Origin of the sequence: Haloferax larsenii (assembly GCF_024730625.1) — an archaeon.
GTDB lineage: Archaea > Halobacteriota > Halobacteria > Halobacteriales > Haloferacaceae > Haloferax > Haloferax larsenii.
Genome location: NZ_CP078064.1, coordinates 57,672 through 171,300 on the forward strand (window position 1 = coordinate 57,672; position 113,629 = coordinate 171,300).

Below are 113,629 nucleotides of genomic sequence, written 5' to 3' on the forward strand. Positions count from 1 at the left end.
GCCGAGTTGGGCGGCCGATTGGAGTGTCTCGTCACCGAGGTCCAACCAGAGTTTGACCATCTTCGGCTTGTTCGACTCGGAGAACTCGGGTGCTTTCTGGACGGTGGCGACGCGGATTGTCACGTCGAATGGGGATTCGGTCATGGAGAGTGAATACGAACGTCCATTGCGTAAGTTCCACCGGTCACTGCGAGACACGCTGTTCGACTGGATGTGACTGAAACGCCAGTGGCGCGCGAACGAACCACTCGACGGCGACGTGTTACGACTCTGGGGGATCAACACTATAGCTAGAAAATATAGATATGAGGTATAGCTATAAATTATAAGTGTGCTTTTGATATTACTTTCCATATCATCTAGGAGGGCACTGTCTAGGTACGGCCAGTTTGAGAAGCAAGAAGATCGCTTCCATCATTCGTGGGTGGGCAGTCACGGAAGCGTCCACGGGAAGTTCACACAATTTGTGCAATACTATGATTTTCAGAACCGCATCAATCGCTCGATGGACGAACACCGGTTGAGGAGGTCACTAACTAACAATGCCCTATTTAATGACTATAAACAATCTAGTGTAGCGGACATTTCTTCGACCTGTTCTTCATCGTCATCAAATAGCAATATTTGGCGCGTAGCCATCTCTCCTTTGTTCAGGTCAGCTAGTTCAAAATAAACCCCAAGCGCAGAATCTGGAACATCCGGACCAAAACTCGGATTATTAGCAGAGGGTGTCTCAGTAACCCCTACAAAAACATCTTCGTTATCACTCGGGAGGGTTTTGTTCTCATTCGCCATTGGTTGTTCAGACTCAGATGTACTGTTCGCACTCCAGCGGGCGACGGTCTCGTTATCTGGTGCCTGGACTTCGATCCTAGTAATAACCTCTGTATTGATCCACAACGTTATCTGGAAACAACTATTGGCTGTCCACCGGCTACAGCTGCCTCCTTTATTGACATTGTTGCTCGTGGTGCCAAGATCATACATATAAATGTGATCCTCTTCTTCGTTATGATCATACGATAGTGAGCAATCTGGCCCATTACTAAACGGAGCCATACATCCTGAAGAGACTACAGTAAGGCCAGTCGCGAGAATAGCCCGTCGAGATGGCAAATATTGATTAGCCACGTTGAATACTTTAATTGAGCAACATGAAAAAGTATGGGATATAATACTTCCTTCATCCTAAATAGAGATTCCACACCGACTCCGTTATGAACAGACTGGGAAGGCCATTGTCAATTCCACGACTTTAGTCGTATTATGGCACCGCCTAGTTACGCCAGTTTGAGGAACAAGCAAGTCGTTGAGTTAATTGGGTAGATTGCTTGCAGACCTTCTCAGCGAGTGCATTTCGGCGGGACTGAGAAGACACGTGGGAATGTGGGCAGCGGGAGACATCCCAAACTCACGAAGCGCGTTTGCGGGCTCGAAAGCAGGCGGCTTTCGAACTTTCCACACGAACAACGCGTTCGTGTAGGCCACTAACACGACGTTCTGGAAGCCACCGACAGATTGCGTCCCACTAGTCCACCCTACCGCAAGACTAAGACAGCGCCCACTCTCGGTGGCGAGTCAAACAAGGACACCTCACGAGCACGACGGCCAACACGGGACTCACGGTCGCTCGGCACTGCCCCAGCGTCTGCCCACGGCCCGTATGATCCAAGGTGGGTCCGCCGCCAGACACTTCACCACCTCCTCGAGGGACAGCCATTCCAGGAGACATTAGTAGCGAACCAACCAATACATGACATCCAATAATCAAATTCGACATACAATTACAGCAGTACTACCGTCATAGAGGGAGACAGACAGGACGTATAATATATTCAACTGACAGGTGTGGTCAGAGTGCAGCATCAGTGACGTGCCACAGACTGTTAGAGAACACACCAACCGACTGAAGATATGACGACAGTCGCACCATTCTAGCGCACCCACAGAAGGCTAGCAACACTCACCACCCAAACCGCAGAGAGCCACACCCACCGAACCAAACCCGCCACATAGCAGTTCCACTGGCACCCACATCCGAGGCAACTGGAACCGAGGTCACCTCGACAGCCCCAGTAGCACACCCACTCCCCCTCACCCCCACCGTGAACGACAGGAGCCCCCTTAAGACAGATCACAATCCGACCCACCACAGACCGACCAATGTACTGCACTCACGCACCCGACTGCTTCAGAGTGCGCACGACCCCCACGTCACACACCCATCCCCGTCTTACTGTCGCGTCAACTCGTACGTCTGCCCCCGGAATTCGAACCGCCGCGTCTCAGTAGCAGCGTCCACGACCTGATCAGCAACGTGCGGATCCGTCTTGAGAACAACTGAATTGATAGTCTCTAAGATGAAGGCGAGTGTGTTTCTGAGCCCTCGGTGCCACGGACGCCTCACTTGCTCGGGGATGAGTGACTCGACAGTCACGTCGACCGCCGACAGAGTGTCAGCTATACCCCAAGCAACTGTATCCCAAGGCCTGTCGTCCGACGAGTATCTGCCATGTGTTGAGGAGCGACTCGACAGTCACAGTACCGACGTTGATCAGAGGTTCGACCAGCGGACTAGCGTATCAAGGGTAGTTCAATAAATACATCATTTAGAAAATATTATTTAAAATCCGCCGACGTCGCAGCCAAGTCGGGTCGCAGTCGACGAAACTGCTGTCAAAACCAACGGGGATACGGTCTTGATTATACAGTACAATAAACATCAATACAGAGGTGATTCTCGACATCACAGTGTTCAAACCTCACAGAACAGATCCGACGGCTGCGTGTCTCCATAGACTCACCGAGAAACATGATTGTTCAGAGACTGAGTTTTTGGCAGATTTCTTCGGTTATTGGACATCTATCACCCGATTAGAGTCGGACGTTCGGATCGATTACACAAACCGAAACCTGATTGAAAGGTTGTTTCAGATGTCCAAATGAGGATCGACCGTTTCCACAACCCATGAGCAGAAGTCATCTGAGTGCCCGCGAGATTCTTGCAACTATTATTCACAACTGTGACTTTCAGTGACCGCATCAAGCACCCGACAGACGAACACCAGTTGAGGGGCATTAACGAGACAGTTCCTCCAGTAGAATAATAATTATTCACTGACATTCCAACAGTAACACCAATGAATGGATTCGGTAAGTACGTAGACGGATACGTCGACGTTCGAGACCAGTTGTCACGGTAAGCGTTGGACCGTGCTGAGGACCACTTTGCAGCCGAACGCGCCGAAAAATTCGAAAACCATCGAGAACAAGTCCGGGAGACGTTTCTGTCGAGCATCGGCGGACTACCCGAGCGAATGGACAATCCATCGGTCGAGACAGTCGAGCGAATCGACCGAGACGGGTATTCGGTCGAGTCGGTCGTCTTCGAGAGTCGACCGAACTACCACGTGACCGCAAACTGTTACGTGCCCGATGGCGGAGGGCCACACCCGGCAGTTCTCTTTTGCTGTGGGCACCTCGACACGCCGAAAACAGGTTTCACGACGCGAGGTGCGAACTCGACTATTTCGACCAACGAGCCGACACAGATAGTACCAGAATCGGCGCCTATCACGCACTGTACACTGCGGCCATCGCAGAGAACGTGGGAGGAGCGAACTTCGGGACCTCGGCCCCAGTTTCGTTGAGATGGCAACCGAGTCGGACGTTCCGTTTCGCCCACAACTCACCGTGTTCGACGTGGTCGGTGTGTGCGACGTTCCACACGTCGCCGCTGCCCTCGACGAACGGGGTGTGCCTGTCGAGACAGAGTGACGAACGGCGGGGGTATTCTCAAAAACACGCACTGAAGCCATACAGTTCACCTACATAGTTCACCTATACTGTATAGCTATAACAAGTAGCCATATTATATGGCCTGAATCTAGCTATACTCTACGGCAGTATCCCGCTGTGCTGCTGTACCTGCGGAGCACCGTGATTATTCGTTCCGACAGGTCCACCAACGAAAAATCGAGGGCACAAGACTGGATAGTCTCCTGTAGGATGGCGCGCATTTGAGCCGGCCACAGCAATAGCCAACAGCCATGATTCATACCCAGAGTCCATAGCCGCAGCTAACAACTGTAGTTCACACCAGTAATGTATAGCTATACCCCACACACATATTTTACAACTATATTTTCCACCTATATCCAACAACTACACTCTACACCTACACCTCACACCCCTAGTCTGCAGATTAGCGTCCCAACTATGGTAGACACTAGACCAGATAACTGAGCCACGAACGATACCGCTCTACAGCAGTATTGCCCAAAAGTTGTAGGTACAGACCGTATCTGACCACAATCGCCACACAGCACACCCACGATAGTTGAACACACGCTGTAGCTAGAAACCATAGTTACAAACTATAGCTATACTCCATAGTTATAAATAATAGCCAGATATCATCGCTACGTTGTCTGACCTAGATTTATATTCACGGTCTCCAACTAATGCGCAAATGCTCACGTATGCGCCGGTTTCGGAGGCAGGAGGCGTCGGGAAGACGACGACCGCTGCGACGCTCGCGGCGAGTCACGCGCGCGCCGGACACGACGTTCTCGTAATCGACATGGACACACAAAACGGGAGCCTAACCTACTTCTTCGGCCCCGACTACGACCGCGGAGACCCGAACGTGGACAACCTCGTTCGGCACCTCGTCGGCCGACCGAAGGGGGGCTTCCACGACCTCGCTATCGAGGTCGAAAGCGGTATCGACCTCATTCCTTCCCACAACATGCTCGAAGACCTCCACGAATTCCTCCTCAACGAGAAACAGCAGGCCGAGAACTTCGGAGAGTCCTACAGCATGTATCACCAACTCCATCGCGTCCTCCGGGAGGCGAACGTCCGCGACGAGTACGACGTCGTCATCGTCGACTCCGCCGGGAAGGCGGGGCCGATTCTCTACAACGCGCTCGTCGCAGTGCGGAACGTGGTTATCCCGTTCGAAGCGACCGCGAAAGGACAGGAGTCCATCGAGGGACTCGACGACCTCGTCGACGGACTGGAACAGAGCATCAACGTCGACGTGGGCGTGCTGTCTGTCCTGCCAATCGGATACAAAGATACGCGCGACCAGCGGGAGATTCTCAGTGAACTCCGCGAAAGCGGCTTCCCGGTTCCGGTCGTCGTCGGCGAACGCGGGTCGCTGATGGAAGGGTGCTGGAAACAACAGTGCAGTCCTTACACGTACGTCGAGGAACATCGCGACCGGAAGCGCGACTACGAACTCGAAACGCTCGACCAGTTCGACGAACTGGCCCGACACCTCGAACGCGAGGCCGGTCTCGAAGCCCCCGAGGTGACTGCCTAATGGGACTCAAATCAGGGTCTCGGGACGCCGGTCTCGACGACACGGACGAAAAGGAACCACCCGCAGAGACCGAACAAGAACCTGCGGGGGCGGTGGACGAGGATACCGAACCTGAAAGCACGTCCGCAAGCCCTACTGAGACACAGACCGCTGAGGCGCAGACTGCCGAGACGGACGCTGTGGAGTCAGAGTCGGGGGGCGAGACGGAGTCAAAATCAGAGTCCGAGTCAAAGTCAGAGTCGCAATCGACGTCCCAGCGACCGACGATGGACTCGATTCCGTACAAGCTTCGACGCAACAAGGTAAACGAGGGACGCGAGCAGGTTCCGTATTTCCTCCGAGAGGAGGTTATCGATGGGGAAGCGGAACTCCAGGATACGCTCGAAGAACTCCTCGGAGAGAACGTCTACAAATCCGATTACCGTGAAGCCGCGATGGTCGTCGCCCAGCGGAATCCAGAGCTAATCGCTGGCGTGCTCCGAGAGTGGGGCTACGACCTCGATACCGCCTAAGAGGCCGACAGCTGCACGTTATTTCAGGCCCCTCACGACAGACAGCGCAGTCGCTATCGGCGACATGTGTCCTAAAAATAAGATATGAATGAGTTCTGTGAGTATCTCGCGCCATCGATGGACGACGCACGAAAAGTTCTCCTACGTGACTTTCTCTTGGGGGCATCTGGAGTGTGGATACTCTATCAGTTCGCCTTCTTCGGCGTGCCATTCGACATCTCTTTGACCCACCTGCTGACCGCCGGGGTCGTCGCCAGCGGTTGCGGTTGGTTCCAATACCTATCTGAACATCAAGCCTTCCCGCCTCGGTTCTACGATGTCCGAGACTACCTACGGAGCCACCCGCTGCAGACGGTTTTGTTCACCGCGATTGGGATTGTAACCCTCTGTCTCCCGCTCATGTTGAATTCGGCACTCGTGGGACTCTACTACGCCGGATTCACCGGCATGTATCTCGGATTCCTCGGGTATCGCTTCGTGTTCGGAGTGGTACGTCCGGTCCCCGAAGAGGCTCTCAACAGAATGTAAGAGCAACTCCTCACGTATCGACACTAATTATGTGAACAAACCAAAAGATGGAGTAGATGGTCCCCTCCAGACGCCGATTTCTCGAACTAACCGGGCTCGCCGTGACCGGGACACTGGCGAGTAGCGTCGTCGCAGGCGGCCCGAAGTCTGCTTCCACACCCACACCCGCATACGATTGGCCGATGGATCGGTACGACCCCGAAGGAACCGGGTTTAATCCCACAGCAAGTGGGCCAAAAGACGGCGTGAAGGTCGCGTGGTCGCACGACTCGACAGACTGGTTTCGCGGAACAGAGTCTCCGATTCTGCTGGGCGATACACTCTACGCCGTTGGAGAAGGGCTGCTCGCACTCGATGCCGAGACGGGGGCCAAAAAATTCGGCCACCCCGGTCCCTATCAGTCGCCGCCGGCCCGTTCTCACTCGTCAGTCTACAACACCGACACGCTGGCGGTCGGGTCCTCGGCTGGAGTGTTCGGCCTGAATGCTGACGGCGGGGTCGGACTTCCACTCACAGGAGCCCAGTTCGGGGTCGAACGGTGGAACCAACGATACGAGACAGGAGGCCTCTTCTTTGGTCCAGCAGAGCCGGTGGCACCGGTCGTCGCCGACGGGGAAATCTACACGCCAGTTCCGGGAGAGAGCGACATCACTGCACTCGACCCAAACGACGGAGAGACTCGATGGCGAACGACGATAACCGAAGACGACACATTCGGTGCCGACTTCAACAGGCCCGCGGTGAAAGACGGACTCGTCTACGTCACGTACTGGCCCAATGGAGTGGCCGCGCTCCACACAGAGTCTGGAGAGAAACACTGGCAACGCAACGTCGACGAGCAGTTACTCTTACCGCCAATTGCGACCGAAGCAGGTCTCGTCGTCCCCTCCCGTGAAGTGGTTTGGCTACTGGACCCCAACGATGGGACGACACTCTGGAAACGCACGCTAGACGCGAACGCGACCGAAAGCACACCGGCGGTGGCCGACGGGAAGGTCTTCGTTACCGACGAACTGGAGTCGCTGCACGCCCTCGACCTCGAAACGGGAGAGACGCTGTGGACCGCGCCATTCGGTGGCGCGACGGCACCGGTCGTCGCCGACGGCGTCGTCTATGCTGTCAAAGAAGGCTATTCCCTCGTCGCGTTCGACTCCGAAACGGGTGCCAAGCGGTTCGAGTTCCAACCTCCGCAGGTCCCGCTCTCTGCGCCGGTCGTCGGCGACGGCGTTCTCTATGCAGTGAACCGCGAGCGCGTCATCGCACTGGAGGAAGCAAAATGACGAGTAAGAGAGAACACGGCGCGGCCGACACCGAACCAACGGCCTCGGAGTCCAGACGATGGCTGTCGACCCCAGTCATACTCGACGCGGTGAAAAGGCACGTCAGTCGCGACCCGGGGCTCGTCGTCCCGTTCATGGTTGTGGGCCTCTTCGTCGCCTTCGCCGACTGGGTTCGCATGCGTGACCCGATTCCACTGTCGGCGTCGGATGGACTCAGTCAAACGTTCAGCATCCAATATTCCGTGTTTCCGATGGGGACCGCCAGAACAGCCAGACGCGCCGCCGTGTTCGTCGACCTCCGACTCCCGTATTTGGTCGGTGGCCTAACACTCGAACTCCTCGCGGTGCTAGCCGCTGGAGTCGCTGGCTGGTTGACGATTACTCGCGCACTCGGCGTCGAGCGGTGCCGCAGTTCGCTCGCCAGATACCTCGGCGGGATGTCGACAGTGACGATTCTTCCCTGGATGCTCGGCTCTCCGAGTATCGACGTTGGGAGCCTCGTACTCGGGGCACTGTTGTTTCTCACCTTCACGCTCGTGCTGGTTCGGGTCTTCCTCGTTCCCGGATTTCTGGCCGCAGACGAGGGGTTCAAGGTGGCACTCTGGAAGAGCGCCCGAGCGTCGAGTGGGATTCGCGTGACGCTGTTCTGGCTGCTGAGTCTCTTCGGCCTTGCATCGTGGGGACTCGCACAGATACCGGTCGCGGGCGGGCTTCTGAGTACGGCCGTGGTCGGACCGGTTCACGCCATCTCGCTTGCCGTGGTGGTGCGCCAAACACGGATGGAGAACGCCGCTGAGAGAGACGGCTGACTACTGAAGCAACCAATCCAAACTGGAGGCACAGACCGAAGACCCACTCGCGCCGTCCGGTTCGAGCGTCAACCGGTGTTTTTGTTCTCGCTCGGTGCAGGTTTTGATTTCGGTCATCGTGTGCGTCTCGTTGTCGCCGAGGTCCTCGACGATGTACACCGTGACGTTACCGGGTTCCCACGCCTCGATAGTCGTCGTCACTTCGTCGCCGGGTTCGACCGTGACACGCTGCGTTGGAATCCCGTCGTCCGCCAGTGTCACGTTCCGATATCCATCGGGCCAAACCAACTGCGAGAGCGTCGCAAGACGACGTTCACCGTCTCGTGTGGTGACTTCGAAGTTCATCAGGAGTGCGGCTTGCGTACTCTCTGCGGTGTACGCAGTCACCCGATAGGTCGTGTTGTCTTCGTTCGAAAGTGTGAACGTCGGCGGTGAGTCGATAGCTTCGCTCGCAGCGACAGAGACGCCGCTGAGGAGAACCAGACCGACGAGGAGGAACGACACTCGGCGAGAGACCATAGAAGGTGTGAGGAAGGCCACGGAAAAATAAGCCCGGCATCTATCGAGAGCGGGTGCGGCCGAGAGACTACACCGAAGTTCGGCCAAGTCACTGCTGAACCCGCTGGGCACGTTTCTGTCCTGAATGTTTAACATATCACCACCGCCACTCGGACTCTATGGCACGTCAACTCCCACTCCCTGCGGTGTCTCCGACGCAACTGTACCTCTCGAAACCGAAGCTCGTCGAGGTACTGGAGTGGTTCGACTGCGACGACCCACAGTACGACCCACTTCCCGTGTTCGAACACGAAGGGCAGTGGTATCTCTCAGACGGCCACACGCGGGGCTTCGCAGCAGCACTCGCTGGCGAAGACACGCTCTGTGTCGAACGAGACGAAACGCTCCGCGAGGAGTTCGATTTCGAGGCGTATCTAACCTGTATCGACTGGTGTGAGGAGGCTGGAGTCCAGTCAATTCACGACCTCCACGGCCGAGTCGTCGAACAAGACACGTACGAGAGAAAGTGGATTAGTCGATGCCAGCGCCTCGGCTAGAGAACCGATTGCTGCTGGCAGGATGTGAAGATTCACCGAAATTATTATCTTGTCGTAAACTCCGTTGCCTAGCGTGGTTTACGAGACTGGTAATCAGACGGTCGACGAGTCGGTCGCCAAGGTTCTCGACGGGGACCAAATCGACCGGACAGAGGCGTTAGCGCTCATCGCACAACCAGTCGAAGACCTCGCACCAGCCGCCGACGCGGTGCGAGCACACTTCGGAGATGACACGGTCGACGCCTGCAGTATCGTGAACGCGAAGGCGGGCAACTGCGCGGAGGACTGCGGGTTCTGTGCGCAATCGGTCCACTTCGATACCGGCATCGAGACCTACGGCTTTCTCGACCCAGAGGAGATTCTCGACGCGGCGAAGCGCGCGGAACGAGACGGCGCACAGCGATTCGGTATCGTGGTCGCCGAGAAAGGAGTGAGTAAGGAAAAACGCCCGGACGAGTGGGCCGACGTGTTGCGAGCAATCAGGCTCGTCCGCGACGAGACCGACATCGAAATCGACGCGAGCCTCGGCATCCTGACCGAAGAAGAAGCCGAGATTCTCGCCGACGAAGGCATCAATCACTACAATCACAACATCGAAACGTCACCGCGATACTTCCCGGAAATCGTCTCGACGCACCGATTCGAAGACCGGGTGAAGACGCTCGAACGTGCAAAGGCGGCGGGCATGGACCTCTGTGCCGGCGTCATCCTCGGCATGGGCGAAGCCCCGACCGACCGGGTGGACGCGGTGCTCGCCCTCCGCGACATCGGCATCTCCTCGCTCCCGGTGAACATTCTGAATCCGGTCGCCAAAACGGAACTCGGCGACGAACTCGGCGACGCCGCGGACATCACGACCGAGGAGATTATCAAGACGATTGCGGTCTACCGGCTCTTGCTCCCGGACGTTCGCGTTCGGTTGACCGGCGGCCGTGAGGTCAACCTCGACAAAGACGAACAGCACCTGCCATTCGAAGCAGGGGCAGACGGCATTCTCACTGGTGACTACCTCACGACCGAGGGGCAGTCACCCGGAGACGATATCGAGATTGTCGAGCGAGCGGGACTCAAGCCCAATATGGAGGCCAACGAGTTCGACCCCGAAGCGGTCAAAGCCCGCTCGAAGGACGTGGCCGACGGCGTAACAGAATCAGCGACCGCTGGGGGCGACGCCGAGCTCGACGACTGAACAGCAGACGAACACGCATCAACCGACGACCAACTGACGAACTAACGGACGACCTACCGACGACACGACGATGAACGACGTTACATTCGCAGTACTCGGAACGGGTGGTATCGGCCGACGGACGCTCGAAGTTTCGACGCACAAAGACGAACTGACACCGGTCGCGGCGTGTGACCGCCACGGCGTCGCAGTCGACCACGACGGACTGGACGTAGACGAACTCCTCTCGGCGACGGAAGGAAACATCGCCTCCGACGGCGGCGCGACAGCGGTCAAAGAGACCGGCGAGATGAAAGGCGTCGCCGCCTCGACGCAGGCGGTTCCGACCGACACGCCAATCGACGATATCATCGAAGAAAGCGACGACATCGACGCGATACTGATTGCGCTGCCGAACTTCGAACACGACTTTATTCCGCGGGTCGCCGACCGCTTCGTCGATGCGGGCTACTCGGGCGTCCTCGTGGACGTTCTCAAGCGCTCTCGCGTCATCGGGATGCTCGACGAGCGCACCGAAGCGTTCGAGGAATCGGGAATCACGTTCGTCTGCGGAGCGGGTGCGACGCCCGGGTTCCTCACGGGTGCAGCAGCGCTCGCCGCACAGTCGTTCGTCGAAGTCGACGAGGTCGAAATCTGGTGGGGCGTCGGCCTCAAATCGGGCTACGAGGACAACCGCGGCACGGTCCGCGAAGACATCGCGCACCTCCCCGAGTACGACATCGACGACGCCCGCGAGATGAGCGACGAGGAGATTGCTGACGTCATCGACGAACACGACGGCGTCATCGAGTTCACCGATATGGAACACGCCGACGACGTGCTGTTGGAACGCGCTGGCATCTGCGACGCCGAGGATGTCACCGTCGGCGGCATCCTCGACGTGACCTCGGACGAGAAGCCCACGACGACGACCGTTCGCGTGACTGGGACGACCTTCGACGGCGAACGCGGGACCAACACCTTCCAACTGGACGACAACACTAGCATGGAAGCCAACGTCAACGGCCCAGCACTGGGCTACTTGAAATCGGCCGTCCGACGAAACCGCGCGGGAGAGTATGGCGTCTTCGGCCCGGCAGAGTTGCTGCCGCGGTTCTGACAGGTCCACGATGACCGAACAAGCGGACCTGCACGCTGACGCCGAGGTGGGAGGTTCCAACCACGGATTCGACCCCGCCGCGCGTCTCGCCGAGCGACGGGACCGAAATCTCGACCGCGACCTCCAACCGGCGGACCGCGTCGCGGCGCGAACGCGGATGGCACCAGACCCACGCGGTACCCGGCCCGACTACGGCGACGAGCGACTCGTCTTCGCGGCGAACAACTACCTCGGACTGGCGCAGGACGACCGAGTCGTTCGCGCTGCACAACAGGCAGCCAGGTCGGTCGGCACCGGCGCTGGGGCGAGTCGGCTCGTCACCGGAGATACAGGGTTACACCGCGCGTTAGAGAGAGACATCGCCGTGGCGAAAGGGACCGAACGCGCCCTACTCTTTTCGTCGGGATACGCGGCGAACGTCGGAACCATCACCGCACTCGACCCCGACGTGATATTCTCCGACGAACTGAATCACGCGAGTATCATCGACGGCTGTCGGCTCTCCGGGGCCGAGACAGTCGTCTACGACCACTGTGACCCGAATTCGCTCGCCGAGGAGATGGCCGCTCGCAGCATTAGCGGCGAGGCCGACGAACAGTGTGACGCCAATGTGCAGCGCGACGCCGACGAGTCGTGGCTCGTCGTTACCGACTCGGTGTTCAGCATGGACGGCGACGTGGCTCCGCTGGCCGAGATTTGCGACGTTGCCGAACGGTTCGGAGCGTGGGTCATGGTCGACGAGGCCCACGCGACGGGTCTCTACGACGGCGGCGGAATCGTCCAACGCGACGGACTGGCAGACCGCATAGAGGTACAGATGGGAACGCTCTCGAAAGCACTCGCCAGTCAGGGCGGCTACATCGCCGGAAGCGAGCCCCTCGTCGAACACGTGGTGAACGCCGCGCGGTCGTTCGTCTTCTCGACCGGTCTGGCACCGCCCGCGGTCGGTGCTGCCCGCGAAGCCCTTCGAATCGCCCGCGAGGGCGACCGTCGCGAGCAGTTGTGGGACAACGTCGAGTACCTCCGCGACGGTCTCACGTCGCTTGGGTACGACGTGCTGGGCGAGACGCAGATTCTCCCGGTGCTGGTCGGCAGTCGCGACGACGCAGTCGCCCTCGCAGACCGCATTCGAGACTGCGGCATCGTCGCCCCCGCGATTCGCCCACCCACCGTTCCCGAAGGGACGAGTCGCATCCGCGTCGCACCGATGGCGACCCATACGACAGCCGAACTCGACCGCTGTCTCGACGCCTTCGAAATCGCAGGACAGGAGCGTGGGTTGCTATGACCCGAGCCGAGACGTTGGACAACGCGTTCGCCGTCGTCGGGACAGACACGAACGTCGGCAAGACGTTCGTCACAGCGGGGCTCGTCGGTTGGTTGCGTGAGTTAGGGTCCGACGCACGAGGTGTGAAACCGGTTCAATCGGGCTATCCACCGGACGACGACGCGTCGTTCATCGCCGACGTGTGTGGGACTGCCGATGCGGCGACGTGCCCGCGACGACTCAAACCCGCGCTGGCCCCCGCCGTCGCCGCCGACGTTGCGGGCGAAACGGTCGAATACGAGACGATTCGAGACGACGCCCGCGCGCTGCTCGCCGACTCGAATCCGGGCGTGCTGGAAGGTGTCGGTGGGTTACGGGTCCCACTGGCTGACGGCCGCGAGGTGATTGATTTGGTCGCCGACTTGGGCATTCCCGCAGTGCTCGTCGCTCGGTCGGGACTGGGAACGCTGAATCACACCGCGCTGTCCGTCTCGGCGCTCCGGAATCGAGGTATCGACGTCTCGGCAATCGTGTTGAACCACTACGAAGGCGAGACACTCGCCGAGCGAACCAACCCCGACGTGCTCGCTGAGATGACCGACTGTCCGGTGTACACGCTGCCGCCGCTCGACGTTTCGGAGCCGTCAGATGTGGTCGCAGGCGTCCGGAAACACCTTCCGCTGGACGTGTTTCCCGAACGTATCGTTTCGGGGGGCGCGTCCCTCGCTGACGACTAGGTGAAGCCGACGTGGATATTCTGAAGTCGTACACCTACGTCGAGAGGTTCTCTGACGGCACCCATCCTTCCGCACCGGACGACGTTTCACACCACTCCCAGTCCGCGAGCGATTCGTGAGAGACGACAGTCTCACCAGCCTCGACGCTCAGTTCGACCGCAGAGTAGTGGTTTATCGCAGGCCAGCAGTGCTGCTCGCCTACAGCAGGCCAGCGATTATACCAACTACAGCAGGCCAGCGACGACCAAAAGCGCGACTGAAACAGCACTTGCACTGCCGAACCATGGGCGCGCTGCAGCCGCCACGTTCGCACCAGACTGTTCGTCAGTGGGGGCAGATAGTCGTCTCAACCCAACGCCGAGGAGCACCGACAGGAGAAGCCAGAGACCGAGCATTGCGAGGACGAGGGTTCCTCTGCTCGTCGATTGGAGTGATTCGAACGTGTAGAGCGTTCCGGCCAGATGCCCGCCAGTGGCCATCAGCAACACCACCGACGCAATCGTGAGATAGGAGAACCGCCGGGCGATGAGTGAGATTGCCTGTGTCGAGAGCAGGCCTTTCCGAGCGGCTGGAAGGACGGCACCAGCAATCACGAGTGTGCCGCCGGTCCAAACCGCAGCAAAGAGAGTGTGGATGGAAAGCACGATGTCGAGCATCGACATCATGGCCGTCCCTCCGGGGGGAGATGCATTTGGAACGCGCTGTTCTGATAGGACAATCGAGTGTGTCTGTCGCGGATAATCATCGTCACCACCGAGTTCGACGACGGGAGATAAACACCGCTGGAAGGGTCCCAAGATGTGGGACAACTGGGAGAGGGACAGGATACTCGAAACGTGCAGACAGTCTTACTAGTCTAACGTTCTGGGACAACTCCATACACCTAAACCGACGCGGGTACCAAGACGAGAGTACCAGACGTCGTTTCCGAGCACCGATACACGACACCTTTCCCGAATGACTGAAAAATATCTCACTCCACGTCGGCTCTCTTTGATACCAACACGTGCGAATAGGACCGAAACGGCAGCCAAGATGGGCCAAGGGACAACCGAGAACGAAGACGAACCACCCGTATCTACGGTACTGCAGTCACTGGAGGACGACAAGTGTCGGGTGATACTCGAAGCGCTCCGCGAGCCGAAATCTGCGAGTGAACTCCAGAATAGCTGTGAGTTGCCGCGCTCGACGGTGTATCGGAAACTCGAACGGCTCAGCGACGCGGCCCTCGTCAAAGAGTACACGGAGATTCGGCGCGACGGGCCGAACGCGACGCTGTACGAACGGGATTTCACCGACATCTCCATCAGCATCGACGACGAGGACGAGTTCGAAGTCACAATCAACAGACCGACAGGCGATGCAGAAGACCGTATGGCTGCATTCTGGTCCGCGATGAAGGACGAATCATGACCGAGAGTATCATCTACCTCGTCGGCGGCGTCAAAATCGCAGCACTCCTCCTCGGGAGCGTCGTCACTTGGTTAGCGTATCGGGCGTACCAGCGAACCCAAATCGAAGGGTTGCAGTACTTCGCACTGGGCCTCCTCGTCATCACGATTGGAACGTTCCTCGTCGGTATTCTCCACCATATCTTCCACGTCCCGAGTATACAGGGAATGCTCTACGAGAGCATCATCGCCTGTGTCGGGTTCGTGGTCATGATTTACGGTCTCTACGGGCAATAGCCCGCGTTAGGGGGTGAAAGTCCGTGGTCACGGTTTCATCGAATCGAGAGCAGGCAGTACTTCCTGAGCTACGTACGACGGCGTTCGTCTCGTAGTTGTCCCACGTTTTGGGACGCCTCCTTCGTTCCTTATCGACAGTACGCGGAGGATGTAGTGATGAAGGATACAAGGATACCACACAGTCGGTCGTGCTTCATCTCACACCGACCACGGAATCGGCGGGAGGCAGGAGCGCGATGAGACGAACGGTCGCTTCCAGATTCAGTGAGGTACTCGTCGAGCGGAGTGTACCCGTGATTGTCCTCGTGCTTCTCCTGACCGCCGCGGTCGGTGCAGGAGCAGTGCTTGGAACGACACCAGAGCAAGATATCGACCAAACGGGAATCGATTCCGAAGAGCAGGCTGCACTCGACCGTATCCAAGCGACGTACGAAACCGACGATACAATGGTGAGTCAAATCGTCGTCAAGGATACCGACACAGACGTTCTCAGCCGCGAGTCCTTACTGCGGAGTCTTCGAGTACAACGAGAGCTACGCGAGGACGAGTCGATTAATGCGACACTCCAAACGAAAGCAGGCATCGTCGGAATCGAGAACGTCGTCGCCACCGCCGCGTACGCTGCGGACCGACAGGCCGCGAACGCGGAAAGCAACACAGGACTACAACAGTCTGAGACGCGGCCAGTTGCACCGTCGCTCGACGAACAAATCGAGGCGCTCGAATCGCGCTCACCAGCAGAAGTGGCGACACTCGTCGAGCGCGTGCTCGATTCAGGGACGACCACACCCGGTCGCGACCCAACGAGATTCCTCCCGTCGTCCTATCAGTCGGGGACGACCGACGTCGACGCGAGGGTAACGTTCGTCTTTCAATCACCCGAAACTCCTGGCGCAGGCGAGACTCCACAGGAAGCCTACGACGCACAAGTGGCGATAGCGACAGTTGTCGACGAGCGGTTCGAAAGCGCGTTCGTGTTCGGTCGCGGGATTGTCGATTCAGCCTCGTCACAGGCTGTCGGAGACAGTTTCGTCATCATCACACCCATCGGGCTCGTGCTCGTGCTTCTGGCGCTCAGTATCGCGTACCGTGACCTCGTCGACGTCGTCGTGAGTGTGTTCGGTATCGCCATACTGCTGGTCTGGGTCAGTGGTATCCAGGGCTGGCTGGGAATTCCGTCGAGTTCGATACTCATCGCAGTCCCGTTCTTACTCGTCGGGTTGAGTATCGACTACTCCCTTCACGTGGTGATGCGCTACCGCGAAGCGCGTGCCGGGAATAACAAGGACGAACAACCCACCGCAGCGCCACGAGACCCAAAATCGGCCATGCGAGTCGGGATGGCGAGCGTCGTCGTCGCACTCGCCACCGCCGCGTTCACGACCGGAATCGGGTTCTTCGCGAACTACGGGAGTCCGCTCGGGTCGATTCGGGACTTCGCAGTGCTGAGTGGAACCGGTATCGTCGCGATGTTCGTCGTCTTCGCGGCACTCGTCCCGGCGCTGAAACTCGAAGTCGAGAAGCGACTCGTCCGTCTCGGACGCCCTCGCGAGAAGACCGCTGTCGGAACCGAACCGGGACCGCTCGAAGGAGTGCTTTCGCGCATTGCAGTCGTGTCCAGACGGGCACCTCTCGGAATTCTCGTCGTCGTGCTGCTTGTGGCCTCGGCAGGAGCGTACGGCGCGACCGGACTGGATACAGAGTTCAACCAAGCTGATTTCTTGCCGCAGGACGCTCCCGAGTGGGCGAAATCGCTTCCAGAACCGTTCGAGCCGAGCGAAACCGACGTCCGAAGCGACCTCGAATATCTAAGCGAAACGTTTCATCCAGAGGGGCAGAATTCGGAGGGACAGATACTGATACGCGGGGCGGTGACGTCACCTGACTTCCTCACAGCAGTCGATGAGTCGAGCGGTAGGGTAAACAAAGGTGGGACAGTCGCCCTCGACGCCCGTGGGAAAGCGATGGGCCAGAGTCCAGTTTCCGTCCTGCGGTCTGTCGCCGCCGAAAACCAGACCCTCGCGACAGCAATCGACGACCGAGACGACGATGGAGACGGCCTTCCAGATTCGAACGTCTCAGCGGTGTACGACGTTCTGTTCGACGTCGCCCCGGAGCGAGCAGCGACAGTCCTACACCGGACGGAAAGCGGCTCCTACGCCTCCGCTCGGATGGTCGTCGGTGTGAAGTCCGACGCGACAGCCCAGTCAGTCGCGGGCGACGTTCGAACCATCGCGACGGGAATCCAGTCTGGTGCGCCAGTGACCGCAGTCGCAACCGGTGGCCCGGTCATCACAGCCGTGGCGCAGAACGCATTGTTCGAAACGTTGGTGACGGGGTTCGCAGTTACGATAGGCGTCATTTTCGTCTTCCTCGTGGGTCTGTACTGGTGGCGGTATCGTGCGCCGGGGCTCGCGTTCGTCTTCCTCGTTCCCGTCGTCCTCGCGCTTGCGTGGCTGCTCGGTGCAATGTCGGTGCTCGACATCCCGTTCAACAGCGAGACGGTCGTCATCACCAGTCTGGCTATCGGGCTCGGAATCGACTACACCATCCACCTCGGTGAACGGTTCGTCGACGAGCGCAGTCGGGCGTCCTCACTCGACGACGCGCTATCTGCGTCCCTCACGGGGACTGGTGGAGCACTGTTCGGGAGCGCACTCACGACGGCCGCAGGGTTTGGCGTGCTCGCCCTCGCGCTGTCGCCTCCACTCAGACGGTTCGGAATCGTGACTGGGTTGAGCATCGTCTTCGCGTTCGGGGCGTGCCTGACAGTGTTACCGAGTCTGATCGTGCTTCGTGAACGCCTCGTCGGCGAGGTCATCAGCTAGGCAGGTCTACGACGAGGCCACACTGCCTGCTACTGGCAGTCGAACGCTCGGTCAGCCATCGACCAAAACGACCACACACACCCCAGCGACCGCAGTTGCACCACCAGTTGCGACAAACGGCACGGCGAAGCCGACTGTCGAGAGGACGCCGGTAACGACGGGGCCGACCGCGAATCCAATGCTGAAGGCGGTTGTTACGAACCCCATCTGAAGACCGGTTCGACCGGCGTCGGCCAAGTCCGCGGCGAGTGCGTAAACTGGGGCGATGACACCGGCGAGCGCGACACCGAGCAGCGCGCGCAGCGCCACGAATCCCCAGAGCGTCTGGGCGAAGCCCATCAGTGCGACGAGTGGTGCGCTGAGAAACAGTCCGGCCGCGATGAACGCCATCCGGCCGAAGCGGTCAGTCGCACGACCGACTGGAATCTGAACGACGAGGCGAGTAATCGTGGTACTCGCGAAGACGAGTCCGAAACCCGCTTTCGACCCGCCGATTCGTTCCAAAATCGGCATCTCCATCGAAATGACCGCAGAGACGCCAATCATGACGGTGATGACGGCGACGACGAGTCCGCAGAACGACCGCGCCTGCGACCACGAGGAGAAGACGCGTCCAGAGTCAGCGTCCGCCGTGTGTTCGTCCGTCTCGTCGCCTGCGGTCGAAACGTCGGGGACGCCGACTCGAATTACCACGACCATCGCCACGATGAGCACTGCACCGAGGGTGAAGGTGGCCTGAAGGCCGTATGCGTCGGCGACTGCACCGCCGACGATTGGTGCGACCCCCCAGCCGAGAGTTCGAAGCGACGAGAAGAACCCCATCGAACTACCGCGGGACTCACCGACAGTGAGCCGTTCGAGAAGCGCCATCAGCGCCGGTGTCGAAATCGCGAGTGCGACGCCGTGGAGTGCGCGTACCGACAGCAACACGCCGAGTGACCCGGTGATACCGTACGCGTAAATGACACCGGCAGTGACGAGCAATCCGGCCTCGACGAACGGTTTTCTGGCACCGATTCGGTCCGAGAAGTGCCCCATCGGAAGTTGAACCGCAGAGCGAACGACGCCGAAGACGGCGAAGAACACGCCGACCTGCACCTCTTGAGTGACGCGAATCCCGGCGACCGTCGCAGGAACCATCGGCGACTCCACACCGGCCACGAGCGGAGCCAAAAGCGGGATAATGAGCCCAGCACCGAACGACGCCCCTGCCTGCGAGATCGACAGAATGGCGAGGCTCCGAGAGATACCCCACCGCTCGACCACAGCGGTAACGAACCTCGACCGCCACGACGCGCCGGACTCCAGAGACATCAGTCGGTGGACAAAGACGTGCGTTCGGCGAGTGTGTTCATCGAGACGCGTCAGTCGTCGCTTCGAGGTCGCTCCCGATGCGTTCGATATCGTCGAGGAGCGACTCGACGTCAGCCCACGTCGCTCGGGGGTTGAGCAAGGTGAACTTCAGACTCGCGACACCATCGACCTCGGTACGAGCGACGACGGCACGGCCCTCGTTCAGGAGGGCGTCCCGAATGCGCTCGTTGAGTGTGCCGACGTACTGGTCTGTGTCGGTATCGGATGGAACGTGTTCGGGCACGTATCGGAAGACGACCGCGTTCAGTGTCGGCGTGTGAAGACACGCGAACCGGTCGCTATCTTGCAGATACGCCGCGGTCTCCGAGGCCAGTTCGAGGGTCGAGTCGACGAGTTCCGCGAGTCGCTTTCGACCCAGTGTTCGGAACGTCACGTAGGGTTTGAGGGCGTCGAACCGGCGAGTCGTCTGGACCGACTTCGAGACGAGGTTCGGGACGCCAGCCTCGTCGTCCGATTCGGGGTTGAGGTACGCCGCGTGTCGCTGAATATACTGGTAGTTCGTTCCGTCCTGCAGGAGGAACGCACCGCAGCTAATCGGTTGATAGAACAACTTGTGGAAGTCGACGGCGATAGAGTCAGCACACTCGATGGCGGCCAGTTTCTCGTGGTGCGTGTCGCTAAATGCGAGTGCGCCACCGTAGGCGGCGTCGACGTGGAACCACAGGTCGTGTTCGTGCGCGCGAGCAGCCAGTTTCGGAAGTGGGTCGATGCTGCCGAAATCAGTCGTTCCGGCAGTCCCGACAAGCGCGAAGGGAACGAGGTCTTCGTCGTCCAACCTGTCGAGCGTCTCGTCGAGCGCGTCGACTGACATGCGGTGTTCGTCGTCGGTCTCGATAGACACGACCGCGTTCTCGCCGAGTCCCAACTGCGCCGCCGACTGTTTGGCCGTGAAGTGGGCGTCTGCCGAGCAGAGAATCCGTAGTCGGTCGGCCTCCGGGGGCAGTCCGTCTTCGGTCACCCAGTGGTCGAACCGCTCGTCCGCCACCTTGTTGCGGGCCAAGAGCAGCCCCATGAAGTTCGACTGCGTGCCGCCGCTCGTGAAGACGCCGTCGGCTTCGTCGTCGTATCCGAACGTCTCAGCCAGCGTCTCCACCATCCGCTGTTCGAGGATGGTCGCCGCACCGCTTTGGTCCCACGAGTCGAGCGACTGATTCGCAGCCGTCAGCAACACCTCGGCCGCGAGTCCCGGAATCACCGGCGGGCAGTGAAGGTGCGCACCGCATGCGGGGTGCGCAACGCGAATCGTCTCCGCGAGAATCTCCTCGGAGACGTGGTCCAGTGTCTCGTCGAGTCCCACGCCCTCCTCGGGAAGGCAGTCGAACGAAGCCAGTTGCGCTTCGACGGCTTCCGGGCTCGCACCCGTGTACGGCGAGTCGGCCTCGCCGAACGCCTCGGCGACGATATCGACAGACTGCTCGATTGCGTCACGGTAAGACTCGGCTCCGACCTCGCTCCCGAGGAAGAGCGAATCGACAGACTCTGCGTCGGAAGCGGAGCGAGACTCGGGCGGAGCATCGAGCGACTCGTGGCTCATGCTGCCCCCTGGAGTGGCTTTCGAGCCTCGACCGCAGCGCGGACCGCCTCGTGGAATCGGTCGGCAATCTCGTCGATGTCGGTCTTGTTGACGATAAGCGGCGGGAGGAACCGAGCCGTACAGCTGTGCCGGCCGCCGAGTTCGATGATAAGACCGCGGTCGAAGCACTCCTCTCGAACCCGCTTTGCGAGTTCTGGATTTTCTGGGTAGTATCCCAAGGAATCTGGCTCGCCAGTCGGGTCGACGAACTCGACGCCGAGCATGAGTCCGCGTCCGCGGACGTCGCCGACGACCTCGTAGTCGCGGTCGAGGTCTTCGAGGTGGTCACGCAGTCGTGCACCCATGTTCGCCGCATGGGTGTGCAAGTTGTTTTCGACGACGTGTTCGATTGTGGCCCGACCGGCAGCCATCGCGACCTGATTCCCGCGGAAGGTTCCGGCGTGCGCACCGGGCTCCCAGACGTCGAGGTCCTCGCGGTAGAGGACGACAGAAAGCGGGAGGCCACCGCCGACAGCCTTCGACAGGGTGACGACATCGGGGACGATATCTGCGTGCTCGAAGGCGAATAGCTCGCCCGTGCGCCCGAGTCCCGTCTGAATCTCGTCCACGATGAGCGGGATGTCACGCTCGCGAGTGATGCGGCGAATCTCTCGCGCCCACTCGTCGGGGGCGGGAACCGCGCCACCCTCGCCTTGGACGAGTTCGAGAATCATCCCCGCGGGGTCGACGATACCCGACGACGGGTTGTCCAGCAAGCGTTCGACGTACTCACTGGAGACGCGGTGTGACTCGTCGCCGCCGATACCGAACGGACATCGGTATGCGTACGGATACGGCAGGTGGTGAACGTCGCTCATGAGTCCCGGAACGGACTCTTTGGGACCGGTGTCACCCATGAGGCTGAGCGCCCCGTTTGTCATGCCGTGATACCCGCCCTGGAACGCGAGCATGCTCCGGTTTCCGGTTGCAGTCTTCGTCAGTTTCATCGCCGCTTCGACGGCGTCGGTACCGGCGGGACTACAGAATTGAATCTTCGCGTTGTCGGCGAACTCGGAGGGAAGGCTGTCGAAGAGTTCGTCGACGAACGCCTCCTTGACCGGCGACGTGATGTCGAGTGTGTGGAGCGGGCGTGTCTCCGAGAGCACTCGCTCGATTGCGTCTGTGACCACGGGGTGGTTGTGGCCGAGCGCAAGTGTACCCGCCCCTGCGAGACAGTCGAGGTACTGGTTCCCGTCCATATCAGTGACCGTGATACCACGGGCCTCGTCGATGGCGAGCGGGAGGTGACGTGGGTACGTCCGCGCGTTCGACTCCCGGACTGCTTGTTGGCCCAGGAGGCTGTCGTCCGATGCGTCCACGTACTTCATCGGTTCTCACCCACGGTGTCGCCGTGGTTCGTCCGAACTGTGATGCCTGCCAATTGTTGCTGCATATGTTTTAGGCTAGCCTAAACCAATGTAATGCGTTTCGGTTTTAGGTTGGCCTAAAGATATTTGTGCAGTCCCCTACAACTGTTGGAGTTGTCGTCGTGAAGCGGTGCTCGAAGCCACGGTGGGAGGTCGTAGATTGAGTGGGGTGGATGAGGTTGAGTGGAATGAGAGGAGATGGATAAGAGGAGATAGGAGATGGGAGAAGATAGGATAGGATAGGATAGAATAGGATAGAATAGGATAGAATAGGATAGGATAGGATAGAATAGGATAGGATAGAATAGGATAAGAGGAGAGAAGATGGGCTGCGACGAGTGGTGGAAAACGGGAGACAATTCACCAGTCACTGGCCTTCGTATGGGGAACCACAGCAGAACAGTTGATAAGATAGTACACAAGCAGATGCAGAAAGATAGGAGGAAGACAACGAGAGATAAAACTGAATGTCGAAATTAGTCAGTTAGAACTCACATTCAAAAACATTGGTGATTCCAGACACACATCTTAAATCAGAGTACATATAGAGAGGATACTTCATCAGCAGGCATTCAAATTCAGTGTTTGGGACCAGAGCAGAGAAATTTGATAGTATACATTTCTTGAGGTTTCCTGTCTACAGTTGAATTCTAGTTTCGGGAGAGACAATTCGTGAGGGGAAAACACATAGTGTCACCTAGATAGTAAACACTCCCCAATAGTGTTCTAGTTATACAACTACACCAAATGACCCCATTACAGACATACGTGTGTAAATGGTAATTACCAACTACAAACAACACAACCTTCGTTTGTTCACGAAGTATCTTCGTCCGTCCACGGCGTCCGTCGTGGCCGGACTATCACGTCAACAGACTAAAACTTGATTATCCAAGCTGGTGAATGGGTGAGTGTGATGTACAACCACATCCTCATCCCTATCGACGGGAGCGATGGGTCCATGCGCGGTGTCGAGTACGGCCTCGATATCGCACAGAAGTACGGCGCGACTGTGCACGCACTCTACGTCGTCGACCGGCGAACGTACGGCGATACGCCGGCACTTTCGAGTGACGAGTTGTTCTTCGAGCAGGTCGAAGACCACGGTGAAGAGATGCTCGGGGCAGTCGAAGAGAAAGCCAACGAACTGGGACTCGAAACAGTCACTGTCTGTAAGCGGGGGCTCCCGCACGAAACCATCCTCGACTACGTGGAAGAACAGGGAATCGACCTCATCGTGATGGGAAAACACGGCCACTCGGATTTCGAGCTTCCACACATCGGAAGCTGTACAGACCGCGTGGTTCGGTCGGCGAAAGTTCCGGTCCACCCAATCTGAGCGGTGCGACCGAGAACCGTTCAGTTCACTTTCTCTGACGCCTGCTTGACCCAAGCGGTCACGCGCGAAACCGGCACGTCGATAGCGTCTGCAATCTCCGGTGGGTCGGCCGCAGCCAATGCGGCCACAGACGGGACTCCCGCGTCGGCGAGCCGTTCCGCATACGTCGGTCCAACACCGTCGATGGCTTCGAGTCCGCCTGCGTGAGCGCCGTTCGACTCATCTCCCTGCGACCCGCGCGGTTCGTCCGGGGAGTCAGGTGTATCCTCGTGTGGCTCGCCTGCCGAGTCGGTTGCATCCTCGTGTGACTCCTCGGCCGTCGTAGGTTCGTCTTCAGCCTTCGGCTCTGGTTCCTGCGAGTGGGTTGGCACCGAACGCTCGGCGAACCAGTCACTCACGGCTGGCCACAGGTCTCTGTGGGACCGCGACGAGACAGAGAGGCCGATGTGTCCAGTCGCTCCTTCGATGACGTCCGTGTCCTCGCTCGGAACGAGGTCGTTGAAGGGTTTGCTCGCCTCCGGTGGGATGAGGTGGTCGTACTCTCCCACGATTTGAACGATGGGCATGTCGAGTCGTGAGAGGTCGATGTGCTTTCCATCCAGTTCGAGTTCGTTGTTGGCGAGTTTGTTGCCCTGATAGACGTCCTCCAAAAACTGCGTATACGTCGCGCCCGCGACGTCGATACCGTCTGCGAGCCAACGCTCCATCCGGGAGAAGTTCTCCACGAAGGACTCGTTTTCCACGTTTTCGAAGAACCGGACGTACTTGGTGACGAAGTTTTCGACGGGGTCCATCAGCGCGAATCCGACGTCGAGGAACTCCGAGGGAACGTTGCCGAACGCGCCAGTGACGGCCGACGGTGAGTAGTACTCTTCGTCACCCCACTGTTCGAGAACGCCACCCGTGTCGTCGAAGACGAGTCCCGCAGCCATCAGCCCGAGGTTCTGAACCTTCTCGGGGAACAGCGAGGCGTACATCACGCTCATCGTGCCGCCCATACAGTATCCGAGGAGGTTGATGGAGTCCTGTCCGGAGCGGTCGCGAACGACGTCGACGCAGTTGTCGATATACCGCGAGACGTAGTCGTCGAGCGTGAGGTGTCTGTCGAGCGGCGACGGCTCACCCCAGTCGATGAGATAGACGTCGAACCCCTGTTCGAGAAGCGTCCGAACGACGCTTCGGTCGGGCTGGAGGTCGAGGATGTACGGCCGGTTGATGAGCGCGTACACGATGAGAATCGGCACGTCGTGTTGTGTCTCGGTCTGTGACTCGTAGTGGAGGAGTTCGAGTTTGTTCTCCTCGTAGACGACCTCGCTCGGGGTTTGCCCGACTTCGACCTGAGACATCGTTTCGGTACTTTCGGAGGCAGACGCCGCCCTATCGATGAGTTTGGCGGCCTCCTCCCACTGGCGTCGCTGCAGGTCCAACGTGAATGTCACCGGTGTCATTCCTCCACGTCCATCGCATCGAGGATTCGGTCGAGTTTTTTCTCGACGGCGTGCTGACGACGTTCGAGTTCGACGAGACGTTTCGCGACTTCGTCGATATCGTCCTCCGTGGCGAACCCGAGCGTGCGTAACGTCGATTGTGCGGCCTCGTCGACCTCTTGTTGCATTTCGAGGACATCCTCGACAGTCTGTCCAGTCGCGGCAGCGAACGCCGAGGTACCCATCACTTCTTTGAACGCCTCGTTCGCCGAGTTCAGCCAGATATCACGGAACTCGTTGAGAGAGACGTCCTCGCCCTCGAACGCATCACTCGCACGCTCGAACTGTTGTTCAGCAGCCTCCATCCACACTTCGTACGCTCTGGAGTAGCCATCGAGCCCCTCGTTCAGTTGCTCTGAAGACATTTCAGGCGTCTCGTCGAGTACGTCGAACCAAGACTCGACGAACTGCGCTTGGGCTTCGAGGTTGCGTTCGAGTGCCGCAATCATCGTCTCGTTCATCTCTTCTGCATACATCGTCCACTCGTCGCCGGATTGTCTTGACATTGTTATGATGTACTTTCGGCCGGGGTAAAATAGTTCCTCAGCGAATTACTCTGAGGCGTCTGGCGTGACCTGTGCCGAGGCCTCTTCTGCGTCGTGCAGGCCTTCGAGGTAGACGTCAGTCGCCTCGTCGAGGTACTCGACAGAGTGGTCCATGAACTCGTCCATGGCCTCTGCGTTCTCCTCGAAGCTCTCTTCCATGACCTCCCAAGTCTCGGCGGTCATTTCGTCGATGTTGTCGAACTGGTCGTCCATCATCCCCTTCATGTCCGCGTACATGTGGGCGTCTCCCGGCATCGCCGAGTCCATCATGTCGAGATACGACTTGAAGGCGGTCCGGGCGAAGTCGGTTCCCTTCCGGTTGACCGACTGTTGTGCCTTCATGCCGTCGACCATCATCCGGGTTAGCTGTTTTTGGAACTCGATGCCCTGATGCATGCTTCGCTGCGTCTGTTCGATTGAACGGCGCTGCATCTGGAAGAACTGTGCGAACGGATTTGCTTGCTCACTCATTTGAATCACCACGTGGTTGTTTGATTGGGACGACGAACGCTTGGACCAGGTCTCCTTCCTCGATGTCGAGAGCGTCGCGCTCTGCGTCGGGGATACTGATTCGGCCCCCACTCTGCACGCGCGTCTTGAACACTGCCGTCTGCAGACTCATCGACCCGAGGTCGGGGAAGTCACCCATCGGGGAACCGTCCGACATGCCCGAACCCGCCGTCAGTAATTCTTCGAACAGTTGGAGTTGCTGCTGGGTGAACTCTTCGCTGGCTTTCTGCATCTGTGATGCGAAAAGCGCCGGCGGCCAACTCGCATCGTTTGCGTCGTTCGTCATCTCCTATCAGCCTGTTGTGGCCAAGACAACAAATAGATTCCCATAGATACCATTTGATGGCAACAGATGGTATTAGATGGGTCCAAATGTCTCGACGTGTCATTAAATTCACTCGTTGAGAGGTGTGAACACACCGAAGTGAATAAGTTGGGTGGGTGCTGACCGCAGAAACGACCGTAGAGCATGCCCCGCGAGAACACCGCCCCAGACAGAACAACGCCTTCCCCGTCGACAGGAATGCAACAGCTGACGAAATCGTGGCTCCGCGCCTCGGACCACCTAGCAAACAGCGTCCTGGAAGCAAACCGCGCGACGCTCGCCGCCCTCGGTTTCAGTAACGGTGGCCAAAGCGAGAAGAGACAGACGAAACCGAACGTCGAGTCCGTCGCGTACGACGAACAGGACTGGACAGACACGAGAACCGTCGAAACGCCCGAAGACATTCAGCCGGGCGACGTCGTCACGTTCTCCAAGACTATCAGCGAAGAGGACGTCCACTCGTTTGCGAGAGCGAGCGGCGATACGAACCGGCTCCACTTGGACGACTCGTTCGCATCGGAAACGCGATTCAAAGGCCGTATCGCCCACGGAACCCTCGTCTCGGGACTCATTAGCGCAGCCCTCGCCCGCCTCCCGGGAGTCGTCGTCTATCTGTCCCAGGACACCCGGTTCCTGAGTCCCGTCGAGATTGGGGAGCGACTCACTGCCGAAGCCGAAGTCGTCGAAGTGCTGGACACGGACCGCTTCCGCCTGTCGACGACGGTGACGAACGAAGACGAAGAGGCCGTCATCGATGGCGAAGCAGTCGTGCTCGTCGACCCGGCCCCAGACGGAGGCGAGTAACCAGACCTGCGACCGGAGGTATCCACTCTGCAGGCCCGTGGTCGAGACAGTCACGACTCGTACGCAAAGAGACTCACTCTACGCCGAGTACGTGGATACTCCGGAAAATGTGAGCGTGCAAAGAGTTTTTGCGAAGTTCAACGTAGTGACAATCCCAGCACCTCGACTGGTAGAACTCGATATGACCACGAACACAGACGAAGCAAAGCACGTGAAGTTATTCCTCCGCGCCGACGCGGAGGTCGGCGTGGAGCGTACGAAAGAGGCAGCAGTCGAGAAGCTTGCAGAACTCGACGCCGCAGGTCGAATCGACGACTACGACGTCCACGTGTGGGGCCGTGAACTACGTGCCGACGGACCTCTCACGGATACAGGACACGGAGCCGAATTGCTCGGCTACGTCGAGGCGTTCAGAGAGTGGGCGAGAGAACACGACGTCTCGTTCGAATCGACATTCAAGGAGCGCACCATCGAGTCCTCGTTCGCCGACGAACAATACGAAGTCGTCTCGCTGCCCACTATCTGTATCGCCATCTACGAGGGCGAACAGGTAGCCAGCGTGTACCCCTGCCACACCGGAGAGCAGGACTGTTCGGCCGTCGAGTACCTCGAAACCTTCGAGAGCAAACGGCGACTCTCTACTCCGCCGGCTTAGAGTCGAGTGAATTTCGATACGTTCTGCGTCAATCCTTCGCCATATTCGTGACAGCCGTGCACATCCAACACATTTGGTTGAGGAACATAGTCAAACGACTAAGTATCATCAATCTAACCGGAGAAATTACTATATGCAATGACGGCGAGTTAACAATTGAAGTGGCGTAAGACTACCACGCAGGCGATACGTCCGACGCGCCCCGAGATATCGAGTATAGAACAGGGGCGAGACAGACTCGTGTGCGAATAGTGACTACTACACAAAAATGAACGATTTGACAACGCAAACGTGCCTGGTGACGGGTGCATCGAGGGGAATCGGTCGGGGAATCGCGACGGAGTTCGGAAAGGCGGGGGCAAACGTCGTCGTAAACTATCGCAGTTCCGAGGCCGAAGCGTACGACGTCGTCGACGAAATCGAGGAAGCCGGTGGGACCGCCATCGCGCTGCAGGCGAACGTCTGTGAGTTCGACGAAGTAGCGGCGATGCGCGACCGGATTCACGAGGTTCTCAGTCCAGTGGACGTACTCGTGAACAACGCGGGCATCACCGTCGACCGGACGTTCGACAACATGACACGCGAGGAGTGGGACCGCGTCATGGACGTCAACCTCGGCGGCGTGTTCAACGCGACGAAAGTCTTCTACGACGATTTAAAGCAAGCCGACCACGGCCGTCTCATCAATATTTCGAGCGTCGTCGGCCAACAGGGCAACTACGGGCAGGCCAACTACGCGACGACCAAGAGTGGATTGTTCGGGTTCACTCGTACCATCGCGCTCGAACTTGCCCGGCACGACACGACGGCTAACTGTGTCGCACCCGGGTTCACGAAGACGGACATGCTCGCCGACGTTGGTGAGGAAATCCAAGACAAGATTCGCCAACGGATTCCGTTGCGGCGGTTCGCCGAGGTGGACGATATCGCCGGTATCGTCCGATTCCTCGCCAGCGAAAAGTCGGACTACATGACCGGGCAGGTGCTTGGTGTCAACGGCGGAATGGAATGGTGACGATGTACACTGAAGACCCCCGACTCCCGTCGTCGACACCGTCGTTAGACGCGGACGAACAGCTAGACTGGCTCGTCGAGCCGGTCCCCGACACACTCACGTCGTCGCAGACGAAGCTCGTCTACCTCTACCTGTCAATCCGGCGTGGCGGTACCGTCGAAGAGCTCCGAGACGCACTGGGGATGAAAACAATCACGCTCTATCCGGTCTTGGACCATCTCGTCGGCCTCGGACTCGTCGACCGAGACGACGACCGGTACGTGCTGCAGGCAGCCTGAAACGCCGAGCGTCGACCGACTTCTTTGAGCGACTGCGACGGAGCGACGGCGACGGAGCGACTGCGCTGCCAGCTCATCCGAAAAACGGAGAAAGAACCGATTACAGATTGTGCGGCGGACGCTGGGCAGGCACGTCCATGTTGATGAGCCCGATAATGTTCAGCGTGCCAATGCCGTCTCGGCTCATCTTGTTTCCGCCTCTGTATTGCGCGCCTTCGATGTATTCGTCGTCGGGACGCGGGTCGAAGACACCCTGGTCTTTGACCGTCACTCGAACCTCGATATTGTTGTCACCGGGGCAGTTCGGGTCGTAGACGTGGATTCGAGTGGTGTCCCCAGTCTCGATGTAATCGTACGCAAGAACCTGGTGGTTGTTCCAGATGTTTCCGTCGCCGGCGCGGACGTACACGAGTCCGAGAACAGTCGGGTCGCCGTCGTCCAGCGCCCGTTTCAGACTGCGTAGCTCCTCGACCGACCGCGCTCGGGTGAACGTGGTCGGGAGATAGAACTGGACGAACTTGCGCAGATGTCGGTAGGTGTGTTCGTGGTCGAACGTGTCCATCTGGCGCTTCCAGAGATACTCGAACAGAGGACCAGACTGTGGGGTTTCGTCGTCGGCGGTGTCCGGAACCTGGCGGTCGTAGAGGAAGAAGTCCAGCGCTGCGAGCGCCATCCCACCACACAGCCCGTATCTGGCGTCGATGTTCTCGATTTTGTCGTCGAGGTTGCCCGGGAGGTTGGGAAGGTCAGGAAGCTCGTGGAACGAGTTGACGAACTCGAACCCGTGACAACTCGGGTGGAACTCCGCTACCGACCTTCGGTTCCCGAGAATCAACTGCGGAGTCACGAGGTAGCCGACTGTTTCTTCGGTGTGCGTTGCGGAGCCGGCTTCCTCTTCTTGCAATCGGACCTCGGCTCCGTCAGAGCGAATGGCCTGGTTTCGCGTGACGACTGCGTCACCGCCGTTGTGAGTTTGACAGTGCGTGAGGAACACCGGGTTACACTGGAAATCACTGGCGAACGAGACGGTTCCGAATGTATGGTCTGTCTTTGTAGTCCCGACCTCGATGGGAACTTCGCCTTCGATTTCGTGGGCGCCTCGTTCGATTGCGACGTACCCGACCGACTCTTCGATGTGTGCCCCGTTGAGGGAGTCCCATTCTTCGATTTTGTACTCGAAGGAGTCCGAACCGACGTTGCGAATCCGCGTGTGACACGGGTCGCTTCCGTTGTAACTCATCACCTGTGCGAAGACGACCGGGTCCGAGTAGGATTCGTCCAAGTCGCAGGAGTGCCAGTGGTCGGCGGCGGGTTGGTGTGTCCGCACGACCCCTGCTTCGCCGATTTGCTCTCCTTTCTCGTCGAGGATTTCACCTGCTGACGTGGCGACGATTCCGACGTCTTCGGTGGTATGAGCCGTCTCGTCGTCGCCCGAGGTCTCTTCTTCGAGGAACAGTTCCATGCCGTGAGACCCGACATCTCGCAACCGAACACCGACCGTGTTTCCGCCGTTGAAGCTCTGTAACGACGCGAGCGCGACGGGTTCGGTCGATGGAATACCGGACAGCCCGACGGACGACCACTCCTCCGTCGCTTCGATAGTGCCCGTGGTGATATCGGCGGTCGTTCGCGGGGCGACCAGATAGCCGATGGTTTCGGTCGTGTGCTCACCGTCTCGCCCCTGTTCTTCCTGCAATCGGACGTCGGCCCCGTCCGCCGTTACCTGACGGTGCCGCGTGACCACTTCGTTGTGACCGTTGTACGTCTGACAGCGACTGATTACGACCGGGTCGCCACCGACGTCGCCATCGAAGTTCAGTCCAGTCCACGAGTCAGTTCCGTCTGTCGTCCCGACCTCGACGTAGCCACTGCCCGAAAGGTCGTGGCCACCGCTTTCGAGGACGATGTAGCCGATTTCCTCTTCGTAGTGCTCGCCATCGAGGTAGTCCCACTCCTCGATTTGGAACTCGAACGAGTCTGAGGCGACGTTCTGCACCCTGATGTGGCAGGGGTTGGTCCCCTCGTAACTCATCACCTGTGCGAAGACGACCGGGTCCGAATACCGTCCGTCGAGAGCGACAGAGTGCCACTGGTCGCTTCCGGGTTGGTCCGTGCGTATCACTCCCGTTTCGCCGACACGTTCGCCCGAGGAATCGAACAGCGGCCCAGTCCTGGTTTTGAAGAACCCGAGAACCTCCTCGGCGTGGTTCATCTCGTTGTCTTGGGAGGCCTCTTCCTCGACGAACACCTGCATCCCACTCGCACTGACGTTCCGCATTCGAACGTCGGCGGGGTTGGCACCGTTGTAGGTGTCGATAGAGGCGACGACGACAGACTCCGACGGCTGAGCCCCCGAGAAGTTCACGTCAGTCCACTCGTGAGCCGACGCGACTCGTTCGGACGTGTACTGAGAGAGCGTCTGCGGGAGGACCAGATACCCGACTGTTTCGTCGGTGTGCTGGCCACCGCGGGCCTCTTCTTCTTGGAGTCTCACCTGTGCACCGTCACTCGCCACACGGCGATTTCTGGTGACGACCTCGTGCTCACCATTTCGGGTCTGACAGTGCGTGATTAACACGGGGTCGCTTCCAACCTTGGCGGTGAAATCGACCGACCGCCACGCGTGGCCGGTCGTAGTCGTGCCGACTTCGACGGGAATCCCACTGGATAGCAGATGGACCCCCGCTTCGAGCACGACGTATCCGATTTCCTCTTCGTTGTGTGCGCCGTCGAGATGCTCCCACTCCTCGATTTGGAACTCGAAGGAGTCCGGGCCGACGTTCCGAATCCTCGTGTGACACGGGTTCCGCCCGTGATAGCTCATTACCTGTGCGAAGACGACCGGGTTCGAATAACTCTCGTCGAGGCTGACCGAGTGCCACTGGTCGTCATCGGCTTGCCTCGTCGCAACGACTTCCGACTCACCGATGGTGTGGCCGAATTGGTCGGTGATTTTCCCCGGTTCGGTGCTAAAGAAGCCAACTACCTCTCGGTTGTGGCGCGTCTCGCTGTCGCTCGACTGCTCTTCTTCCACGAAAAACTCCATGCCGTCGGAGTCGACGTTCCGTGTTCGAACTGCAGCAGTGTTATCTCCGTTGTACGTCTCGATTGACGCCAAAACTACTCTCTCGTCAGATTCACCGTTTGGAATCGATACTTCTGTCCACTCGTGTGACGACATCGCTCGACCTGACAACTGAGTTGTCATATTCTAATTATATTTATTTATCATATTAAATCTAGGCCGAGTTTCTGAATTGAGTGAACGAATGAACAAGGGGAGTCGAGACCAGCACCCAGACGGCTATTAACAGCGAGTTATACCAATTGTGAGATTCACAAAGTCCGTATATTGGCAGTTTACATCGGTAAGAGGTACTACCAAAATACGCAAGACAGCAGTCTGAGATAGCGCGTCATAGACCGCTTCATCTGCCACAAACCGATTGTGGGAAAAACACAGTTTCAATTTATTTAATCACGGACTCGGGGTCGCGCTTCCTCGCCGGACGAGACAATCGAAGTAGTGTGAGAAGGACCGTCGGTCTTTGTGACCCTCGCCCGATAGACACGACGAGCAAACGCAGCCAATCTTGTATATTAATAACATCTCTACATCCACTAATGCATTGTTCACAAATTTATGACCGAATAATATAATCTAGTGGTTAGGCCATCTATCTGAGCAATCGCTCATTTTTAGTGACAGAGTAGAATATTTCTCCGAGAGGAACCACACAGAGTACCTCACAGACCAGGCTGTTCCAGACTAATCGTGTCTTTTCAAATCAATACTGGTTCCTGGCTCTCAGCGACTGATACCGCCACTGGGGTGCTCACGAACGGCATCGACCTCCTCCTGCGTGACGACCGCCAAGTCACCGTCGAGTGTCCGCTTGAGTGCGGCCGTTGCTGCACCTTGTTCGAGTGCTGGAGCGAGGTCATCTCCCCGGATTCGAGCTGCGAGATATCCACCGACGAAGGCGTCGCCCGTCCCAATCGGGTCGAACGTCTCGGTCTCGAACGCTCCCTGCTCGTACACCGTCCCATCCGATACCGCTACCACACCTTCGTCGCCACGCGTGACCAGAACCGTCTCGAAACCGTACCGGTCTGCCAGTGCTGTCGCAATCGCCGACGCATCACCATCGAGGTCGAGGACGGTTCGCGCATCGCGAGCCGCGACGACGAGAACGTCGATGTGAGAGAACAGCGGTTCGAGCGCCTTCCGAGCCTCCTCGGGACCCCAGAGCTTCGTTCGATAGTTCAGGTCGAACACGGTCGTCGTTCCGGCTGACTGCGCAGTTTCGAGCAAAACCCGCGTCGTTTCACGGAGTTGGTCCGATAGCGCCGGTGTGATTCCACTCGTGTAGTAGTAGCTCGCATTCTCGATTGGTTCGGTCGGGAGTTCCTCGGGGGTGGCCGTCGTCACCGCGGCATCGCTTCGGTCGTAAATGACGGCCGTGTCTCTCGGGGCGCTGCCGTGTTCGAGATAGTAGGTGCCTTGACGATAGTGGTCCGTCCAGACGACTTCCGCGGAGACACCATGTCGGCGGAGGTCTGTAACGACTCGACGACCGAGCGCCGAGTCCGGAAGTTTCGAGAGCCACGTCGCCTCAGCACCGAGTCTGCTTGCGGCGATTGCGACGTTCGACTCCGCGCCCGCCGTGCTGAACCGAAGCGTCTCTGTCGTCTCCAACCGACTCCCGCGTGGCGGCGAGAGTCGAAGCATCGTCTCACCGAAAGTCACGAGGTCAGCCGTCACAGCGTCCACTCTCCTGGGGGGTGGTCTCCATATGCGTTTCTCGTGGAGTCGCGGCATAGTTCCTCTGTTTTCGACGATGTTTGCTCTGGTGTGTCGTCTTTCGCTGGGTAACCACGAACCGACCACGACTGGGACTGAGCACCTATTCCCGCCTGTATCCCGAACATTAAGAGGCGCGTCTTCGTGATACCAGTGATGTCCGCAGATATCGTCCAGCGAGTCGTAGAGACGGGTGTCGTCGCAATCGTCCGCGGTACGAACCCCGAGAGGGCAATCGAGACCGTCGATGCGCTTCAGCGCGGTGGCGTCTCGGTCGTCGAGGTGACGGCGAACACCGACGGTGTCCTCGATATGATTCGAGAGATATCCTCGACGTTCACAGCGGACGAGGTGGTCGTCGGTGCGGGGACAGTGCTCGACAGCGAAACCGCACGGGCGACGACGCTCGCAGGTGCTGAATTCATCGTTACGCCGTCGTTCGATACGGAGACGATACAGACCGCGAACCGCTACGGGGTTCCCTCGGTGGTCGGCGTCGCGACACCGACCGAAGCCGTCGACGCGTACACCGCAGGGGCCGACATGGTCAAAATATTCCCGGCAGCGTCACTGGGTCCGGGGTTCGTTTCGTCGTTACAGGGACCGCTCGGCCACATTCCAACTGTTCCCACTGGCGGCGTCTCACTCGACAATGTCGGCGCGTTCATCGACGCCGGTGCGACCGCCGTCGGCGTCGGGAGTTCGCTCGTCGACGGCGAGGCAATCGAGCGCGGCGACTACGAGGTGCTGACGGCGAACGCACGGGCATTCGTCGATGCCGTCGCCACTGCCCGCACCGACTGAGCCGAAACAGACGATTCTGACCGCGTCTTCACGTCAGCCGTCCACTCACGCTTCGGCGACGACCTCGATTTCCACGTCGATATCGACCGGGAGTTTCACGACTTCGACTGCGCTCCGTGCAGGATACGGTGCCGACATGTGTTCCCCGTAGACCTCGTTTACCTCGTCGTAGTACCGCATGTCTTTCAGGAACACCGTCGCCTTCACCACGTCCGCGAGCGACGCACCGCCCGCTTCGAGGATGGCTTCGATATTTTTCAGCGTTCGCTCGGTCTGTTCGCCCGGTGTGCCCGGCACGACATCGCCGGTTTCGGGGTCGACAGGCCCCTGCCCGGAGACGTAGATTCGGTCTCCCGAGACGATTCCTTGCGAAAACGGTCCGATACTGTCCGGTGCGTCGTCGGTGGATAGCTCTCTCATTGGTGTCACTCGTGGTCGTTTCGTGTCGGTACGTCGTCCGTTTGGTAGACTTCGTTGATAAACGACGTCGGGAGGCTCGTCGTGAGTCCGCCGTCGAGGACGATGTTCTCGCCGGTGATGAAGCTCGAAAACTCGGAGGCGAGGAACAACGCCGTGTCCGCAACTTCGCTGGGTCTACCGAATCGGCCGAGCGGATACTGGTCGAGCCAGCGTTCTCTGGCGCTGGACTCTCCGGTTCGGCCCTCCGTGTTCTCCATCTCGTCGCGACGGGTGGCAGTCTCGATGGTCCCCGCGGAGATGACGTTCGAACGAACGCCGTGTTGGCCGTAGTGGGCAGCGAGGTTGCGCGACATCGAGAGCAGTCCGCTCTTCGCCTCAGAGTAACCCGAGAGTCCGATTCCGAACAGCCCGTTGACCGAGCCCATGTGGACCATCGACCCGCCACCGGCGGCGACCATCGCCGGGAGAACCTCTTTGCTCATCATGAACTGGCTCTTGAGATTCAAATCGAGCATCCACTCGAACGTCTCTTCGTCGCAGCGGTGGATGGTGTTAGACGGCTCGTCGGAACCGCCAGCGTTGTTCACCAGGACTCGAATTTCGCCGAACTCGTCGAGTGCGGTATCGACGAGGTTTCGGATTTGGTCTCGTTCCGTGACGTCGCACTCGACGGGAACGACTCGGCCGGGGTGTGCGGCGGTCAGTTCTTCGGCCACCGGCTCGACGTCCTCGTAAGACTGCGAACAGATAGCGACCTCTCCGCCAGCCTCAGCGAACCGGGCCGCGATTTCGCGGCCGATACCGCGAGATGCCCCGGTCACGATTGCTGGACGGTCTCGTAGTGATAACTCAACCATAGCAGGCAAATCGACGCGGTCGCACCTCTTCAACCTTGTCATGGTCTCTCACCGTGTCCGGTGCTTCGCTCGTCATATTCTGTACTCCTCGATTGCGTCGAGGTCGACAGAGATGCCGAGTCCCGGACCGCTCGGAGCGGGCAGACAGCCGTCGGTGACCTCGAACGGGTCGTCGATAACGTCGCCCTCCCAAGCGTAGTACGTCGAGTCCGGCGGGAGCGAGAATCCGGGGATACCGCTGACGGCGTGGAGAATCGCCGCCGTTCGAATGCCGAGGTCGAACGCGCAGTGGTGCGTGAACGGAACACCGGCGTCTTCGAGAACCGCCGCCTGTTGGCGAAGCCCGCTGATTCCACCCGCGGGCGTCAGGTCGATGACGCCGACGTCCATCGCCCCGGCTTCGACGAGCGAGGAGATGTTGTGGGAGATGTAGGTGTCCTCGTTCGGTGCGATGGGTTGCCGGAGACGCTGTCGTAACGCTGCCAGCGACTTGTGAGCGTCCACCCGAATCGGCTGTTCGAGGTACTGGAGGTAGATTCCCTCATCTTCCAGCATGGCACCGACGCGAACCGCTTGGTCGAGCGTCCACCCCTGATTGGGGTCAAGGCGGAATTCGAGTTGTCCGTCCGTCTCGTCGTGCATCGCCTTGATTCGGGAAACGTCCTGCCGCCAATCCTTCCCGGCTTTCGTCTTGAGCACGTCGAAACCGGCGTCCAGCGCCTCGCGCGCTTTGACCCGAGACTCTTCGGGTGAGAGAATACCGAGACAGAAGGCGATGGGAACCTCCTGTGGCGTCAGGTCGTTTTCGCCCATGTTCTCCCGATGCCGAAGCGTGCTTTGTGTCGGTGCGGTCCACCCGCCGAGGAGTTCGTAGACGGGACGGTCGAGTGCTTTCCCGACGATGTCCCAACAAGCCGTCTCGACGGCGGCGAAGAACATATCGACGTTCGTGTACTCGACGAACACCTGGCGACGAAGGCGTTCGATTTCGAACGGCGACTGCCCGGTAATCATCGGTCCGACGCCATCTTCGAGAATCGATTCGGTCGCAGACGGCGACAGGAACACGCGCATTTCGCCCCATCCGGCGATTCCCTCGTCGGTATCGACACGGACGAGCACGCGCTCCATCGAGTCGAGTTCGCCGTGGTTGGTCGTGTAGGGGCCGATACCCAGCGGTTCGTCGAGACTGGTCAGCGGAACGTCTACAGTAACCGCTGTCACGTCGGTTATCTCCATACCCATGGTTGTACGGGGTGGCGGTAAGAAAGTATCGTTCGTTACAATCTCGCAGAGTGCGTCGCCGCCCGAATCCAGTCGAGTGACTGCTCCGGCAACAGCCCGTAGTTGTAGAAGGATACCCGCGGAACACCAGCGGTTCGCAGTGCGTCCACGATGTCGACGAGCGTCTCCTCGTCGTGTATCGCCGGATGACCCGGCAAGAGTCCAACGTGAAGCGGGACATCCGGTGACAGCGCGTCGACGGCCTGGTAGGCGTCCATCACTTCAGCCGCCGACGACTCGTACGCCGGGAGGCAGTAGTAATCGACGTGCTCGGACAGCTGTTCGAGGTCCGCGCCGAGCATCCACTCTCGTCCGGGTTCGGGCGCACCGACGTAGTAGCCGAGCGGTGTCTGCCCGCTGGCCGCCGCGAAGTCAGCATAGAGGTCCGCCAGCGTCTTTGCTCGAACGCCGACGTACTCGGCGACTGCGCCGTGTTCGCGGAGCCACAACTCCGGCGAGAGGTCGTGTGGAGTCGAACCGGCGATGACGGAATCGAGGGCGTCGGCGACGGTGGTTCGAACGTCATCGACATCGATTCCGGTGTCTGCGGCGTTCTCCCGACAGTGGTCACAGAAGCACAGTCCGAAGAGAAACTCGCCGAGTGTCCCGAGTTGTGCGTGAATCTTCTGGTGGTGCCAGCCGAACCCGGTGCCGTAGAAGTAGTCGAACGTCTCCAGTTCGATGCGGTCGAAGTGCTCGCGGGCAGCGAGGTCGCGGACGAGTGCGACGAGGTACTCCTGGACGTCAGGATTCGACGGACAGAGGCCGAACACCAAGTCGTCGCCGTGGGCCGAGGTCAGCGTCACATCGGGATGCTGCATCCCGAGCTGCGAGTTGTGACAGCCGACCGTCCACGAATTCAGCCGGACACCGTCGAGTTCGGCGGCGATGTCGGCGACCCAGTCACCTGTCATTCCCTCGTACGGCACCGGTTCGAGACGCCCGTAGCCCTCACCGGGGTCGAAGTACGAACTCGCGCGGGCGAAGAACGTCCGGCGTTCGGGGTTGTGCGGTGCGAACGCCTGTACAGTGTGGTAGTTGGTTGCGAGGGTTATCTCACCGACGCCGAGTTCGTCGAGTCGGTTCGTAACCCGTGTCGGCCCTTCGTCTAACAGGTCCCACGGGTACGCCCAGAGAGCGAATTCCATACGATGCCGTCTCGTGGGCCGATAATAAATATGGAGGACGGGGTGAGAGCGAGCCTGCGTGAGCAGGCCGCCCAGCGGGGGGTGCAATCAGTGAAGGGAGTGAGGCGTGGTTCGATTCGTGCGTCAAGTGCCGAGGATGGTCAGTCCGAGGTGGTGAACGCGGCCGAGGTGGTGAACGCGGCCGAGGTGGTGAACGCGGCCGAGGTGGTAAACGCGGCAGAGGTGTGAGGAGTGGGTTACTCCTTGACTGCGCCGGCGGTCATCCCGGCGACGATGTACTGTTCGAGGAAGGCGAACAGGATGAGAAGCGGGATAATGCCGATAACCGAGACCGTCAGCATCATCCGCCAATCCGTCTGGAGCGCCCCGACCATCGAGAAGACACCACGCGGAATGTTGTACTTCCCGCTGTCAGTCAGGAACGTCAGCACGAACAGCAGTCGGTTCCACGCGTACAGGAACGTGTAGGTGATACTGGCGACGAGTGCGGGCTTCGTCAGCGGAAGGACGATTTTCGTGAGCACCTGTAACTGGTTGGCTCCGTCGATGCGAGCCGACTCCTCCAGTGCGACAGGAACCGTCTTGAAGTAGCCGTAGAGCATCCAGATGTTGAACGGCAACGTGAACGCCGCGGCGGGGATGATGACGGCGAGGTAGGTGTTGAACAACCCGAACTGCGTGATGACGTCGAACAGTCCGACGATGAGTACGACCGGTGCGAACATCTGGACGACGAGCACGGCGAGCAGGAACGTCCGCTTGCCGACGAAGTCGTTCCGCGCACACGAGTACGCGGCCGGAATCGCGAGCAGGAGCGTCAACACGACGGTTCCGAGCGAGATGACGAAGCTGTTTGCGACCCACAACACGACGTCGGTCTGCGTCCAGACGTCGAGGTACGCACTGACAGACGGGTCTGACGGCACCAGCGTCGCCGGAGCCGAGAAAATCTCTGACTCCGGTTTGAACGTGCTGGAGAACATCGCGTAAAACGGGAACATCATAATCCCGAGGAGCGCGATGAGGACGCCGTAGACTCTGACCCGACGGAGACCGGACCTATCGTGACCTGCCATCGTCATAGCTCGTCACCTCCGCGGGTGTACACCCGCAGATAGACGATTGCGAACAACAGGAGGAACAGGAACCCGATGACGCTGTACGCAGCGCCACGGCCGAGGTTCCCGTTCTGCAGGCCGACCTGGTAGATGTGGATGACGAGCGTCGCGGTCGTGCTAATCGGCCCGCCACCGGTCATCGTCCAGATGACGTCGAAGCTGACGAACGTCCAGATAGTCGAAAGCAGCGTGGCCATCAGGATGACGCTCTTGAGTTGCGGCAGCGTGATGTATCTGAACTGGTGCCATCGCTCGGCCCCGTCGATTGCGGCCGCCTCGTAGAGGTCCTGTGGAATCGACTGGAGCCCCGCGAGGAAGATAATCGCCATGAACGGCGTTCCAATCCAGATGTCGGCGACGACGACGCCCAACCACGCGATGTCGGGGTTGCCGAGAATGCCGATACCCTGTTCTATCACGCCGAGTTTGAGCAACACTGCGTTGAGGTAGCCGAACTGCGGGTGCTCTATCCACCGGAAGACGACAGCAGAGATGGCATACGGGATACCCCACGGGATGAGAAATGCCGTCCGGAAGAACTTCCGGCCCTTGATATCGCCTTTCAGGTGAACTGCGATGAGCAGTCCGAGGAGGGTCTTGCCGGCGACGCCGACCAGCACCCAGCGACCCGTCTGCCAGATGAGCCGGTAGAAGATGTCGCTGTTGACGATTTCGACGTAGTGTTGCAGGCCAACGAGCGTCTCGATAGTCGAGTCGGCCGGTGAGCGGTACAACGATAGGCGGAACGTCTCCAGTATCGGGTAGCCGACGACGGCGAGCAAGAACACCGCAGCGGGCGCTATCAGGAGATAGGCGCGTCGGTTCCGCCTGAGGTGTGCAACGGACTGCGAGAGGCGAGAGTCCCCGTCCGTCCCGGTGTATTCTTCAGCGAGACTCATGTCTTTCACTCATCAGTTCATCGCGTCTTCGAGGTCGCTTTGAGCGTCATTCAATGCTTTCTGCGGGCTCTTTTGGTCGGCGAGCGCCTCCTGAATCGCTTGGACCATCCGGTCGTTGAACTCACTGAAGTTACTGAGCTTCGGCCGGGCGCGAGCGTACTGCCCCGCCTCGACGAACGGAGCCCAGTTTTTCGAGTCGGAGAAGTACGACCGCTCGCCGACCGATTTGACGACCGGCAAGAACCCCTTCTGCTTCGAGTACTGGAACCGACGCTCCTCGTCGAAGTAGAACCGAATCAGGTCCCGGGCGATGTCCTTGTGCTCGCTTTGGCTCAGGATACCGAGCGTGTCGATGGTAAAGAGGCTGTACCGTCCCTCGGGACCCTGCGGAACTTGTGCGATACCGTATTCGAAATCGACGTCGCCGTTTTCCTGTGACTCCGTGATGTTGAGCCCGGTGTACACGTGTCCGATAACCATTCCAAGGTCGCCGTTTTCGAACAGTTGCCGGATGTCCTGCCGGGTCGAAGAGAGCGGCGAGGCCTGCGTGACGCCGTGTTCGAGGTGCAGATTGGCGTAAAACGAGAGCGCATCGACAGCGCCGTCAGAGTTGACGACCGGCATTCCCTCGTCGTCCACCAGGTCCGCACCGTGCGACCAGTGGTAGTGGTAGTACTGCGACCCGGTCTCGATGGCGTCCGCACCGGCGAGTCCGAGCGCCGGGACGCTCACCTCGTCGCTGTCGGTAATCGTCTGCGCGGCAGACAGCATGTCGTCCCACGTGTCTAGAGACGGGTTCTCCGGGTCGAGTCCGGCGGCCTCGAACACGTCCTTGTTGTAGTAGAGACACTTGTTCGAGGCCGCCCACGGAACACCGTAGTGAGAGCCGTTGTACATCGTTCCCTCCGCCACTCCGTCGGCGAACTTCTCGCCGAACTCGCCGTCCATGAGGTCGTCGAGAGGTTCGAGCGCATCCTTGCCGACGAGTTGCGGAATCCACCGCGCAGGCCAGCGACTTACGTCGGGTGCCTGTCCCCCGTCGACGCGGTTGTTCACCGTCTGTCGTGCGTTGTCCCACGTGACGCTCGTGAACTCGACGTCGACGCCGTACTCCTCTTCGAAGGCAGTGTTGTTCTCTTCGAAGAACTGCTTGATGTTGTCGCCAACACCCATCGTGAGGAACTGGACGCTCTGTTTACTGCTGCCGCCGTCGTTCCCACCAGAGTCGTCGCCGCCACCGCCGCCATTGCCACCATTGCCATCACTACCGGCGTCATCGCCGTTTCCACCGCCGGTACACCCGGCGATAGCAATCATCCCGCCAGCACCGAACGCCTGAAGGAGTTGGCGACGGTCGAGAGTCTCTTCACTAGGTTGGCCCTTGCTATCTTCTGGCATCATTGCTACCACTCATCTCTGTATATATAATTGTTTATGTTCATATTCTATTTTTTGCCGATTTCTTCCGTACAGTTTACGCATTATTCTCGTGGACAGCCCGCAACAGGGACGCGAGCTCGTCTCCGATTATCGACCGAATTCGTTCGCCTTTCTCGGCGCTTGCCTCTTCGGGCAAGCCAATCGCACCGGAGTTGGAGTACACGTCGAAAGACCGGTACACGCCGACCGAACCACCATCGAGAAGGTCCTGACCAGCCCATTGGTAGTGTTCGTCCATCGGTTCGCCGTCGCGCTCCGAGATATCGCCGACGAGGTCCGGGCGGACGGCAAGCATGAGTGACGTTTCGAACTCACCCCCGTGGGCCATACCGCCCGTCTCAGTGTCTCGAAGTGCCTCGATACGGTCGGATGCGAGTTCGAAGTACGTCGTCCCGAGTACCTCGGCGTCGGTGTCGACACCGACCGTACTGACGACCGACCCGATGAGTGGACCGTTGCCTCCGTGGCCGTTCACAAAGAGGACGGCGTCGAATCCGTTTTCCAGTCCCGTGTGCGCGATATTCTCTAATATGGCGCGCAAATTCTCGAAGTCGAGCGAGAGCGTCCCGCCGAACGGGAGATGGTGCGGCGAAAAACCGCTCCAAACCGTGGGTGAGACCACGAGCGGAACATCATCGGTTCGTTCGACCGCCGCATCAACCATCGCTTCGACGAGAAGCGAGTCGGTGACGACCGGCAGGTGATTTCCGTGTTGCTCGATACTCCCGACCGGAATGACCATGATAGAGCCCGATTGTGACCCGATGTCTCGGACTTCGCGCGCTGTCATTCCCGCCCATTCGCTCTCCCGTCGACCGATAGTATTGTACATCATATTAGGCTGAATCCGTCATTTGCAGTTCAGTAACCGGCATACGTTCTCCGTCGGCATCGAAGAGGTGGATATCCTCAATGTCGAACCCGAGTTCGATTTCGCCGCCGACCTCCGGACGGAAGTCGCTCTCGACTCTCGCAATCACTTCCGAGGTACTGCGAGTCGTCTTCAGATAGAGGTAGTTGTCCGAGCCAACAGGCTCGACCACGTCCACGATTGTGTCGATGTATCCACCCTCTCGCTCGGCAGTGAGGTCCTCCGGTCGGACCCCAAAGGTGTACTCACCGGGCGGGACATCGATACCGAGTGTGAACTCACCGGCCGGTGACTCGAAGTGTGCACCCCTGTTGGACCTGGTTACCGTCACGTCGAAGAAGTTCATCGAGGGCGAGCCGATAAAGCCCGCGACGAACTCGTTGTTCGGTTCGTCGTAGCACTCCTCCGGCGGGGCGACCTGCTGGAGTTTTCCGTCGTTGAGGATGACGATTCTGTCTGCCATCGTCATCGCCTCCGTCTGGTCGTGCGTGACGTATATCGTCGTGACCCCGAGGCTCTCTTGGATGCGTTGAATCTCGGTGCGCATCTGCGTTCGCAGCTTAGCGTCCAAGTTGGAAAGCGGCTCGTCCATCAAGAAGACATCGGGGTCGCGGACGATGGCGCGTCCCAGAGCAACCCGCTGCTGTTGGCCGCCGGAGAGTTGCTTTGGGTAATCGTCCAGAAGCTCAGAGATTTCCAGCATCTCGGCGGCGTCATCCACGCGTCGTTGGATTTCGTCGGCGTCGTCACCTGCGAGCCGAAGCCCGAACGACATGTTTTCGCGCACGCTCATGTGCGGGTACAGTGCATACGACTGAAACACCATGGCGATGTTCCGGTCTTGAGGACGGACGTCGTTGACGACGGTCTCGCCGATAGATATCTCACCGTGCGAAACGGTTTCCAGCCCCGCGACCATTCGGAGCGTCGTCGACTTCCCGCACCCCGAGGGTCCGACGACTACGACGAACTCACCGTCCTCGACAGTGAGGTCCAACCCCTCGACCGCGAGGATGTCGTCCTCGTATACCTTGCTAACGTTCGACAGTCTAACCTTGCTCATGCAGAGTGAGAGATACTGCACTATCCTGCATAATAAATGTTGGCAGTGGTTGCAAAAACCAGCCTCTCAATCGTGTTGAAAGCCCACATCGAAGGCATTCACACCGTTTCCGGCGGTTCTGAGAATAGTATCCGACATAGAATTCAGCCTCGTTCAGTTGCCTCCTCGCCTAGTTCTCCAACAATACTCGAAGTGTTTCCAACGATACTCGATGGAGCTCCGATTACACTCAAAAAGGTCGTCTCTGACGGGTCTTTGGAGAGAGGGGACTTTGACGGCACGCTAACGGTTGTAGCGGCACCAAGCATGCCCCAAAAAGACCCGTTGCTTAAGCCGGAGTGTCGGTTCGAACCACAACGCTCGCTGTTTCAACATGGTCAAAAATTATAGATTCGGGGCAGTTGTGTCGTCGGTCACCAGAACGGCTTCGTAGCAGCCTCTAACACGGCATTGCCCCTAATACAGTCTTCATCCAAATTTCAAGCGGTAACAAACACCATGGAATGCATGAACGTATCTCCTGTAAATTATAGTTTTTCGAATAGCTCCCACCAGGAATAAATTACCAACAAGCATATTTCCAATATCGTTGGAAGGGCGTTTTACACCAGCAAAAACCTTTTCAGCCGGTGCGAAAATACGAAGCCATGCCAACTGGGAACGATAAGACAATCGGGGCGGTTGAAACGGCGTTCGAGATTCTCTCGGCGCTCGGGGAGGTAGAGCCGACTGGTCTCTCCGACCTCGCCTCGGCGGTCGACATCCCGACGAGTACGACGTACATCCATCTAAACACGCTCGTCGAACAGGGGTTCGTCGTCAAAGAGTCGGGGCAGTACCGTCGTTCGTTCCGGTTTCTCGAAGTCGGCGGAAGCGTCCGGCAGCAACTGAGTATCGCTCGGCTACTCCGAAATAAGGTCGAAGAACTCAGTAATACGACCGGCGAGATAGTGGGTGCCGGTATCGAAGAAAACGGAAAACGGGTCATCCTCTACCGGAGTACTGGTGAGAAGGCGGCGGCCGACGAGATACCCATCGGAAACCACACCGAGATGCACTGGACCTCGCTCGGAAAAGCGATTTTGGCATACCTCCCGGAGGACCGACGAAAGCACATCGTCGAGCAACACGGTCTCCCCGAAGGGACGAGCGAGACGCTCACGACGTTCACAGACCTCGAACGTGAGCTCGGTCGAGTTCGACAACAGGGATACGCAATCGACGACGAAGAACACCTGCGAGGGATTCGTGGGGTCGCCGTTCCGATTCTCGACGGAGACGAGAACGTCATAGCCTCGATTGGAATCACCGGTCCCAGAGACCGTTTTGCACCCGGGTATATGGCTGAACTACTCAACATACTACAGTACAGCAAAAACGAGATTGAAGTCCGTAATCAGTACTACGAGTACTCGTCGATAGACGGCTAGGGCCCGAGTTACCTCGTAGATGGAACCAATGGGCTCGTCTAGTATTACAAAAGTACGTTTGTAATGGATAGCACATCCTTGCTTCACGATAAACCCGGTGACATGGGGTGGACAAATGACCACATTAATGTTTGTTATTAGCAATTCTCAGTGGCATCATCAACCCCTATTCTGGATTGTTTTGACCGACACTGATTGAGCACAGAGACAATTATATTATTATCAGTATTCAGGGTATTCATCATTTACCAGGGCGAACACCCTCAACAATCACCACTCTTTCGTCACTGTAACCATTATATGCAGCTCACAAAGACATCATACATAGACCAGAGAACTGACAAACATCATGTTCTATTTGATTTTATTCGATGCCCACGAACGACATCTAGTCTTGAAAGAGTACCAACTCCCCCAAGATAGTATTGTATAATAGAATCACTACCATGGTGCCAGTAATCTCCGTCAGATTCAGCTGATGCGGGTCTACTGAGTACTCTCTATCCAAGTGTTTTGAATTGCACTACAGAGTGGGATGTCGCGTGTTCAGAACTCTCGAACAACAGGAGGAGACAACGGGCAGACACATACAGGCAGACGAGCAGACATCCAGACCGATAGTTCGAGCGGGTCGAACGAAACGTCCCCACCCGCCAGCGAAATACCAGGTTCAGTCCTGCGTTTGACTGTACTTATCCACCCACTCTTGCAGCGTGATTCCCATCGCTGACTGAGTGATGGCGTTCGACGACGCCGAGTTCGCGCTCTTGACGAGTTCGGCTTCGAGCGTCCGGGTCGGCACCTCCCCGAGGAAGTGCGGAATCGCTCGCTGGACGTCCAGTGGGCAGCCAACCTCGTGAGCCAGCGCGTACCCGGAGAGAGAGTGCGGAATCTCCTCGTTTGCGTAGTGCTCCCTGTCGGGGTCGTCGAGGCGCTCGGCGTCGACGTGGTCGACGTACTCGTAACACTTCCCGACGTCGTGAAGGAGACACGCCGCGACAATTGTGTCGATATCCGGGTCTGCGCCGTGGAAGTCCCGCTGGATTTCGGCCGATTCGAGCGCGATTTTCGTGACGCCACGGACGTGTTCGACGTTCGTGACCTCGTGGATGTTCCACGCGTACGGAATATCGTGAATACTTCGCCACCCACCACGTTCCAGTCCGAGTACCCAGGCCTCGACAACCTGCTCTCGAAGGTCGTCGTCGTCGATTCGGTCGAGTGACGGGAAGGCGTCTCGTACCTGCGTCTCGAAGTCAGGTCCGTGAGTCTCAGTAGCCATCGTGGGTCGCAATCGTGTTTTTCACGAGTCGTTCGCGACCGATAAACCGCGGGCGGTCCGCGATAGCGAGGAAGTTGTCCACGTCTGCGCGCGCTTCTGCAGCCTTGCCGCCTTTCGCCTCGTAGTCACGCGACCCTTCGCTGCCCAGTGCATCGTAGAGTTTGTCGAGGTCGTCGAAATAGAGCTCAGCGACGCCGTCGAATTCGGCGTGTTCGGGGTCCGTCGGGACGACCTGGCAGTAGCGAACGACACCCTCGATTTCCTTCGCGATGGGCGTGTGCGTGTTTTGCCAGTGGTCGAGGAACTCCTCGTGAGTCATCCCATCTTTTCGGACGAGGAACGCCGAGTGCTTGTAGAGTCCGTCGGTGTCGCCGTCGACTTCGTCCTTGACGACGCGTTCCTCGCCGATGAGTCGAGGGCGACGCTGTACGTCGAGGAAGTTATCGACGTCCTGTCGTGCTTTCGCCGCGACCTCTTTCGTCGGGTCGTAGTCACGAGAGCCTTCGCTTCCGAGTGCTTCGTGCAGTTCGTCGAGCGTCTCGAAATAGAGTTCGGCCAGCCCATCGAACTCCGCGTGCTCGGGGTCGGTCGGGAGGACTTGCTGGTACCGCACGACGCCTTCGATGTCCTTCGCGATGGGCGTGTGGGTGGTTTGCCAGTGGTCGACGAACTCGTCGTGAGACAGCGCTGACTGACGCACGAGAAGTGCGATATGCTTGTACATGGACTACGACTCGTCGTAGGGGCTAATAAAATGTGAGGAATCAGTAAGGATTCGGGGGAAAAGAGGTCGGTCGCGTGACTGGGAAGAACTCAAAACTCGACTGTCTCGAGGATGCCGTCTTGAATCCGGACGGCTTGCGGCAGGTAGTAGTCCTCGACGCCGTGAAGCGGCATCGGCGTGTCGAAGCCGGTGATACGCTTGATAGGCGCTTCCTGGTGTAACAGGGCTTCCTCCTGAATCGTCGAGGATATCTCCGCCCCCAATCCAGCCGTCTTCGGTGCCTCGTGAACGACAGCGGCGCGGCCGGTCTTCTTGAACGACTCGACAATCGTCTCGATATCTAACGGTGACAACGTACGCAAGTCGACGACTTCGACGTCGACGCCGTACTCGTCTGCGAGGTTGTCCGCAGCGATGAGCGTCGGGCGCGTCATCGCACCCCACGTGTAGACGGAGATATCGCTTCCCTCTCGGCGGACCGACGCCTCCGAGAGAGGCACCTCGTAGCTTCCCGTCGGTACCTCTTGTTTGAACGCCCGATAGATGAGCTTCGGTTCGAGGAAAATCACTGGGTCGGGGTCTCGAAGCGCTGCGATGAGGAGTCCCTTGGCGTCGTACGGCGTGCTCGGACAGACGACCTTCAGCCCCGGCTCGTGAACGAAGAACGCTTCCTTCGATTCTGAGTGGTGTTCCGGTGCGTGAATCCCACCGCCATAGGGCGCTCGAACGACCATCGGAACCGTGTACTGGCCGTGGCTCCGACTCCGAAGCCGGGCGGCGTGGCTCACGAGTTGGTCGAATGCGGGGTAGATGAACCCCATAAACTGCATCTCGGCCACCGGGCGCATTCCAGAGAGTGCGAGACCGATTGCGGAGCCGACGATACCGGCCTCCGCAAGCGGGGTGTCGATAACGCGTTCTTCGCCGAACTCTTCGTACAGACCGGCGGTGGCACGGAAGACGCCGCCGTTCTTCCCGACGTCTTCACCCAAGACGACGACGTCGTCGTGTTGCGACATTTCGGTGTAGAGTCCGTCGCAGACGGCTTCGACGAGGTTCAGCTTCTCGATGGGAGCGCCGGTGTCGGTGCCGGGTTCCGCCGTCGAACTCATTCCAACACCTCTTCGAAGGACTCGTCACCGTACTTTTCGCGGAGTGCCGCGAGTTCGTCGCGCTGCTCGCGAAGTCGGTCGGGCATCTCCTCGTAGACGTGCTCGAACATCAGTTCGGGGTCTTCGCTTACGCTTTCGGCCTCCGTAATCGCGTTCTTGATGGTCGTTTCGATGCGCTCGTCCAGTTCGGCGTCGATTTCCTCGTCGAGGATGCCCTCCTTGTACAGGTACTTCTGTAACCGGTCGAGCGGGTCCTTGTCCTTCCACTCCTCTGCTTCGTCGTCGTCGCGGTACACAGACGGGTCGTCTGCCGTCGTATGCGCTCCATACCGGTACTGAACCGCCTCGATGAGCGTCGGGCGACGCTCACCGGCCGCGGGGTTCTTCGCCTTGGAGAGCGCCGCTTTCGTGACCTGATAGACTGCAAGCGGGTCGAGGCCGTCGACGCGGACGCTTTCGATACCGTACGCTTGTGCCTTCTGTGCGATAGTCTCGCTCGCCGTTTGGCGCTCTCGGGGGACAGAGATTGCCCACTGGTTGTTGTTGCAGACGAAGACCGCCGGAACGTCGAAGACGCCAGCGAAGTTCAGTCCCTCGTGGAAGTCGCCTTCGGAGGTCGCCCCATCGCCGAAGTGACAGAGGACAGCGTGGTCGACCTTTCCTTGCAGCTTGTTCCCCCACGCCATTCCCATCGCCTGCGGAATCTGCGTCGCGATTGGAATGTACTCGGGCATGACGTTGACGCCGTCCGGGACGGCATACCCCTCTCGAATCCCACGGAGTGGCTTCAGAAGCGCTGCCAGACTGACGCCGTGAACGTACTTCGCTGCGTGCTCGCGATACGTCGGGAACAGCCAGTCTCGTTGCTCCAGCGCGTAGCTAGTCGCGACCTGTGCGCCCTCCTGTCCTGTCATGGGCGCGTACGTTGCGATTCGACCCTGCCGCTGGAGGCTGATTGCGCGTTGGTCGAAGCGACGAGCGAGTTTGATGTCCTCGTACATCGAAAGCAGTTCCTCGTCCGAGAGGTCAGGAACGGTCGCGTTCGGGCACACGCTGCCGTCTGCCTCTAAGACTTGGACTGGCCGAGTATCCGTCGTCACTCTACTGGTGGGTTCTTGCTGATTGAGTTCCTTTTGTGCACTCATTGTTGTGGGCGATATACCGGTGGATGGTTTGTCACCTATACCACGGTTGGTTTGGGGGGTCACAGGGCCGCTGGGTACGGGGCCTGCGAGTTATGTCGAGATGGTGTGTCCGATGCGAGGGCGTACTCCCCCTCGCATCGGAGCGGCTGTTGTCCGTTTAAATGTAATGAGAAAAATCGCGCTAAAAAGGGCACCGAGATGGTGAATAGGCTTGGTTGCCGCGCGAATCCCTGCGTCACTAACGGACACCATATCTACATCAATTGTAGGGTAGTAACTTAATATTTCTGTGACAACTAATCACAATGATTGATAATGACATAGGAAGAGAGGGTTTCGGAAGCAGTTCTACGAGAGGAAGACCCGCCACCACCAAGAGCGACCTTCTCAGTGGAGAGTGGTCTGCGTGACGGATTTCATCACTTCCAAGGCTTCCTTCAGTTCTTCCACGTTCGTTGCATACGAGAGTCGGGCGTACCCTGCCCCACGGTCTCCGAACACCTCGCCGGGAACCACGATGACGCCGTTGTCGAGGACGTCTTCCGCCCACCCATCGGGGACTTTGGGCATCGCGTAGAAGGCACCTTCCGGTCGGGGCGTCTCCAGTCCGATGTCCTCCAATCCGTCCAAGAGGACATCCCGGCGAGTTTCGAACGCCGAAACCATCTCCTGAACCGGCTCCTGCGGCCCCTTGAGAGCAGCCTCGGCGGCGTACTGGGCCGGGGCACTCGCACACGCCTGCACGTACTGGTGGACACGCAACATCCGCTCGATACGGTCGTTGCTCGCCGTGACCCATCCCAGTCGCCAGCCGGTCATCGAATACGACTTCGAGCAGGCGTTCACCGCGACGACGCTATCGGTCTTCGAGAACTCCATCGGGGAGTAGTGCTCCCCGTCGAAGAGGATGTGCTCGTAGACTTCGTCGACCACACACACCACGTCGTGTTCGTCGGCAATACGCGCGAACTCCTGCATGTCCGACTTCGACTGGACCGCACCGGTCGGGTTCGCCGGGCTATTGACGATGAAGAGGTCGGTGTCCTCAGTGATTGCGTCCTCGACTGTCGCCGGGTCGAGAGTCAAATCCGGTCGCAACCCAACCGGCTTGGGCGTCCCGCCAGCGAGTAGCGCGAGTTGTTCGTACGCGACGAAGCCAGGGTCCGGGAGGATGACCTCACCTCCGTGTTGGACGTGTGCTTCGATTGCGATGTGGAGCGCCTCGCTGGCACCAGATGTCGCAATGACGTTATTCGGGTCGACAGAGAGCCCGTTGTCCCGGTCGTATTTTTCACTAATGGCTTCGCGGAGACCGGGGATTCCCTTGTTCCCCGTGTAGGAGTCGACGAGTCCTTCCTCGACCGCCGACAGTGCCGCAGTTCGGATGTGCTCCGGCGTGGGAAAGTCAGGCTGTCCGATACCGAGGTTGATATCGTCCTCGCTCGCACCCTCGAATACTTCCCTAATTCCGCTGATATCCATCTGCTCGACGCGTGGTGCGTACGAACTCATCGATATCGTTCCTCAGTTTGCTCGTCGTAATCGGCCTGTACACCGTCGTCAACGCGAGTTTCTCCGAGAGAGAGCCCTCGCTGGACCGCACACTGATAGCTTGGGTGGACACCACATGACATGGTAGCGTCCGAAATCGTTCACCCATAGAACAAAAATGTTCTGTTGTGACAGGGCTTCAACACGTGCGGGACATGGCCTCTTCGTTCGGACTTCTCGGACAACAAATGGCTCACGAACGGCTGTTTATTCAGGCTATTACATCCAATCCCCCCACACTAATTTCTAAAAATAAGCTGTTTGTATACTATTTCCCACAATTATAACCCCATCTACACAGATAAACAACAAGGAAGAAAAATCCGAGTAACTTGGACTATCGTCGCGCCAAACTGAATATCCGGGGACAGCGGCGGGGTGTGACTCTGTTTGACCGCCATTTCAGCGCCAGCAGCGAGAGGCTATTTCGGGGACAGTGAACACTCCCGAAGCACTCGGGAAAGAGGAGTTTCGGCGAGAAACAACACCGAGGCAGGGATATTCGAACCGGAAATTACAGCTGTACATGTGTAACGTCCTAGCACCAACTGTCGTCGGCGAGAGAGAATCGAGCGACGAGTCTGTCCGAATAGCTTGGACAGAGACGTAAAATCACCCCGTGAATCGCGGTGTGCCCTGCGAGACCAGGACAAAAGCTAAATCGTAGATACCTCGATGATTAAATATGAGTGAACGACCCCGATCGAATCGCCCGGTGACGACGACAGAGTCGTCGATTCGAATCTTACAACGACTCAAAGACAATCCGGGGCGCACGCTCGACGAACTTACTGAAGAGCTCGATATCGCTCGGAGCACGATTCACCGGCACCTTTTGACCCTCGAAGACAACGACTTCCTCTTTAGAGAAGACGGTCGGTTCTATCTCAGCCTCAGACTCTTAGACTTCGGAATCAGCGCCCGCGACCGCATCTCGTTTTTCGACGTCGCTCGGAGACAGGTCGACCGCTTAGCTGAAGAGACCGGAGAGAAGGTCTGGCTCGTCGCGAAGGAGGGAGATTACAGCGTCCACCTCTACAAAGCATCGGGTGCGAGCCCGTTAGAGACGTCCGCTCGCGTCGGCCAGCGCCGGAATCTTCACCAGCTCGCTGCCGGGAAAGCGATTCTTGCCTACCTTCCCGAAGCGGAAAGCCGGGAGATTATCGAACGGCAGGGACTGAAAGAAGTCACCGAACAGACCATAACCGACAGCGAAGCGCTCTTCGAGGAGTTGGCGAAGATTCGAGAGCGAGGGTACGCGTTCAACCTCGGCGAGTCCATCGAAGGGCTGAACGCGGTCGGAGCCCCAATTCGCGACGAAGAAGGCGTACCAGTCGGAGGGATTAGTATCTCCGGCCCTGCGAACCGGGTCAAAGGGAGTCTCCTCCGCGACGAACTTCCAGACAAGCTTCTGGCGACAATCGACGAGATACACATCAACATCAGGTACGGCAACTCGACCTGAACACGCGACCATCCGAACGTCTCTCGGTGGGAGACTACCGGATATCGAGTTCGTGTGAGACGGGAAGATAAACCCGAATTGGCGGCCAAATACATCGGGACCACCGAACGCTGACCGCCGACTGACGAAGTTTCTCAAAGCTCATCGAGACAGTTAATCTTGAAATAGATTCACAATTTCTATCGAAATACTTCGATGACGACAATACGGATTTCACAGAGAGTTGAAAAATAATCCAACCCGTATTTTATTTAGACGAAGAAATTGGACACACAATCATACACGAAATACAGAGAAATAGACAACCAATTTGGAGGCTCAAATACTGATTTGTGAAGTGAGGTAGGGAACACCTACACGTTCGTCTTTTCGGAATCGAAACGAATCGATGCAGTAAACCGCATCGGCTCTTGTTGGAGAAACTACCGACAGGGTACGATTGGCGAACACATTATTGCATCAATATTGCAATATATGGCGTCCAAAATCGCAGTCCACCCAGCCGATTTATTCCCGTGTATCTGCTAGAATTCGGTAGTCCGTCGAGCGGAGAAATCCCGTCTACTCGGTTACAAGAAACGGAGGAGGATGTCAGCCCCGGAGTGCTTCGATGGGGCGTTCGTTCGCCGCTCGCCACGCAGGGTACACACCCGCGAGCAAACTCGTGAAGACGCCGAACGCGACAGCACCGACCAGGTACATGAACGCAGACGGCGTGAAGGCGAACGGATTGCCGAGGAAGACCGAGTTCGCCACCGCAGCCACCACGGCAGCAATTACGACACCGACTGCCGAACCGAGGATACCCAACAATGCGGATTCGATGAGGAGTATTCTGACGATATCTCCCTTTCCGTAGCCGACTGCCCGCAGGACACCAATCTCTTCACGTCGCTTGATGACCGCCATGAGCATCGTGTTCGTAATGGAGACGCCAGCGACGAGGAGCGAGATGGAACCAAGGCCGACGAGGAACGTGTTGATACCGTTGACGACCTGTTTGAGCAGCCGAACGAGTGAGGTGAGTTCAAATACCAAGACCTTATCCTTTCGGTCGTTGAACCGGTCACGGAGTGCATCGGCGACCGCCTCCGCTCTGTCGGTCGACCGCGTCATAATCCGAACCTGGCTGTAGTGTCGGTTTTCAGCCTCCTCGATAGGGAGGTAGATGCTGCTCGAACCGAACGACTGCGTCTCTTGGAGTACAGCGACGACTCGGTACGTGCGCTCGGTCGCGGCCGCTTCACTCTCAGCGTCCTGTTCGGGGGCGAGTGTGATTCGGTCGCCCGGGGCGATCCCCCGGTCGATTGCATAATCGTGAGAGACGACGATACTGCGTCGCCAATTATCGGGGAGCTCACCCCTCCCAATCTCGTACATCGCTCGCGGGTCGTCGAGATACGTCACCGACACGTGCTCACGACTATCGTTTTGTTTCACTATCTCCATGTCCTTGCTCTTCGTCGCAACGACACCGGCCGGACCGACCGTCTCGTCGATAGCTTTCAGGTCTTCGCGGTCGAAATGCGACTGTTCCATATCGAGTCCCGGGGAGACGAAGACGTTCGTCGCCCCTTGGTCCTGGATATTCTGGAGTTGGCTCTGTTTGAACGCTGCGCCACCCGCACCGATGGCTCCAATCGCGACGACACCGATGAGGATAGAGGCAGCAGCGAGTATCGACCGGGCTTTGGCACGTGAGATGTTCCGTCGAGCGATGACGAGTCGTGGAAACAGTCCGACGATTCGATAGAGCCAGCTCATCGTCGAGACCTCCAGTCACTGTCGTAGTTTTGTTCCATCAGTCGAGTGCCTCCACGGGTTGTTTTTTCGCCGCCTTCCAGGCGGGGTAGACACCAGCGAGCAGTGAGGTTCCGATACCGAAGACAGCCCCAATAGCCACGTATCGTAACCCGGCAGCCGTGAACGCAAGCGGGTCACCGAGGAGGACCTGGTTGAGTACCATCCCGATACCGAGCGCGAGGGGGACGCCAACCATAGACCCGATTATTCCGAGGATGGACGACTCGGCGACGAGCAGGCTAACCACTGCCCGTTTCGGGTACCCGACGGCTCGCATCACGCCAATCTCGCGCTCACGCTCGATTGCCGACATCAACATCGTGTTGGCGATGGTGACTGCGGCGACGAGGAGGGATATCGAACCAACTCCGATGAGGAACTGGTTGATAGTCTCGAACGTCTTTTCGAATCCCTCGCGTTGCTCCTGTACCTTCTGCACGTAGACGTTCCTCTCTCGGGTGTTGAACTCCGATTCGATGCTCTCGGTAGCCGCATCGACCGACGTCGTCGTCGGGTCGACGCGGACGATTGCACTGTCGTACTCGGGGTCGTCGAACTCGTCGAGCGGGACGAAGACGGTGCGGTCGGCACGTAGCTGATCGGCGAATCCCTGCGGTTCGAGAACGGCCGCGACGGAGAACTTTCGCGTGAAGCTGCCGTTTACCGATACCGTTATTCGGTCACCCGGCTGGATGTCGTTGTTCTCTGCGATGCGAGAGCCGACGATGGCACTCCGCTTCCAGTTATCTGGAATCGTTCCCGACTGTGCGTCGTAAAACGACCCGGGGTTGTCGAGTCCTTTGACCTGTGCCGTGATGATAACCTCGCCAGTTGGTGTCTGGACGAGTGTATCCCACCGTTCTACGATGGGAAGCACAGTCGTTCCGTCGGTCACTTGTCGCATCCGGTTGATGTTCTGTCTCGAAAAGTCGCCGTTAATACTCCCACTGCCGTCGTGGTGGTACACCGGATAGACCGTTGCAGTGCCGCCGAAGCCTTCGAACGCTTCCATTTGGTCCTGTTTGAACGCCTCTCCCCCCATCCCAATCGTCCCGATTGCCACCACGCCGATGACGACCGCGGCGATAGCGAGGAGAGAGCGAGCGGTTGCTCGTGATAGATTCCGCCGCGCAAGCACGACGGTCGGAAAGTAGGCTGCTACTCGGCGGAGCCAACTCACGTGGGGTCCCCCCAAGCCGAAGCGCGTCGGTTCATCGTCACTGTTCGACTACTCCGTTCGACTCTGCTTCGTCTGCATCCGTTATCTCACCGTCGACGAGGTTCACCACGCGGTCGGCTTCCTCGGCGACGTACGCGTCGTGTGTGACCGTCACGACAGCCACGTTCTCCTCGGCGCGCAGTTCGTCGAACAGTTCGAGGATGTCGTCGCCAGTCTCTCTGTCTAAGTTCCCTGTCGGCTCGTCCGCCAACAGAATCGCGGGGTCGTTTATCAACGAGCGCGCGATTGCGACTCGTTGTTTCTGGCCCCCGGAGAGTTCGTCTGGATAGTGGTCGAGTCGGTCGCCGAGACCGACGCGGCGGAGCAACTGTTTTGCGCGTTCGCGCGTCTTTTTCGGCGTTCTGTCGAGCATTCGCGGCATCTCGACGTTTTCCAGCGCCGTCAGCGTCGGAATCAAGTAGAAGCTCTGGAAGACGAACCCAATCGTGTGTTTTCGCTTCGTCGTTCGGTCGCCGTCAGAGAACGTCGAGACGTCCGTCCCTCGGAGTCGGACGGTTCCTCTGGTCGGAACGTCGAGCAGTCCCAACAGGTTCAGCAGCGTCGACTTCCCGCTGCCCGACGGTCCGACGATAGCGACGAAGTCGGACGGTTGGATGCTAAAGTCGATTCCTTTCAGTGCCTGAACAGTCTGGGCTCCCGTCTGATACTCCTTTACGACGCTCTCGCCGCGAATAATCACGTCGTTACCAGCGTCTCTCGGAGACTGCCGGTCTTCCTCGCGGTCCGCCCCCGGTTGGTCCGTTTCAGCGGGGGCAGAGATGTCCGGAGCCATCTCTCATCACCTCCGCCAGAGGTAGACGACTGCACCAACGAGGAGTACCGAGGCGGCACCACCGACCGGAAGCAGCGGCAGTCCACCGCCCTGTTGCGGTGCAGGTCGCCGCACGGCCCGACGTGAGACGTCGACTTCGGTAGTAAACGACTTCTGGACGCCACCGACAGTGTAGGACACCTCGACGGGGACAGACGACACGTTCCCTTCGACGTCGGATTTGAGCGTGAACGACGAGAAGTCGCTGTCTTCGATACTCCCGACGAAGTAGTTACTTCGGTCTACGCGCTCAGTGTCGGGGATTTCGACGACGACGCCCTTGACGGAACTCGACCCGACGTTGCCAGCGGTCGCGGACACCTCCAGCGTACCGCCGGTCTGAGTCGCTCGAACGTCGGTCAAGACGATTTTTCCGGGGTTCGTCGGGGACGTGAACCGCGGGTGGTACGTTCGCGAAATTTCGTGGTGAACCCCTCTGTCCACGTAGTGGAGAGTGAGATTCACCGGGTGCTGGCCGGCCTCAGAGACACGAGCGGGGAAATCGAACGTGACCGCTTTCCCTGCTGCCAGTTTGGCCTTCACACGCTCGTTGACGGTGAAGTTGACATCAGCGGAGGACGAGACGACTTTCAGTTGGCGAATGTCTCTGTCGATACCGTTCGCAACCGTGACGTTGACCGACCGCGTCGCACCGGGGACCGCCTCTTCGACGGATAACTCGACCTGCGGACGGGTCGGTTCACGGACATCGACCGTCAGCGGATACCGAACTCGGACGTGTGAGCCATCCTTGAGCCGTCCAGCGAAAACGACTCGAAGGTCTTTCACACCCGATTTGTCGAACGAGACCGGCAATGGGACCGAGATATTCTCACCGACAGGAATGGTCCCGACGTCCTCGACTCGGGTGATGTCATCCGAGCTCCCTGGTCGTCGAACGTAAATATCCGTTACATCGACGACACTGGGGCTGTTTTGCCCGTTTCGTATCGAGACGGAGAGCTCAGTTTGCTGACCCGGTGCTGGCTCGTCCGGTGTGACCTGTACGTCCGTGATTCCGATGTGCGCCCCGTTGGCTGCTGCCGGGGACGCAAGCAACGGAGCTGCGGCGGTGGAGAGCACGATGACTGCAGCGAGGAACCAAGGTGCGACCGGAGACCCATCTCCGTCCAGCAATTTCGGACTCATCGATGGACGACCTCCGAATATTGTCGCTTTTCTGCCATCATAAAGTCAACAGCGTATCTGATTCCATATAAGTTCCTTGGTTTAGATTTTCAATAGACTCGACATCTTTGTCACACACTACCAGAAAGTGCATATAGAGGACAGTACCGTTTCGACCGAGCACTAGAGTCAGCGGAAATCACATACGAGACTGTCTTGAACTCGGATGCGAGAAAGTCTCTTCATATCATCCTGAACGAACAAATCGTATTTGCAGTTCAGGTGACATCCTCCTCGCCGCAAACGGCGAGACTTCCCCTGCATGGGGAATACCAGTTAGTCGTCGCTGGTAGAGGGTTCCGACTCTTGGAACGCCGTGAGCGTCATCTGCGAGGGTGTCTCGCTCGTCTCATGGTGAGTCGTGGCGATGTCACAACCGCTCCCATCCCGAGGCGAGTCATCGCGTTCCGCCTTGTCAAGCGGGACGCTCTCTCCCCACGGGTCAACCCGTCGTGCGATATTCGCGGAAGCGTTGATGTCGGCCTGAAACGTCGAAACGTGGCAGTCGTCGTGCGGACACCGGAACTCGGCTTGTGAATCCCGCCGACCGATGCGGTGGCACGAGTGGCACGTCTGCGAGGTGTACGCCGGATTCACGTACTCAACCGGGATGCCCGCTTCCGTCGTCTTGTCCTTGATGCGCCCTTGCAGTCGGGCGAACGCCCACGAGTGAAGCCGACGGTTCATGTACTTCCCGTAGTCGAGTCGTTCGCGGATGTACGTCAGATTCTCCATCACCAATACCGGATTTTCGTACTGCTTTGCGTACTCGACGACTTCCCGAGACGCCTTCTCCACGATGTCGGTGAGCGCGTTCTGGTAGTGCGAGAAGCGGTCTTGGATGCGCCACTCGGATGCGTCACGCTCTTGGAGTCGTTTCAGGGTCGTGTGCATCTCTTTGCGGAGATGCTTCGCTCTGCTTCCGCTACACACGAACGGGTCAGTCGGAGAACCGTCCTTGAGGGCACAGCCCGTGATGAGGGCGGTTTCTCCGATGTCTAAGCCGATGTGCGTGGCGTCACCGTCCGTCGCTGGTTCTTCGACCGGGTACTCGACGGTGACGTGCAGTACCCAGTTCTTCCGATGCTGTTGAAGCCGTATCTCGCCCGCCTTCGCGTCCTCCGATACGAGGTCGTGCCAGAGGTCTACCTGTTTGGGGTTGATGCGGAGCGGTATCCAGAAGTTCGTTCCTCGACCGGGACGGGGAACCCACCACGTGAACTCGTAGTCGCGGTCGTCGGAGTGGTCGAACTTGGCGGCTTGGTTGGTGAGCCGTATCGGGTGTTCGTCGTCCAACTCCTTCGCGTTGTACGTCTTGCGGAGTTTCGGGACGTAGTTGCAGAGGGCGGCTTTGGCCTGATACGGCAGGTCGTAGGGCGTTACGATGTCGCTCACTGCTGACATGGTACTCGCCCCGGCGTCGAACGCCTCTTGCAGACCGTCACGGTACGTGTCGAGCAGGTCGTTGAGTTTCGACTGCTTGTGCGCGGTGGGTGGCGCGAACGTCGCCTGCAACGTCTTCGTGACGGTCGTGGACATCGCTACTGTTCCTCCACGTACTCCATCAGCACGTCGATGCTCACCTGTCCGGTGGTGGCGAGGAAGTATCCCGATTGCCAGAACGCGCTGTCGAGCGCCTGCCGAGTCTCGGGGTACTCGTCTCGAATCTTGCGAGACGAGACGCCTTTGAGCGAGTTGATGAACTTGGTGAGGTCGGTCGTTGGTTTCGCCGTGAAGAGAATGTGAACGTGGTCGCTTCCGCCGTTGACGTTCTGGACGTTCACGCCGAAGTCCTCTGAGATGTCGCTGGCAATCTCACCGATACGTTCTGCGATTTCGTCGGTGAGTAGGTCTGCGCGGTACTTCGTAACGGTCACGAAGTGATATTGGAGCGCGTAGACCGTGTGCGACCCGGTTTCGAGGTTATACTTCATTTGGTCGTACTGATTCCTACACACCCAATTCCAATAAAGGTTCGTAGTCGTGGGGTATTCGGCCTGAGACCGATGGTGGTTCGTGTAGGAGTTGTCGGCTTCACGCCCGCCGTAAACGGCGGGATTCTCGCCTTGAAAAAAAGACAGTGAGTGACCAACAAGCAGTAGACGACGAATCCGACGCGCCACTAATCGATATCTTCGAGATGGCCGTCGTGTTCACCATACCCGTTCTCGTCGGAGCGGGTATCGCACTCACAGACCCCACACTCGACGTGGCATCGGGTGCTATAGGTGCGTCTGGCGTCGGTTGGTTGCTCGTTCGGGTTCGAAGACAGTTCGATGCCGTCCGAACGAGTGACGGAATCGTCCGTCGACGACGTCCAGCACGGTCCGAGGCGTTAGAGCGCCTCGCGAAGTGGGAGTACGACCCGAAGTACGACCGTCTTCTGGCACTCGTATTGGCTGTCGTCGGTATCGGGGTGTTCGCTGTGATTCCATTTGGCGAGTGGTCCGACGAGAATATGCTGGGTCTCGTAATCGTCAGCCACCTCGGATTGGTGGGTGCACTAGTGGTGTATGGCGCAGCCCAGCGGTAAATCGTACGGTACCTCTCAGCGGTAAATCGTACGATACCTCCCAGCGGTAAATCGACGCTCAGTCAGCGGCGATTAGCAGAACTCCTCGTGAGTAGCTAGGATGCAAAAAATCGAGAGGCGTCGAGTCTAGTTACTCGAAGAGTTCGACGGCCTGCTCGTAGCGGGATGCAGGTTCGTCCCAGTCGACGACTTCGAAGAACGCCGAGACGAAGTCACCGCGGGCCGGGCCGTAGTCGTGGTAGTAGGAGTGTTCCCAGACGTCCAGCGCCAGAATCGGGTGGCTGCCCCAGAGTGCGCCCTGGTCGTGCTTGTCGACGACGACGTTTCGAAGCTGGTTCGAGAACGAGTCGTACACCAGCAGTGCCCAGCCGCCGGCGGCACCGGCTGCGGCTTCGAATTCACCCTTCCAGGCTTCGTAGGAGCCGAAGTCCTCCGCGATGCGGTCTGCGAGCGCACCCGCAGGCTCGTCGCCACCCTCCGGCGACATGTTCTGCCAGAAGAGGTCGTGGAGAATGTGTCCGGAGCCGTTGTGGGTGACGTTACGGAGCGCGCCGGCGGACGAGCCGAACTCGCCAGCCTCGCGGTTCGCTTCGAGTGTCTCCTCAGCGGCATTCCAGCCGTTGACGTAGCCCTGATGGTGGGTGTCGTGATGCCACGTCAGCACCTGCTCGGAAATGTGTGGTTCAAGCGCGTCGTACTCGTACGGAAGCGGGTCGAGTTCGTAGTTCGTCATTGTAAATCCCAACTTGGACGTGGGTTCGTAACCACATGTAGTTTCCCTGAATCCGTTTTACGTAGAGAACTTGATATTTTTCGCTGGACGTGCATTATGCAGTTAAAATTGGTGGTACAACCCAGTCATAATACTTTTCGGGAATCGAAGAGACCGGCACGTATGACAAGAACGGACCAACGTACGACCGAGAACGAAGAAGAGATGGCGACTGTTCGGGTGGCACGATGACGGCATCGACGTTCGAAGCGTACGCAGCCGAAAATCCAGACGCACGATTCACAGAATGGTTACGAGCGCGAGCAGAACCCGAGTGGACGAACGCAGTCGAACACCGGTTCGTCGAGGAACTCGGTGCTGGAACGCTCGACGAGGATGCCTTCAGCAGATACCTCGTTCAAGACTACGCGTTCGTCGAGACACTGACCGGACTCGTGGGCCACACCGTCGGCCACGCGCCAACGATGCACGCCAAAGGTCAGTTGGCCGATTTCTTGGGGACGCTGACCGCCGACGAGAACGATTACTTCCAACGTTCGTTCGAGGCGCTGTCGATTCCGACAGAGGAGTACGAGAATCCCCAGCGCGAGCCTGTGACCATGGCGTTCGAAGACCTTCTGACGCGTGCCGCCACCGAAGGAGGGTACGCAGAAGCCCTCTCAGTACTCCTCCCGGCAGAGTGGGTGTATCTGTCGTGGGGACAGCGCGTGGCTGACGCCGACCCCGGTCGGTTCTACTATCGGGAATGGATAGACCTCCACGCAGTTCCCGAGTTCGAGGCCTTCGTCGAGTGGTTGCGACGCGAACTCGACCGATACGGACCGGAGTTGAGCGCCCGCCGACAATCACTCGTCGAGCGCCACTTCCGCCGCGTCGTCGACCTCGAAGTGCGTTTCTTCGACCTCGCGTGCGAGTAGGGCTAGTCGTGGGCTGAATCCAAGAGTCGCGTACTGAATCTAGCCGGTTCGCCCAGCATGTGGGGTTCGACGAATAATCACCACGTTTCAACGAATAATTACCAAGTGATACCACCAAGTAGAAACATTATTGCGTGAGTGGAGGAGAGTCCGAGAGCATGAGCGAAGAAACACAGTACACCGTTTGGGCCGCAACTCGCGGCCGCCTCGGCGAATATCTCTCTGGGATGGGTCCGTCGTGGGTTGCCGGAGCAATCGCCGCCGGTCCCGCGACGATGGCGAGTCTCATCACCGCGGGTGCAACGTTCGGCTACGACCTTCTTTGGGTCGTCATCCTCTCGGCAGTTCTCGGTGCGGGAGCACAGTACCTCTCGATGCGACTCGGTCTCCTCACCGAGTCCGGAATCGTCTCCATCGTCGAAGAGACACTGGGTGACCGATGGGCGTGGATTCTCGTCGCCGACGTCGTCCTCGCCGCCGGTCTCGCCCAGCTAATCATCATGAAAACAGTCGCGAGCGTTTCAGAGACAGTCACAGGAATCGACGCCCGAATCTGGGGTGTCACGTGGGCAGTTATCCTCGCCGCCGGACTCGCTGGACGCGGGTACCGGGTCGTCGAACTCGGTGCAAAGGTACTCGTGAGTGGTGTCGTCGTCGCGTTCCTCGCGTCGACGTTCGTCGTTCCCATCGACCCCAATGCCGCCGCGAGTGGGCTCGTCCCGACGATTCCAGGCGGGGTCGACGGTGCGCTTGTCGCCGCTGGTATTCTCGGTGGTGCCGTTCACGTTACGCTCGTGACGATGCAGTTCTACACCATGCGGGCGCGTGAGTGGACTCGGAAAAACTACGGTCTCGCCACGTTCGACATCGGCGCGTCGATGCTCGTCGCATTCGGAGTCTACAGTCTCGCAATCTTCCTCGTTGCCGCCGGCGTGCTGCACAACCCCGATGTCCAAGCGAGTGGGTTGACCGCTATCGACGCAGCTCAGGCTCTCGGTCCGCTCGTCGGAACAAACGCGAAGTGGCTGTTCCTCGTTGGTCTCTGGGGTGCGGCCGTCTCGACACTCGGTGGAAACACCGTCGTCCCGCCCTACCTCGTCGCCGACAAACTCGACTGGGAGACCGATGTCTCTGATTCGCGGTACCGTGGTCTGCTCGCGGTCGTTGCACTGCTTAGTGCGGGTGGCGCATTCATCGGTGGTGCGTTCTTCCCGCTTCTCATTCTCGTGCTAGCGTTCGGACTCGTCGGCACCCCATTTGCACTCGTTCTCGTCCTATACTTGCTGAACAAGTCGGAGGTGGTGCCGATGAAGAATTCCCGGATTGCTAACGGTGCTGGACTCGTGCTCATCGCTATCACGTCGGTTCTTGCGGGGTCGTTCGTTCGGGAGCAGGCTGCAAGCGGAGTTGGAGACCCAATCACGTTGTTCGTTGTCGTCTTCGCCGGTGGACTCGGAGTGGCCAGTCTCGTTCTCGGAGTCAAGTTCGTCCGGGAAGAACTCGTTTAGTCGGTAGTCTTCCTATCCTATCCTATCCTATCCTATCCCACGGTGGTTAGGTAGCTATCGAAAGCAACAGAACGCTAGCTAACACGCCCCATTATATTCTGATTTTGTTATGTTATAATTTTTATTTTGTTGTGTGTAGTTTATTTCTCAGCATCATCTGTTGTCTAGCTAACTAGATTGTCGGTGTTTGGCACACACACCACCCTCGCGTTTGTAACAGCTACGAGAGACCCTAGAGATTTTCGGCACACACACCACCCTCGCGTTTGTAATTTCGCGGTGACTTCTGCCACTTTCCCACCGTTTCGCTCGACCCCCACCCTCCTATTTGCGTTACATTCGCGAGGGTGGTGTGTCTGAACCACCCCTATGATGCGTCTGAACTACGCCAATCTTCACGAATTTACATTCGCGAGGGTAGTCCCTCACGTCACACTTACATTCGCGAGGGTGGTCCTTCCCCCCACAACCTCACTCGTTACACTCGCGAGGGTACCCTCCTCTGTTACAAACGCGAGGGTGGTGTCTGACGCTTACTTGCGCGGAACCACTAAAAATGTAGACCTAATTGAATCAGGCAATACAACGTTTCGTGATGCTGTATTAGGAGAATTTACAAACGCGAAGCCACCCCCTCAAGTTTATTATGGTGGGTCTGAATATCGAAGCTACATGACTACGGACGAGGCTGAGGGTGGTGACCGAGACCCCCTCTTCCGATACGATCAACCTATCTTCGCGAATGAAGATATTCTCAAGATATCACACCTTCCGGGACCCGATAAAATTGTTGGCCGTGACGAGCATATGGCAAAGGTCGCTCAGGCACTCAATCCGGCAATTTTCGGTCGTGAACCGACACATCTCTTTATCTTCGGGAAAACTGGCTCGGGAAAGACGCTCACCGCTCGGCTCGTAAGCGAGCGGTTACAGAACGAGGCTGCTCGCGAATCGGTCGAGGTCAACACTGCAGTCATCGACTGTGGTGAGCAGAACACCGAGGCATCTGTAATCAAAACGCTCGCCTCACAGATCAACGACCCCAACAAGAGTGGGATGACGATTCCCGAGCGTGGTCTCTCTACTGGTGATTACTACAACCGTCTGTGGCAAGTCCTCGACACGTGCTCGGACGTTACAATCGTCATTCTCGACGAAATCGACATGCTACGTGACGACGAGGTACTTCGAAAACTCTCGCGCGCGGGCGAGAATCAAAAAATCGTGGACTCCCGCCTCGGAATCGTCGGTATCTCCAACAAGATCGACTACCCTGAGGAACTCACAGAACGCGTCAAGTCGAGTTTCTCCCACGACGAACTTGTCTTTCCGTCGTACGACGCGAATCAACTCCGGGAAATCCTCGAAAACCGGCGCGATGCGTTCAAGCCCGGTGTGTTGACGGAAGATGTGATTCCACTCGCGAGCGCACTCGCCGCACAGGAACACGGCGATGCCCGCAAGGCCATCGATATCCTCCGTAATGCGGGCCGAATCGCACGAAAGGAAGGGTCTGAACAAGTCACCGACGAACACGTCCGTGCTGCGAAAGAAAAGAGTGAGGCCGACCGGTTCAGCGAACTCATCGAGGGAACTGCCACGCAGTCGAAGGCGGTACTGTACTCACTCGTCCTTCGGACGGGCGGACGAAAAACGGCCGAAATCACTACGAACAAGATTTATCGCCAGTACCTCGAAGTCGCTGACGAACTCGACTTAGACCAACTCTCGGAGCGACGTGTCCAAGAACTGCTTCAGGAACTCGACTTCCTGAACGTGATTCAATCGGAAGTCCGGGGTCGCGGGCGAGGACAGGGCGTCCACGGGACCCACCGATTACTCGAAGACCCCGATATCGTAAAGCGGGTGTTACTTCGAGACAGTCGAATTTCGACGCTAGAATAGCGGTCTCGTCCGGCCGAAAACGAACTACTCGTCGAGGTCGAGTTCGAACTGTTCGCTTTCGGTGACCACGTTGAGTGTGACGCTCGTGTTCGACTCTCGAATATCCACGTCTTGGAGCAGCGCCTTGATTTGCGTGTTCATGTCGTCGGTATCGCGGAATTTCCCGACGGCAGTCACGTCGTGGTCGCCGGTCGTCTCGTAGACGGAGATAATCTGGCGTTGGGATTCGAGCAACTCACTCACTTCGGTGAGCGAACGACCTTCCACTTTCAGTTGGATAATCCCCGTTACGTCGTAGCCGAGCGCGTCGTAGTTGACACGCGGTGTGTACCCTTCGATGACACCCTCTTCTTCGAGGTCTCGAAGGTGATTCGAGACGGTCGTCACCGAGACATCGAGTTCCTCTGCGAGATTCCGAAGACTCGTCCGACCGTCGTCGAGAAGCGCATTCACAAGCTTGGGGTCGAGGTTCTCGTACGTCATTATCGTACATTCCGGAAGGTACTCATTTGAAATTTGTGAATGTAAAATTACGTTCGTCGCTTTCGGAAGTCCAAGCTATTGGACCGGTTCACGCCGACGACTTCGTGCCATTTTGTAGTCAGATTGATGTATGTTGAGTTGGAAAATTAATCTATGCCGATTGATATACCTGCTTTGGACCTGCTCCCGGACGTTCCGCTTTCTCCTGATGCGGTCGGTCAGTTCGAGTCCGAGGAGGGCATCTGCAGAGCGGTCCCAGTTGCAATCAAATCTACTAATTCGACGGGGTTCGAGCCGCCACACGTCGATGATATCATCTTAGCTACCCAGAGAGAAGTTCTCTACGTCACACGCTCTCCTGGGAATGGATGGGAAATCGAGCATTCGGAAGAATACGAAGTCGAGGACCAACTTACAGACACTATCGAGTCGGTCACCGAGGTCGCGGAACACCAACTCTCGTAGCAAGTGACGCTCGTCGGTGTGACCTCCGCTAGTTTGAAACCCTACAACTAAGAAGAGAAGATATGTTGCGGCAGTTCGCAGAGGACTTTTTCACCGTCGTGGCCACGATTGTGGTCATCTCACTCGTGGTGGGTCAACTCCTCGGCCAACCCGTCCTTCTGGGGTACGTCACCTCTGGGAGCATGTCGCCGACGCTGCACACGGGAGATGCCTTCGTCGCTGTCCCTGAGCCATTCGTTGGTGAAATCGAACCGGGTGATGTCATCGTCTTCAACGCCGTCGAACTGCAAGGGGGTGGGCTGACGACACACCGTGTCGTCGAAGAGACCGAGCGGGGCTATATCACGAAAGGAGACAATAATCCGTTTCGGGACCAAAGCAGCGACGAACCGGTGGTCACAGAAGACAGAATCGTCGCGACGGCCCTCCAGATAAACGGCAACGTGATTCGAATCCCGGGGCTGGGGACTGCCATCGCGACGGTTCGAAACACCGTGTCTGGTGCGCAAACGGCGTTGACGACTGCACTCGGTGTCGATTCACCGTTTGGCTCACAGGGGCTCAGTGGCCTGTTTATCTCCGTCGGACTCGTCTTGTTTCTCTTCATATTCGTCGACGATTTACGCGACGGACAACAGAGACGCCGAGACCGAAAGCGGTCGCGAACTGACAGCGACGCCATCGACGGCCGGTGGGTCGCTCTCGGGTTGGCATTCCTGGTGCTCGTCCCGGCGAACGCCGCAATGTTGGCACCGAGCGGGACACATCAGGTCGCTGTCGATGGAGACGACCTGTCAGATGACATCCAGCCCGGTGACCAGGTCGAAAACGGGTTCACCGCGAAGAACGGCGGACTCGTGACGATGCTCATCTTCCTCGAAACGACCCACCCGGACGCGGAGATGAGCCAACACAGGCTCGTCGTTCCCCGTGGTAAATCGGCGACAGCGACGCTCTTCGTGACAGCACCGCCGCCGCAAAAGCAAACCGTCGTCACGATTACCGAGCGGCGATACTTCCTGATACTTCCTCCAGGCATCATCGAACAGTTGCACTCGATTCATCCGGTCGTGGCTATCGCCGCATTCAACGTACTCATACTCTTGAGTGTCTCTGCGATGGTCGGTGCAGTCTTCGGGTTCGGCTCGAAGCGTCTTCGAGATACGAGCCGCGACCTTCCGCTCACACGTCGGCTAAAGCGCCTGTTCAAATGAGTAAATCGGGGACCCAACGCACCTACCCATCGATGTTTCCGTGATAGTAGAGATTCCGCACTTCTTCCGGCTTCAACTCTCGACTGTAGATACGGGCGTCGTCTAACAGTCCCGTAAATCCATAGTCGAGATTCCCTCCGTGGTCGAGTCCGTTCCCGATACGGAGTGGTTGCTCCGATGGTTGTGCATCGGGAACACTCGGAACGTCGTAGCAAGCTTCGTTGACGTACACGTGGTCTCGTTCGTCACTGTGTGTCCACGTCAGAAGCTGCCAATGGCCCTCCCGAACTGAAATGCCAGTGAGTTCGTATCGCTCTGTGGTCTCGATTACAATTTCGTGGTCCCTATCGCTGAACGGTCGCTCGGCGATGAAGAACTGATAGCTTTCATCGCCGACCGAATTCCACTTGCTAAACAACCTCGCTAGGTCGTGGCTTGGGTTCTCCCAGTACCGAACCCAGATAGAGAGCGTAAAGTCAGACGTCAGGTCTAACTCGTCGTCGTCTCGGACCGTCACGACGTCGCGATTACCGTTGAAGCGCAACGTCCTGTTTTTGGGTACGGCGTTTCTCGGCCACGTCTGCGGCCACGTAGAGCGACTTCGTCGCGCAGTGTGGGAGCCCCATTCGTCGTCGAGAGTGCTGGTGTTCTTGGGCTCGCTGAACGTCCATCTGGCGACTTGGGGGTCGTCGCACACGACGGTGAAGTCCCGTGTGAGTTCGACTTCTTGATCATTGCCGCCTGCAGAGATGGTGAGTTCGACAGACGTCGTCTCTTCTCGGGAACACGACAGCGTGGCTTCGATGTCGCCCTCTTCACCGGGGGCGAGTTGTCTCGGCGTCTCGACATCGCGTATCGGCGCGCCGAGTGGCACGTCGACGTGGAACCACGTGAGTGGCACGTCGAATCGATTCGTCAGCGTGGTGAGTGTCACGCTGTCGCCGTCACTGCCTTCCACATGCGTGTCACCAACTCCGAGAAGGGCGTTCGAATCAGCCTCTGTTCGAAGGGTGCTTGCTCGGTCGGCGTTAATCGTCGTGAACCCGGCGGTATCGACAGCGAGCATCCCCGCGCCGGAGGCGAGAAACGCGAGTGCGCCCCGCCGAGTCCACTTCTTCGTCATCCGTGAATTTCTGGGAGTGTATTCGTCATTCTTTGCGCCTCGGTGAGCGATTCGTCATTCCATGAGTTCTGGTGGTTTGTCGGTCTCTCCCAACCGCATACGCCGATTCTGGTAGACGTGATACGCCGCAGAGCCCATGAAGAGAAGCGAAATAATCGCGGCCCACACCAGTTGTGGAATCCACGCGGGAAACACGCCAACCCAGACGGCCGCGACGAGGCTAATCGCCACTGCCGAGAGCCCGAGGTAGTATTCGGCCCACGGAATCGAGTTACCCGGCACGACGTCCAGATAGACATCCAAATCTGTCGCCTGTTCGGTCAGCGTGATAGTTCCGTTATCGTGAGTGATGACACCCGCACGTTCCAACGCCGGGAGGTGGGTCTGTTGCATCGAGGTGTACACGCGATGTCGCTCGGTGGACGTGACTTCCCGGACGGCCTTTCCGTTTTCCCACGCTGCGACTTGTTCTGCGAGGTTCGAGAGTTCAGTTGGCCCGTCTGCTTGTTTGATCGCGTGGAGGGCATACCGACGGCGGTGGCTACTCAAGAGACCGTGGACCTCGTCACGCGGGACGGGTCTCTCACCGGAGTCTCTCTGCTCCAACTGCGCCATATGTGTCCCTTCAGTAGTGAAAGTAATACGTGTTCTCGTTACATTCTGCATTTTGATATTGTCAATGGCAACCATATGTCATACAAACAGTGTCTCCCAACGTGGCGAAGGAAGACACCAACCAACTCTCCAACTGACCGTCAGCAGAGTAGCGAGACGAACGCCGACAGACAACCCAAGCGAGTATCCATATCCGCCGTGAGGGCGTGAGGACCGATTAGGCTTCGTTGATCGTGATGGTCAGCGTTTCACTCTCCGTCCCGGTGTCGCCAGTTTCGAGTTTGGCACTCAGTTCGGACGTCGCATCGGCCGCGACGTCTTCGCTGTAGGGGTTGCTGCCGCCAATCTCGGTGAGGAACGTGCCACCAGATTCGAGTTCGACGGAGAAGGCCTGCCCGCTGCCATCGTCGTTGTTGACCAGCGTGAAGAAGCCAGTGGGGTAGGTGTACGTGCTGTTAGGCATCAGACGCTCGTCGGTACTCCCATCTTCGTATCCGAAGACGACAGTCACGTCGTTGGCGATGAGGCTCACGTAGTTCTCGTCGATGTCTGCGCTTCCGTTCGCATCGAGCGTGTCACTCGCCGTGGGGAACAGCGTCGTGGGGTCTGTGACGAGCGTTCCGTCGCTGCTGCGCAGTGCGACTTCGTCGGAAGACGCGTCGACCAGCACGTCCGTGAAGTTGTCTGCAATCTCCGACCCGTCTTCGTTCCCGTCGTCGTCGACGCCGACCACGTTGACTTCGACTTCGCGTGTCGCCTCGACTGTGCTAAATGCGCCAGAGCCGAATGCCGCACCAGTTCCGATACCAATCGTCCCGATGAGTCCGAGGACACTTCTGCGGTTCATCTTCATACCTGCACCCTTCGAAAAGTGATGACTTACTAATGACTGGCGTTAGCTGGGCTAAACCACTGATTAAGGGGGCTAATGCTGTTCAGTAATAAGCCCATGTAGGAGAGAGTTCGGGTAAGATGAATCGCAGAAGTCTCTTACTCAGTATCGGTGCCGCAAGCGTCGGAACAGGTGCCGTCTTCGGCTCCGGTGCGTTCACTTCTATCGAGGCAGACCGTAACGTCGACCTCAACGTTTCCAGTGACAGCGGCTCGGCACAGGTAAGCTTCGACAAGGGAAGTGGTGTTGGTGCGGGAACGATTATCGGAACAGATACGAGCGAGTCCGTCGACGTGATCAAGTTCGAGGAGACGAACCTCAACGAGCGCGCGAAGACGACGTTCACTGACGCACTCGAAATCGACAACAACGGCAGTAACACAGTCAACCTGTACGTCGACGGGAGCACTGATGGCGTCGGTGACGACCCGAGTAACGGCGACGTTCTCGACTTCCGCGTCGACGACGCGTCTATCGTCGGAGACGGAACGTCCGGGAACGCAATCGAACTCGGTCCCGACGGAAACGGTGGGCAGAACGCTGACGTCGTCGAGGTCGACATCGTCGTCGATCTCCTGGACGATAACGTCGACGGGAGCAGCCTCGACGATATCGAGTCGGTGACGTTCGTCGTGGAAGCGACGAACAACTGACGGGCGAGCCACTGTAGGTCCCCGCGAGTATGAACCGTACCCTCGTCGCCCTCGTCGCCCTCGCCGCAGTTCTCAGCGGCACAGTCTTAGCGACGGGTGCCTTCACGGGTGGCGACGAGATTGCACCAGCGTCCGATTCTGGGGTGTATCTCACCGCGGCAGACACCGACAACGGCAACCGCTACGTCGAGTACGACGACGCTGGACGCATCCGAATCCATCTCTCTCCGGTCCTTCCGAACAGCCACACGCGAGTGAACGACCTCTTCGTCGTTGGATTCGCTGGCTACGAAAACAGCAACAACAGTACGACGGTTCGACTCAGGACCGATAGCGAGCGGATAACGATTCATCGGATGGACACCGGCGAGCGCGTCGAGGGTGAGCCCATACAGCTTCGCCCGGACGAGTCGGTGTTGCTCGGCGTCACTGTCATCCCCGAGGACCGCGATTTCACGGGTGAAATCACCGTCGAAGCCACCGTCCCTGAATCGGGGTCCAACTCTGGCGGAGGGTCCGGCGGCTCGGGCGGCAGCGGTGGCGGTTCGGGCGGCGGCGGTGGTGGCGATGGTGACGGTGACGACGGAGGCTCTGCCGGCGGTAGCACTGGCGGAAGCGACAACGGTGGTTCCGGCGGTGTCGATAGCGGAACGATTGGTGACGATGCGTCGAACGACTCGGGCACCCAAGGTACCCTTACCACTACCGCGACTACTCCCGAACAGTCCGGCGATAAGAACACGAGCGATGGCTCCGTCGTCACCAGTGCTCCTGAGTCGGACGATGGCGACTCCATCGACGACGGGCAGTCGTCGAGGCCGACAGACGGCGCTGAACAGCCCACCGAACTGAGTGGATTTATCCCCGGACTCAGTCCCGTCTTCGGTGTTTCGTGGCTGTGGTGGTTCCCACTCGGTGGGTTTGCTGCCGTGCTGTCGAACTACCTCGTCCAGACGCGACTTCGGGACGTGCTGCCCGTCTTCAAGACACAACAGTCTGTGCGACGTCGTCGGCTGAGAGACGTTCTTCTGCGCGAGGCCGCAGTAGGTGTGGTTGTCGTCGTCCTCTCGGTACTGGTCTCGTTCGCCCTCGCGAGTGCTGGCATCACCGGCGTCCCACAACTCGTTGGCACCCTCGGCTTTTCGGTCATCGCCGGAAGTACGTCGGGCTACAGACGCGTGCCGAACATTCAGCTTACCAGCCACGGTGTGGATGGTGACCCACTCGAATCAGAGTAGCTTAGGCCGAGCGACTGGCTGAGTCGCGTCGGGCCGAACCGAGTTGTTCGTCAGGAGTCAACCGAGTCGTCAGGAGTCGTCGACCTTCGAGTTGTCGACCTGCGAGTCGTCGTTCCAAAGGAATTCCCCGCCGGTCTCTGGCTTCGGAGGCTTTTGATATCGAAACAGTCGGTCGCCGGTAAATACGACAAATTCGTCGCCCTCTCGCTGTTCGATGACGCGGTTATCCGTGTCGATGGCGACGTCGACCAGCCCTTCGAGGGAATCGACTTCGACAGACCAGACAGTCTCTCCGACGGGTTTGATTTTCCCGACTGTAATCCAGTCGTCGAACTCCTCGCGGGCCGACTGATACGCCAGCCACTCTTCTTCGCGGTCAGTGAGCGAGAGCCGACCGGTCGACCGCGCAGCGACGAGACCGCCCGCGGCGACCACGCCGAGCAAGAACAGCACTGGACTGCCGACCTGTCGGAGAAGGCCGTAGTCGGGCGTCACGGTCACGTCTGCGGTTCTCTCGTCACCGTGGTTGATTCGTCCGGGGTCCTCGACGCGGTAACTGTTCTGTCTCGGAACGACCGGGAGGCGATACGTTCGAGTCGTGTCCACTTCCTGTCCGTTCCGAGTGCCCGATAGCTCGACCCGTGTGACAATCATCACGTCGAGTTGGCCGGGCGTCCCACCGTGTTCACGGTCGATGCGACGAACGGTTTCAGTCGCGTCGCTGACGTTCAGTGAGAAGGGAACCGAGAGACGTTCGTCTGGCGTGAGTGACTCGTCTCGCTTTTGGGCGAGTTCACGCTCGACCTGCCAGTAGACGACTTCGTCGGACGAACCGGCCGAATCGACCGACCGATACCGCACCACTACTGTCGTCTCCGCGGCGAGGTCGCTCTTGTTGCTGACTCCGTACGTATAGGTGAACGACCCGGTCAGTACGGGAGCGACGTGAGTCACGTAGACTGACCGGTCTCGGAGGACAGTTCCCTCGGCGAACGCCGACGTTCCATTGCGGACTGTCGCGTTGTGTGTGTACGAGCCGCTGGACTGCCACGAGGAGAGTTGCCGAGTAACTGTCTCGGTTTCCGGGGCGACGTGGGTCGTGTACGTCATGTACCCGCCGAGTAGTCCGACGACCAGTAGACAGACGAGAATAAGATCGAAATTATCGATAATTGTCTTCGTGATGTCACGTCGCCGACCACTCATAGAATATGAAACGTCGAGTGGGGTAGATAAGGTTTGATACAGATTGGCGGCGGGACGGGTTCAGCGATTTCGAAGCGCGAAACCGAGACAAGAGGCACGAAACTGAGACAAGAAGCGCAAAAATGAGGTGGGAGAGCAACACGTACGTGGAGAGCGTCACTCCCGAGAGTGTAACGAATAGGCGATGAGGAGGACACCGAGGAACTGGAACGTCCGCGTGGCGAGTGTCAGCGGGCGCTGGTATTGCAGTCCAATGTAGCCCTCTCGAAGGAGGAGCGAGCCGACGAAGGCAACGCTGAACGCGACGGCTGTGAGGAAGAACAGCCCCAGCGACAAGGCCTGCATCGTCCGGCTATCGTGGCGGAGATAGCCGCGATAGGCTTGATAGCCAACGTAGCCGCCGACGAGCGTCGAACCGAAGGCGAGCGTGATGATGAGCCAGTCGAGTATCGCAGTTAGTCCAACCATCTCAGAGGTTCTCCCACATTTTCTTGAATCGGTCGGCAGTGTCGTCTTCTTCTTGGCCGGGGAACGCTTCTGGGGTCGTTCGAGTCACGGACGCTTCGAAGCTTCCGACGTCCAATTCGAGAGAGAACTCCGAGAGTGTAGCCGCATAGACCTTGTAGTGGTTACCGCTCTTCTGGACTTTCGTTTGTTCTTCGATAAGACCGTATTCCTGTAATTGTTCGACCCGCCGGTAGACTGTCGGCTTGGACATCTCACATTGGGTGGCGAGTTGTTGGGCGGACATGGGTTTGATACTTGTTGCTGCGAGGATGTCTCGGGCGTACTCGTCGCTGAGGATGTCGAGAATCTCACTCAGCTCCGACTCCTCAGTCACGCTTCGACTGTGGAACTGTAAGCCGAATAGAAAGCCTGACCGGTTTCGGGGTCAGCGATTCGGGGGAGACTGAGCCGACAATGGAGTGCAGGGGTCATCGTATTTCAGTGTGCGAGTACTTTGGAGGGGTGATGTCAGAGGGGACCACGATGGCTATCGTGGTATCGCGATGGGCAGGGGTGAAGTGACGGGTGCGGGCAACACCCTATCGACTCCGAGACATCCATCGCATTTCCACGAAGGGGCTGGTAGATAATATAAAAGTGGGAGCAGTTTCTGGGTCAGAAACAACCCCCGGATTACGAGTTCGAACAGCCGACTGATTGCCCGACTGCGACGAGTTCGTCCGTACTGACGCCGGTCCCGCGGACGGTGTACCGGTACTGGTCGCAGTTCCACGACAACGATGTCGTCGGGCCACGGTCGAGCGTCGCCGGTCGGTCGTCGATTGTCAGGTCCTGGTCTTCGGAGTCGATGGCGTAGGTCATGTTGTACTTGGCAATCGTTATCCGTCGCCCTTCTGTGGCGTACCGGAGGCCGACACTCTGGATTCGACCGGTGGTCCGGGTGGCGTACGTCAACTCGAACTCCGCAGGGACAGTCGGGTTCGGAATCGAAACCGAACTCTGTGCTCTGAGTCTATCGACGCTGTGGTACCATTCTGTTTTGGGAGTCTCCGGACGCTCGACTGTCGTCTCTGCGGTGATTTCAGGACGGAACGTATCCGCCGGCACCTGCGAGTCGAAGGTCACGTTCGTGTACGTCGTCGTCATCGACCGAGTGGTTCCGTCGATAGTCCACTCAGTCTGTTTTCGGAGCGGGTAGAACCGTTCCGTGTCGAGCCATAGGCGCTGCCGGAATTGGGTGTCCGCTTGGTCCGTCGCGGGCGTGACACTGATGACGTACGCATCTCGACCGCCGACCGAGGCCGTCTCGACGTACTCAGCAGTGTACCCGCCGGATGCGTTGGTGTCTGGCGCAACCCCGTGCCGTGGGACGACTGGGAGTGGTGCCACGTCCGGTGCCTGTGGCCGCCCAGACACGTCTGTGAGCCCTGCGGCGGTGACGAGTCGCTGGAGGCGGAGAGGAGTCACCGACTCAGACGGGGGGCCGGTCAAGTTGATGGCTGTGACGGTGCTCTGGTTTCGAGTGTGAAGCCACAGCGTCGAGCCGTTAGAAACCTGTAGTGTGTAGCGTCGCGACGAATCCTGTTGGAACTGAACACGCTTCTTGTCGGTTCCAGGGACGAGCGTCACGTCGGCGACGGTCCGAGTCGTCGTCGTCCCGTTTTCTTGGTGAACGACCGTCCGAGTCGCGTCGAGTGTGTCTATCGAGTTGTAGCGTTCGCTCACGTTCGCGTCGACTGATGGACTGCTGTCGGTCGCGACGAGCCCCGACGACCAGATGACGGCGGGGAGTGCGACTCCGACGACGAGGAGGACGACGAGTGAGCGTCGGTTGGTTGGGAGGGGAATTTTAGTCATGTAGATGACACGATTGGGTGATGGGAACTGTCTAGGTACGTAAGGTCGAGACGCGAACAGCCCACAACTCACGTGGACATGTCGCTCGAAGACCTTTTCAGCGCGTGGTTTGCGGCGGTTCTAGAAGAAACTTGGGGACGTAACAAGACAGTGACGGTATCGAAGCAGGCAGTGAAAATATAATTAAATTACAACACTCCCAACGAATTGTGAATGATATAATCCACTCCCGCCCGTCGAGGACCAGTTTTGATAACTGCTACAAAAATATTATACTGCTTTATGATACAATAATCTATAAGAGCGTGGGTACCGACACAGAACACACGAGTCAGAAGTCGTTATACCGACTGTTTTCGGAGCGTACGCGCTTGGCAGATTTTGGGTTTATCCTCGCGTTTCCCGCTGTATTGATTCTCGTGTATCGGCTCCCACACGCGGTCCGTGAGTCTCTCGTATTTGATTACACCGACCCGACGGTAGCGACCGCGTTTACCTCGTCGTTCGTTCATCTGGAGCTCGGACACCTCCTCACGAACGTCTTTCTGTACTTCGTCGTCGTTCCCACGCTGTACCTTCTCGGTGTCGCGGGCGGTAATCGGCGACGATTCTATATCTTCGTGAGTACAGTTCTCGTTGCATTTCCTCCCGTGCTTTCGTACCTGAACCTCGCCATCATTCGGTCGTCGGTCACACTCGGCGCATCGGGTGTCGTCATGGGCCTCGTTGGCTGTCTCCCGCTCACATTGGCCGACTATCTAGAGAGTCGGTTCGGTATCGGGCCGGTACGGACGTTCGCGCCCATGCTGTTTCTCACGAGTTTGGGACTCGTTTCGGTCTTGAGTGTCCAGTCTGTCGTCCCGGAGAACTCGACGGTGTTGTTCATGACTGCCGGACTGGTCCTCGCTGTCTTCCTCGCTGTCTTGCTCTACGCAATCTCGGCCTACGAGCAAGCAGATGACATCCTCTCGAAACTTCGCTCCAGTGCCGACGCGACCGGCTACTTCGAGTTGAGCGTCGCCGCTGTCTTCCTGTTCGTCACGGTTTTGTTCGTCGCATTTCCGGTCGACCCGACGACGGAGAGTGGTGTCGTAAATCTCTACGAGCACTTCGTCGGCTACTCGTTGGGCTTTATCGCATCGTTCACGACTGTCGAAGTACTGAACCAATTCGGACGGTAGGATAACAGCACTGAACCAATTCAGACGGTAGGATAACTGTATTGAGCCAACTCCGACGTTGAGGGGTCTCTGCTGCCGTCTACCGACCGAAGACAACCGACAGAACTCAGTTCGTCGAACGCAGCGACGACAGCACCACGTCGTACAACGCTTCCACTTCTTCGATAATCGAACTACTCGCGAGGACGGCGAAGCCGACGAATATCGTCGCGAACCCCGTGATGGCCGACGCCGAGATAGATTCTCCGAGGAGGACCGACCCACCGAGCGTGGCGACGATTGGGACCGCGTAGAACACGAGGTTCCCGTGAATCGGTCCCACCTCGTCGAGGAGGCCGAAGTAGGCGATGTAGGCGACTGCTCCGGCGAAGATGCCGACGTATCCGAGCGCGACGATTGCACCCGGGGTCCACGTGACCATCGCCAGGGACTCCCCCGAAGCGACACTAAAGCCGTGGGTGAGAACAGCGCTCACCGGGAGCGCCCACGCCGTCCGAACGGTACTCGAAATCGACGTCTCGGCCCAGCGGATGACGACAGTCCCGAGTGCGCCGGTGACCGCGCCGAGGAACACGACGCCTTTCCACACGGCCGCCCCGCCGAGGAGGTTCGACGGGTCGACGTTGACGACGAGCGCGACGCCGACCAGTCCGATGAGCATCCCGACTGCGCCGCGGGCCGAGAGGCGTTCGTCTGCGAGAACGACCATCGCGAACACGGGCGTCAAGATTGGGTTGAGACTAAAGATAATCGACCCGACACCACTGGAGACGTACTGCTGGCCGACGAAGAGGAAGGCGTTGGACAGTCCGATTACGAACACGCCGGTCGCGAGGATACCGACGATGTCGTGAACAGACTGGGGGCGTAGTTCGTCGCGTGGCGTCGTCGCAGCGACATACGCAAGCAACACGACAGCAGCGATGTCGAACCTGAGCGCGACGAACAGAAGCGGCGGGAAGAACTCCAGTCCCGCCTTCGCTGCGACGAACGTTCCCCCGAAGAAGACACTCGCGAGCGTGAACAACACGAGGCTTCGGCGCGTGCCTCCTGTGCTACCGTGAGCCTTCATTCCGAGTACTCACCCCGGACCGCTGAGAGAAGCAAAGAATGCGACAGTGAACTCATACCTCTCTGTAGGACGGCCCACTACTTACATTGATTCAGAAATTAGTTCATAGTAAGAAACTCGCGGGAGCGTGTGGCAGGTATTCAAGGAGTGAAATTATTTCGCGACACGAAAACCGTATACCAGTGGGGTACAGAGAGACGTGTATGGAATCGGCGTTAGAAGAAATCGAATTTCTCGCGCTCTCACCGAATCGAGTGGAGGCCTTAACACATCTCACGGAGACGGCACACACTCGACGTGAACTCGTCGAACTCACCGGTGCGTCCCAGCCCACACTGGGACGAATTCTCCACGATTTCGAAGACCGGGGCTGGATTGAACGGGAAGACGGTGCGTACCGTGCGACTGTGACTGGGACGCTCGTCGCTCGGGGGTTCAGCGAGTTAGTCGAGATTCTCGATACCGACCTCGAACTCCGTCCAATCGTTCGGTGGCTCCCCGCGGACGCGATTTCGTTCGACCTCGAACACCTGACGGAAGCGACGATTACGAAGCCGAGTCGCGTCCGTCCGAACGCGCCGGTAAAACGAGTGCTCGACCTTCTCGGCACCGCGACCGACGTACGGGTCGTCTCCTACGCGTTCAACGAACAGAGTCTCGAACTCATCTCCGAGCGGACCGCCTCGGGAGACCAAGAGTTCGACGGCGTCTTCTCGTCGACGGCAATCGACGCCCTCGCCGACGACTCACAGTTACGAGACCAACTACGGGACTTGCTCACGGCCGAGAACGCCACGATTCGAATCTCTGAGGAGTCGATTCCAGTGGCTATGACGATTACGGACTCTACCGTTCATCTCTTCTTACGCGACGATAACGGCATTCTCCAGGCCTCGCTCGATGTCGACGAGCCAGAAGTGTACTCGTGGGCAACGGAGCTTTTCGAGCGGTACTGGAACGACGCGACTCCGCTCACAATCGACCGGCTCTGAGCCGAGGTTCGACACTCCTCGCGTTCATTCCACCCCGGTGCACGGCCGATTCGGTCGAGCCAGAACAGCTCTTCGACTGTGCACTCGAACTCCGCAGCCAACTACAAACCGAGTTCTCCCTGAAGACCCACGTCCATCGTCAGGCACTCCACATCTGGTGTAGTCTCCCCATCAGGTGTACCACCACGCCCACGCGATCAACACACCCTGCATCGGGAGTCGGAGCCACAACGCGATGGTCGATGGTGTCTTGAGCGCTGGTGAAACGTCGGCGAGCACGACATCGCTCGTCGCCATGTAGACGTTCGCCGGGAAGACTGCCACTAAGAGCGCGATGAGGCCCCACGCGGCCAGACGCTGTGTGCGCTGAACCATGACGCCCACGCCGAGCACGATTTCGGCGATACCGGAGAGGTAGACGAGTGTAAGTGGCTGGGGAAAGAGCGGCGGGATGACGCCAGCGTACGCACTCGGCACGACGAAGTGCATCACACCGGCCACGACGTAGAGAGCACCCATCACGTATCGAAGCGGGCGTTTGAATCGAGCGAGCGTCGAGAGACTGACGGCGTTCATTCCGGCTGACTGTTCGACCGAGTGCCAAAGAACGTTGGCACCTGGCGACTGCGTGTACTGCAATGGTTCTTTCGGGACAAGCCGGTCGAAAACGAGTCATTGATGGCTGTAATCCTGGGTTTGTCTACTGAATTTTCCACTCCGGAATCGGGAGAGATGCTGACTTGGGGGGAGTCAGGTACGCTCTCTACCGAGAGGTGATTAATCGGTCCATCGGTCTGTGTCACCTAACTCGTCGTCTCCATCGAATGGCTCCGGGAGTTCCGTTTCGTTCTCTGCATTCAGTAGGAGGTATCCAAGTGCAGTCGCGGTGTTGTAATCGATATACTCTGGATTTCGTTCGCCGACGTATAGGGTGGCGTTTTGGTACACTTCGAAGCTGTCGTCGCTATCTGTGTTGAAAACCCAGTACTCCCAGCGAACGCCTTCGTGATCACGCATTTTGACCACGATGTTAGCCTCTTCCCGACTGTCGACGAAGCGGAAGGAGACGTCTTTTTCGAGGTGGTCAGTGTCTTTGGTCCAGTATTGCCATCCTTCTCGAATCTCCTGTCGATACGTATCCTCTTCGACGCTGGAGACGGTCCCTGCGGTATCGAAGTAGACTCGGAAGTCAGTCGTTTGCCACCCGTAAGACCGATTTTCGAGATTCGTCTCTGGGATGAGTAGTGTACCAATCGTCTCGTTCATTACCGGTACCTCGTTACTATCTTCGTGAACGAGGCCACGTGTGTGTCCTAACTCGTGGATGATGATATCTTGGGTACTCTCCATCGCGTATCGGTCCTCCACCCTGACGGTCTGTGCGAGGGCGACGTCGTCTTTTTCGAGAACGGGTGCACATCCAACGGTCGAATTGTCGTAGCCGTCGCAGTAGGTGATCTTATTGACGAACTGAATCAGAATCTGTGCTTCGGATGCGTTAGATACGTAGGTGTAGTTGGCATCGTACGACCCTACCGATTGGTTATTCCAGAAGTCGATCGCACCGACGACCGCCTGTTTGTACGAGCGATTCAAGGCATTTTCATCCACGGCGTATCCCACTCGAATCGGGGCGCTCTGGAAGGGATTGGCTGGACGGGACTGTGCTTCTAGTTCTGGTGTCTGCGTCGCAGTGGGCGATAGCGTTTGTGTCGAAGTCGCTGTCGTTGTGGGCGTTTGTGTCGACGAGGATGTAGTAGACGCTGGGTCACTGTGGCCTGCACACCCAGCCGACACGACGAGAAGACACAGTAGAAGTACGTGTCGAGACATACTAGAAAGAAAGACAGTTGGAGATTATGTCTTTTGATTGCCCCTTCTGTCGCGGGACTGCGCCATTGAGTGACTAATCTCCAATTCTAAATTCCAATACTATATTTAGTAACCAGGGTCGTGTGCGCTACCTACTCGACACCGGCCGCAATTTAGATACTCCTCGACGAATTCGCTGTGGAATCGTGACGGAAGGGAGTTCGGAGTTGGTGGGTTCCCTGCTAAACCCAGACAGCCAACCGCTCCATGGTACTGTCCCCCGAAGCTGAAAACTCGTGTTTTATATATGTCAATTCAAAATTATCATCCAATGGACAACACGGTCAGTAGACGAGTCGAAAGCGCTCTCGATAAGTACGTCGTGTCGATGCCAGCGACCGCTGCTCTCGTTGCTCTGTTCTGGATAGTTCATCTCCTGAAAGTGGGTGTCTTCCAGTTTTATAGCTCTGACCTCGCCTTGACGCTGTTCTACATTCGATCCACTCACTTGGACTACGTGTGGACGTGGGTGACTGCAACAGTTGGGCACGTGAACCTCCTTCACCTCGTGGTCAACAGCTACTTCGCATTCTTAATCGGTGGATGGGCCGAATCGACCGTCAGAACACGTCGATATCTCGGTGTATTCGTTGTTGGTGGGTCTCTCACGGCACTCCTTGGAACGATAGTCAGTGCTGCGGCATACGGCTATCTCATCGTCGACCTTGGACCCATCGCTGACGTCTCCTCTTCCTCGCCTACGTGGGTCGTTGCTGGGTCGAGCATGGGTTGGCTTGCTGTTCTTGGGATGCTGTTGGCACTGGACCTGAACGGACGGGTGTATCTTTGGAAATTCAAGCCGCGACGGTGGGTTTGGTTCGTCGCGCTTTTCGTTCTCAGCCTCGCTGGCACAGTTAGTGACGTGTGGCTGCTCGGAGTGACCATCGGACACCCATATCACATGGTTGGCTTGGTTCTCGGTGGACTGTACGGACTTTTCGTCGCTTCCGATTGACACCGTAGACCGCTCTGTCACGTCCACAGTGCGGCCGGTGACGAAACTTCACCGGCGTCGAAGGCGAGTGTATCCTGACAGAGGAACCAAGTAACGGCAACCTCACCCCTGCTATACACGTAACATATTTTCCGACATTCTGAACCACAAGACTGTTAATCACGTTATCTGATTGAAACAGACGAGTAAGACTATGCGCCGCCGTACATTCCTCCACGCGTCCGGCCTCGCGGCACTCGGTGCCCTTGCTGGATGCACCGGCTCGAGATCGCCACCCCCGCGACGGTCGAGCGTCGTCTCCGACTTCGAGATGAACAACGGAAAACTGGTCATCGACCTCGCCGACGAGACGTGGGTCACGTCCCGCTACGAACCAGACCAGCAGTCTCTCTCGGGCGTCAGCCCCATCGGCGTCGCCAGCGCGAAAGGAAAGGGCGGAGGCGGTGGCCGAGGTGCAACCGGCCGTGGCTCAGGCGGCTATTCCAGTGCTCCGAGAACAGTCCACGGTCACGCTTGGTACCACGGCGGCGATTACGCCGACGACTGGTACGAGGACAACCGAGGTAAGTTCGACCGGTACAAGGTCGGTGTCGCCGCACTCGGCATCGCGTACCTCGGTGGGACGACCCAGATGAGAGACGACGCGCCGGATGCAGGCCCCGTTCCGTGGGACGAGACGATTCAGAACCCGGACGAAACCGTCACCTACGATATCACCGACCGAAGCGAGTTCCGACGCGACGGCTGGTACCGCGTGGGTGCCAACATCGTCGGGGACAACGTCAACCACGACTTCCGCTGGGAGTGTTTCGACCTCGAAGTCGACAGCGAAAGTCAGGGATTCGATATCGAAGAGCAGTGGAAAGTGTCCCCGCGTATCTGACCGACTGACGACTGCCTGTTGGCCCTCCGCCGCGGCTGTCGTTTTCTGACGATTGCCGCGTTGCGGTCGCAACTGCCCCCTGACTTACCGAGTACCCTCCCTTCGAGATGACGACGACACGAACCGACACCGGCACGCTACTGGCACTCACGTTCGTAGTGTCGTTCTGTAGCTTCGCCTACGAGTTCGTCTACTCGGAACTTCTCACCGTGATGTACGGTGGGACGGTGACTCAGTACGTCATCACGGTCGGCTTGTACTTCTTCAGCCTCGGTATCGGGGCTGCGCTCTCCGACGACCTCGACGCCACGGACCTCGGTGGGAACTTCTTCCGAACAGAGGTCCTGCTCGCGGCCGTGGCTCCTGCGGGGTTTCTGCTCATCGTCGGTCTCAACAGCGTTCGAATTCCACAGGCAGTCCCAGCAGCACTCGTCTGGACGGTCGCGCGTCTCCCTGTCGTCGTCGTCGGGTTCCTCTCGGGCTTCGAACTCCCGCTTTTGACCCACATGGTCGACGAACTCGACGCCGACGAGACAGAGACACCGACGTGGTTTCGAACTGTCGGCGCTACCGTCCACGGCGTCGTCGTCTCCGCAATCGGCATCGTCTGGAATGTCGAACGGACTGACGGACGGCGAAGCGGGCTTTCGGTCGTCCTCGCGATGGATTACGTCGGTGGGCTCGTCGGAGCAGTCGTCTACGCGCGCGTTCTGTATCCTATACTCGGGCTCATTCCGACGATATTCGTCCTGGCACTGCTGAACGGGGTTGCGGCACTCGTCTTCGCTGCTCACTTCGGTCCGTGGTCGTGGTGGCCGTTCGGTCGCGGCAGTGCTCTTTCCCGCCCCGACGACCACGCGCTCTCACTCGGCCGCATCTCCAAGACACTCTTCGTGGTCTGCCTGCTGTTGACGGCGTCGTACGCCGGCGTCGTTGCCAAGCACGACGTGGCCGACGAGCGCCTGTCGCAACTCTACTTGGAACAGCAAATCGAAAACGAGTATCCGCCGGGTGCGATGCGTGCGAACATCGTCTCACAGGAGACCACCACGTATCAGCACGTCATCCGGTACAACCGAACGTGGACCGGTGCTGGTCCGAATCCACACTTCACTGGACAGACCGAGCAGTGTCTCCGTCTCGGTGCGGCCGTGCAACTCTGTGAAAGCTGGGCAGAAAGCTACCATCGGGGACTCGTCGACGTTCCGATGTCGCTCGTAGAGCCCGGCCCGGAGACGAAGGTTCTCGTCGTCGGTGGCGGCGACTGGATTGCAATCGACCACCTCCGAGCGTACAACGTCACCATCGACCACGTCGACCTCGACGACGAGTTCATGCAGGAGGCGAAGACGGACCCCTACTTCCGTCAGTGGCACGACGACGCCTACACATACGACCGGCTGAACACGACCACCGCGGACGGCTATCATTACCTCCAAGAGACCAACGAGACGTACGACCTCGTGCTTCTCGACGTCCCCGGCGCGACGGACGACGACCTCCTCACCCTCTACTCGGCGGAGTTCTATCGCTCAGTTCGCACCCACCTCTCTGACGACGGCGTCGTCGTGACGTGGGGGTACTCGCCGGACGGATATCCCGAACACCACAAAGCCTTCGTCAACACGGTCGGGGCTGCTGGCTTCACACAGCAACTTTCGTACTGGGTCCGCGAGGACATCGACGCCGACGATGAGACCGAACGCGTCGAGAAGTTCTACGTGTTCGCCCCCGGTGACCGCCGACCACTCACTGGGGAGTCCGAGACCGACTACGTCCGGCAACATCGCGACCATTACCGGCACGTCGAATGGCGTGCAGTCCCTCGATATCGTGGCGTTCGAGCGAACTCCATCTTCCACCCGAACTACGACATTCTCGTCGATACGTAACCATGCCCTCCGAATCATCTCACGACCCACCGACTGCACTGCACTTCGGGTACACGACCGAGGTCCCGGACCTGGCGTCTGTCGACGTAAAGACCGTCCACCCGGAGTCGTTGCTGGGCGAACCGGCCGTGTTCACCGTCATCGGTGAGTCACACTACGTCGGTCTCCCCACACTCGACTTCCACGAACTGTGTTCGTGCAAGCCGCTCTCCTCGGAAGCGACGCACGAGACGCCGCTTTCGGTTGGGGTCGCCCACGACTTCGACTTCGAGAGCGAGCACCTTCGCGCCCAGACGGTCGTGGAAGGACGCCCCCTCGACCGCTTCCCCGGTGCGGACGATGCGACCGTCGCGTATCGATTTGGTCCCGACGCGTGGACGACGATTCACGCGACAGACGCTGGCTACGAGACGTATCACACCTACCCCGAGTACGAACTCGCATTGTACACGGAAACTCGCCTGACGCTGAACGCGTCCGGAACAGCTGAATCTGCAGACCGGATTGCCCGACAGACGACAAACCCCACCCCACGACGATGACACGAAACACCACCTACGACGGCGACGTGACGCTGAACGGCTCCGAACAACCACCAGTCGAAGTCCGAGACCCGGCGGACGCGTTCGTCTCGGGGGCGAGCATCGACGGCGACCTCACCGTCCAAAACGCGGAGTACGTCTTCACGCACACGCCCGTGACCGGCGAGACGGCCGCCTCCGACTCCGAGACCGAGACGACGATTCGCGGGAACCTCGAAGACGGATACGTGCAATCGGTCGGTGGCGACGTCCTGCTCACCGATGCGGAGGACGTCTTTATCGCGGCCGACGCCGTCGAAGGGGCGGTCTCTGCACCCGGTGCCGAAAACGTCTACACGGACGAGTCGGTCCCCGTGAGTTCGGCCGACGACTACGACATTTCGACGTTCGGTTGGCAGCAGTCTGGCTCCGCGACTGACCCCGATGCCGGCGTCTATGCAGTGGGGATGGACCACGACGTCGAACTGGAGAAGGTTCGTCAGGACGTGGACCTGTATCTCGTCGGCCACAGCCACGACGTTCGCGTCGATGGTCGCGGTGCGAGTGTGACTGTCCACTTCGTCGGCTACGACAACACCGTCCACGTCGGTCCGTATCTCTCGTCGACAGTCGAGACAGACACCGGCTTCGACAACGAAATCGACGCCGACCCGTACCCCGCAGAGGACCTCGTCGAGATGTCGCGCCGAGAGGCGTACTCGAATGCCGGGTTCGGTCGCCGAAAGGTAACGTTCCAAGTCCCGAACGAAGACGACGATTGGTGTCCGAACTGCGGGCAGGCAGCCGAGGCGATTATCGAACGACACCAAAAGGAGGCGTTCTTCCTCTTCGGGTGGCCGCTGTGGACCTACGACCGAAGTACCAACCCCGCACGCGAGTGCGAGAACTGCTCGCCGAACGCGGTGCACACGGAACTCACGGCGGCCGAGCGACGCGAAATCTTCGACTGAGAACCTAGCCCTATCCGGGTCCGAAGGCCGCGATATCGGAACCCACTGTCGCGAGCGCGTCGGCGGGATTCGGGTCGCTGTCAGCCAGATGCGTGTATCGGTGGTCAGGAATCGTCGCGAGCGCTCTTTCGATGGCTGTGCGGTACGTCTCGACGCCCAGTTCCGGTGGGTCGCCGCCGCCCCAGATGTCTCGGATGACGGTCATGGAGTCGATTCGAACTTCCAGGTGCTGGGGTTCGTAGCGGGCCAGCAGTCCGACCAGTCCGAGTTGGAGCGCGACGTATTCGGCGGTATTGTTCCCCGTTCGAGAGCCCACCGGCCGACCAAGGCGAACGAGTTCAGTTTCCGAATCGTCCATGATGACGGCACCCGCACCCGCTGGGCCGGGATTGCCGCGCGAACTGCCGTCGACGTAGAGGATAAAGGAATCGCTCGTCGGTGTCGGTGCCGGCGGCCTGGTGAGGTCCGACGCCAACAAGTCGTCGAGTGCCCGACGCAACTTGGCTGGGGTGGTTGCGGGGTCGAACAGGCCGCGGTACCCGGGAACAGCGTCGTTGATGGCGTCGGTGGCTGCTTCCATCTCGTAGCCGACGCGCGCGAGCACCTCGTCGACGAGCGCGGCGAGCGGCGAGAGATATTCGGCCGGAAGAGTGTCCTCAGTCACGGTATCACTTGGAGTCTCGTCTTGGGCATCCGCCGCCCGTACCGCCCGTCTTTGGTTGATATCGTCCCGTGGCCCCACCGCTGCATACCGGTCCTCGGTAGTCGAGCGGGAAAGGTCTTCAGGTGGCGTCAGCCGTCGCTCAGTTCGAACAGCCGATAGCCGAGCGATGACTCTACTGGAGGCCGTTCCACCAAGAAATTAGTTAGTAGAACAACAACTATCTGCGGTGGTGGGCTCTGCTCTCACTCGTCGTCAGGTGCTCGGTTCGGTTCTCTCCGTGCTGTGTGTCGGGAGTACGGGATGCGTCTCGACGCCCCCACCCTCGGGTCGTCCATCTCAGAATACGACTGTCCAGTCCACGGTAGTTGACTCGCCTTCGCCATCCACGACGATTCCACCCACGACGGTGACTTCGTATCGGGAGTTGAGCGACGAGGGACAGGCCCTGTTCGAGAAGCTACTTGCACAAGGGACCGTCGAACGTCCCGCAGACACCGTTCCATCGACGCTCTCAGACGCTGAGTACGTTCAGTTCGAGCGCTCGATATACGCTCTTACCGTCGAATTCATCGACCAGATGCTCGCGGAGTACACGTTGCGTGCGACCCCGGTCTCTGCGTCTGCGATTGATGACGAGACAGAGTGGGTCGATTTCGACGCGTTGTCTACGGAAGCGAAAGCTGCGTTCGAAGACGCACTCGATGACGGACAGCACACGGTTCGCGGAGATACGCTTCCGCCACAACTCGTGGGGCATCGATACGTGCGGTACGAGGGGACAACTCACCGTCTCGAAATCGCGTTGTTCGAGGTTCCCATCTGGCGATTGTCGGTTGAGAAGGCATCCACGTAGCGGCGTGTCCCCCGGGTTCCAAAGAGTGGGTGTGATTTGGGGGCTTTCCCGCTGAACAGCAGGACGCAATGTGATTCCGAGCGTTGTCTGGCTGACCAGTGATTAGTGTTTCTGTGGGTCGCGGTTGCAGCGTTCTTTCGACCCCCCGGGGGTTTGGGGATGATTGGGGGTCGACGGAAACACTTGAGTGGGAACGGGGTGTAGGAAGGCTGTGGTGGCCAGATTGGCCATGGTTACAGACGAACCCTAGTTGGGTTGAAGCTCCTCAAATGGAGGACCGGCGGAGGGTGGAAGGTCCAGTTACAGACGAACCCTAGTTGGGTTGAAGCCCGATACGCGACCGGAACCAGAGCATGACGGGTGTTACAGACGAACCCTAGTTGGGTTGAAGCTCGGCCATGTGCTCAGTCGGGAATCTGAACGTCTCGCGTTACAGACGAACCCTAGTTGGGTTGAAGCAACCAAGCGCGGCAGCAACAGCGACAAGAGGCGAGTTACAGACGAACCCTAGTTGGGTTGAAGCAACGCTGCCAACGAGCTCACGCTCAAACGTCGGAGTGTTACAGATGAACCCTAGTTGGATTGAAGCAAGGACGGTTCCACCGGCACGAACAGTACGGTCGAGTTACAGATGAACTTCAGTTGGGATGCAACACTTCGTCCTCCAAATCGAAGTGAACCGCGGTATCGAGTTACGGACCGACTCTTGTGGAGTAGTTGAATCAGTTGGAGTACGCAGCGTATGTGTCAAACCTTATTGGGTGCGTACGAAACGTACAACCTAGATGGGTGGGGGAACGCTCCGAATCACGGACCTATCCGCATTACGTCCGGAGAATTTCAAGCTACGAAATACGAAATTCCTGATGGACGATAGCCTCCACTACGACGTACAAACGCACGAGTCACGACAGCAACTTCGGCACAGTATCTGGGTCGTGAGAAACGGGGATATCAGACGTGTCCTGGAAGACTTCCCCCGAGATGAGCCAGTCCACGACCAGTGCGCATCTTGGATGCACGCAGTTGTCGGCAAGCACTTCTTCCCCGACGCGAATCACCGAACTGCAATTGCACTTCTTCGCCAGCTCCTCGTCGAAAACAGCATCAACCCCGGTCAGTGGTCTCCCGAACGGACGAGGCAGGCACGCGACGAGTCCCACCGAGTCAGAAGAGAAATTGACCCGATTCGACTAGATACGCTCTACGTACGTGACGAACTGTGGGACGTCTGGAAACGCTATTTTGAGGACGTATTCGAACCGGAACCCCTCGAAAAGAGCTAACTACTCTTCGTCTTCTTCCGGGTCGTCTGCGAGGGCAGCATATAGCTCGTGGTTTTCCTCCACATCGCGAGCCATCTGTTTTTCTGCTTCCCAATTAACGCTCATACTCCATCTAATGGCTATCGCTGTATTAGGATTTCCGGTGGTCCGATAGGAGCCGAATCTGTGGCCCACTGTCGTCGGTGTGTTCGATAGCTTGGGTTGGTGAGGTGTATTCTACCCCTCGTCTCTCTGGCTCATCTTGAACATCGGGGCAGTCGCTCATGGTGAGGGCCAAGGAGTGTTCCTGCTGAACGCAATCGGTTCCTTCGACCCCCCGGGGGTTTGGGGGGTATTGGGGGTCGACGGAAACACTTGAGTGGGAACGGGGTGTAGGAGGGCTATAGTGGCCGGATTGGCCATGGTTACAGACGAACCCTAGTTGGGTTGAAGCGTCCAGCAGATGGCCGATCTCGAAGAATTGATGGCGTTACAGACGAACCCTAGTTGGGTTGAAGCAGACAGGCGGCGCGCAAACATCCAGACTTTCAGGTGTTACAGACGAACCCTAGTTGGGTTGAAGCTGCGAGAGTGCCATCACCAGTCCTCCCCGAGCGTGAGTTACAGACGAACCCTAGTTGGGTTGAAGCAGCTCCCAGGACGCCGGAAACTACACCGCCGAAGTGTTACAGACGAACTCGAATTGAAGAAGACCGAATATCGACAGGTGAACAAGACGAGTTCCTGACGACCGTATGGAAATCCGTGATTTCCGTGACGACGAGATGCGCTGCATCGTGAACCATCTGACTCCCAAATGGGTCGCCATCAATACATCTACAAATCTACACTCTGTAACTGGTTCTTAATATGACATCAAATCGAACAGGACCACGGAGCCTCAGCCGCAGTAGTGTACAATGTGCAGGCATCGTGTGTGTCGCTACGGTACTCGTCCCCGTTCTCTTCGTCCTCGTAAGCCTCGCTTTCACCCCTGTCCCACTCTGGCTGTATGACAATCGCCTTGTTGCAGCACTCGCAGTGGTGTTGGCCGCCGGCGCTGGCTATGGGAGCGCGCGGACCATTGGGACGCCCCGTACGGCGGGCTGGACCGCACTCCTCATCTGTGTGACTGGGAGTGTCGTTGGCTGGTTCACCATCCGTGCATTCAGAGTCTGAACACGTATCGTTCGGCACCTCTGACTGAGTGCTCGACGTATCGTGTCCGGAACTCGTCGAACTCTCGGTGTCGTGGCAGTTTACCGATGCGAGCACCGACTTGTGAAACCGAGCGTGCCGCATTTTTGTGTACCGTTCAGTCACCTCGAAATACGACCGAGATACCTCAGGCAGTATCAAAATTACTCCCGCACAGTCCAGTACTACGTCTGGAACCAACGCTAGGAGAGCGAGCGATAAACCAGGGGCAATCCCTCCCCGTTTGGTTGTCCGTCGAGACTCTCTTGCTTCGCACAATCGTTTAAGTATGAGTATTTAAAATATAAGTGTAATGTCCCACGAAGCACGCCTCGATTCGCTTGAGATTCAGAACGTGGTTGCATCCAGTGCTGTCGGTCTGGAATTGGATTTGGAGTCGCTCTCGGACGACGTCCCCGGAGCGGAGTTCAACCCGGATAACTTCCCTGGATTGGTGTATCGGACCCAAGACCCCAGAGCGGCGAACTTGATTTTCCGGTCTGGCAAGATCGTGTGTACGGGCGCGAGTAGTGTCGACGAGGTCAATCAGGCGTTAGAACAAGTCTTCGAAGAACTCGGGAGTCTTGGCATCCCAATCGATGGTCGCGAAGAGGCGACAGTCCAGAACATCGTGTCGAGTGCAGACCTCGGCACGACTCTCAATCTAAATGCGCTCGCGATTGGGCTCGGTCTCGAACATGTCGAATACGAACCTGAGCAGTTCCCCGGCCTCGTCTATCGAATCGACGAGCCGAACGTTGTTGTCTTATTGTTCGGCTCGGGGAAAATCGTCATTACGGGGGCGAAGAAGGTGGAATACGCACGAGAGGCGATTAACGTGGTGAGCGACGAGATTGAATCGCTCGGACTCCTCGGCTGAGTGGATGGGTCTTCTTCGAGAACGGTGGGGTGTAGTTCGGATACTAGCAGTTAGTTGCAGTGTACAACCATCAGTCTCTTGTACCGATTTGGGCTGTCGTTGTACTCTGTGCGCATTATTGTTCGTTCGGGCCACACACCGCTAACCCGACTTGTACGAACTAACTACTGCGTTGTTGACGACCAACTGATTGGGGAAAATTCACAAAATAAATCCCGAGTTGTCGAGCGAGTACGACACAACCGCTGTGTCGTGCGGTTTCAGTTAGTCGTCCGAGCGAACGGAGACGCCTGCATAGTAGGCGACACCGCTGACGATTCCACCGATGGTTACCTCGATGAGGCTGATACTTGGGTCACGACCAAGGGCGATGAAGGCCGCCAGTAGTAGGAGAGACGACGCTACGGCAACGATTAGGGCCGCCGCTCCTGCAGGGATGCTCGTTCCGAATCCAGTTTTGACAGTTGCCATCGTTCAGAGTTTGCCCGTGTTAGATGTACGGTATATCGACGTTGATGATGTCTCCGCTCTCGTTCGGGCCACAGACATCGAGTCCAGACGACTTACAGATCGTCGCAGCTAGGTCGTCACCACAGCCCGAGGCTTTCTCAGCGACGTAGCAGACGGCTTTGACGAATGTGACACACCCAACTGCACCGACGACGCTGATTCCGAGCAGTCCACACAGGAACCCACCGAACGCGCCACAGACATTGCGACAGATGAGCTTCGAAGCGTAGTAACAACCACTACACGAACTGATGTTTAGTACGTCCGGGAGGTCTGGGTAGTTGACCTGCGTACTGACGTCTTGTGCCGAGACACCTTGTGCACTCTGTCCCTTACTAAGGTCGTCGATGAGCGTCCGAACTGCCTTCTCGTTCGGCTTCGATGTCGTTTTGGTAAATGGGCCGTCAGTCTCCTCAGCAGTACTCGAAGCGACGCCCGATTTCGTTTCAGCGGAGTCGTCGCCTAAGAGATCGTACCGTTCGAGTTTCTTGAATACACCATCCTCGTGGTAATGCTCGACGTCGAGTTCGGCGACAACTATCTCGTGAGATTCGGAGTCCCGTCCGAGGATGATTCCCGCGCGGGTGTTCTCTTCTGCATCCTGTAGTTCGTACGAGGCGACCTCACGCTTGAAGTCCTCCGCGTCGACACTACCGACGTTGAGTTCGGACTTCCCCCAACTGAACGAGTATCCAAGCTCCTTTGCCTTCTTACGTAGTTGCTTGAACTCGTCGGTCTTTGCAATCGCCTGTGCGATTTTCTTTTTCTTCTTTCCGTCGTGTATCGTGACCGGGTCTGGATTATCTCCCTTTGCGGCCGCGACTGAGACATTTAGCGTCGACCCGATACCAACCGAACCCAGTGCTGCCATCCCTTTCAGTACCTTTCGCCGATTGGGTTTTTTATCTGTCATCTACAGCCGAATCGTGATACTCCAGTAACATAATAGTCTCCAATTCCTGTCAATGAAACATATATATGTGTGGCGAGAAGGAAATGTGAATAAATGGTGACCAATCTAAACCGAACGGTACGAGTCTATGGCTCGATTCTCGTTCTCACGACCGGACTTCTCTGCGGTGGTTTGACTGTCGCCTTATTCATCTCCGCCTCTTGGGTGGTTGAAACGCTCGGCTTGGTTGGATTCGGAATATATGTGGTTACAACCTTCGTCTGTGCAATCCTCTCGTTCATGTTCGACCTCATTGGAAACGTCAAAGAGGCGTTCGCCTAGAGAATCTGCTGATGCTTACCGGTCCTATTGAGAGCTTCGTCGCGGCCATGTCGACGAATGGACCGCAACACGCGGTGAGATATTCGAATCTGTCGCGACTGCCGACGCTGATTTAAACGGTGACAAGCAGAATTCCACGGGTCACCGCACCCGTGGATGAATGCGACAATCGCCCGACTTAAATCCAATCTTCAACTGAAAGTAGGCGCTAAGTCCCCTTCCTCAAGGAGCGAACCGCGTTAGCGGTGAGCGAGTAGGGTGGGGTAGTTCACCGGACCTCTCACCAGAACTGGACACCGTCATACTCTCCGGCTCTCACGAGTTCCGACCCGTCGAATGGGCCGTATAGCTACCACGTACACCGGTGCGGTCTCCAGCAAAAGCTACCACGGAGGGGCCGCTATGTGGGGTCATGTCAGGAATTGTGTTCTTCAAAACTCGGAATCGGGACAAAGTATCCCAGTGGTACCAAGAGAACATCGACGCCGACGTCTGGCTCGAACAAACTGGATGTACCATTCTCAATTCGGGCGAGTTCAGGTTCGGCTTCTGTGACGGTGAAGAGACCGAGACTGATGGGATTCTGACATTCGTGTACGACGATGAGGAAGCCGTCGACGAAATGCACGAACGACTCGGCGACGCCGTCCGCGAGAATCCTCACGAGAACGAGCAGTATCAGATATACCAGTTCTTCGCTGAAGACCCGGATGGACGTACCGTCGAGGTCCAGACGTTTCTTCACGATACTCCAGCCGTTGGCAACTACGCCTGAATACTGTCGCGTCTCGCTGAACCGCTGTTCCCGACCGCTACGTTCATCATTTCCTGTCTTCAAGCAGAGCCAATGGAAGTACGACGACGCTCTCTCCTCGCGCTCGCTGCGGCTGGAGTTGGCGGAACCCTCGCTGGGTGCACGACGAGTAACGAGTCCACGGAGAGTGAGGGCTCCACCGAAACCGAAGCGTCCGACCCCACTGAGTCAACTCACACGAGTGGACAGACCACGGCAACGTTGCGAACAACCAAAGGCGACATCGTAGTCGAACTCTACGCGAATCGCGCACCCCGAACGGTCGACAACTTCGTCGGCCTCGCTACCGGTTCGAAGACGTGGGTCGACCCCCAAACTGGCGAGTCGGTTGACGGCGAACCGCTCTACGAGGATGTCCTTTTCCACCGGGTCATCGACGACTTCATGATTCAGACCGGCGACCCGACCGGAACCGGTCGCGGCGGCCCAGGCTACCAGTTTGACGATGAATTCCACGAGGAACTCCGACACGACGGCCCCGGTGTGGTTTCGATGGCCAACGCCGGCCCCGACACGAACGGCTCGCAGTTCTTCATCACGCTCGCCGCACAGCCGCACCTCGACGGGAAGCACGCTGTCTTCGGGCAAGTCGTCGACGGGATGGATGTCGTCGAGGCGATTGGAGCGGTCGAAACCGACGGCGCTGACCGCCCGGTCAACGACGTGCTTTTGGAGTCGGTGACAATCGAGACCGAATGAAGGCTATACGTGCAACAGCCTGAATCGTCCAGCGACTAGCCCAATCGTCACTCCGGTAAAGTGAGCCACGAGCGCACTCCCCGGCGCGCTGTATTGCAGTGTGAGCACGAGGGCAACCACGACGAGCACAACCCCGATAGCCCACCGTGGAACGCGCAAACGGTCGACGATACCCTTCGTGAGGATGTTCGACGTCAGAACGTAGCCGACAAGCGCGAACACAGCACCACTTGCACCGAGGACGCCAATCGGCAGGCCAAACAGAGACAGTGCGAGGACTTGAACCGCGCCAGCTATTGCCCCAGTGACGACGAAATAGAGGTGAAACCGCCCCCACGATGTCGACATCGCCACCAATCCCCCAGCTACCACGAGTACTACTGCGTTACCGAAGAGGTGCGCTGGCCCGATGTGTGCATACACACTCGTGACGAGCGTCCAGGGGTGGGCGCTCAAGGGCGCGGTGAGGACAAACAAATCACGACCGAAACCTGCAACCACAGACACCCACGTTGCCAACGAGACACTGACCATCAAAACGAGCGTCTGCACGACGGGGTTCCGCACAATCGCCCCCACAAGCGTTTCGTCGGCTCCCGGATTGGAATTGTTCACGACGGGACTGTACTCATCTGCCATTGGTGAGCATACTGGCCAGAATCGAATAAGTGTAGCTCAGCCATTCCGCGGTATTTTACCCAAGAGTCGAGTTCGGGGCGTAACAGTACAGACCGGTAACATATTCGTGGATGGGCCCGCTTCTTTCAGAGGTGGTATCCTTCCAACTTCCCGACCTATCGGTATTCAAACCCAGCAACTAACTTTAGTCTTCTTGGACTGCACCAAGATATATGGCTAGAATCCTCTCTACAACGCGCCTCGGACGAGTGGTAGACATTATTCTGGCTGCAGTCGTTCTACTAGCTATTTTAGACCACTCTAACGTGGTTACGGTTGCTTCGACAAACATCTACATATTCTTCTTTATCACTCCGCTTGGGTTTCTCCGTTTATACGTGGAGTATCGATACAAGAAACGGTCCATCAAACAAAAAGACTGATTCTTCGTTTGGCACTGTCTAGTTACGCCAGTGTGAGGAACGAGCGGGTCGTTGTCGAAGTCGACGTAGTCTGTCGACTCACCTACTCTGTAACCGAGAAAATAGCTAAGATTCTGCGTTGTGAATACGCTCAAAACGCACCTCTATTGGAGACAGTAACACGGTGTTGTTGGGACGGAATCACTCAGTTACAGAGATTGGCCCGAAAATTTTTGTTGTAGCCATTCGACGGTGCAGAAAGTGTTAGAGAAGATCAGATCGCTTGGTCGATTTGACACATTCCTCTTGCTCATACTGGGGATCATTTTCCTTGGCTTATTCATCCGAGTAATGCAAGATGTAACGACTTTTCGAGACCTTTTAATTAAGATGGCTATATTTATTGTAGCAATCGCAGTTTTCTTTCTTTACGCCGTCTCAAAATGGCAAGATAGGTCCGGTCTCTAAAGCCATAATGAACTGGAATATGAATCCTCAGCTGTTTGCGCAATGACCATCCGAAAATATGCCAGAGTGTAGGAGGAGATCCCTCCAACTAGACACTATGACTGATTAATCCCAAATCTCTCCACCAATATCGCTTACACTTGGCGGTGACGGAAATTTGGGAAGTTCGTCCCAAACCCAATCGAGCGCAGCACCTGCTGTGCTCCCCGGCAGGTCAGGTTCTTCTCCCTCAACCAGACACACAAAGCAGGCTGCACAATTCAGTTGTTTTACTGAATCGTTACAGAAGGCGTAGAAACAGACGACGCAAATAATGGCTCCGCCGCCGCTTGCAGCTGCCGAACAGAACGAGACACACCACCGACACGTGGTAAAGAGGTCAATTATATACGTCACACAGCTTGAACAGGTATCATCACACTCGGTCCCAAGCGCTTCCAAAGGCTCGTCTGCTAGTTTTCCGGTGATCCAGTCTTTAAGAATGTCCTTGACAACTTTCGTCGCTGCTGATGTAAGCCCTTGTGTGGTTACCCGCTGCGACGACAGATTCGATGATGTAACCTCAAAACCACTGGCGCTCCTTGCTCTGCTTCGCCCTGTAGAACTTGACGACCCAGAACCAGGGAGTTTGTGCCGACGGGGATCGAATTCTTCTCCGACTTTGACTGTGTAATATTGTGTTTCGCCTTCACCAGTCTCGGGGTCTTTAACGGAGAGAGTGGCCTGAAAGCCATTGATTGCTGTATTTGCATGGACCTGCCCACCGGCAATCTCGCCCTGAGTATCGACCTGTGATAGTATCAGTTCCTCTTCCTCATCAGTAGCATTGCGTGTGAACTCTAATTCGGACTCACCCGCACCGATTGATCCTCCAGTTTCTGCCACAATCGGATACGCTTCCGGTGCCGTAGAAAGGTCCATATCAAATGTAAATATAGCTCGTACCTCAGAGCCACGCTCGAATGCATGCAGCATACCGTCTTGCATGTTGACTTTCATCAACACAAGCTCCCCGTCAGTGACCTCCCCATCCCCCTTGATACGTCGCTTCTCTATAGCGTCTGTATCTGGTAACGACTCAACACCGATCTCTGTGAGAATTCGTTCAACTCCTGGTGCATTCCGAATTTTTTTGATATCATCCTGTGTGGCCTCCTCCGCTTGGACAGTCCCGAATAGTGTAGACATTGCTGTCCCACCGACTGCACCAGTTATTGCGGTCTTTCTCAGTATATCTCTTCTTTTCAGTTCTTGGCCGGTTTGCTCTCGCTCTACCATCAATTAACCACTGTTGTGTAAATGAATAAATCACTTTTCAATGTCATTTGGTCCCTATCGTTTCGACTGGTGCGTGGAGGCATGCTTTTTCTATAGTTGGCTCTGGTAAATCGCCAGACGACAGTTTTTCACGGCACTGCCTAGTTAAGCCAGTGTGAAGGGAGACGGGGGACCGGATCCTCAGTCAGACCGTTCCTGCGAGCGCGCCATCGCTCGCAGTCGTTCGAGGCGGGTCTCGATTCGCGGATGCGTCTCGAACGGTCTACGGAGTCGCTTCCGGACCCCCGAAAACAGCCCGTTCGCCCCGGTTCGGTCGGGTTCGACGATGGCAAACGCCGATAGCTCCGGGGTTCGGATATCCGACTCGGGTCGGTCGGGAAGTTCATCGTCGATTGTCTGTAACGCCGTTGCGAGCGCGGTCGGGTGACCCGTGATTGCGACCGCGCCACGGTCGGCCGCGAACTCCCGCGCCCGCGACAGCGACGCCGCAAGAAAGTGTGCACAGAGCCACACCGGTAACACGAGCCCGAGCCCGAGCGTGAGAAACAGGTCGGGGAGATCTGCGCGACTGACCTGTCCGTGTTCGACGCCCGGCGTCGGCCCGGAGAGTAACGTGACGACGCGATGTGCGGCCCCGATTGGGAGCGCTGCCGCGGTCATCACGGACACGTCGCGGTTTTTCACGTGGGAGATTTCGTGTGCGACCACCGCTTCGAGTTCATCGGCATCGAGACAGTCCAGCAACTGCTCGCTCACGACGAGTCGCGCAGTCTGCGGCGTGAACCCAGTGGTAAACGAGAGCGGCGAATCCGACGGGACCAGATATATCGTGGGTCGCGGTGCGTCCGCTTGCCGGCAGACGCCGTCAACGACTGCGAACAACGCCGGGTACTCTGACTCGTCGGCACGCCGCGCCCCGATAGAGGCGATTGCGTGGGTCGGAGCCTCACGTTCGCCCCACACGGCGAGAGAGAGGACGAGCAGTGTACAACCGCCGATAATCGCTCCGGCGAATCGTACGGACGTCACCTGCGAGATGGACACGATGAACTCAGAGACGAGTCCGGCGCTCACTAACATGAGCGAAACGACGACACCGCTGGCGATACCGACGGCGAGGACGCACACGGCGAGCGCCGCGAGCGACGCTGCCATTCGAAGTTGTAACCGACGGCTTGGGGACCAATCCATACACCAGGCTTCGGGGACTGTCAAAAAATAACTTTGAATGGAGGTTTCGCCCGGCCGAGTGAAGTCGGCGTCCCGACCCAAACTGCTAATACAAATGACATTTTCAAGACACGTAATGCCTTCCAGCAACAGTATGGACAGCGTCAGCGCGTGGAGAGCGGCGGTGTTCGTCGCGTTCGCCCTCTTCTTCGGGTTCCTCGTCTGGTTCATCGACGAACCGCTATCGCGTTCACTGCTCTCGGTTGCGGTGTTGACGTTCGTCTTTCTCGGAGCGAGCGCGTTCAAACCGGTCGTTACACACCCACTGTACAACCTCGTCTCGGCGGTGTACACGACGCTTCTCTTCGCCGGGATGTACTTCGGTGGGGCATACAACGACGTCGTGTTGCTCGTGCTGACAGTGCTCTCGACACTCGGTGTCGGCGTCGAAGTGTACAACTACCGCCACGGTACGAGCTACCTGCGTCTCGACTACTCGTGAGTTCGGCGCGGCTGAGAATATTGTTTCGGCGGACAGTGAACCAGCCGAGACGAGTCGTACACCGAAGCACCTCCACATGACTGCCCCCAACGCCCCCAAGAACACACCCGAACCGACAGTACATCTCGTTGGAGAGTCACATCTCGGACAGCACGACCAGCTCTCCGTGGCCTCGAACGACTGCTGACGACAGCGGATATCGCTGTGTTTTACACCGAACACCCAGCGGAACTGCCAACCATCGCAGAGTATGCTACTGCTGCCGTCTCCCTTCCACTCTACCTGATCGGGATGTGTGTGACCCAGATGCTGTATGGGCCACTCTACGCACTTCGTTCCGGCACACAACAGGCAGTCGAGACTGAAGCTGTACGCGAACTCTCCTCCGAACACGGTGTGCCGGTAGTCCCTGTCGATACCCACCCGTCACAGGTGGTGCCAGAACTCTCCGTGGGCTGGCATGCTGTTGGGTGGCTCGGATTGTTGCTGGGCGTCGCTGTGGCACCATTTCAGATTGGCGTGTTCTCTGTCTGGGTCGTGGCGTGTACTGGCCTTCTCATTCTGTTTAAACGCCGCCGAGTCACGTATGAGACGCCCTTGGCACTGCTTTTTGGCTGGGGTGGACTTGTGGCTATTGTCCCACTTGGACTTGTCCCGCTTGCGTTCGGAGTGGTCGCCTTCATCGCGCATGGGCTCGTCATCCGCGTGACGGCGGAACGCAGAGAAGCGGCGATGGCCCAGCGGCTGCTCGACCACGTTCCCACATTCACCGACCAGGATGTCTGCCTCACTGTCGGGGAAGCACATCTTGAGGGGCTTGTAACGGAATTTGACGCTCGTGGCGTCGAGACGGTGCTGCACACCGATCTCAGCGACCAGGCGACTGCTTCGGACTGAGATTCACCTCCCCCTGGGGGAGTGGTGGAGTGCCCGGGGCGTTCCCCCACCGCTTACTGTCTCCACACGTTGTTCCTCGACGACCACGACGACCGTGCGTGGAAGGCGGCAACGGTCGCCGACCGACTCGGGCTGGAGACGGACGCTGTTAGTTCTATTCGTTCCCGGTTAAAGGAACGCGTGCTCGTGCGGCACAAGCGGCCGTACTGGGCGATTACGGACGACAAGGAACGGCTCCAAGATGCCTACCAACTCCACCGATACCACGAGCGAGCAGACGAACAGTACGGTGCGGAACGTCTCGAGGAACTCCGACCTGATGAGATGGAAGACGTACAGTGACTGCGTTCGAAGAACTGAGACGCGGCGACAGCATCTGGACGACCGACCCACTCGGGAAACGAAGTCACGTCCTCCCGTGGTCGCTCGCGACACTCAGGAGTGACAGGTCCGCCCGATAATCTGACTGGGTGGGGTTTGGGAGTCGACGACTCTATCGAAACCATTAGAGACTGAGAGAACCGGCGTGAAACAGACAGAGGGGGATGTAGCAACCCGACTGAGTTCGTTTCAGTGGTGAGAGAACAGGAAGCACGGAGACAACCCTTCGACGAGACCTAGGTGTACTCTCCAACAGTTCGGACTCCCGCTCACCGGAACGTGGTTGGTCCCGGTGTTCGGAGACGCCTGCACCCCGCGAAGGATTGAAACGGTCCGGGAGGAAATGTTTGGGACATAATGACACACATCGGCGAGTTGCGGATTCTCGTCCCGGTCGATGTCTCGGGGACGGAGTCGCCACCCCTCGACGTCATCGACCATCTCGGTGCCGTCGAGATAGTGTTACTCGGGTATTTCCCGGTGCCGGACCAGGCCGAACCGGCACTGCTCAGGGACCAGTACGGTCCCAAGGCCACCGACCGGTTGGACACGGTCGCCGACGAGCACGGTAACCCCGCCGAGGTGCTCGTCTTCACGCACGACCACGAGGCCACCATCGACCGCATCGCGGACGAGTACGACTGCGACGCGGTGCTGACGACCGGCCGTTCGACTGCCGTCGACCGCGTCCTCGTCCCGCTTCGTGGGGACGTGAACCTCGACCGAATCCTCGCAGTCGTCGCTGACCTGTTGCTCGCAGGCAACGAGACCGCCACCCTGTTCCACTCGGTCGCGGAGGACGCCGACCCAACCCAGGGAGAGTTACTCCTCATGGGTGCTGTCGACCGCCTCGTCGAGTACGGAGTCGACCGTGACAGGGTCGATTGGCGACTCTCTGAGGGCGGTGACCCACAGACTGACATCGTCGAACTCGGAGCAGCGTACGACCTCGTCGTCCTCGGCGAGACCGACCCCTCACTCCGCGAGCGTATCATCGGGGACGTTCTCTCGGCTATCGTCAGCGAACTCGATGTCCCATCGCTCATCGTGAGGGATGTCGAGTGAACCCGAACGCTACGACATGGAGGCGGGACAGATGAGCGCCGACGAAGGCGAACTCGAGCGTACGCTCGGATTCCTCGAGGCGATGACGCTCGGCGGGGGGACGATGATCGGTGCGGGAATATTCATCCTCCCGGGTATCGCCGCCGAAACCGCTGGTCCCGCGAGTTCGATTTCCTACGCTATCGCTGGCTTCGTCGCGCTGCTCGCGGCGCTCTCGCTGTCCGAACTGGCGACCGGGATGCCCATCGCTGGGGGGAGCTATCACTACGTCAACCGCGCACTCGGCGGACTCTTCGGGGCCGTCGTCGGCTGGGGGATGTGGACGGGGCTGATGTTCGCCAGCGCGTTCTACATGATCGGCTTCGGGCAGTATCTCGTCGAGCCGATTCCGTTCCTCGACGGACGGGTCTTCATCGTCGCCCTCGGGCTCGTCGGGCTCGTTCTCCTCCTCGGGGTCAATTACTACGGGACCGAGGAGTCGAGCGCCTTCCAGAACGTCACCATCGGGGCCGAGACTGCCATCATCCTCGTCTTCGTCGCGGTCGGCGTGTTCTTCATCGACCCGGGGAACCTCGAACCGTTCGCTCCCTTCGGGCCCGACGGTGTCGTCGCCACGACTGGAATCGTCTTCATCTCGTTCCTCGGCTTCGAGATTATCGCCACCGTCGCGGGCGAAATCAAGAACCCCAGTCGAATCATCCCGCTGTCGATGATTCTCTCGGTGGTGCTGGTGACCATCCTCTACGTTCTCGTCATGCTCGTCAGCACTGGCGTCATCCCCTTCGAGTCGCTCGGCGACTCTCCTATCCCGGTTTCGGACGTGGCTGTCGTCTACCTTGGTCCGGTGGGGGTCGTCGCAATCGTCTTCGCCGCCATCATCGCGGCGATATCGAGCTCGAACTCCTCGATACTCGCAGCCTCGCGGGTTATCTACGCCATGGGAAGAGACGGAGTCGTGACCGACTGGTTCAACGTGAGCCACCCTCGGTTCTACACGCCCCACCGAGCCATTGCGGCCACTGGCGGCGTGACGGCACTGCTGATTCTCGTCGGTCTCGAAGTGGAGACTATCATCGCGCTGCTTGCAGAGGCAGCGAGCTTCAGTTTCCTCGTCGCCTACTCGCTCGTCCACATCTCACTCGTCGTCTTCCGACGGGCCGACCCGGATGGCTACGACCCCTCGTTCGCGCTCCCCCGACCGCTCTACCCGGCCGTCCCGGTACTGGGAGTGGTGCTGTCGCTCGTCGTCGTCTCGCAGATGGCGACTGTCGTCGTCGTTATCGGGTCGGGCATCGTCGCCTTCGGACTCGTCTGGTACGCGACCTACACGCGGGGACGAGTCGTGAACGAGGGACTCCTCGGCGAAGCGATTCGAGGCAAACCAGCCGAACCGTTCCGCGTGGTCGTTCCGGTGGCGAATCCGACGACACAGCGCGGCCTCCTCCGTCTGGCGGCGGCCAGCGCGCACGCCAACGAGGACCGGGGGACGCCCGAACTCGTTGCGGTCAACGTCACGCCGGTCGCACATCCCTCGCCGTTCCAGAACGTCGAGGCCGACCGCTTCGAGCATCAGCGCGAACTTCTCGAGAGTGCCCACGACATCGCGGCCGAGATGGACGTCACCCTCCGGACCAGAACGGTCGTCGCTCCCGACGTGGGAGCGGCGATACTCGACGTGCTCGAAGAGGAGGACGCCGACGAGGCCATCCTCGGCTGGGATGGGTCGCTCGAACGTGACGGCAACGTCTTCGGCGCAACGGTCGACCCAGTGGTTCGGAACGCGAGCTGTGACGTCTCACTCGTCACCCTCACAAACGAGACCATCGGGACGCCAGTGGCACTCATCGCCCCCGGTCACAATGCGCCGGTCGTCGCCCATCAGGCGGTCGAATTCGCAACCGTCGACGGGGCTGTCCCGACCCTTCTGAACGTCCAGTCTCCCCGGGGGAAGAGCGACTCGGGCGCCGAAGAACGGGGACGGTCGGTCGTCGCCGACGCTGCCGAGGCGGCGGGCCTCGACCCCAACGAGTACGAGGTTCAGGTCGTCGTCGCGGACGATATCGGTCGGGCGGTCGTCGAGGCGACCAGTCAGTACGACACCGTCTGCGTCGGACTCTCTGGGCGGACCGAGGGGTCCCAGATACCCTTCGGAACAGTCACCAAACGAGTCGTGCACGACGTTCCGAGTAACGTCGCCCTGATACGCGGCTCGTGAGCGCCCTCGACGTTCCTCCACGGCACTAGCGCAGTCGGTGTGTCCCCGTCTAGCAAAGCTATGCCCTCTGTTGCAGGAAATCACTGACTGACTCGCGCTACGTCCAGCACGGCCTCTCCAAACCTCGCACCTGAAACCCCTCGCAGAGCGGCACATCTGTACGGTTAAGTCTCTCGAAGGGTCACGGTGGATATGGATTTCTTCAGCACGGAAACCCCAATCATTGGGATGGTCCACTTACCGCCCCTTCCAGGTTCTCCCGGGTTCGAGGGTAATCGAGACGAAATTCGAACCCGACTTCTTGAGGATGCCACAGCCTTGGAATCGGGTGGTGTCGACGGCATTATGCTCGAAAACTTCGGTGATGCTCCGTTTTATCCAGACCGGGTGCCTCGCCACGTCGTCGCTGACGTTGCAGCACTCGCGAACACACTTCGTGAGAATGTCACGGTCCCATTTGGCGTGAACATCCTCCGAAACGACGTCCAAAGTGCGCTCGGCATCGCCGCTGCGACAGATGGCGCGTTCGTTCGCGTGAACGTCCATACCGGTGCCCGGCTTACTGATCAGGGTCTCATCGAGGGGATGGCACACGAAACGCTCCGTCTGCGTGACCAACTTGACACCGACGTGGCCATTCTCGCAGACATCGACGTGAAACACTCTGCCCCACTCGCCGAACGGTCACACACAGAGGTCGTTGGTGAACTCGTCGAACGTGGCGGTGCCGACGGAATCATCGTGAGTGGAACTGGCACGGGCGAGGCTGTCGATACGACGGTTCTCGAAGACGTGGTCGACGCTCGCGATGCTCGCGGTCTCGACGCCCCGGTCTTAATCGGCAGCGGTGTCACCCCCGAGACGGCACCCGAACTGCTGTCGGTCGCAGATGGTGCAATCGTTGGAACTGCTCTCAAAGAAGGTGGCGAGACGACGAACCCTGTCGACGAAGCAGCAGTCGAACGGCTTGTCGCGTCCGTTCGCTAATTCGCTGGGCGGCTCTCTTGTCTTCAGCGGGAAATTGGGATTGCGTGACTCACCGCATCTCTAGAAACTCTTGCACGTCGGCTTCGGATGGGAGATTGCCACGTGCGCCCAGTTCAGTACAGTTGAGCGCGGCTGTGGCAGCGGCAAAGCGTCCTGCGTTGCGTGCTGCATAGTCGTTCAGCAGCCACGTGTGAATCAGTCCCGCCGTGAAGGTATCGCCAGCGCCGGTCGTATCAGTCACATCCACCTCGAAGGCCGGGATGTCGGTCACCGTGTCTCCTTCGAGCAGGCGTGCTCCGTTACTCCCTTGTGTAATCGCCGCACGAGGGACATTCTGCTGTGTAAGCGTGGCAATGGCTTCGTCGGTGCCACCGAAATACGAGCGTGCAGCGACCTCACCGACCACGAATAAATCGACAACAGAAAGCAGTCGGTCAATCGTCTCTGGTGTTGTCCCGCGCCCTTCGAGTTCCGAGAGTGGACCTGCGAGGTCGAATACGAGTGTCGAAATCTCATGCTGCTCACGGGCTGTCACGAGTCTCGAAACCACCTCATCTGGTGCATAGGCGCTCGTGAACACCACGTTGGCGTCACTTGCATACTCAATATCGCGAGCATCAAGCCGAAGGTTCGGAATGCTCTGGCCACCGGCGACAATCATTCGTACTCCATCTGGACCACGGAGAATCAGCGTATACGACGATTCTTCGGAGCCGACTTGAATCCGAGAACGGTCGATGTCACGTGCGTGGAGGTCAGCTTCGGTCTCGGCAGCATCATCGCCCCCGACGCGCGTGATAATTCCCGTCTTGTTCCCAAACTCGGAGAGCCCCGAGGCGACGTTTGCAGCGACGCCTCCCACGTCGGTCGTGTGTTCGCGGGCGAACGCACCGCCGTCGGGTTCCGGGAGATTCGACAGAGAATAGATGTGGTCGATAACGGCACTGCCGACCGTCACGACATCGAACGATGACATACGCCTACTCGACGGTGGTCCGTCTTGAACATACAGGGATTAGGGTGTGCCAGTCGAATCCTTCGTCTATTTGTGACGTGTTTCGGGGCTCCGATACTACCGCTCGTAAGGTCTCAGTTTGCAAGGCCGTCGCTGGCACCGCTGTTGTTCATGCTTGGCACTGTAATCGAATTCACCGCACTAATGAGTGTGGACTGCAGCGAGCGATACGCGGCTCACCTCCGTACTCCCACGAAAGCGTCGTTGTTTCGTCGTCGCTTGCAGGGTGGTTAGCCGAGTGTGACCTAATCAAACCCGGCTTGCCTGAACTATATTCGACGGACGGTTCTATCTCAATCTAGAACGATGGACGCACAACGTATCGACCATGTTCACCTCCGAATCCCGGAGGATGAGATCGAGCACGCAATCGAATTCTATCAGGGGCTCCTTGGGTTCCCACTCGAAGGATTCGACGAGTACGAAGCAGATGAGACGCCGATTTTTCACTTCCGGCTGACACCAGACACGATTATCCACGTGAGGCCGACCGACGAGTTCGTCCACCCCGAACGCGAGAACTTCGACCACCTCGCTATCATTCTGGACGAAGACATCGAAGACGTCAAGCAGGAACTTGAGGATGCCGGCGTCATTATCGAGCGAGAAGGGACGCCTTACGGTGCGACCGGTGAAGCCCCAGCAATCTACGTTCGGGACCCGTTCGGCTATCTCCTCGAACTCAAAGAGCCCGCCGCGGAGACGGCCTAATCGACGCCCGCACACGACAACCAACTACAATTCAACATACATGGGACGCCTCATCGACGGCCACTGGAAGACGACTGACGAATTGACTGAGAACGACCAGAATCGACGTGACGACGGATTCCGAAATCGAGTCTCCCCGAATTCTCGACACCCTCCGGAACCGGGGCGCTATCACCTGTACATCGCTCGCGCCTGTCCATGGGCACACGGGGCTGCCCTCGTCCGGAAACTGCTCGGGCTGGAGGACGCCATCTCAATGGACATCGTCGACCCCCACCGTGGGGCAGGCGGTTGGCGGTTCACTCCTGACAACCCTGGCAGTACGCCGGATTCCCTCCACGGCTCGGACTACCTCCACGAAGTCTACACCGCAGCCGACCCGGAGTATACTGGTGGCGTCACCACGCCGGTCCTCTGGGACCGAGAGGCCGGGACTATCGTCAACAACGAGTCCATCGAGATTATGGAGATGCTCGCGACGGCGTTCGCTGACCACAGCGACGAGTACGACCTGTATCCGACGGGTAAGCGTGACCGCATCGACGCAGTCGTCGAGAAACTGTACGAACCGATTCTCAAAGGCGTGTATACTGCCGGGTTCGCGCAGTCGCAGGATACCTACGAGAGAGCAGTCGAGGCTATGTTCGACGCCCTCGACTACTGGGAGGACGTGCTCGATGACCAGCGATTCCTCGTCGGTGACTCGCTCACCATCGCCGACCTTCGACTGTTCCCCGCGCTGGTCCGGTTCGACCCCGTCTACTACACGCACTTCAAATGTAACATCCGACGGCTTGTCGATTATCCCAACCTCTGGGGCTACACGCGCGACATTTACCAACACGACGGCGTCTCAGAGACGGTCAATCTCGACCACATCAAGAAGCACTACTACCGGAGTCATACGGATATCAACCCGACCGGATTCGTGCCGGTCGGCCCGGATATCGATTTTACGGCTTCTCACAATCGAAAATGAACAGTAAATGAATAACATCGGCTCAACGAGCCCCTCTATTCGAAGTCACTGGAGAGAAAAGCGGTCGGCGTTACCTGACGAATCGACCGCTTCTTGGGGTCTGAACGACAATAACGACGCAAATCATCTGCACAGTCGGTACGGTCAGTAGTTTCTGAGAGGGACAAGGCACTCCGAGACAAACGCTTACAGTAGGGGCTGCGGTATAGCTGATATGGTTCCAGCACCCGACGAGGATAGCGATGAAAACCTCCGAGAGGTTCGCGAACTCACGCCGAACGCGTGTCCAGGCGTCCAGTCGCTGGACCAGTTCGGGACCAAGTGGCGACTTCGGATTCTCTACAACCTATTCGATGGCAGTCACCGATTTAACGAGCTGAAGCGAGCCTCTGGGGCGAGTTCGTACACACTCTCGCGAGTCCTCGAATCACTCGAAGACGATGGAATCGTCGACCGTCGTGTCGAGGAAGGGCCACCGGTCGAGACCCACTACAGCTTGACTGAGAAGGGTGCAGCACTCGAGCCAGTGTTCGACGCAATCGACGAGTGGAATGCAGAGTGGGTTGGAGAAGCGAGTGAGCAGCCCACTGGGGCGCCTGACGTTTGATTTCTTCGGCTCTGTTGAAATCCTCAACGGCCAACATCTTCTGGTTGGGGTCGTGAAGTAGAGATAACATACTTACTACGGCCGAATGTAGTCAAACATGTGCAACGTCGCCACGCCCTCCTCGCCGCGACCGCCGCGTTGTCCGGATTCACCGGTTGTATCGCCCCGTTCACGTCCAGCGGATTCCTCAAGGAGGTGAGCGTCAAACTTTGGAATGCGGACGACAGAGCGCGGACGTTCCACCTCGCGCTCGAAACCGAAGCCGGCATGCTAGACTGGGAGTCACACCATATCGACGCGGGCGCCGACGAGCTAGTGACGATTGCTCCGGACGAAGACGTCTCCCCGGTCGCGTTACACGGAGCCGTCGAGGATTTCGCAGGGAGCGTCGATGTCTTAGGTGTTGATGACCTCGACGAGGACTACTGCCTCCAATTCGATTTCTCGTACTTGCATCCAACCGACAAGCGACCGCAGTTGGCGATGATCGCCGACATCGAATGCGAACCGTGAACCCATTCTGCCGATAGATTCGCAACCTCCACTTACCAGCTGTTCCGTCGATAATAGTGTCTGATAAATGGGATCTCAACAGAGCCATTTCTTCCTCAAGAGCGTGGACAGGGGTCGCACGCTGGACCAGAAGACCCAGGACAGAACTCAGACCCTCCCGAACGATTTGGACTCATCTTACTGAGTTGCAATCGACCCTTCAGGTTCAAGTGACATAGCTGAGAATGGTTCTGTGTGAGTACACTCTTTCAGCTCGCTGGAATTGTGATTTCGATACTTGGTGTCGCATACGTCGCCAAACCAAGGCGGATATACCACTTCGGATTTGATTTCTTACGTGACACTCAATCGGACCCATCTGAACCCACTGCTATAATCATCTGGTTATACCGATTCATTGGGGTCTGTCTCCTCGTTATTGGTGTTTCATACCTTACTTAGCGATTATCGGCCTTCTTTCCTGTCTAGTGAAAACCTCTGGTGAGGCGGGATGGAACTACTAGAATCATCTGTTGTTGATCGTTTACTGACCCCGTGCTGAATACAGGGCGAAAGTTGGTCATCATAGCCAGCATCTCCGACCCAATTGTCGGTGTTTCAGTTCCTCGAATCGCGTATCCAAGACAGAATCATTCTTGCCCAAACTACAGCACCGACGCCTGCCACTAATACAGCTATTCCAAGCAGAGCCAACGTAACAGACGTCTTCGGTAGCACATTCTTACTACTTCAGTTTTGAGTGTAGGTTTGTTGGCGATTCCCTCTCAGAGCCACACTTTGAGGTACTCACCCTGTTCATCTGTTGAACCAGTAGCCCACGGATCCGTGCGACCACTGTCCCGTCAGGCCTCGCGCCACTTGTGGCCGCACTCGACGCAGGTGAACAATCGAACCTCGTAGGACCCGCCCGGTTTCGGCATCATCTCGTAGTAGGCTCGGTTGCTGTCGCAGTCGTCCGCCGGACAGGGCTCCTGCATCGTCTCGGTAGAGCCTTGGGTCGCGTCGGCCACGGCGGGTGCTCCGTCGTCCTGCTGTCCATTCTGCGTCGTCATCGCCGCTTCTGCTTGCGAGTCCCGCGGCTCCTCGTTTTCACAGGAGCGACACACCCACGCGTTGCCCTCCGTGTGCATTATCGAACCACACTCGTCACAGAATTGCATATACCGCCGCAATACACGTGTGTCGGATATATGTGTTAATTTTCGCTTCGCGGTAGATTTCAGGCAAGCACCCACGTTGATTGTACTGAATTATCGAAGAGACAACAGGGGCGTCGCTGTCGAGGTTATTGGAATTAAAGCGAGAATACTCCTCAGCATACAATTACGATGATACGGCTGTAAACGAGCGGTGAAAGGAGGGATTGCTCCACTATCTTCGTGTCTGACACCCCACGACTGAACGAAATCGAGACGGTCCAGCAGGAGCAGCCACGGGCCGACTCGCTGAGGACAGCTATCTCACCCGCCGGGTTGCTTACTATTGGTTGCGATATGGAGGGAGTACCCAATCAGTGACAGCCCCGCCAGTTGGAGGACACGAGTCAGGAACCGGAAGACATCCTGAAACGAGAGCGTAACAATGTGGAACGCGATCAACCCCTGGCCAACGACGGCAAGCGCATAGGTGACGCCGAACAGGAGGACCATGCCGGCAGAGAGATACCGCATGGCCGGTTCGTCGTTGCGCCGGAGGCCACGGTACGCCTGGTAGCCAATATACAGGCCGATAAGAGCCGACCCAGTCGCCGCCACGCCCGCAAGCAGGTTCAAAAGCGAGCCGTCGAGTACTCTGTCGACTATCATCTCAGAACTTCCTCCATAGCCGTGTCAGTTCGTCTGCAACGTCCACGTCTGTACACTCGACTGTCCACGTCAACTCGCCGTCCTGGACGACGAGTTCGAACCGTTCGAGGGAGGCAACGTAGACCGTGTCGTGGTGGCCATCGCTCCGTGGCCGGGTTTGTTCTTCGAGGAGGCCAGCCTCGACGAGACGGTCAACACGCCGGTAGATAGCCGAGGGCGAGACGCCACAGTGGTCACTCAGCGCGCTGGCCGAGAGTGGGTCGGCACTGGTTGCGGCGAGGATATCCCGGACGTGGTCGTCGTCGAGGAGGGAAACGATGTCTGCAAGCTCAGCGTCGTCGGCCACGGACGTATCAGTCATTCGTTGGGCGTTTAAACTGGCGGTGTCTGGCCAGTGTCTGGCTATCGGACGAGTGTGGTGCGTCACGGCCCTGCGTGGGTGCTTGGGTCGGGACGAAACGGTCATGCTGTATCCTCCAAGCCGATTGCAAACAGCGGGCGGGTGGAACGCACAGAGGAGTACGTGACCGCAAGCCGCGTCGCTGGCTGTAGTTCACGTGCTGCATATGGGTCGTCAGCATCCTGGTCGATATCGTCGACGTGAATTACTCCGACATCCGGCACGGACTGTCGGCCGATTGTCACAGAGTCTCCCGGGGTGAGTTCGTCGTGGTCAGTTGGTAGTGGTCGTGTCTCTGTGAGTGACAGATACTCTCCGGGTTTGTCTGCGATATCGGCCCTGAACTGGAGGTCGGTCGTCGCCACCGACTCACCTGCTTCGTGGGTGAACGTCAGCGTCTGTGCGGCGGCATCCCGAGTGACACCCCACGTTATCTGTGGCGGTTGGGGTGTCGGTGGGTTGCCTTCTCCCGGTGGAATCCGCCCTTCGGCGACCGCGAGTTGGCCATCGATTCGGAAGTCAGTGGCGTCCACCTCTCGGGTGAGAACCGTGCCGTCGGTGCTTCGTTCGCGGAGGTCGGCTTCCGGGACTTTCATCCCTTCTGGATACAGGAAGGCCATGATGTGGTAGGCAGTATCGCCGTCGAAGCGGAAGCCTTCGAGTTTCGTCCACCGGCGGTCACCCTCCGGTGGAATGTACTCGACCATCCTGCTTTCACCAATCACCTCACTGAGTCGTCGGTAGGCGTCGTGTTCCTCGTGATAGCGTGGGATACGGCCATCACGAGCATCGACCAGCGCCTCGACATTTGGGTGTTCGTGGACGCGTTGGCTGGCCCAGACGATTTCTTCGTCGGTCACCAGTGCCTCGCGGTGGACGTCCGACCGGCTGAATCGTTCGTACCCTCTGTAAGTACCGTCGCGGCGGTAGCCGCTTGCGGTGAGAGTGTTCGTGATAGTCGTGGGGTCGACCCCGCCAGCGAGGACGGTCCCAAATCTGGTTTCCAGCAAGCGGTCGTAGCCCGTGTACCCGACCCCAAAATAGTCGAGTTCGGTACGGAGGCGCGTTTGAGGAACGACAAAACGGACCGGCGCGGGTGACGTGAGTGACTGTGGCTGCCGAAAACAAAACGCGTACTGTGAGTGGTCGCCCGTATCCACAGCCGTGGGTGCGGGCAGCCACTGTCGATACGTGGGTGGGTCAGCATCGGGCACGTCAACGCGGCCGAAGTGCTGGCGCGACCCCAATGGTGGTAACGCAGCGGTACAGCCGGCTGACAGCGTGGTGAACCCAGTTGCGAGGAGCCCAGCACAGCGACGGAGCACTGTCCGACGCGTTTGGGAACCGTTGGAGGACGGGTCGTCAGTGGGAACCATTGCACTTCCAACTGTGGGAGACAGGACTATCAGGTAGTGTGATGCGTCACAGTGAGCCGCAACCCGTCGATGGTTTTATATGTTTGAATAGGTGGCTACCATCGGTCGGGCAGGCATTTTGAGCCAACCAGTCCGATATATTCGTACGGGTAACCCCCTGACGCGATTGGCTCCGGGTATAAGCTCCGTTCAGGTATCGCCCCCGCCCACGGTCAGAGTGCGTTGCTGCACCGTCATGCGCGTAGTCCGTACAGCAGTGGCGCAGCGCTCACAAATAGCCCCCCGCGAACGACTGCTGGGGGAGCAACTGCTCTGTACTCAAATGTCGGCAGGCGGCGGAGGTCGAGCCCAGAGTCGCTCGGTGACGCGCTGGCGAGGCCGCCGTCCGGTGTAACGAACAGCACCCGATTCCCAGCGACCACTGGCGACTGGTCGATATTCCCGGATGCAACACCCGGGAGGTCTTCAGACGCCTCTGCCGTGGCTGTTGCTTGGATGACGCCGGTGTCTGGATTGATTTGATACAGTGTCCCACTCGTGTCGGTCGTGTAGAGTGTCTCGTCGAGGACCGTCGGTGAAAAACTCTGCGTCCCGTTGAGCTGTGTCTGCCACTGTTGTGCACCTGTCGCGCCGTCTACGGCAACCAAGTCCCCATCTCCAGTCCCGGTGTAGACCGTTCCATTCCAGACGAGTGGGACATCCCCAAGGTGCCCGCTCTCAAGCCTCGGATGCGTCCATTGGATGGTCCACGAATCGATGTCGACCGCAAACAGAGTGTTTTTCGTTCGTACATAGATCGTGTCAGGGCTCGCTGCGAGATGTCTCGGTGCTGCAGGCGCACTGAGTGCCGTCGGTGCTGCTGCAGGGCGGTCGAATACGATAAGTTGGCTTCCGGTGTTCCGATGGACGCCAACAATAATGGCGCCGTCAATGATGAGTGGCGAGGTTCGAATGGTAACCGATTCCGGGAATCGATGAATCGTCTCACGCGTCCCCGTCTCGAGGTCGATACGAGCCACCGCAGTCTTACTCACGGTGTATACCCAGCCATCAGCAAGCGATGGCGGTTTTACCAATCGCTCTCCGTCCGGTACCTCAACCTGCCACTTTCGGTCTCCCGTCAGTGCATCGATTGCTGTCGTCGAGAACTTTCTCGCTTGGACTACCACCCGTCCGTCGACGAGTGGTTGCGATGGCGGCTGGATGACCGACCCACTGAGACGGGTCGACCACGCCATTTCGGGCTCGGACATCTGGGGACCTGTTCCAGACCGGGCACGGTCGCCGTGCTGTGCTGTCCACGAACTGCCGACGGTTTCGATTGTGCCCTTTTGGCACCATTCACGAGTGCTGTCTGGAGTGGAGGTCGACTCTGGTGAAAGGCTACAGCCTGCGAGACTAGCGGCTACACTAACGAGGAGGGCTCTTCTGCACATTCAATTGACATTCCAATGCCGCAAAGTAATAAGCCACACGGGGCCTTCGTTTTGTTTCCACTCCGCCTAGAACCCGAAATCGGGCCACTTTGAGAATATCGTTTCGTCTGAATCACACACATCCTGCCCTGTGATATATATCGCATTGTCACGTACTGAAATCACTGCACCTGCTTCGCGACAGCCACGAAAGTCCAACTCACCGTCGGTGGTTGTGTGTGGGTTGCTTTCGAGTTGGGCAGAGACGACTATCGGACTGCTGTCAATGGCGAGGTCGCGTTCAATACGGTTCTCTGCGGGAATTGTGAGCGTTCCCTTGTACAATAGTTTTCCAGCAGTGGTTGTGACTGACACCTCCACTGTCCGTGGTTCCGTGTCAGAATTGACGAGTAAAAGACCCGGTTGCGGAGCTGATTTAGAGAGTCCCAGACAGCCACTGATACCAGCACTTATGGCTATGAGACATC

112 protein-coding genes, 1 pseudogene and 1 CRISPR repeat array (1 of these 114 running past the window's edge) are annotated in these 113,629 nt (G+C 58.2%); of the genes and pseudogenes, 56 read left to right on the plus strand and 57 right to left on the minus strand.

Annotation, left to right across the window (positions count from 1 at the left end; genetic code table 11):
- Positions 1-144: the 5' portion of a tRNA-binding protein gene (locus KU306_RS16080; protein WP_258303596.1), read on the minus strand. Its footprint begins 180 nt before the window's first position; only the first 144 of its 324 coding nucleotides appear in the window; its start codon is at positions 142-144; its stop codon lies off the left edge, out of view.
- A 259-nt stretch (positions 145-403) separates the two neighbouring features.
- Here KU306_RS16080 and KU306_RS16085 point away from each other — a divergent pair.
- A pseudogene (locus KU306_RS16085) lies at positions 404-540 on the plus strand (IS6 family transposase); the annotation flags it as partial.
- Positions 541-558: 18 nt separating this feature from the next.
- Here the strand turns inward: KU306_RS16085 and KU306_RS16090 are convergent.
- Positions 559-795, minus strand: coding sequence for a hypothetical protein (locus KU306_RS16090; RefSeq protein ID WP_258303597.1), 237 nt, complete (start codon positions 793-795; stop codon positions 559-561).
- Between the two features lie 2,856 nt (positions 796-3,651).
- On the opposite strand from KU306_RS16090, the gene KU306_RS16095 reads away from it, so the two are divergent.
- From KU306_RS16095 to KU306_RS16120, 6 genes are all read left to right on the plus strand, one after another.
- Positions 3,652-3,777: a hypothetical protein gene (locus KU306_RS16095; protein ID WP_258303598.1), complete on the plus strand. Its 126-nt coding sequence runs from the start codon at positions 3,652-3,654 to the stop codon at positions 3,775-3,777.
- Positions 3,778-4,471: 694 nt separating this feature from the next.
- A complete protein-coding gene (locus tag KU306_RS16100; protein ID WP_258303599.1) occupies positions 4,472-5,329 on the plus strand; it encodes a ParA family protein in 858 nt (285 codons plus the stop codon).
- Entirely contained in the window at positions 5,329-5,841 is a 513-nt protein-coding gene (locus KU306_RS16105; RefSeq protein ID WP_258303600.1) for a DUF7970 domain-containing protein, read from the plus strand. The genes KU306_RS16100 and KU306_RS16105 overlap by 1 nt, the downstream gene beginning before the upstream one ends.
- 117 nt (positions 5,842-5,958) lie before the next feature.
- On the plus strand, positions 5,959-6,369 hold the full coding sequence (locus tag KU306_RS16110; RefSeq protein WP_258303601.1) for a hypothetical protein: 411 nt from the start codon (positions 5,959-5,961) through the stop codon (positions 6,367-6,369).
- 182 nt (positions 6,370-6,551) lie between these two features.
- Positions 6,552-7,649, plus strand: a complete 1,098-nt coding sequence (locus tag KU306_RS16115) for a PQQ-binding-like beta-propeller repeat protein (protein WP_258303673.1) — start codon at positions 6,552-6,554, stop codon at positions 7,647-7,649.
- Positions 7,646-8,458 carry a hypothetical protein gene (locus tag KU306_RS16120; protein WP_258303602.1) on the plus strand — a complete coding sequence of 271 codons (813 nt, stop codon included), beginning with the start codon at positions 7,646-7,648 and terminating at the stop codon, positions 8,456-8,458. Before KU306_RS16115 ends, KU306_RS16120 begins: the two co-directional genes overlap by 4 nt.
- Here KU306_RS16120 and KU306_RS16125 read toward each other — a convergent pair whose 3' ends face one another.
- Entirely contained in the window at positions 8,459-8,977 is a 519-nt protein-coding gene (locus tag KU306_RS16125) for a hypothetical protein (RefSeq protein ID WP_007542237.1), read from the minus strand.
- 158 nt (positions 8,978-9,135) lie between these two features.
- Here KU306_RS16125 and KU306_RS16130 point away from each other — a divergent pair, with 158 nt between their 5' ends.
- The 5 genes from KU306_RS16130 to bioD all read left to right on the plus strand — a co-directional run bounded on the left by KU306_RS16130 (position 9,136) and on the right by bioD (position 13,805).
- On the plus strand, positions 9,136-9,513 hold the full coding sequence (locus KU306_RS16130) for a hypothetical protein (protein ID WP_007542238.1): 378 nt from the start codon (positions 9,136-9,138) through the stop codon (positions 9,511-9,513).
- Positions 9,514-9,586: 73 nt separating this feature from the next.
- Positions 9,587-10,702: a biotin synthase BioB gene (gene bioB / locus KU306_RS16135; RefSeq protein ID WP_007542239.1), complete on the plus strand. Its 1,116-nt coding sequence runs from the start codon at positions 9,587-9,589 to the stop codon at positions 10,700-10,702.
- Positions 10,703-10,772: 70 nt separating this feature from the next.
- Positions 10,773-11,801 carry a (S)-8-amino-7-oxononanoate synthase BioU gene (gene bioU, locus KU306_RS16140; RefSeq protein ID WP_258303603.1) on the plus strand — a complete coding sequence of 343 codons (1,029 nt, stop codon included), beginning with the start codon at positions 10,773-10,775 and terminating at the stop codon, positions 11,799-11,801.
- A 10-nt stretch (positions 11,802-11,811) separates the two neighbouring features.
- Positions 11,812-13,089, plus strand: coding sequence for an aminotransferase class I/II-fold pyridoxal phosphate-dependent enzyme (locus KU306_RS16145; protein ID WP_258303604.1), 1,278 nt, complete (start codon positions 11,812-11,814; stop codon positions 13,087-13,089).
- Positions 13,086-13,805 (plus strand): dethiobiotin synthase, encoded by a 720-nt coding sequence (bioD, locus tag KU306_RS16150; RefSeq protein WP_258303605.1) that lies wholly within the window; start codon positions 13,086-13,088, stop codon positions 13,803-13,805. The genes KU306_RS16145 and bioD overlap by 4 nt, the downstream gene beginning before the upstream one ends.
- Positions 13,806-14,029: 224 nt before the next feature.
- Here bioD and KU306_RS16155 read toward each other — a convergent pair whose 3' ends face one another.
- Positions 14,030-14,470, minus strand: a complete 441-nt coding sequence (locus tag KU306_RS16155) for a CopD family protein (RefSeq protein ID WP_007542246.1) — start codon at positions 14,468-14,470, stop codon at positions 14,030-14,032.
- A 370-nt stretch (positions 14,471-14,840) separates the two neighbouring features.
- Between KU306_RS16155 and KU306_RS16160 the strand changes: the two genes are divergently transcribed.
- The 3 genes from KU306_RS16160 (at position 14,841) to KU306_RS16170 (ending at position 18,321) form a co-directional block, all read left to right on the plus strand.
- Positions 14,841-15,218, plus strand: coding sequence for a winged helix-turn-helix domain-containing protein (locus KU306_RS16160; RefSeq protein WP_007542247.1), 378 nt, complete (start codon positions 14,841-14,843; stop codon positions 15,216-15,218).
- Positions 15,215-15,493, plus strand: coding sequence for a DUF7521 family protein (locus tag KU306_RS16165; RefSeq protein ID WP_007542248.1), 279 nt, complete (start codon positions 15,215-15,217; stop codon positions 15,491-15,493). The genes KU306_RS16160 and KU306_RS16165 overlap by 4 nt, the downstream gene beginning before the upstream one ends.
- A gap of 236 nt (positions 15,494-15,729) precedes the next feature.
- Positions 15,730-18,321 carry an efflux RND transporter permease subunit gene (locus tag KU306_RS16170; protein WP_258303606.1) on the plus strand — a complete coding sequence of 864 codons (2,592 nt, stop codon included), beginning with the start codon at positions 15,730-15,732 and terminating at the stop codon, positions 18,319-18,321.
- A 51-nt stretch (positions 18,322-18,372) separates the two neighbouring features.
- Here the strand turns inward: KU306_RS16170 and KU306_RS16175 are convergent, their stop codons facing one another.
- From KU306_RS16175 to KU306_RS16185, 3 genes are read right to left on the minus strand one after another with little or no spacing between them, the layout of a single operon-like run.
- Entirely contained in the window at positions 18,373-19,635 is a 1,263-nt protein-coding gene (locus KU306_RS16175; RefSeq protein WP_007542250.1) for an MFS transporter, read from the minus strand.
- Between the two features lie 37 nt (positions 19,636-19,672).
- Positions 19,673-21,229, minus strand: coding sequence for a pyridoxal phosphate-dependent decarboxylase family protein (locus tag KU306_RS16180; RefSeq protein ID WP_258303607.1), 1,557 nt, complete (start codon positions 21,227-21,229; stop codon positions 19,673-19,675).
- Positions 21,226-22,596 (minus strand): diaminobutyrate--2-oxoglutarate transaminase, encoded by a 1,371-nt coding sequence (locus tag KU306_RS16185; RefSeq protein ID WP_258303608.1) that lies wholly within the window; start codon positions 22,594-22,596, stop codon positions 21,226-21,228. Before KU306_RS16185 ends, KU306_RS16180 begins: the two co-directional genes overlap by 4 nt.
- A gap of 955 nt (positions 22,597-23,551) precedes the next feature.
- On the opposite strand from KU306_RS16185, the gene KU306_RS16190 reads away from it, so the two are divergent.
- Entirely contained in the window at positions 23,552-23,974 is a 423-nt protein-coding gene (locus KU306_RS16190; RefSeq protein ID WP_007542253.1) for a universal stress protein, read from the plus strand.
- Positions 23,975-23,994: 20 nt separating this feature from the next.
- Here KU306_RS16190 and phaC read toward each other — a convergent pair whose 3' ends face one another.
- Genes phaC through KU306_RS16210 form a run of 4 tightly spaced genes read right to left on the minus strand, consistent with a single transcriptional unit; the run spans position 23,995 to position 26,802 of the window.
- Positions 23,995-25,422, minus strand: a complete 1,428-nt coding sequence (gene phaC, locus KU306_RS16195; protein WP_258303609.1) for a class III poly(R)-hydroxyalkanoic acid synthase subunit PhaC — start codon at positions 25,420-25,422, stop codon at positions 23,995-23,997.
- Positions 25,419-25,967: a poly(R)-hydroxyalkanoic acid synthase subunit PhaE gene (locus tag KU306_RS16200; protein WP_258303610.1), complete on the minus strand. Its 549-nt coding sequence runs from the start codon at positions 25,965-25,967 to the stop codon at positions 25,419-25,421. Before KU306_RS16200 ends, phaC begins: the two co-directional genes overlap by 4 nt.
- Positions 25,968-26,012: 45 nt before the next feature.
- A complete protein-coding gene (phaP, locus tag KU306_RS16205) occupies positions 26,013-26,477 on the minus strand; it encodes a PHA granule structural protein PhaP (protein ID WP_007542256.1) in 465 nt (154 codons plus the stop codon).
- The gene (locus tag KU306_RS16210) at positions 26,470-26,802 is read right to left on the minus strand and encodes an AbrB/MazE/SpoVT family DNA-binding domain-containing protein (protein ID WP_007542257.1); all 333 of its coding nucleotides are present in this window, start codon (positions 26,800-26,802) and stop codon (positions 26,470-26,472) included. The genes phaP and KU306_RS16210 overlap by 8 nt, the downstream gene beginning before the upstream one ends.
- A gap of 237 nt (positions 26,803-27,039) precedes the next feature.
- On the opposite strand from KU306_RS16210, the gene KU306_RS16215 reads away from it, so the two are divergent.
- The 4 genes from KU306_RS16215 to KU306_RS16230 all read left to right on the plus strand — a co-directional run bounded on the left by KU306_RS16215 (position 27,040) and on the right by KU306_RS16230 (position 29,593).
- On the plus strand, positions 27,040-27,645 hold the full coding sequence (locus KU306_RS16215) for a MaoC family dehydratase (RefSeq protein WP_007542259.1): 606 nt from the start codon (positions 27,040-27,042) through the stop codon (positions 27,643-27,645).
- 181 nt (positions 27,646-27,826) lie between these two features.
- Positions 27,827-28,300 carry an HTH domain-containing protein gene (locus tag KU306_RS16220; protein WP_258303611.1) on the plus strand — a complete coding sequence of 158 codons (474 nt, stop codon included), beginning with the start codon at positions 27,827-27,829 and terminating at the stop codon, positions 28,298-28,300.
- Positions 28,301-28,568: 268 nt separating this feature from the next.
- Positions 28,569-29,315, plus strand: a complete 747-nt coding sequence (locus tag KU306_RS16225; RefSeq protein ID WP_049918723.1) for a beta-ketoacyl-ACP reductase — start codon at positions 28,569-28,571, stop codon at positions 29,313-29,315.
- A gap of 2 nt (positions 29,316-29,317) precedes the next feature.
- Positions 29,318-29,593, plus strand: coding sequence for a hypothetical protein (locus KU306_RS16230; protein WP_241429850.1), 276 nt, complete (start codon positions 29,318-29,320; stop codon positions 29,591-29,593).
- 100 nt (positions 29,594-29,693) lie between these two features.
- Here KU306_RS16230 and KU306_RS16235 read toward each other — a convergent pair whose 3' ends face one another.
- A complete protein-coding gene (locus KU306_RS16235) occupies positions 29,694-32,639 on the minus strand; it encodes a hypothetical protein (RefSeq protein ID WP_258303612.1) in 2,946 nt (981 codons plus the stop codon).
- 762 nt (positions 32,640-33,401) lie between these two features.
- Entirely contained in the window at positions 33,402-34,358 is a 957-nt protein-coding gene (gene kdgK1, locus KU306_RS16240; protein WP_258303613.1) for a bifunctional 2-dehydro-3-deoxygluconokinase/2-dehydro-3-deoxygalactonokinase, read from the minus strand.
- Between the two features lie 195 nt (positions 34,359-34,553).
- On the opposite strand from kdgK1, the gene KU306_RS16245 reads away from it, so the two are divergent.
- A complete protein-coding gene (locus tag KU306_RS16245; RefSeq protein ID WP_007542277.1) occupies positions 34,554-35,201 on the plus strand; it encodes a bifunctional 4-hydroxy-2-oxoglutarate aldolase/2-dehydro-3-deoxy-phosphogluconate aldolase in 648 nt (215 codons plus the stop codon).
- A 45-nt stretch (positions 35,202-35,246) separates the two neighbouring features.
- Here KU306_RS16245 and KU306_RS16250 read toward each other — a convergent pair whose 3' ends face one another.
- The 4 genes from KU306_RS16250 to KU306_RS16265 form a co-directional block, all read right to left on the minus strand.
- On the minus strand, positions 35,247-35,621 hold the full coding sequence (locus KU306_RS16250) for a Rid family detoxifying hydrolase (RefSeq protein ID WP_007542278.1): 375 nt from the start codon (positions 35,619-35,621) through the stop codon (positions 35,247-35,249).
- A gap of 5 nt (positions 35,622-35,626) precedes the next feature.
- Positions 35,627-36,478: an SDR family NAD(P)-dependent oxidoreductase gene (locus tag KU306_RS16255; protein WP_049918724.1), complete on the minus strand. Its 852-nt coding sequence runs from the start codon at positions 36,476-36,478 to the stop codon at positions 35,627-35,629.
- A 72-nt stretch (positions 36,479-36,550) separates the two neighbouring features.
- Entirely contained in the window at positions 36,551-37,717 is a 1,167-nt protein-coding gene (locus tag KU306_RS16260) for a mandelate racemase/muconate lactonizing enzyme family protein (RefSeq protein ID WP_007542283.1), read from the minus strand.
- Positions 37,718-37,758: 41 nt separating this feature from the next.
- A complete protein-coding gene (locus KU306_RS16265) occupies positions 37,759-38,910 on the minus strand; it encodes a C15 family peptidase (RefSeq protein WP_258303614.1) in 1,152 nt (383 codons plus the stop codon).
- A 30-nt stretch (positions 38,911-38,940) separates the two neighbouring features.
- Here KU306_RS16265 and KU306_RS16270 point away from each other — a divergent pair, with 30 nt between their 5' ends.
- Positions 38,941-39,138, plus strand: coding sequence for a hypothetical protein (locus tag KU306_RS16270; RefSeq protein WP_258303615.1), 198 nt, complete (start codon positions 38,941-38,943; stop codon positions 39,136-39,138).
- An 8-nt stretch (positions 39,139-39,146) separates the two neighbouring features.
- Here the strand turns inward: KU306_RS16270 and KU306_RS16275 are convergent, their stop codons facing one another.
- From KU306_RS16275 to KU306_RS16295, 5 genes are all read right to left on the minus strand, one after another.
- Positions 39,147-39,992: a carbohydrate ABC transporter permease gene (locus KU306_RS16275; protein ID WP_007542289.1), complete on the minus strand. Its 846-nt coding sequence runs from the start codon at positions 39,990-39,992 to the stop codon at positions 39,147-39,149.
- A complete protein-coding gene (locus tag KU306_RS16280) occupies positions 39,989-40,927 on the minus strand; it encodes a carbohydrate ABC transporter permease (RefSeq protein WP_258303616.1) in 939 nt (312 codons plus the stop codon). Before KU306_RS16280 ends, KU306_RS16275 begins: the two co-directional genes overlap by 4 nt.
- Positions 40,928-40,939: 12 nt before the next feature.
- Entirely contained in the window at positions 40,940-42,244 is a 1,305-nt protein-coding gene (locus KU306_RS16285) for an ABC transporter substrate-binding protein (protein ID WP_425499553.1), read from the minus strand.
- A 157-nt stretch (positions 42,245-42,401) separates the two neighbouring features.
- The gene (locus KU306_RS16290; protein WP_258303618.1) at positions 42,402-43,202 is read right to left on the minus strand and encodes a creatininase family protein; all 801 of its coding nucleotides are present in this window, start codon (positions 43,200-43,202) and stop codon (positions 42,402-42,404) included.
- 1 nt (position 43,203) lies between these two features.
- A complete protein-coding gene (locus KU306_RS16295) occupies positions 43,204-44,301 on the minus strand; it encodes an ABC transporter ATP-binding protein (protein WP_258303619.1) in 1,098 nt (365 codons plus the stop codon).
- A gap of 647 nt (positions 44,302-44,948) precedes the next feature.
- Here KU306_RS16295 and KU306_RS16300 point away from each other — a divergent pair.
- Positions 44,949-45,731 carry an IclR family transcriptional regulator gene (locus KU306_RS16300; RefSeq protein ID WP_007542294.1) on the plus strand — a complete coding sequence of 261 codons (783 nt, stop codon included), beginning with the start codon at positions 44,949-44,951 and terminating at the stop codon, positions 45,729-45,731.
- Positions 45,732-46,401: 670 nt separating this feature from the next.
- Here KU306_RS16300 and KU306_RS16305 read toward each other — a convergent pair.
- The 5 genes from KU306_RS16305 to KU306_RS16325 all read right to left on the minus strand — a co-directional run bounded on the left by KU306_RS16305 (position 46,402) and on the right by KU306_RS16325 (position 51,506).
- A complete protein-coding gene (locus tag KU306_RS16305; RefSeq protein WP_258303620.1) occupies positions 46,402-47,013 on the minus strand; it encodes an HD domain-containing protein in 612 nt (203 codons plus the stop codon).
- Positions 47,003-47,737 carry an EthD domain-containing protein gene (locus KU306_RS16310; RefSeq protein ID WP_007542303.1) on the minus strand — a complete coding sequence of 245 codons (735 nt, stop codon included), beginning with the start codon at positions 47,735-47,737 and terminating at the stop codon, positions 47,003-47,005. Before KU306_RS16310 ends, KU306_RS16305 begins: the two co-directional genes overlap by 11 nt.
- Positions 47,738-47,826: 89 nt before the next feature.
- Positions 47,827-48,849, minus strand: a complete 1,023-nt coding sequence (locus KU306_RS16315) for an alpha-ketoacid dehydrogenase subunit beta (protein WP_258303621.1) — start codon at positions 48,847-48,849, stop codon at positions 47,827-47,829.
- Entirely contained in the window at positions 48,846-49,994 is a 1,149-nt protein-coding gene (gene pdhA / locus KU306_RS16320; RefSeq protein ID WP_258303622.1) for a pyruvate dehydrogenase (acetyl-transferring) E1 component subunit alpha, read from the minus strand. Before pdhA ends, KU306_RS16315 begins: the two co-directional genes overlap by 4 nt.
- Before the next feature lie 387 nt (positions 49,995-50,381).
- On the minus strand, positions 50,382-51,506 hold the full coding sequence (locus KU306_RS16325; RefSeq protein WP_007542309.1) for a pyridoxal phosphate-dependent aminotransferase: 1,125 nt from the start codon (positions 51,504-51,506) through the stop codon (positions 50,382-50,384).
- A 724-nt stretch (positions 51,507-52,230) separates the two neighbouring features.
- On the opposite strand from KU306_RS16325, the gene KU306_RS16330 reads away from it, so the two are divergent.
- Positions 52,231-53,010: an IclR family transcriptional regulator gene (locus KU306_RS16330; RefSeq protein WP_007542310.1), complete on the plus strand. Its 780-nt coding sequence runs from the start codon at positions 52,231-52,233 to the stop codon at positions 53,008-53,010.
- 591 nt (positions 53,011-53,601) lie between these two features.
- Here the strand turns inward: KU306_RS16330 and KU306_RS16335 are convergent.
- The 6 genes from KU306_RS16335 to tnpA form a co-directional block, all read right to left on the minus strand.
- Positions 53,602-54,774, minus strand: a complete 1,173-nt coding sequence (locus tag KU306_RS16335) for an ABC transporter permease (protein ID WP_258303623.1) — start codon at positions 54,772-54,774, stop codon at positions 53,602-53,604.
- 37 nt (positions 54,775-54,811) lie between these two features.
- The gene (locus KU306_RS16340; protein WP_049918727.1) at positions 54,812-55,993 is read right to left on the minus strand and encodes an ABC transporter permease; all 1,182 of its coding nucleotides are present in this window, start codon (positions 55,991-55,993) and stop codon (positions 54,812-54,814) included.
- 37 nt (positions 55,994-56,030) lie between these two features.
- Complete coding sequence (locus KU306_RS16345; RefSeq protein WP_007542313.1) at positions 56,031-56,825, minus strand: ABC transporter ATP-binding protein; 795 nt, start codon at positions 56,823-56,825, stop codon at positions 56,031-56,033.
- A 6-nt stretch (positions 56,826-56,831) separates the two neighbouring features.
- On the minus strand, positions 56,832-58,013 hold the full coding sequence (locus tag KU306_RS16350) for a COG1361 family protein (protein WP_258303625.1): 1,182 nt from the start codon (positions 58,011-58,013) through the stop codon (positions 56,832-56,834).
- 315 nt (positions 58,014-58,328) lie between these two features.
- Positions 58,329-59,591, minus strand: coding sequence for an RNA-guided endonuclease TnpB family protein (locus tag KU306_RS16355; RefSeq protein WP_258303626.1), 1,263 nt, complete (start codon positions 59,589-59,591; stop codon positions 58,329-58,331).
- A 2-nt stretch (positions 59,592-59,593) separates the two neighbouring features.
- Positions 59,594-59,986, minus strand: coding sequence for an IS200/IS605 family transposase (gene tnpA, locus KU306_RS16360; RefSeq protein ID WP_258303627.1), 393 nt, complete (start codon positions 59,984-59,986; stop codon positions 59,594-59,596).
- A gap of 146 nt (positions 59,987-60,132) precedes the next feature.
- Here tnpA and KU306_RS16365 point away from each other — a divergent pair, with 146 nt between their 5' ends.
- Positions 60,133-60,585, plus strand: coding sequence for a hypothetical protein (locus tag KU306_RS16365; RefSeq protein WP_258303628.1), 453 nt, complete (start codon positions 60,133-60,135; stop codon positions 60,583-60,585).
- A 130-nt stretch (positions 60,586-60,715) separates the two neighbouring features.
- Here the strand turns inward: KU306_RS16365 and sod are convergent, their stop codons facing one another.
- On the minus strand, positions 60,716-61,318 hold the full coding sequence (gene sod, locus KU306_RS16370; RefSeq protein WP_258303629.1) for a superoxide dismutase: 603 nt from the start codon (positions 61,316-61,318) through the stop codon (positions 60,716-60,718).
- A 227-nt stretch (positions 61,319-61,545) separates the two neighbouring features.
- On the opposite strand from sod, the gene KU306_RS16375 reads away from it, so the two are divergent.
- The 3 genes from KU306_RS16375 (at position 61,546) to KU306_RS16385 (ending at position 65,648) form a co-directional block, all read left to right on the plus strand.
- Positions 61,546-62,235, plus strand: coding sequence for a TenA family protein (locus KU306_RS16375; RefSeq protein ID WP_258303630.1), 690 nt, complete (start codon positions 61,546-61,548; stop codon positions 62,233-62,235).
- Positions 62,236-62,393: 158 nt separating this feature from the next.
- The gene (locus tag KU306_RS16380; RefSeq protein ID WP_258303631.1) at positions 62,394-63,743 is read left to right on the plus strand and encodes an NRAMP family divalent metal transporter; all 1,350 of its coding nucleotides are present in this window, start codon (positions 62,394-62,396) and stop codon (positions 63,741-63,743) included.
- Positions 63,744-64,415: 672 nt separating this feature from the next.
- Entirely contained in the window at positions 64,416-65,648 is a 1,233-nt protein-coding gene (locus KU306_RS16385; protein WP_007542332.1) for a Cdc6/Cdc18 family protein, read from the plus strand.
- A 24-nt stretch (positions 65,649-65,672) separates the two neighbouring features.
- Here KU306_RS16385 and lrp read toward each other — a convergent pair whose 3' ends face one another.
- Complete coding sequence (lrp, locus tag KU306_RS16390; protein ID WP_007542334.1) at positions 65,673-66,131, minus strand: HTH-type transcriptional regulator Lrp; 459 nt, start codon at positions 66,129-66,131, stop codon at positions 65,673-65,675.
- Positions 66,132-66,284: 153 nt separating this feature from the next.
- On the opposite strand from lrp, the gene KU306_RS16395 reads away from it, so the two are divergent.
- Positions 66,285-66,596 (plus strand): DUF7964 domain-containing protein, encoded by a 312-nt coding sequence (locus tag KU306_RS16395; RefSeq protein WP_007542336.1) that lies wholly within the window; start codon positions 66,285-66,287, stop codon positions 66,594-66,596.
- 62 nt (positions 66,597-66,658) lie between these two features.
- The gene (locus tag KU306_RS16400; protein ID WP_258303632.1) at positions 66,659-67,810 is read left to right on the plus strand and encodes a signal peptidase I; all 1,152 of its coding nucleotides are present in this window, start codon (positions 66,659-66,661) and stop codon (positions 67,808-67,810) included.
- Between the two features lie 22 nt (positions 67,811-67,832).
- Here the strand turns inward: KU306_RS16400 and tafC are convergent, their stop codons facing one another.
- From tafC to tafA, 3 genes are all read right to left on the minus strand, one after another.
- Complete coding sequence (tafC, locus tag KU306_RS16405; RefSeq protein WP_258303633.1) at positions 67,833-68,933, minus strand: TafC family fimbrial protein; 1,101 nt, start codon at positions 68,931-68,933, stop codon at positions 67,833-67,835.
- 54 nt (positions 68,934-68,987) lie between these two features.
- On the minus strand, positions 68,988-69,548 hold the full coding sequence (locus KU306_RS16410; protein WP_258303634.1) for a DUF7344 domain-containing protein: 561 nt from the start codon (positions 69,546-69,548) through the stop codon (positions 68,988-68,990).
- 217 nt (positions 69,549-69,765) lie between these two features.
- On the minus strand, positions 69,766-70,395 hold the full coding sequence (tafA, locus tag KU306_RS16415; RefSeq protein ID WP_258303635.1) for a fimbrial protein TafA: 630 nt from the start codon (positions 70,393-70,395) through the stop codon (positions 69,766-69,768).
- A 125-nt stretch (positions 70,396-70,520) separates the two neighbouring features.
- On the opposite strand from tafA, the gene tafE reads away from it, so the two are divergent.
- Both tafE and KU306_RS16425 read left to right on the plus strand, forming a co-directional pair.
- Positions 70,521-71,093 carry a TafE family fimbrial adapter protein gene (gene tafE / locus KU306_RS16420; protein ID WP_074795813.1) on the plus strand — a complete coding sequence of 191 codons (573 nt, stop codon included), beginning with the start codon at positions 70,521-70,523 and terminating at the stop codon, positions 71,091-71,093.
- A 29-nt stretch (positions 71,094-71,122) separates the two neighbouring features.
- Positions 71,123-72,331: a hypothetical protein gene (locus KU306_RS16425; RefSeq protein WP_258303636.1), complete on the plus strand. Its 1,209-nt coding sequence runs from the start codon at positions 71,123-71,125 to the stop codon at positions 72,329-72,331.
- Between the two features lie 69 nt (positions 72,332-72,400).
- On the opposite strand, the gene KU306_RS16430 is transcribed toward KU306_RS16425, so the two are convergent.
- The 4 genes from KU306_RS16430 to KU306_RS16445 form a co-directional block, all read right to left on the minus strand.
- Entirely contained in the window at positions 72,401-73,537 is a 1,137-nt protein-coding gene (locus tag KU306_RS16430; protein WP_258303637.1) for a DUF5305 domain-containing protein, read from the minus strand.
- A gap of 156 nt (positions 73,538-73,693) precedes the next feature.
- Positions 73,694-74,005 (minus strand): DUF7521 family protein, encoded by a 312-nt coding sequence (locus tag KU306_RS16435; protein WP_007542361.1) that lies wholly within the window; start codon positions 74,003-74,005, stop codon positions 73,694-73,696.
- 1 nt (position 74,006) lies between these two features.
- A complete protein-coding gene (locus KU306_RS16440) occupies positions 74,007-74,378 on the minus strand; it encodes an ArsR/SmtB family transcription factor (RefSeq protein WP_258303638.1) in 372 nt (123 codons plus the stop codon).
- Positions 74,379-74,677: 299 nt separating this feature from the next.
- Complete coding sequence (locus tag KU306_RS16445; RefSeq protein WP_258303639.1) at positions 74,678-75,862, minus strand: LolA family protein; 1,185 nt, start codon at positions 75,860-75,862, stop codon at positions 74,678-74,680.
- Between the two features lie 419 nt (positions 75,863-76,281).
- On the opposite strand from KU306_RS16445, the gene KU306_RS16450 reads away from it, so the two are divergent.
- Entirely contained in the window at positions 76,282-77,043 is a 762-nt protein-coding gene (locus KU306_RS16450; protein WP_193788112.1) for a rhomboid family intramembrane serine protease, read from the plus strand.
- Positions 77,044-77,149: 106 nt separating this feature from the next.
- Here the strand turns inward: KU306_RS16450 and KU306_RS16455 are convergent, their stop codons facing one another.
- Positions 77,150-78,115 carry a DMT family transporter gene (locus KU306_RS16455; protein WP_169317605.1) on the minus strand — a complete coding sequence of 322 codons (966 nt, stop codon included), beginning with the start codon at positions 78,113-78,115 and terminating at the stop codon, positions 77,150-77,152.
- Between the two features lie 203 nt (positions 78,116-78,318).
- Between KU306_RS16455 and KU306_RS16460 the strand changes: the two genes are divergently transcribed.
- Positions 78,319-79,107, plus strand: a complete 789-nt coding sequence (locus KU306_RS16460; protein WP_007542368.1) for a helix-turn-helix transcriptional regulator — start codon at positions 78,319-78,321, stop codon at positions 79,105-79,107.
- A 171-nt stretch (positions 79,108-79,278) separates the two neighbouring features.
- On the opposite strand, the gene KU306_RS16465 is transcribed toward KU306_RS16460, so the two are convergent.
- Together KU306_RS16465 and KU306_RS16470 are read right to left on the minus strand one after the other, a co-directional pair.
- Positions 79,279-79,683 (minus strand): DoxX family protein, encoded by a 405-nt coding sequence (locus tag KU306_RS16465; protein ID WP_258303640.1) that lies wholly within the window; start codon positions 79,681-79,683, stop codon positions 79,279-79,281.
- Between the two features lie 201 nt (positions 79,684-79,884).
- Positions 79,885-80,718 carry a zinc metalloprotease gene (locus KU306_RS16470; protein WP_152417748.1) on the minus strand — a complete coding sequence of 278 codons (834 nt, stop codon included), beginning with the start codon at positions 80,716-80,718 and terminating at the stop codon, positions 79,885-79,887.
- Positions 80,719-81,250: 532 nt separating this feature from the next.
- On the opposite strand from KU306_RS16470, the gene KU306_RS16475 reads away from it, so the two are divergent.
- From KU306_RS16475 to KU306_RS16495, 5 genes are all read left to right on the plus strand, one after another.
- Positions 81,251-81,934 (plus strand): rhomboid family intramembrane serine protease, encoded by a 684-nt coding sequence (locus tag KU306_RS16475; protein ID WP_007542371.1) that lies wholly within the window; start codon positions 81,251-81,253, stop codon positions 81,932-81,934.
- Between the two features lie 193 nt (positions 81,935-82,127).
- Positions 82,128-82,817: a hypothetical protein gene (locus KU306_RS16480; protein ID WP_007542374.1), complete on the plus strand. Its 690-nt coding sequence runs from the start codon at positions 82,128-82,130 to the stop codon at positions 82,815-82,817.
- 107 nt (positions 82,818-82,924) lie between these two features.
- Positions 82,925-84,709 (plus strand): spermidine synthase, encoded by a 1,785-nt coding sequence (locus KU306_RS16485; RefSeq protein ID WP_258303642.1) that lies wholly within the window; start codon positions 82,925-82,927, stop codon positions 84,707-84,709.
- A gap of 2 nt (positions 84,710-84,711) precedes the next feature.
- Positions 84,712-85,251, plus strand: a complete 540-nt coding sequence (locus KU306_RS16490; protein WP_258303643.1) for a hypothetical protein — start codon at positions 84,712-84,714, stop codon at positions 85,249-85,251.
- Positions 85,248-86,201: a DUF8108 domain-containing protein gene (locus KU306_RS16495; protein WP_258303644.1), complete on the plus strand. Its 954-nt coding sequence runs from the start codon at positions 85,248-85,250 to the stop codon at positions 86,199-86,201. Before KU306_RS16490 ends, KU306_RS16495 begins: the two co-directional genes overlap by 4 nt.
- 10 nt (positions 86,202-86,211) lie before the next feature.
- On the opposite strand, the gene KU306_RS16500 is transcribed toward KU306_RS16495, so the two are convergent.
- Positions 86,212-86,865 carry a ribonuclease HI family protein gene (locus tag KU306_RS16500; RefSeq protein WP_258303645.1) on the minus strand — a complete coding sequence of 218 codons (654 nt, stop codon included), beginning with the start codon at positions 86,863-86,865 and terminating at the stop codon, positions 86,212-86,214.
- Between the two features lie 406 nt (positions 86,866-87,271).
- Here KU306_RS16500 and KU306_RS16505 point away from each other — a divergent pair, with 406 nt between their 5' ends.
- The 3 genes from KU306_RS16505 (at position 87,272) to KU306_RS16515 (ending at position 91,060) form a co-directional block, all read left to right on the plus strand.
- Positions 87,272-87,718, plus strand: a complete 447-nt coding sequence (locus tag KU306_RS16505; protein WP_258303646.1) for a DUF7979 domain-containing protein — start codon at positions 87,272-87,274, stop codon at positions 87,716-87,718.
- A 232-nt stretch (positions 87,719-87,950) separates the two neighbouring features.
- Positions 87,951-88,308: direct repeats of the CRISPR family, unit length 30 nt; unit sequence GTTACAGACGAACCCTAGTTGGGTTGAAGC.
- A 276-nt stretch (positions 88,309-88,584) separates the two neighbouring features.
- Positions 88,585-89,004: a hypothetical protein gene (locus tag KU306_RS16510; protein WP_258303647.1), complete on the plus strand. Its 420-nt coding sequence runs from the start codon at positions 88,585-88,587 to the stop codon at positions 89,002-89,004.
- A 1,489-nt stretch (positions 89,005-90,493) separates the two neighbouring features.
- Entirely contained in the window at positions 90,494-91,060 is a 567-nt protein-coding gene (locus KU306_RS16515; RefSeq protein WP_007541949.1) for a TATA-box-binding protein, read from the plus strand.
- Between the two features lie 264 nt (positions 91,061-91,324).
- Here the strand turns inward: KU306_RS16515 and KU306_RS16520 are convergent, their stop codons facing one another.
- Positions 91,325-91,531: a hypothetical protein gene (locus KU306_RS16520; protein WP_007541950.1), complete on the minus strand. Its 207-nt coding sequence runs from the start codon at positions 91,529-91,531 to the stop codon at positions 91,325-91,327.
- 19 nt (positions 91,532-91,550) lie between these two features.
- Positions 91,551-92,483 carry a halocin C8-like domain-containing protein gene (locus KU306_RS16525; protein ID WP_206536420.1) on the minus strand — a complete coding sequence of 311 codons (933 nt, stop codon included), beginning with the start codon at positions 92,481-92,483 and terminating at the stop codon, positions 91,551-91,553.
- Between the two features lie 93 nt (positions 92,484-92,576).
- Between KU306_RS16525 and KU306_RS16530 the strand changes: the two genes are divergently transcribed.
- The 3 genes from KU306_RS16530 (at position 92,577) to KU306_RS16540 (ending at position 94,317) form a co-directional block, all read left to right on the plus strand.
- Positions 92,577-92,804, plus strand: coding sequence for a hypothetical protein (locus tag KU306_RS16530; protein ID WP_258303648.1), 228 nt, complete (start codon positions 92,577-92,579; stop codon positions 92,802-92,804).
- Between the two features lie 412 nt (positions 92,805-93,216).
- Positions 93,217-93,579, plus strand: coding sequence for a VOC family protein (locus KU306_RS16535; RefSeq protein ID WP_258303649.1), 363 nt, complete (start codon positions 93,217-93,219; stop codon positions 93,577-93,579).
- 72 nt (positions 93,580-93,651) lie between these two features.
- Positions 93,652-94,317 carry a peptidylprolyl isomerase gene (locus KU306_RS16540; protein WP_258303650.1) on the plus strand — a complete coding sequence of 222 codons (666 nt, stop codon included), beginning with the start codon at positions 93,652-93,654 and terminating at the stop codon, positions 94,315-94,317.
- A 3-nt stretch (positions 94,318-94,320) separates the two neighbouring features.
- Here KU306_RS16540 and KU306_RS16545 read toward each other — a convergent pair whose 3' ends face one another.
- The 3 genes from KU306_RS16545 to KU306_RS16555 form a co-directional block, all read right to left on the minus strand.
- Positions 94,321-94,956, minus strand: coding sequence for a rhomboid family intramembrane serine protease (locus KU306_RS16545; RefSeq protein WP_258303651.1), 636 nt, complete (start codon positions 94,954-94,956; stop codon positions 94,321-94,323).
- Between the two features lie 974 nt (positions 94,957-95,930).
- A complete protein-coding gene (locus KU306_RS16550; RefSeq protein ID WP_258303652.1) occupies positions 95,931-97,103 on the minus strand; it encodes a hypothetical protein in 1,173 nt (390 codons plus the stop codon).
- 180 nt (positions 97,104-97,283) lie between these two features.
- Complete coding sequence (locus KU306_RS16555; RefSeq protein ID WP_258303653.1) at positions 97,284-98,294, minus strand: M48 family metalloprotease; 1,011 nt, start codon at positions 98,292-98,294, stop codon at positions 97,284-97,286.
- A gap of 115 nt (positions 98,295-98,409) precedes the next feature.
- On the opposite strand from KU306_RS16555, the gene KU306_RS16560 reads away from it, so the two are divergent.
- The 6 genes from KU306_RS16560 (at position 98,410) to KU306_RS16585 (ending at position 104,320) form a co-directional block, all read left to right on the plus strand.
- A complete protein-coding gene (locus KU306_RS16560; RefSeq protein ID WP_258303654.1) occupies positions 98,410-98,775 on the plus strand; it encodes a DUF8064 family membrane protein in 366 nt (121 codons plus the stop codon).
- A 204-nt stretch (positions 98,776-98,979) separates the two neighbouring features.
- Positions 98,980-99,672, plus strand: coding sequence for a hypothetical protein (locus tag KU306_RS16565; RefSeq protein WP_258303655.1), 693 nt, complete (start codon positions 98,980-98,982; stop codon positions 99,670-99,672).
- Positions 99,673-99,693: 21 nt separating this feature from the next.
- A complete protein-coding gene (locus KU306_RS16570; protein ID WP_425499551.1) occupies positions 99,694-100,014 on the plus strand; it encodes a MarR family transcriptional regulator in 321 nt (106 codons plus the stop codon).
- A 396-nt stretch (positions 100,015-100,410) separates the two neighbouring features.
- Positions 100,411-101,118 carry a universal stress protein gene (locus KU306_RS16575; RefSeq protein WP_258303656.1) on the plus strand — a complete coding sequence of 236 codons (708 nt, stop codon included), beginning with the start codon at positions 100,411-100,413 and terminating at the stop codon, positions 101,116-101,118.
- Positions 101,108-103,333 carry an amino acid permease gene (locus KU306_RS16580; protein ID WP_258303657.1) on the plus strand — a complete coding sequence of 742 codons (2,226 nt, stop codon included), beginning with the start codon at positions 101,108-101,110 and terminating at the stop codon, positions 103,331-103,333. The genes KU306_RS16575 and KU306_RS16580 overlap by 11 nt, the downstream gene beginning before the upstream one ends.
- Before the next feature lie 192 nt (positions 103,334-103,525).
- Positions 103,526-104,320, plus strand: a complete 795-nt coding sequence (locus KU306_RS16585; RefSeq protein WP_258303658.1) for a BtpA/SgcQ family protein — start codon at positions 103,526-103,528, stop codon at positions 104,318-104,320.
- Positions 104,321-104,369: 49 nt separating this feature from the next.
- Here the strand turns inward: KU306_RS16585 and KU306_RS16590 are convergent, their stop codons facing one another.
- A complete protein-coding gene (locus tag KU306_RS16590) occupies positions 104,370-105,296 on the minus strand; it encodes a carbohydrate kinase family protein (protein WP_258303659.1) in 927 nt (308 codons plus the stop codon).
- A gap of 345 nt (positions 105,297-105,641) precedes the next feature.
- Here KU306_RS16590 and KU306_RS16595 point away from each other — a divergent pair, with 345 nt between their 5' ends.
- The 5 genes from KU306_RS16595 to KU306_RS19135 all read left to right on the plus strand — a co-directional run bounded on the left by KU306_RS16595 (position 105,642) and on the right by KU306_RS19135 (position 108,586).
- The gene (locus KU306_RS16595; RefSeq protein ID WP_258303660.1) at positions 105,642-106,046 is read left to right on the plus strand and encodes a VOC family protein; all 405 of its coding nucleotides are present in this window, start codon (positions 105,642-105,644) and stop codon (positions 106,044-106,046) included.
- A 40-nt stretch (positions 106,047-106,086) separates the two neighbouring features.
- Complete coding sequence (locus tag KU306_RS16600; protein WP_007541994.1) at positions 106,087-107,025, plus strand: glutathione S-transferase family protein; 939 nt, start codon at positions 106,087-106,089, stop codon at positions 107,023-107,025.
- A gap of 214 nt (positions 107,026-107,239) precedes the next feature.
- Positions 107,240-107,632, plus strand: coding sequence for a winged helix-turn-helix transcriptional regulator (locus tag KU306_RS16605; RefSeq protein WP_258303661.1), 393 nt, complete (start codon positions 107,240-107,242; stop codon positions 107,630-107,632).
- A 99-nt stretch (positions 107,633-107,731) separates the two neighbouring features.
- Positions 107,732-108,145, plus strand: a complete 414-nt coding sequence (locus KU306_RS16610; RefSeq protein WP_258303662.1) for a hypothetical protein — start codon at positions 107,732-107,734, stop codon at positions 108,143-108,145.
- Positions 108,146-108,409: 264 nt separating this feature from the next.
- On the plus strand, positions 108,410-108,586 hold the full coding sequence (locus KU306_RS19135; RefSeq protein ID WP_484494629.1) for a DUF6199 family natural product biosynthesis protein: 177 nt from the start codon (positions 108,410-108,412) through the stop codon (positions 108,584-108,586).
- A gap of 401 nt (positions 108,587-108,987) precedes the next feature.
- Here KU306_RS19135 and KU306_RS16615 read toward each other — a convergent pair whose 3' ends face one another.
- The 5 genes from KU306_RS16615 to KU306_RS19005 all read right to left on the minus strand — a co-directional run bounded on the left by KU306_RS16615 (position 108,988) and on the right by KU306_RS19005 (position 113,162).
- A complete protein-coding gene (locus KU306_RS16615) occupies positions 108,988-109,305 on the minus strand; it encodes an RPA12/RPB9/RPC11 RNA polymerase family protein (protein ID WP_258303663.1) in 318 nt (105 codons plus the stop codon).
- Between the two features lie 300 nt (positions 109,306-109,605).
- Entirely contained in the window at positions 109,606-109,950 is a 345-nt protein-coding gene (locus KU306_RS16620) for a DUF7521 family protein (RefSeq protein ID WP_258303664.1), read from the minus strand.
- A 1-nt stretch (position 109,951) separates the two neighbouring features.
- Positions 109,952-110,311 (minus strand): ArsR/SmtB family transcription factor, encoded by a 360-nt coding sequence (locus KU306_RS16625; protein WP_007542005.1) that lies wholly within the window; start codon positions 110,309-110,311, stop codon positions 109,952-109,954.
- A 101-nt stretch (positions 110,312-110,412) separates the two neighbouring features.
- Positions 110,413-111,360, minus strand: coding sequence for a hypothetical protein (locus KU306_RS16630; RefSeq protein WP_258303665.1), 948 nt, complete (start codon positions 111,358-111,360; stop codon positions 110,413-110,415).
- A 599-nt stretch (positions 111,361-111,959) separates the two neighbouring features.
- On the minus strand, positions 111,960-113,162 hold the full coding sequence (locus KU306_RS19005; RefSeq protein ID WP_343218140.1) for an outer membrane protein assembly factor BamB family protein: 1,203 nt from the start codon (positions 113,160-113,162) through the stop codon (positions 111,960-111,962).
- Positions 113,163-113,629 lie beyond the last annotated feature (467 nt).

What these genes read in the sequence shown, in the direction of transcription:
- KU306_RS16090 (WP_258303597.1), bottom strand. Translation starts at nt 795, where the DNA reads ATGGCGAATGAGAACAAAACCCTCCCGAGTGATAACGAAGATGTTTTT.
- KU306_RS16095 (WP_258303598.1), top strand. Translation starts at nt 3,652, where the DNA reads ATGGCAACCGAGTCGGACGTTCCGTTTCGCCCACAACTCACCGTGTTC.
- KU306_RS16100 (WP_258303599.1), top strand. Translation starts at nt 4,472, where the DNA reads ATGCTCACGTATGCGCCGGTTTCGGAGGCAGGAGGCGTCGGGAAGACG.
- KU306_RS16105 (WP_258303600.1), top strand. Translation starts at nt 5,329, where the DNA reads ATGGGACTCAAATCAGGGTCTCGGGACGCCGGTCTCGACGACACGGAC.
- KU306_RS16110 (WP_258303601.1), top strand. Translation starts at nt 5,959, where the DNA reads ATGGACGACGCACGAAAAGTTCTCCTACGTGACTTTCTCTTGGGGGCA.
- KU306_RS16115 (WP_258303673.1), top strand. Translation starts at nt 6,552, where the DNA reads ATGGATCGGTACGACCCCGAAGGAACCGGGTTTAATCCCACAGCAAGT.
- KU306_RS16120 (WP_258303602.1), top strand. Translation starts at nt 7,646, where the DNA reads ATGACGAGTAAGAGAGAACACGGCGCGGCCGACACCGAACCAACGGCC.
- KU306_RS16125 (WP_007542237.1), bottom strand. Translation starts at nt 8,977, where the DNA reads ATGGTCTCTCGCCGAGTGTCGTTCCTCCTCGTCGGTCTGGTTCTCCTC.
- KU306_RS16130 (WP_007542238.1), top strand. Translation starts at nt 9,136, where the DNA reads ATGGCACGTCAACTCCCACTCCCTGCGGTGTCTCCGACGCAACTGTAC.
- bioU (WP_258303603.1), top strand. Translation starts at nt 10,773, where the DNA reads ATGAACGACGTTACATTCGCAGTACTCGGAACGGGTGGTATCGGCCGA.
- KU306_RS16145 (WP_258303604.1), top strand. Translation starts at nt 11,812, where the DNA reads ATGACCGAACAAGCGGACCTGCACGCTGACGCCGAGGTGGGAGGTTCC.
- bioD (WP_258303605.1), top strand. Translation starts at nt 13,086, where the DNA reads ATGACCCGAGCCGAGACGTTGGACAACGCGTTCGCCGTCGTCGGGACA.
- KU306_RS16155 (WP_007542246.1), bottom strand. Translation starts at nt 14,470, where the DNA reads ATGATGTCGATGCTCGACATCGTGCTTTCCATCCACACTCTCTTTGCT.
- KU306_RS16160 (WP_007542247.1), top strand. Translation starts at nt 14,841, where the DNA reads ATGGGCCAAGGGACAACCGAGAACGAAGACGAACCACCCGTATCTACG.
- KU306_RS16165 (WP_007542248.1), top strand. Translation starts at nt 15,215, where the DNA reads ATGACCGAGAGTATCATCTACCTCGTCGGCGGCGTCAAAATCGCAGCA.
- KU306_RS16170 (WP_258303606.1), top strand. Translation starts at nt 15,730, where the DNA reads ATGAGACGAACGGTCGCTTCCAGATTCAGTGAGGTACTCGTCGAGCGG.
- KU306_RS16175 (WP_007542250.1), bottom strand. Translation starts at nt 19,635, where the DNA reads ATGTCTCTGGAGTCCGGCGCGTCGTGGCGGTCGAGGTTCGTTACCGCT.
- KU306_RS16180 (WP_258303607.1), bottom strand. Translation starts at nt 21,229, where the DNA reads ATGAGCCACGAGTCGCTCGATGCTCCGCCCGAGTCTCGCTCCGCTTCC.
- KU306_RS16185 (WP_258303608.1), bottom strand. Translation starts at nt 22,596, where the DNA reads ATGAAGTACGTGGACGCATCGGACGACAGCCTCCTGGGCCAACAAGCA.
- KU306_RS16190 (WP_007542253.1), top strand. Translation starts at nt 23,552, where the DNA reads ATGTACAACCACATCCTCATCCCTATCGACGGGAGCGATGGGTCCATG.
- phaC (WP_258303609.1), bottom strand. Translation starts at nt 25,422, where the DNA reads ATGACACCGGTGACATTCACGTTGGACCTGCAGCGACGCCAGTGGGAG.
- KU306_RS16200 (WP_258303610.1), bottom strand. Translation starts at nt 25,967, where the DNA reads ATGTCAAGACAATCCGGCGACGAGTGGACGATGTATGCAGAAGAGATG.
- phaP (WP_007542256.1), bottom strand. Translation starts at nt 26,477, where the DNA reads ATGAGTGAGCAAGCAAATCCGTTCGCACAGTTCTTCCAGATGCAGCGC.
- KU306_RS16210 (WP_007542257.1), bottom strand. Translation starts at nt 26,802, where the DNA reads ATGACGAACGACGCAAACGATGCGAGTTGGCCGCCGGCGCTTTTCGCA.
- KU306_RS16215 (WP_007542259.1), top strand. Translation starts at nt 27,040, where the DNA reads ATGCAACAGCTGACGAAATCGTGGCTCCGCGCCTCGGACCACCTAGCA.
- KU306_RS16220 (WP_258303611.1), top strand. Translation starts at nt 27,827, where the DNA reads ATGACCACGAACACAGACGAAGCAAAGCACGTGAAGTTATTCCTCCGC.
- KU306_RS16225 (WP_049918723.1), top strand. Translation starts at nt 28,569, where the DNA reads ATGAACGATTTGACAACGCAAACGTGCCTGGTGACGGGTGCATCGAGG.
- KU306_RS16230 (WP_241429850.1), top strand. Translation starts at nt 29,318, where the DNA reads ATGTACACTGAAGACCCCCGACTCCCGTCGTCGACACCGTCGTTAGAC.
- KU306_RS16235 (WP_258303612.1), bottom strand. Translation starts at nt 32,639, where the DNA reads ATGGAGTTTTTCGTGGAAGAAGAGCAGTCGAGCGACAGCGAGACGCGC.
- KU306_RS16245 (WP_007542277.1), top strand. Translation starts at nt 34,554, where the DNA reads ATGTCCGCAGATATCGTCCAGCGAGTCGTAGAGACGGGTGTCGTCGCA.
- KU306_RS16250 (WP_007542278.1), bottom strand. Translation starts at nt 35,621, where the DNA reads ATGAGAGAGCTATCCACCGACGACGCACCGGACAGTATCGGACCGTTT.
- KU306_RS16255 (WP_049918724.1), bottom strand. Translation starts at nt 36,478, where the DNA reads ATGGTTGAGTTATCACTACGAGACCGTCCAGCAATCGTGACCGGGGCA.
- KU306_RS16260 (WP_007542283.1), bottom strand. Translation starts at nt 37,717, where the DNA reads ATGGAGATAACCGACGTGACAGCGGTTACTGTAGACGTTCCGCTGACC.
- KU306_RS16265 (WP_258303614.1), bottom strand. Translation starts at nt 38,910, where the DNA reads ATGGAATTCGCTCTCTGGGCGTACCCGTGGGACCTGTTAGACGAAGGG.
- KU306_RS16270 (WP_258303615.1), top strand. Translation starts at nt 38,941, where the DNA reads ATGGAGGACGGGGTGAGAGCGAGCCTGCGTGAGCAGGCCGCCCAGCGG.
- KU306_RS16275 (WP_007542289.1), bottom strand. Translation starts at nt 39,992, where the DNA reads ATGACGATGGCAGGTCACGATAGGTCCGGTCTCCGTCGGGTCAGAGTC.
- KU306_RS16280 (WP_258303616.1), bottom strand. Translation starts at nt 40,927, where the DNA reads ATGAGTCTCGCTGAAGAATACACCGGGACGGACGGGGACTCTCGCCTC.
- KU306_RS16285 (WP_425499553.1), bottom strand. Translation starts at nt 42,244, where the DNA reads ATGATTGCTATCGCCGGGTGTACCGGCGGTGGAAACGGCGATGACGCC.
- KU306_RS16290 (WP_258303618.1), bottom strand. Translation starts at nt 43,202, where the DNA reads ATGATGTACAATACTATCGGTCGACGGGAGAGCGAATGGGCGGGAATG.
- KU306_RS16295 (WP_258303619.1), bottom strand. Translation starts at nt 44,301, where the DNA reads ATGAGCAAGGTTAGACTGTCGAACGTTAGCAAGGTATACGAGGACGAC.
- KU306_RS16300 (WP_007542294.1), top strand. Translation starts at nt 44,949, where the DNA reads ATGCCAACTGGGAACGATAAGACAATCGGGGCGGTTGAAACGGCGTTC.
- KU306_RS16305 (WP_258303620.1), bottom strand. Translation starts at nt 47,013, where the DNA reads ATGGCTACTGAGACTCACGGACCTGACTTCGAGACGCAGGTACGAGAC.
- KU306_RS16310 (WP_007542303.1), bottom strand. Translation starts at nt 47,737, where the DNA reads ATGTACAAGCATATCGCACTTCTCGTGCGTCAGTCAGCGCTGTCTCAC.
- KU306_RS16315 (WP_258303621.1), bottom strand. Translation starts at nt 48,849, where the DNA reads ATGAGTTCGACGGCGGAACCCGGCACCGACACCGGCGCTCCCATCGAG.
- pdhA (WP_258303622.1), bottom strand. Translation starts at nt 49,994, where the DNA reads ATGAGTGCACAAAAGGAACTCAATCAGCAAGAACCCACCAGTAGAGTG.
- KU306_RS16325 (WP_007542309.1), bottom strand. Translation starts at nt 51,506, where the DNA reads ATGAGTTCGTACGCACCACGCGTCGAGCAGATGGATATCAGCGGAATT.
- KU306_RS16330 (WP_007542310.1), top strand. Translation starts at nt 52,231, where the DNA reads ATGAGTGAACGACCCCGATCGAATCGCCCGGTGACGACGACAGAGTCG.
- KU306_RS16335 (WP_258303623.1), bottom strand. Translation starts at nt 54,774, where the DNA reads ATGAGCTGGCTCTATCGAATCGTCGGACTGTTTCCACGACTCGTCATC.
- KU306_RS16345 (WP_007542313.1), bottom strand. Translation starts at nt 56,825, where the DNA reads ATGGCTCCGGACATCTCTGCCCCCGCTGAAACGGACCAACCGGGGGCG.
- KU306_RS16350 (WP_258303625.1), bottom strand. Translation starts at nt 58,013, where the DNA reads ATGAGTCCGAAATTGCTGGACGGAGATGGGTCTCCGGTCGCACCTTGG.
- KU306_RS16355 (WP_258303626.1), bottom strand. Translation starts at nt 59,591, where the DNA reads ATGTCCACGACCGTCACGAAGACGTTGCAGGCGACGTTCGCGCCACCC.
- tnpA (WP_258303627.1), bottom strand. Translation starts at nt 59,986, where the DNA reads ATGAAGTATAACCTCGAAACCGGGTCGCACACGGTCTACGCGCTCCAA.
- sod (WP_258303629.1), bottom strand. Translation starts at nt 61,318, where the DNA reads ATGACGAACTACGAACTCGACCCGCTTCCGTACGAGTACGACGCGCTT.
- KU306_RS16375 (WP_258303630.1), top strand. Translation starts at nt 61,546, where the DNA reads ATGACGGCATCGACGTTCGAAGCGTACGCAGCCGAAAATCCAGACGCA.
- KU306_RS16380 (WP_258303631.1), top strand. Translation starts at nt 62,394, where the DNA reads ATGAGCGAAGAAACACAGTACACCGTTTGGGCCGCAACTCGCGGCCGC.
- KU306_RS16385 (WP_007542332.1), top strand. Translation starts at nt 64,416, where the DNA reads ATGACTACGGACGAGGCTGAGGGTGGTGACCGAGACCCCCTCTTCCGA.
- lrp (WP_007542334.1), bottom strand. Translation starts at nt 66,131, where the DNA reads ATGACGTACGAGAACCTCGACCCCAAGCTTGTGAATGCGCTTCTCGAC.
- KU306_RS16395 (WP_007542336.1), top strand. Translation starts at nt 66,285, where the DNA reads ATGCCGATTGATATACCTGCTTTGGACCTGCTCCCGGACGTTCCGCTT.
- KU306_RS16400 (WP_258303632.1), top strand. Translation starts at nt 66,659, where the DNA reads ATGTTGCGGCAGTTCGCAGAGGACTTTTTCACCGTCGTGGCCACGATT.
- tafC (WP_258303633.1), bottom strand. Translation starts at nt 68,933, where the DNA reads ATGACGAAGAAGTGGACTCGGCGGGGCGCACTCGCGTTTCTCGCCTCC.
- KU306_RS16410 (WP_258303634.1), bottom strand. Translation starts at nt 69,548, where the DNA reads ATGGCGCAGTTGGAGCAGAGAGACTCCGGTGAGAGACCCGTCCCGCGT.
- tafA (WP_258303635.1), bottom strand. Translation starts at nt 70,395, where the DNA reads ATGAACCGCAGAAGTGTCCTCGGACTCATCGGGACGATTGGTATCGGA.
- tafE (WP_074795813.1), top strand. Translation starts at nt 70,521, where the DNA reads ATGAATCGCAGAAGTCTCTTACTCAGTATCGGTGCCGCAAGCGTCGGA.
- KU306_RS16425 (WP_258303636.1), top strand. Translation starts at nt 71,123, where the DNA reads ATGAACCGTACCCTCGTCGCCCTCGTCGCCCTCGCCGCAGTTCTCAGC.
- KU306_RS16430 (WP_258303637.1), bottom strand. Translation starts at nt 73,537, where the DNA reads ATGAGTGGTCGGCGACGTGACATCACGAAGACAATTATCGATAATTTC.
- KU306_RS16435 (WP_007542361.1), bottom strand. Translation starts at nt 74,005, where the DNA reads ATGGTTGGACTAACTGCGATACTCGACTGGCTCATCATCACGCTCGCC.
- KU306_RS16445 (WP_258303639.1), bottom strand. Translation starts at nt 75,862, where the DNA reads ATGACTAAAATTCCCCTCCCAACCAACCGACGCTCACTCGTCGTCCTC.
- KU306_RS16455 (WP_169317605.1), bottom strand. Translation starts at nt 78,115, where the DNA reads ATGAAGGCTCACGGTAGCACAGGAGGCACGCGCCGAAGCCTCGTGTTG.
- KU306_RS16460 (WP_007542368.1), top strand. Translation starts at nt 78,319, where the DNA reads ATGGAATCGGCGTTAGAAGAAATCGAATTTCTCGCGCTCTCACCGAAT.
- KU306_RS16465 (WP_258303640.1), bottom strand. Translation starts at nt 79,683, where the DNA reads ATGAACGCCGTCAGTCTCTCGACGCTCGCTCGATTCAAACGCCCGCTT.
- KU306_RS16475 (WP_007542371.1), top strand. Translation starts at nt 81,251, where the DNA reads ATGGACAACACGGTCAGTAGACGAGTCGAAAGCGCTCTCGATAAGTAC.
- KU306_RS16480 (WP_007542374.1), top strand. Translation starts at nt 82,128, where the DNA reads ATGCGCCGCCGTACATTCCTCCACGCGTCCGGCCTCGCGGCACTCGGT.
- KU306_RS16485 (WP_258303642.1), top strand. Translation starts at nt 82,925, where the DNA reads ATGACGACGACACGAACCGACACCGGCACGCTACTGGCACTCACGTTC.
- KU306_RS16490 (WP_258303643.1), top strand. Translation starts at nt 84,712, where the DNA reads ATGCCCTCCGAATCATCTCACGACCCACCGACTGCACTGCACTTCGGG.
- KU306_RS16495 (WP_258303644.1), top strand. Translation starts at nt 85,248, where the DNA reads ATGACACGAAACACCACCTACGACGGCGACGTGACGCTGAACGGCTCC.
- KU306_RS16510 (WP_258303647.1), top strand. Translation starts at nt 88,585, where the DNA reads ATGGACGATAGCCTCCACTACGACGTACAAACGCACGAGTCACGACAG.
- KU306_RS16515 (WP_007541949.1), top strand. Translation starts at nt 90,494, where the DNA reads ATGTCCCACGAAGCACGCCTCGATTCGCTTGAGATTCAGAACGTGGTT.
- KU306_RS16520 (WP_007541950.1), bottom strand. Translation starts at nt 91,531, where the DNA reads ATGGCAACTGTCAAAACTGGATTCGGAACGAGCATCCCTGCAGGAGCG.
- KU306_RS16525 (WP_206536420.1), bottom strand. Translation starts at nt 92,483, where the DNA reads ATGACAGATAAAAAACCCAATCGGCGAAAGGTACTGAAAGGGATGGCA.
- KU306_RS16530 (WP_258303648.1), top strand. Translation starts at nt 92,577, where the DNA reads ATGGTGACCAATCTAAACCGAACGGTACGAGTCTATGGCTCGATTCTC.
- KU306_RS16535 (WP_258303649.1), top strand. Translation starts at nt 93,217, where the DNA reads ATGTCAGGAATTGTGTTCTTCAAAACTCGGAATCGGGACAAAGTATCC.
- KU306_RS16540 (WP_258303650.1), top strand. Translation starts at nt 93,652, where the DNA reads ATGGAAGTACGACGACGCTCTCTCCTCGCGCTCGCTGCGGCTGGAGTT.
- KU306_RS16545 (WP_258303651.1), bottom strand. Translation starts at nt 94,956, where the DNA reads ATGGCAGATGAGTACAGTCCCGTCGTGAACAATTCCAATCCGGGAGCC.
- KU306_RS16550 (WP_258303652.1), bottom strand. Translation starts at nt 97,103, where the DNA reads ATGGTAGAGCGAGAGCAAACCGGCCAAGAACTGAAAAGAAGAGATATA.
- KU306_RS16555 (WP_258303653.1), bottom strand. Translation starts at nt 98,294, where the DNA reads ATGGATTGGTCCCCAAGCCGTCGGTTACAACTTCGAATGGCAGCGTCG.
- KU306_RS16560 (WP_258303654.1), top strand. Translation starts at nt 98,410, where the DNA reads ATGCCTTCCAGCAACAGTATGGACAGCGTCAGCGCGTGGAGAGCGGCG.
- KU306_RS16575 (WP_258303656.1), top strand. Translation starts at nt 100,411, where the DNA reads ATGACACACATCGGCGAGTTGCGGATTCTCGTCCCGGTCGATGTCTCG.
- KU306_RS16580 (WP_258303657.1), top strand. Translation starts at nt 101,108, where the DNA reads ATGTCGAGTGAACCCGAACGCTACGACATGGAGGCGGGACAGATGAGC.
- KU306_RS16585 (WP_258303658.1), top strand. Translation starts at nt 103,526, where the DNA reads ATGGATTTCTTCAGCACGGAAACCCCAATCATTGGGATGGTCCACTTA.
- KU306_RS16590 (WP_258303659.1), bottom strand. Translation starts at nt 105,296, where the DNA reads ATGTCATCGTTCGATGTCGTGACGGTCGGCAGTGCCGTTATCGACCAC.
- KU306_RS16595 (WP_258303660.1), top strand. Translation starts at nt 105,642, where the DNA reads ATGGACGCACAACGTATCGACCATGTTCACCTCCGAATCCCGGAGGAT.
- KU306_RS16600 (WP_007541994.1), top strand. Translation starts at nt 106,087, where the DNA reads ATGGGACGCCTCATCGACGGCCACTGGAAGACGACTGACGAATTGACT.
- KU306_RS16605 (WP_258303661.1), top strand. Translation starts at nt 107,240, where the DNA reads ATGGTTCCAGCACCCGACGAGGATAGCGATGAAAACCTCCGAGAGGTT.
- KU306_RS16615 (WP_258303663.1), bottom strand. Translation starts at nt 109,305, where the DNA reads ATGCAATTCTGTGACGAGTGTGGTTCGATAATGCACACGGAGGGCAAC.
- KU306_RS16620 (WP_258303664.1), bottom strand. Translation starts at nt 109,950, where the DNA reads ATGATAGTCGACAGAGTACTCGACGGCTCGCTTTTGAACCTGCTTGCG.
- KU306_RS16625 (WP_007542005.1), bottom strand. Translation starts at nt 110,311, where the DNA reads ATGACTGATACGTCCGTGGCCGACGACGCTGAGCTTGCAGACATCGTT.
- KU306_RS19005 (WP_343218140.1), bottom strand. Translation starts at nt 113,162, where the DNA reads ATGTGCAGAAGAGCCCTCCTCGTTAGTGTAGCCGCTAGTCTCGCAGGC.